This window comes from Acinetobacter calcoaceticus (assembly GCF_051947995.1).
In the GTDB taxonomy this organism is placed as follows: domain Bacteria; phylum Pseudomonadota; class Gammaproteobacteria; order Pseudomonadales; family Moraxellaceae; genus Acinetobacter.
Window position 1 is genome coordinate 278,048 of sequence record NZ_JBLVVH010000002.1, and the last position, 115,343, is coordinate 393,390.

103 protein-coding genes, 1 tRNA gene, 1 pseudogene and 1 riboswitch (2 of these 106 running past the window's edge) are annotated in these 115,343 nt (G+C 42.8%); of the genes and pseudogenes, 49 read left to right on the plus strand and 56 right to left on the minus strand.

Annotated elements, in window-relative coordinates; translation table 11 throughout:
• The 3 genes in view from ACNQO6_RS04490 to ACNQO6_RS04500 are tightly spaced (at most 25 nt apart) and all read left to right on the plus strand, a layout consistent with a single transcriptional unit that may run on beyond the window.
• Positions 1-1,163: the 3' portion of a beta-ketoacyl-ACP synthase gene (locus ACNQO6_RS04490; protein ID WP_440208221.1), read on the plus strand. It extends 61 nt beyond the left edge of the window; 1,163 of the gene's 1,224 nt are visible here — the last part of the coding sequence; its start codon lies off the left edge, out of view; it ends in the stop codon at positions 1,161-1,163.
• 14 nt (positions 1,164-1,177) lie between these two features.
• Positions 1,178-1,612 carry an excinuclease gene (locus ACNQO6_RS04495; protein ID WP_440208222.1) on the plus strand — a complete coding sequence of 145 codons (435 nt, stop codon included), beginning with the start codon at positions 1,178-1,180 and terminating at the stop codon, positions 1,610-1,612.
• A gap of 25 nt (positions 1,613-1,637) precedes the next feature.
• Positions 1,638-2,291, plus strand: coding sequence for a 4'-phosphopantetheinyl transferase family protein (locus ACNQO6_RS04500; RefSeq protein ID WP_440208223.1), 654 nt, complete (start codon positions 1,638-1,640; stop codon positions 2,289-2,291).
• A gap of 86 nt (positions 2,292-2,377) precedes the next feature.
• On the opposite strand, the gene secF is transcribed toward ACNQO6_RS04500, so the two are convergent.
• The 8 genes from secF to queA form a co-directional block, all read right to left on the minus strand.
• A complete protein-coding gene (gene secF / locus ACNQO6_RS04505) occupies positions 2,378-3,346 on the minus strand; it encodes a protein translocase subunit SecF (RefSeq protein ID WP_343580678.1) in 969 nt (322 codons plus the stop codon).
• Between the two features lie 10 nt (positions 3,347-3,356).
• Positions 3,357-5,258 (minus strand): protein translocase subunit SecD, encoded by a 1,902-nt coding sequence (gene secD, locus ACNQO6_RS04510; protein ID WP_343580679.1) that lies wholly within the window; start codon positions 5,256-5,258, stop codon positions 3,357-3,359.
• A 51-nt stretch (positions 5,259-5,309) separates the two neighbouring features.
• Entirely contained in the window at positions 5,310-5,639 is a 330-nt protein-coding gene (gene yajC / locus ACNQO6_RS04515) for a preprotein translocase subunit YajC (protein WP_004775585.1), read from the minus strand.
• A gap of 109 nt (positions 5,640-5,748) precedes the next feature.
• The gene (gene tgt / locus ACNQO6_RS04520; protein ID WP_279696859.1) at positions 5,749-6,879 is read right to left on the minus strand and encodes a tRNA guanosine(34) transglycosylase Tgt; all 1,131 of its coding nucleotides are present in this window, start codon (positions 6,877-6,879) and stop codon (positions 5,749-5,751) included.
• Between the two features lie 176 nt (positions 6,880-7,055).
• Positions 7,056-7,625 (minus strand): LemA family protein, encoded by a 570-nt coding sequence (locus ACNQO6_RS04525; RefSeq protein WP_004775583.1) that lies wholly within the window; start codon positions 7,623-7,625, stop codon positions 7,056-7,058.
• A gap of 30 nt (positions 7,626-7,655) precedes the next feature.
• Positions 7,656-8,684: a hypothetical protein gene (locus ACNQO6_RS04530; protein ID WP_440208224.1), complete on the minus strand. Its 1,029-nt coding sequence runs from the start codon at positions 8,682-8,684 to the stop codon at positions 7,656-7,658.
• 104 nt (positions 8,685-8,788) lie between these two features.
• Positions 8,789-9,775 carry a hypothetical protein gene (locus ACNQO6_RS04535; RefSeq protein WP_440208225.1) on the minus strand — a complete coding sequence of 329 codons (987 nt, stop codon included), beginning with the start codon at positions 9,773-9,775 and terminating at the stop codon, positions 8,789-8,791.
• A 62-nt stretch (positions 9,776-9,837) separates the two neighbouring features.
• Positions 9,838-10,875, minus strand: coding sequence for a tRNA preQ1(34) S-adenosylmethionine ribosyltransferase-isomerase QueA (gene queA / locus ACNQO6_RS04540; protein ID WP_440208226.1), 1,038 nt, complete (start codon positions 10,873-10,875; stop codon positions 9,838-9,840).
• 180 nt (positions 10,876-11,055) lie between these two features.
• Between queA and ACNQO6_RS04545 the strand changes: the two genes are divergently transcribed.
• A tRNA-Leu gene (locus ACNQO6_RS04545) sits at positions 11,056-11,142 on the plus strand.
• Between the two features lie 153 nt (positions 11,143-11,295).
• Positions 11,296-12,048: pseudogene (locus ACNQO6_RS04550) on the plus strand (integrase core domain-containing protein); the annotation flags it as partial.
• Positions 12,049-12,088: 40 nt separating this feature from the next.
• On the opposite strand, the gene ACNQO6_RS04555 reads toward ACNQO6_RS04550, so the two are convergent.
• The 4 genes from ACNQO6_RS04555 to ACNQO6_RS04570 are packed head-to-tail and all read right to left on the minus strand — an operon-like array spanning position 12,089 to position 14,171.
• Positions 12,089-12,541 (minus strand): NF045616 family extracytoplasmic (lipo)protein, encoded by a 453-nt coding sequence (locus ACNQO6_RS04555; protein WP_343580692.1) that lies wholly within the window; start codon positions 12,539-12,541, stop codon positions 12,089-12,091.
• A 1-nt stretch (position 12,542) separates the two neighbouring features.
• Entirely contained in the window at positions 12,543-13,208 is a 666-nt protein-coding gene (locus ACNQO6_RS04560) for a zinc protease (RefSeq protein ID WP_440208227.1), read from the minus strand.
• Positions 13,186-13,725, minus strand: a complete 540-nt coding sequence (locus ACNQO6_RS04565; protein WP_343580694.1) for a PAAR domain-containing protein — start codon at positions 13,723-13,725, stop codon at positions 13,186-13,188. The genes ACNQO6_RS04560 and ACNQO6_RS04565 overlap by 23 nt, the downstream gene beginning before the upstream one ends.
• Before the next feature lie 17 nt (positions 13,726-13,742).
• The gene (locus tag ACNQO6_RS04570) at positions 13,743-14,171 is read right to left on the minus strand and encodes a PAAR domain-containing protein (protein ID WP_343580695.1); all 429 of its coding nucleotides are present in this window, start codon (positions 14,169-14,171) and stop codon (positions 13,743-13,745) included.
• Positions 14,172-14,569: 398 nt separating this feature from the next.
• Here ACNQO6_RS04570 and ACNQO6_RS04575 point away from each other — a divergent pair, with 398 nt between their 5' ends.
• The 4 genes from ACNQO6_RS04575 to ACNQO6_RS04590 all read left to right on the plus strand — a co-directional run bounded on the left by ACNQO6_RS04575 (position 14,570) and on the right by ACNQO6_RS04590 (position 20,548).
• Complete coding sequence (locus ACNQO6_RS04575; RefSeq protein WP_343580696.1) at positions 14,570-15,841, plus strand: sensor histidine kinase; 1,272 nt, start codon at positions 14,570-14,572, stop codon at positions 15,839-15,841.
• Positions 15,842-15,913: 72 nt separating this feature from the next.
• Positions 15,914-18,661 carry a bifunctional [glutamate--ammonia ligase]-adenylyl-L-tyrosine phosphorylase/[glutamate--ammonia-ligase] adenylyltransferase gene (glnE, locus tag ACNQO6_RS04580; RefSeq protein ID WP_440208228.1) on the plus strand — a complete coding sequence of 916 codons (2,748 nt, stop codon included), beginning with the start codon at positions 15,914-15,916 and terminating at the stop codon, positions 18,659-18,661.
• A 30-nt stretch (positions 18,662-18,691) separates the two neighbouring features.
• Positions 18,692-19,618, plus strand: a complete 927-nt coding sequence (locus ACNQO6_RS04585) for a branched-chain amino acid transaminase (protein WP_262475321.1) — start codon at positions 18,692-18,694, stop codon at positions 19,616-19,618.
• Positions 19,619-19,792: 174 nt separating this feature from the next.
• Positions 19,793-20,548 carry a glycosyltransferase gene (locus ACNQO6_RS04590; RefSeq protein WP_199949578.1) on the plus strand — a complete coding sequence of 252 codons (756 nt, stop codon included), beginning with the start codon at positions 19,793-19,795 and terminating at the stop codon, positions 20,546-20,548.
• Positions 20,549-20,632: 84 nt separating this feature from the next.
• Here the strand turns inward: ACNQO6_RS04590 and ACNQO6_RS04595 are convergent, their stop codons facing one another.
• The 3 genes from ACNQO6_RS04595 to ACNQO6_RS04605 are packed head-to-tail and all read right to left on the minus strand — an operon-like array spanning position 20,633 to position 23,741.
• Positions 20,633-21,658: an NAD-dependent epimerase gene (locus ACNQO6_RS04595; RefSeq protein ID WP_440208229.1), complete on the minus strand. Its 1,026-nt coding sequence runs from the start codon at positions 21,656-21,658 to the stop codon at positions 20,633-20,635.
• Positions 21,655-22,824, minus strand: a complete 1,170-nt coding sequence (locus tag ACNQO6_RS04600) for a nucleotide sugar dehydrogenase (RefSeq protein ID WP_343580699.1) — start codon at positions 22,822-22,824, stop codon at positions 21,655-21,657. The genes ACNQO6_RS04595 and ACNQO6_RS04600 overlap by 4 nt, the downstream gene beginning before the upstream one ends.
• Before the next feature lie 35 nt (positions 22,825-22,859).
• Positions 22,860-23,741 carry an ATP-grasp fold amidoligase family protein gene (locus ACNQO6_RS04605; RefSeq protein WP_440208230.1) on the minus strand — a complete coding sequence of 294 codons (882 nt, stop codon included), beginning with the start codon at positions 23,739-23,741 and terminating at the stop codon, positions 22,860-22,862.
• A 375-nt stretch (positions 23,742-24,116) separates the two neighbouring features.
• Between ACNQO6_RS04605 and ACNQO6_RS04610 the strand changes: the two genes are divergently transcribed.
• From ACNQO6_RS04610 to ACNQO6_RS04620, 3 genes are all read left to right on the plus strand, one after another.
• Positions 24,117-25,115, plus strand: a complete 999-nt coding sequence (locus ACNQO6_RS04610) for a Stealth CR1 domain-containing protein (RefSeq protein ID WP_440208231.1) — start codon at positions 24,117-24,119, stop codon at positions 25,113-25,115.
• A 3-nt stretch (positions 25,116-25,118) separates the two neighbouring features.
• Positions 25,119-25,877 (plus strand): glycosyltransferase family 25 protein, encoded by a 759-nt coding sequence (locus ACNQO6_RS04615; RefSeq protein ID WP_005289053.1) that lies wholly within the window; start codon positions 25,119-25,121, stop codon positions 25,875-25,877.
• A 70-nt stretch (positions 25,878-25,947) separates the two neighbouring features.
• Positions 25,948-26,859: a glycosyltransferase family 32 protein gene (locus tag ACNQO6_RS04620; protein WP_440208232.1), complete on the plus strand. Its 912-nt coding sequence runs from the start codon at positions 25,948-25,950 to the stop codon at positions 26,857-26,859.
• Positions 26,860-26,877: 18 nt separating this feature from the next.
• Here the strand turns inward: ACNQO6_RS04620 and ACNQO6_RS04625 are convergent, their stop codons facing one another.
• Complete coding sequence (locus tag ACNQO6_RS04625; protein WP_440208233.1) at positions 26,878-27,774, minus strand: lipopolysaccharide biosynthesis protein; 897 nt, start codon at positions 27,772-27,774, stop codon at positions 26,878-26,880.
• Between the two features lie 78 nt (positions 27,775-27,852).
• Complete coding sequence (locus ACNQO6_RS04630; protein WP_440208234.1) at positions 27,853-28,755, minus strand: glycosyl transferase; 903 nt, start codon at positions 28,753-28,755, stop codon at positions 27,853-27,855.
• A 115-nt stretch (positions 28,756-28,870) separates the two neighbouring features.
• On the opposite strand from ACNQO6_RS04630, the gene ACNQO6_RS04635 reads away from it, so the two are divergent.
• From ACNQO6_RS04635 to ACNQO6_RS04650, 4 genes are all read left to right on the plus strand, one after another.
• Positions 28,871-30,838 (plus strand): HAD-IA family hydrolase, encoded by a 1,968-nt coding sequence (locus ACNQO6_RS04635; RefSeq protein WP_440208235.1) that lies wholly within the window; start codon positions 28,871-28,873, stop codon positions 30,836-30,838.
• A 335-nt stretch (positions 30,839-31,173) separates the two neighbouring features.
• Complete coding sequence (locus ACNQO6_RS04640; protein ID WP_440208236.1) at positions 31,174-31,971, plus strand: glycosyltransferase family 25 protein; 798 nt, start codon at positions 31,174-31,176, stop codon at positions 31,969-31,971.
• Entirely contained in the window at positions 31,968-32,741 is a 774-nt protein-coding gene (locus ACNQO6_RS04645) for a glycosyltransferase family 25 protein (protein WP_343578906.1), read from the plus strand. The genes ACNQO6_RS04640 and ACNQO6_RS04645 overlap by 4 nt, the downstream gene beginning before the upstream one ends.
• A gap of 130 nt (positions 32,742-32,871) precedes the next feature.
• A complete protein-coding gene (locus ACNQO6_RS04650) occupies positions 32,872-33,678 on the plus strand; it encodes a glycosyltransferase family 25 protein (protein WP_440208237.1) in 807 nt (268 codons plus the stop codon).
• Between the two features lie 31 nt (positions 33,679-33,709).
• Here the strand turns inward: ACNQO6_RS04650 and ACNQO6_RS04655 are convergent, their stop codons facing one another.
• The 4 genes from ACNQO6_RS04655 to ACNQO6_RS04670 all read right to left on the minus strand — a co-directional run bounded on the left by ACNQO6_RS04655 (position 33,710) and on the right by ACNQO6_RS04670 (position 37,622).
• Positions 33,710-34,573, minus strand: a complete 864-nt coding sequence (locus tag ACNQO6_RS04655; protein ID WP_440208238.1) for a lysophospholipid acyltransferase family protein — start codon at positions 34,571-34,573, stop codon at positions 33,710-33,712.
• Positions 34,574-34,584: 11 nt separating this feature from the next.
• Positions 34,585-34,800, minus strand: coding sequence for a hypothetical protein (locus tag ACNQO6_RS04660; RefSeq protein WP_199949564.1), 216 nt, complete (start codon positions 34,798-34,800; stop codon positions 34,585-34,587).
• Between the two features lie 125 nt (positions 34,801-34,925).
• Complete coding sequence (gene aspS, locus ACNQO6_RS04665; RefSeq protein WP_005226864.1) at positions 34,926-36,707, minus strand: aspartate--tRNA ligase; 1,782 nt, start codon at positions 36,705-36,707, stop codon at positions 34,926-34,928.
• Positions 36,708-36,851: 144 nt separating this feature from the next.
• Positions 36,852-37,622 (minus strand): DUF4184 family protein, encoded by a 771-nt coding sequence (locus tag ACNQO6_RS04670; protein WP_440208239.1) that lies wholly within the window; start codon positions 37,620-37,622, stop codon positions 36,852-36,854.
• A 139-nt stretch (positions 37,623-37,761) separates the two neighbouring features.
• On the opposite strand from ACNQO6_RS04670, the gene znuD reads away from it, so the two are divergent.
• The 3 genes from znuD (at position 37,762) to ACNQO6_RS04685 (ending at position 42,825) form a co-directional block, all read left to right on the plus strand.
• Positions 37,762-39,816 carry a zinc piracy TonB-dependent receptor ZnuD gene (gene znuD, locus ACNQO6_RS04675; protein WP_440208240.1) on the plus strand — a complete coding sequence of 685 codons (2,055 nt, stop codon included), beginning with the start codon at positions 37,762-37,764 and terminating at the stop codon, positions 39,814-39,816.
• Between the two features lie 79 nt (positions 39,817-39,895).
• Entirely contained in the window at positions 39,896-41,359 is a 1,464-nt protein-coding gene (locus ACNQO6_RS04680; protein WP_440208241.1) for a phospholipase D family protein, read from the plus strand.
• Positions 41,360-41,460: 101 nt separating this feature from the next.
• Positions 41,461-42,825: a sel1 repeat family protein gene (locus ACNQO6_RS04685; RefSeq protein WP_440208242.1), complete on the plus strand. Its 1,365-nt coding sequence runs from the start codon at positions 41,461-41,463 to the stop codon at positions 42,823-42,825.
• A 63-nt stretch (positions 42,826-42,888) separates the two neighbouring features.
• Here the strand turns inward: ACNQO6_RS04685 and ACNQO6_RS04690 are convergent, their stop codons facing one another.
• The gene (locus tag ACNQO6_RS04690; protein ID WP_032870209.1) at positions 42,889-43,326 is read right to left on the minus strand and encodes a hypothetical protein; all 438 of its coding nucleotides are present in this window, start codon (positions 43,324-43,326) and stop codon (positions 42,889-42,891) included.
• A gap of 178 nt (positions 43,327-43,504) precedes the next feature.
• On the opposite strand from ACNQO6_RS04690, the gene ACNQO6_RS04695 reads away from it, so the two are divergent.
• Positions 43,505-43,996, plus strand: coding sequence for an RcnB family protein (locus ACNQO6_RS04695; RefSeq protein WP_440208365.1), 492 nt, complete (start codon positions 43,505-43,507; stop codon positions 43,994-43,996).
• Positions 43,997-44,148: 152 nt separating this feature from the next.
• Entirely contained in the window at positions 44,149-44,508 is a 360-nt protein-coding gene (locus ACNQO6_RS04700) for an RcnB family protein (RefSeq protein WP_005226872.1), read from the plus strand.
• A 42-nt stretch (positions 44,509-44,550) separates the two neighbouring features.
• On the opposite strand, the gene ACNQO6_RS04705 is transcribed toward ACNQO6_RS04700, so the two are convergent.
• The 4 genes from ACNQO6_RS04705 to ACNQO6_RS04720 all read right to left on the minus strand — a co-directional run bounded on the left by ACNQO6_RS04705 (position 44,551) and on the right by ACNQO6_RS04720 (position 49,599).
• On the minus strand, positions 44,551-45,048 hold the full coding sequence (locus tag ACNQO6_RS04705) for a phosphate-starvation-inducible protein PsiE (RefSeq protein ID WP_005226874.1): 498 nt from the start codon (positions 45,046-45,048) through the stop codon (positions 44,551-44,553).
• A gap of 120 nt (positions 45,049-45,168) precedes the next feature.
• A complete protein-coding gene (locus tag ACNQO6_RS04710) occupies positions 45,169-46,950 on the minus strand; it encodes an acyl-CoA dehydrogenase C-terminal domain-containing protein (protein ID WP_262755351.1) in 1,782 nt (593 codons plus the stop codon).
• A gap of 162 nt (positions 46,951-47,112) precedes the next feature.
• Positions 47,113-48,915 (minus strand): acyl-CoA dehydrogenase C-terminal domain-containing protein, encoded by a 1,803-nt coding sequence (locus ACNQO6_RS04715; protein ID WP_009512093.1) that lies wholly within the window; start codon positions 48,913-48,915, stop codon positions 47,113-47,115.
• Positions 48,916-49,224: 309 nt separating this feature from the next.
• Positions 49,225-49,599 carry a heavy-metal resistance gene (locus ACNQO6_RS04720; RefSeq protein ID WP_440208243.1) on the minus strand — a complete coding sequence of 125 codons (375 nt, stop codon included), beginning with the start codon at positions 49,597-49,599 and terminating at the stop codon, positions 49,225-49,227.
• 131 nt (positions 49,600-49,730) lie between these two features.
• Here ACNQO6_RS04720 and baeS point away from each other — a divergent pair, with 131 nt between their 5' ends.
• Both baeS and ACNQO6_RS04730 read left to right on the plus strand, forming a co-directional pair.
• A complete protein-coding gene (gene baeS / locus ACNQO6_RS04725) occupies positions 49,731-51,401 on the plus strand; it encodes a sensor histidine kinase efflux regulator BaeS (RefSeq protein WP_440208244.1) in 1,671 nt (556 codons plus the stop codon).
• A gap of 45 nt (positions 51,402-51,446) precedes the next feature.
• The gene (locus ACNQO6_RS04730) at positions 51,447-52,133 is read left to right on the plus strand and encodes a response regulator (protein ID WP_004652437.1); all 687 of its coding nucleotides are present in this window, start codon (positions 51,447-51,449) and stop codon (positions 52,131-52,133) included.
• A 580-nt stretch (positions 52,134-52,713) separates the two neighbouring features.
• Here the strand turns inward: ACNQO6_RS04730 and ACNQO6_RS04735 are convergent.
• The 3 genes from ACNQO6_RS04735 to ACNQO6_RS04745 all read right to left on the minus strand — a co-directional run bounded on the left by ACNQO6_RS04735 (position 52,714) and on the right by ACNQO6_RS04745 (position 56,119).
• Complete coding sequence (locus ACNQO6_RS04735; RefSeq protein WP_440208245.1) at positions 52,714-53,295, minus strand: L,D-transpeptidase family protein; 582 nt, start codon at positions 53,293-53,295, stop codon at positions 52,714-52,716.
• A gap of 74 nt (positions 53,296-53,369) precedes the next feature.
• Positions 53,370-54,812 carry a protein adenylyltransferase SelO gene (locus ACNQO6_RS04740; protein ID WP_440208246.1) on the minus strand — a complete coding sequence of 481 codons (1,443 nt, stop codon included), beginning with the start codon at positions 54,810-54,812 and terminating at the stop codon, positions 53,370-53,372.
• Between the two features lie 137 nt (positions 54,813-54,949).
• Positions 54,950-56,119, minus strand: a complete 1,170-nt coding sequence (locus tag ACNQO6_RS04745) for an acyl-CoA desaturase (protein ID WP_005226882.1) — start codon at positions 56,117-56,119, stop codon at positions 54,950-54,952.
• A gap of 211 nt (positions 56,120-56,330) precedes the next feature.
• Here ACNQO6_RS04745 and ACNQO6_RS04750 point away from each other — a divergent pair, with 211 nt between their 5' ends.
• Positions 56,331-56,858, plus strand: a complete 528-nt coding sequence (locus tag ACNQO6_RS04750; RefSeq protein WP_440208247.1) for an META domain-containing protein — start codon at positions 56,331-56,333, stop codon at positions 56,856-56,858.
• A gap of 30 nt (positions 56,859-56,888) precedes the next feature.
• Here ACNQO6_RS04750 and ACNQO6_RS04755 read toward each other — a convergent pair whose 3' ends face one another.
• From ACNQO6_RS04755 to ACNQO6_RS04765, 3 genes are all read right to left on the minus strand, one after another.
• Positions 56,889-57,605, minus strand: coding sequence for a glycerophosphodiester phosphodiesterase (locus ACNQO6_RS04755; protein ID WP_005226884.1), 717 nt, complete (start codon positions 57,603-57,605; stop codon positions 56,889-56,891).
• A gap of 23 nt (positions 57,606-57,628) precedes the next feature.
• Entirely contained in the window at positions 57,629-58,216 is a 588-nt protein-coding gene (locus tag ACNQO6_RS04760; protein ID WP_005226885.1) for a cob(I)yrinic acid a,c-diamide adenosyltransferase, read from the minus strand.
• A 103-nt stretch (positions 58,217-58,319) separates the two neighbouring features.
• The gene (locus tag ACNQO6_RS04765) at positions 58,320-60,143 is read right to left on the minus strand and encodes a TonB-dependent receptor plug domain-containing protein (protein WP_440208248.1); all 1,824 of its coding nucleotides are present in this window, start codon (positions 60,141-60,143) and stop codon (positions 58,320-58,322) included.
• A 35-nt stretch (positions 60,144-60,178) separates the two neighbouring features.
• Positions 60,179-60,392: riboswitch (cobalamin riboswitch) on the minus strand.
• A 119-nt stretch (positions 60,393-60,511) separates the two neighbouring features.
• Between ACNQO6_RS04765 and ACNQO6_RS04770 the strand changes: the two genes are divergently transcribed.
• From ACNQO6_RS04770 to ACNQO6_RS04780, 3 genes are read left to right on the plus strand one after another with little or no spacing between them, the layout of a single operon-like run.
• A complete protein-coding gene (locus ACNQO6_RS04770; RefSeq protein WP_440208249.1) occupies positions 60,512-61,171 on the plus strand; it encodes a phosphoribosylanthranilate isomerase in 660 nt (219 codons plus the stop codon).
• On the plus strand, positions 61,152-62,396 hold the full coding sequence (gene trpB, locus ACNQO6_RS04775; protein WP_279696830.1) for a tryptophan synthase subunit beta: 1,245 nt from the start codon (positions 61,152-61,154) through the stop codon (positions 62,394-62,396). The genes ACNQO6_RS04770 and trpB overlap by 20 nt, the downstream gene beginning before the upstream one ends.
• An 8-nt stretch (positions 62,397-62,404) precedes the next feature.
• Positions 62,405-62,917 carry a DUF1543 domain-containing protein gene (locus ACNQO6_RS04780; protein WP_199949549.1) on the plus strand — a complete coding sequence of 171 codons (513 nt, stop codon included), beginning with the start codon at positions 62,405-62,407 and terminating at the stop codon, positions 62,915-62,917.
• Positions 62,918-62,977: 60 nt separating this feature from the next.
• On the opposite strand, the gene ACNQO6_RS04785 is transcribed toward ACNQO6_RS04780, so the two are convergent.
• Entirely contained in the window at positions 62,978-64,756 is a 1,779-nt protein-coding gene (locus ACNQO6_RS04785; protein ID WP_440208250.1) for a bifunctional metallophosphatase/5'-nucleotidase, read from the minus strand.
• 216 nt (positions 64,757-64,972) lie between these two features.
• Between ACNQO6_RS04785 and ACNQO6_RS04790 the strand changes: the two genes are divergently transcribed.
• Positions 64,973-65,968, plus strand: a complete 996-nt coding sequence (locus ACNQO6_RS04790) for a DUF2804 domain-containing protein (RefSeq protein ID WP_440208251.1) — start codon at positions 64,973-64,975, stop codon at positions 65,966-65,968.
• 158 nt (positions 65,969-66,126) lie between these two features.
• On the plus strand, positions 66,127-66,414 hold the full coding sequence (locus ACNQO6_RS04795; RefSeq protein ID WP_032881470.1) for a hypothetical protein: 288 nt from the start codon (positions 66,127-66,129) through the stop codon (positions 66,412-66,414).
• Between the two features lie 101 nt (positions 66,415-66,515).
• Here ACNQO6_RS04795 and ACNQO6_RS04800 read toward each other — a convergent pair whose 3' ends face one another.
• Positions 66,516-67,391: a metal-dependent hydrolase gene (locus ACNQO6_RS04800; RefSeq protein WP_004775447.1), complete on the minus strand. Its 876-nt coding sequence runs from the start codon at positions 67,389-67,391 to the stop codon at positions 66,516-66,518.
• Between the two features lie 116 nt (positions 67,392-67,507).
• On the opposite strand from ACNQO6_RS04800, the gene ACNQO6_RS04805 reads away from it, so the two are divergent.
• Positions 67,508-68,530 carry a helix-turn-helix domain-containing protein gene (locus tag ACNQO6_RS04805; RefSeq protein ID WP_440208252.1) on the plus strand — a complete coding sequence of 341 codons (1,023 nt, stop codon included), beginning with the start codon at positions 67,508-67,510 and terminating at the stop codon, positions 68,528-68,530.
• A gap of 280 nt (positions 68,531-68,810) precedes the next feature.
• Here ACNQO6_RS04805 and ACNQO6_RS04810 read toward each other — a convergent pair whose 3' ends face one another.
• Positions 68,811-70,142: a Na+/H+ antiporter NhaC family protein gene (locus tag ACNQO6_RS04810; protein WP_440208253.1), complete on the minus strand. Its 1,332-nt coding sequence runs from the start codon at positions 70,140-70,142 to the stop codon at positions 68,811-68,813.
• A gap of 274 nt (positions 70,143-70,416) precedes the next feature.
• Here ACNQO6_RS04810 and trpA point away from each other — a divergent pair, with 274 nt between their 5' ends.
• Genes trpA through ACNQO6_RS04830 form a run of 4 tightly spaced genes read left to right on the plus strand, consistent with a single transcriptional unit; the run spans position 70,417 to position 74,523 of the window.
• Positions 70,417-71,220 carry a tryptophan synthase subunit alpha gene (gene trpA, locus ACNQO6_RS04815; protein ID WP_440208254.1) on the plus strand — a complete coding sequence of 268 codons (804 nt, stop codon included), beginning with the start codon at positions 70,417-70,419 and terminating at the stop codon, positions 71,218-71,220.
• Entirely contained in the window at positions 71,217-72,113 is an 897-nt protein-coding gene (gene accD, locus ACNQO6_RS04820; protein WP_004775442.1) for an acetyl-CoA carboxylase, carboxyltransferase subunit beta, read from the plus strand. The genes trpA and accD overlap by 4 nt, the downstream gene beginning before the upstream one ends.
• Positions 72,110-73,396, plus strand: coding sequence for a bifunctional tetrahydrofolate synthase/dihydrofolate synthase (gene folC / locus ACNQO6_RS04825; RefSeq protein WP_440208255.1), 1,287 nt, complete (start codon positions 72,110-72,112; stop codon positions 73,394-73,396). Before accD ends, folC begins: the two co-directional genes overlap by 4 nt.
• A complete protein-coding gene (locus ACNQO6_RS04830; RefSeq protein WP_440208256.1) occupies positions 73,387-74,523 on the plus strand; it encodes an SPOR domain-containing protein in 1,137 nt (378 codons plus the stop codon). Before folC ends, ACNQO6_RS04830 begins: the two co-directional genes overlap by 10 nt.
• A gap of 22 nt (positions 74,524-74,545) precedes the next feature.
• Here the strand turns inward: ACNQO6_RS04830 and ACNQO6_RS04835 are convergent, their stop codons facing one another.
• The 3 genes from ACNQO6_RS04835 to ACNQO6_RS04845 form a co-directional block, all read right to left on the minus strand.
• Positions 74,546-75,130, minus strand: a complete 585-nt coding sequence (locus ACNQO6_RS04835) for a dual specificity protein phosphatase family protein (RefSeq protein ID WP_440208257.1) — start codon at positions 75,128-75,130, stop codon at positions 74,546-74,548.
• A complete protein-coding gene (locus tag ACNQO6_RS04840) occupies positions 75,127-75,945 on the minus strand; it encodes an MBL fold metallo-hydrolase (protein WP_440208258.1) in 819 nt (272 codons plus the stop codon). Before ACNQO6_RS04840 ends, ACNQO6_RS04835 begins: the two co-directional genes overlap by 4 nt.
• A 274-nt stretch (positions 75,946-76,219) precedes the next feature.
• Entirely contained in the window at positions 76,220-76,861 is a 642-nt protein-coding gene (locus ACNQO6_RS04845) for a peroxiredoxin (protein WP_159414320.1), read from the minus strand.
• Positions 76,862-77,224: 363 nt separating this feature from the next.
• Here ACNQO6_RS04845 and secA point away from each other — a divergent pair, with 363 nt between their 5' ends.
• Both secA and ACNQO6_RS04855 read left to right on the plus strand, forming a co-directional pair.
• The gene (gene secA, locus ACNQO6_RS04850; RefSeq protein ID WP_262769296.1) at positions 77,225-79,960 is read left to right on the plus strand and encodes a preprotein translocase subunit SecA; all 2,736 of its coding nucleotides are present in this window, start codon (positions 77,225-77,227) and stop codon (positions 79,958-79,960) included.
• A gap of 149 nt (positions 79,961-80,109) precedes the next feature.
• On the plus strand, positions 80,110-80,517 hold the full coding sequence (locus ACNQO6_RS04855) for a hypothetical protein (protein WP_262769294.1): 408 nt from the start codon (positions 80,110-80,112) through the stop codon (positions 80,515-80,517).
• A gap of 66 nt (positions 80,518-80,583) precedes the next feature.
• On the opposite strand, the gene lpxO is transcribed toward ACNQO6_RS04855, so the two are convergent.
• The 3 genes from lpxO to trhA all read right to left on the minus strand — a co-directional run bounded on the left by lpxO (position 80,584) and on the right by trhA (position 83,793).
• Complete coding sequence (lpxO, locus tag ACNQO6_RS04860; RefSeq protein ID WP_005226913.1) at positions 80,584-81,489, minus strand: lipid A hydroxylase LpxO; 906 nt, start codon at positions 81,487-81,489, stop codon at positions 80,584-80,586.
• Positions 81,490-81,650: 161 nt separating this feature from the next.
• Positions 81,651-82,961, minus strand: a complete 1,311-nt coding sequence (locus ACNQO6_RS04865; RefSeq protein ID WP_199973814.1) for an MFS transporter — start codon at positions 82,959-82,961, stop codon at positions 81,651-81,653.
• 190 nt (positions 82,962-83,151) lie between these two features.
• The gene (gene trhA / locus ACNQO6_RS04870; RefSeq protein WP_005288921.1) at positions 83,152-83,793 is read right to left on the minus strand and encodes a PAQR family membrane homeostasis protein TrhA; all 642 of its coding nucleotides are present in this window, start codon (positions 83,791-83,793) and stop codon (positions 83,152-83,154) included.
• A 100-nt stretch (positions 83,794-83,893) separates the two neighbouring features.
• On the opposite strand from trhA, the gene ACNQO6_RS04875 reads away from it, so the two are divergent.
• Together ACNQO6_RS04875 and ACNQO6_RS04880 are read left to right on the plus strand one after the other, a co-directional pair.
• Positions 83,894-85,111 carry a class I SAM-dependent methyltransferase gene (locus ACNQO6_RS04875; RefSeq protein ID WP_440208259.1) on the plus strand — a complete coding sequence of 406 codons (1,218 nt, stop codon included), beginning with the start codon at positions 83,894-83,896 and terminating at the stop codon, positions 85,109-85,111.
• A gap of 17 nt (positions 85,112-85,128) precedes the next feature.
• Positions 85,129-85,557, plus strand: a complete 429-nt coding sequence (locus ACNQO6_RS04880) for a GNAT family N-acetyltransferase (RefSeq protein ID WP_440208260.1) — start codon at positions 85,129-85,131, stop codon at positions 85,555-85,557.
• 26 nt (positions 85,558-85,583) lie between these two features.
• On the opposite strand, the gene ACNQO6_RS04885 is transcribed toward ACNQO6_RS04880, so the two are convergent.
• The 5 genes from ACNQO6_RS04885 to ACNQO6_RS04905 all read right to left on the minus strand — a co-directional run bounded on the left by ACNQO6_RS04885 (position 85,584) and on the right by ACNQO6_RS04905 (position 90,930).
• Entirely contained in the window at positions 85,584-85,814 is a 231-nt protein-coding gene (locus ACNQO6_RS04885; RefSeq protein ID WP_440208261.1) for a hypothetical protein, read from the minus strand.
• A 181-nt stretch (positions 85,815-85,995) separates the two neighbouring features.
• Positions 85,996-86,850: a patatin-like phospholipase family protein gene (locus ACNQO6_RS04890; RefSeq protein ID WP_343581179.1), complete on the minus strand. Its 855-nt coding sequence runs from the start codon at positions 86,848-86,850 to the stop codon at positions 85,996-85,998.
• A 66-nt stretch (positions 86,851-86,916) separates the two neighbouring features.
• Positions 86,917-87,138 carry a hypothetical protein gene (locus ACNQO6_RS04895; RefSeq protein WP_005226923.1) on the minus strand — a complete coding sequence of 74 codons (222 nt, stop codon included), beginning with the start codon at positions 87,136-87,138 and terminating at the stop codon, positions 86,917-86,919.
• Between the two features lie 167 nt (positions 87,139-87,305).
• Entirely contained in the window at positions 87,306-89,441 is a 2,136-nt protein-coding gene (locus ACNQO6_RS04900; RefSeq protein ID WP_440208262.1) for a 3-hydroxyacyl-CoA dehydrogenase NAD-binding domain-containing protein, read from the minus strand.
• Positions 89,442-89,724: 283 nt separating this feature from the next.
• Complete coding sequence (locus ACNQO6_RS04905; RefSeq protein ID WP_343581182.1) at positions 89,725-90,930, minus strand: acetyl-CoA C-acetyltransferase; 1,206 nt, start codon at positions 90,928-90,930, stop codon at positions 89,725-89,727.
• Positions 90,931-91,145: 215 nt separating this feature from the next.
• Here ACNQO6_RS04905 and ACNQO6_RS04910 point away from each other — a divergent pair, with 215 nt between their 5' ends.
• A complete protein-coding gene (locus tag ACNQO6_RS04910; protein ID WP_440208263.1) occupies positions 91,146-92,243 on the plus strand; it encodes an agmatine deiminase family protein in 1,098 nt (365 codons plus the stop codon).
• A gap of 67 nt (positions 92,244-92,310) precedes the next feature.
• The gene (locus ACNQO6_RS04915; protein ID WP_440208264.1) at positions 92,311-92,865 is read left to right on the plus strand and encodes an adenylate kinase; all 555 of its coding nucleotides are present in this window, start codon (positions 92,311-92,313) and stop codon (positions 92,863-92,865) included.
• A 21-nt stretch (positions 92,866-92,886) separates the two neighbouring features.
• Here ACNQO6_RS04915 and ACNQO6_RS04920 read toward each other — a convergent pair whose 3' ends face one another.
• Positions 92,887-93,348 (minus strand): GNAT family N-acetyltransferase, encoded by a 462-nt coding sequence (locus ACNQO6_RS04920; protein WP_440208265.1) that lies wholly within the window; start codon positions 93,346-93,348, stop codon positions 92,887-92,889.
• 93 nt (positions 93,349-93,441) lie between these two features.
• A complete protein-coding gene (locus ACNQO6_RS04925) occupies positions 93,442-94,455 on the minus strand; it encodes an AraC family transcriptional regulator (RefSeq protein ID WP_202740964.1) in 1,014 nt (337 codons plus the stop codon).
• Between the two features lie 213 nt (positions 94,456-94,668).
• Between ACNQO6_RS04925 and ACNQO6_RS04930 the strand changes: the two genes are divergently transcribed.
• From ACNQO6_RS04930 to ACNQO6_RS04950, 5 genes are all read left to right on the plus strand, one after another.
• Positions 94,669-95,787: a CaiB/BaiF CoA transferase family protein gene (locus tag ACNQO6_RS04930; RefSeq protein ID WP_440208266.1), complete on the plus strand. Its 1,119-nt coding sequence runs from the start codon at positions 94,669-94,671 to the stop codon at positions 95,785-95,787.
• A gap of 144 nt (positions 95,788-95,931) precedes the next feature.
• A complete protein-coding gene (locus ACNQO6_RS04935) occupies positions 95,932-97,155 on the plus strand; it encodes a carbohydrate porin (RefSeq protein WP_440208366.1) in 1,224 nt (407 codons plus the stop codon).
• Between the two features lie 144 nt (positions 97,156-97,299).
• Positions 97,300-99,705 (plus strand): glucose/quinate/shikimate family membrane-bound PQQ-dependent dehydrogenase, encoded by a 2,406-nt coding sequence (locus ACNQO6_RS04940; protein ID WP_343581536.1) that lies wholly within the window; start codon positions 97,300-97,302, stop codon positions 99,703-99,705.
• Between the two features lie 173 nt (positions 99,706-99,878).
• Positions 99,879-101,522, plus strand: a complete 1,644-nt coding sequence (locus ACNQO6_RS04945) for a nitrite/sulfite reductase (RefSeq protein ID WP_005226932.1) — start codon at positions 99,879-99,881, stop codon at positions 101,520-101,522.
• Positions 101,515-102,000: a DUF934 domain-containing protein gene (locus ACNQO6_RS04950; protein WP_343581537.1), complete on the plus strand. Its 486-nt coding sequence runs from the start codon at positions 101,515-101,517 to the stop codon at positions 101,998-102,000. Before ACNQO6_RS04945 ends, ACNQO6_RS04950 begins: the two co-directional genes overlap by 8 nt.
• 54 nt (positions 102,001-102,054) lie before the next feature.
• Here ACNQO6_RS04950 and ACNQO6_RS04955 read toward each other — a convergent pair whose 3' ends face one another.
• From ACNQO6_RS04955 to ACNQO6_RS04965, 3 genes are all read right to left on the minus strand, one after another.
• Entirely contained in the window at positions 102,055-102,498 is a 444-nt protein-coding gene (locus tag ACNQO6_RS04955; RefSeq protein WP_343581539.1) for a VOC family protein, read from the minus strand.
• 132 nt (positions 102,499-102,630) lie between these two features.
• Positions 102,631-103,806 carry a thiolase family protein gene (locus tag ACNQO6_RS04960; protein ID WP_440208267.1) on the minus strand — a complete coding sequence of 392 codons (1,176 nt, stop codon included), beginning with the start codon at positions 103,804-103,806 and terminating at the stop codon, positions 102,631-102,633.
• Positions 103,807-103,917: 111 nt separating this feature from the next.
• On the minus strand, positions 103,918-104,433 hold the full coding sequence (locus ACNQO6_RS04965) for a GspH/FimT family pseudopilin (protein WP_343581541.1): 516 nt from the start codon (positions 104,431-104,433) through the stop codon (positions 103,918-103,920).
• Positions 104,434-104,799: 366 nt separating this feature from the next.
• On the opposite strand from ACNQO6_RS04965, the gene omp38 (ACNQO6_RS04970) reads away from it, so the two are divergent.
• The 3 genes from omp38 (ACNQO6_RS04970) (at position 104,800) to omp38 (ACNQO6_RS04980) (ending at position 108,798) form a co-directional block, all read left to right on the plus strand.
• Positions 104,800-105,858: an outer membrane protein Omp38 gene (omp38, locus tag ACNQO6_RS04970; protein WP_343581542.1), complete on the plus strand. Its 1,059-nt coding sequence runs from the start codon at positions 104,800-104,802 to the stop codon at positions 105,856-105,858.
• A gap of 449 nt (positions 105,859-106,307) precedes the next feature.
• Positions 106,308-107,336 (plus strand): outer membrane protein Omp38, encoded by a 1,029-nt coding sequence (gene omp38 / locus ACNQO6_RS04975; protein ID WP_126687657.1) that lies wholly within the window; start codon positions 106,308-106,310, stop codon positions 107,334-107,336.
• Positions 107,337-107,769: 433 nt separating this feature from the next.
• Positions 107,770-108,798, plus strand: coding sequence for an outer membrane protein Omp38 (gene omp38, locus ACNQO6_RS04980; RefSeq protein ID WP_440208268.1), 1,029 nt, complete (start codon positions 107,770-107,772; stop codon positions 108,796-108,798).
• 136 nt (positions 108,799-108,934) lie between these two features.
• Here the strand turns inward: omp38 (ACNQO6_RS04980) and ACNQO6_RS04985 are convergent, their stop codons facing one another.
• The 5 genes from ACNQO6_RS04985 to ACNQO6_RS05005 form a co-directional block, all read right to left on the minus strand.
• The gene (locus ACNQO6_RS04985) at positions 108,935-109,093 is read right to left on the minus strand and encodes a hypothetical protein (RefSeq protein WP_440208269.1); all 159 of its coding nucleotides are present in this window, start codon (positions 109,091-109,093) and stop codon (positions 108,935-108,937) included.
• Positions 109,094-109,097: 4 nt separating this feature from the next.
• The gene (locus ACNQO6_RS04990) at positions 109,098-110,303 is read right to left on the minus strand and encodes an RtcB family protein (protein ID WP_440208270.1); all 1,206 of its coding nucleotides are present in this window, start codon (positions 110,301-110,303) and stop codon (positions 109,098-109,100) included.
• A gap of 249 nt (positions 110,304-110,552) precedes the next feature.
• On the minus strand, positions 110,553-112,010 hold the full coding sequence (locus ACNQO6_RS04995; protein WP_440208271.1) for an amino acid permease: 1,458 nt from the start codon (positions 112,008-112,010) through the stop codon (positions 110,553-110,555).
• A gap of 18 nt (positions 112,011-112,028) precedes the next feature.
• A complete protein-coding gene (locus ACNQO6_RS05000) occupies positions 112,029-113,045 on the minus strand; it encodes a methyltransferase (protein ID WP_440208272.1) in 1,017 nt (338 codons plus the stop codon).
• Between the two features lie 62 nt (positions 113,046-113,107).
• Positions 113,108-114,466, minus strand: a complete 1,359-nt coding sequence (locus tag ACNQO6_RS05005) for a uracil-xanthine permease family protein (protein WP_440208273.1) — start codon at positions 114,464-114,466, stop codon at positions 113,108-113,110.
• Positions 114,467-114,642: 176 nt separating this feature from the next.
• Here ACNQO6_RS05005 and typA point away from each other — a divergent pair, with 176 nt between their 5' ends.
• Positions 114,643-115,343 carry the beginning of a translational GTPase TypA gene (typA, locus tag ACNQO6_RS05010; protein ID WP_343578765.1) on the plus strand. Its footprint extends 1,135 nt past the window's final position, so the window shows 701 of its 1,836 coding nt (coding positions 1-701); its start codon is at positions 114,643-114,645; its stop codon lies off the right edge, out of view.

Sequence of the window (115,343 nt, forward strand, 5' to 3'; positions counted from 1 at the left end):
AAATTTTTGCACAATTCCATGCGGGTAAAAGTGGCATTTGCTATATGCCTGAGTGGGAGCAATATCCCGATTTAAGAACCAAACTGGCTGGACCTGTCACCAGCTTTCAGGTTGCCAAGCATTTTAACCGCAAGGTTACGCGTGGTATGGGGCGGGTAGCGCTCATGTCCGTGATCAGTGCGGAAAATGCATTACACGATGCAGGACTGCTAGGTCATGAGATCTTGCAAAGTGGCGATGCTGGTGTGGCTTTCGGTTCTTCCGCGGGGAGCGTCGATGCCGTTCGCGAGTTCGGTAATATGTTGATTGATCAGGATATGAGTAAGATCAATGCGACGACCTATATCCGGATGATGTCCCATACCAGCGCTGTAAACATGACGGTTTACTTTGGTTTAAAAGGCTTGACCTTACCGACTTCAAGCGCATGTACCTCGGGCTCAATGGCCATTGGTCAGGCTTATGAAGCGATTAAATATGGCAAACAGACGGTCATGATTGCCGGAGGCGCAGAGGAACTGAGTGCCGCAGGTGCCGCCGTGTTTGATGTGCTGTTGGCGACCAGTGGCATGAATGATCATCCTGAAAAATCACCACGTCCATTTGATACGCAACGTGATGGCTTGGTGATTGGTGAAGGTGCGGGAAGCCTGATTCTTGAAGAATATGAACATGCCAAGCAGCGTGGAGCCAAGATCTATGCTGAGATTATGGGTTATGCCAGCAATACCGATGGACAGCATGTCACCCGACCTGATACTGAAAGAATGGGACAATGCATGCAAATGGCGCTGAAAGATGCCAAGCTGGATGCCAGCCAGATTGACTATGTCAATGCGCATGGGACTTCTACCGATCAGGGCGATATTGCAGAAAGTCAGGCCACTGCACGGATACTGGGACGTAAACCGATTAGTTCCTTAAAAAGCTATTTTGGACATACTTTAGGTGCTTGCGGTGCCATTGAGGCATGGTTAGGGATTGAAATGATGCAGCGCGGACAATTGATTCCAACCCTGAATCTGGATGAAGTCGATCCACTATGTGGTGATCTGGATTATATTACTCGACAGGTGAGAACGGGTGATATCAAGATCATGATGAGCAATAATTTTGCTTTTGGCGGTATTAATACGTCACTGATTTTTAAACGTGTAACATAACGAGGGGCATAATAATGTCAATGAAACAATTATTTCTAGCAACAATTCTAAGCACAGGCTTTGCTGCATCTGCTCAAGCTGCCGATACTGTACATAATTTTGATTTTAAAGCTGCTGTGGATCGTGCAGTTGCTGATGGTACTTTAGACGGGAGCGTAAAGTTCTATCTGAAAGGAAATAGAGCAGGTGGCAAGGTGTTAGAACAAGATATCGTGACCAATCAGAAGACCAATGGCTTTGGTAAGTCGGCTGAAAAGTCATGTGACTGGGTGCTTCGTTCTGCATTGATACAGTTAGACAAAGCTGCGAAAGCACGTGGCGCCAATGCTGTGACCAATATTGTGAGCTATTTTAAAAAGAATGAAGCACAAAGCTCAAGCACCTATCAATGCTATAAAGGTATGGCGGTAGCGAGTGTTGCGCTCAAAGGCGATCTTGTTAAATTTTAAGTATAGATAACAGCAGGTTAAGCCAATGACGACACGTGAAATTGAAATCCATGTTCAGGCATTGGCTCAACTGCTTGAAAAGAAGAAAACAGATTTTGCTGATTTAAGAAGCTTTAATCATTATCAAAAACAGCAGATTCAGGCCCGACGTAATCAGTTGCTTTCCCAGCAACTGGAATGCGCCATAGATAAACTGATTTTTGCCAAACATGAGCATGGCAAACCTTTTTTAAGTTCTCATTCCTTACATTTTAATCATTCGCATAGTCAGCAATATTATGCGTTGGCAATGAGTGAGCGTGTTCAAGATATCGGTATTGATGTTGAGGAGATGGACCGGAAAGTCCGTTACGATGCCTTGGCCCGGCATGCCTTTCATCCCGAGGAATACCAGATCTGGCAACAGCAAGATCAGGATATTGAATACTGGTTTAGAGTCTGGACCACCAAGGAAGCAATTTTAAAAGCTTCTGGTCTGGGGATTCGTCTGGATCTGAATAGTTTAAATACACAGGTGCATCCCTCCGATCAGGGCGGCATGTGTTCGCATCCATTGATCGGTACTTTTGCCTACCAGAACTTTATCCTGAACCAGAAAATCGTGGTCACCATTGCATGGCGGGCAGAGCAGTCTTGCCGAGGCTTTCAGTTTCCAAAAATTCAGATTGTTCAGCATTAAAGCGTCGTCAGATAGAGCAGATTTTAATGCGATAAAAAATGCCAGCATATTGCTGGCATTTTATTTGAATCCAAGAGGAGAGAGATTTAAGGAATCTCTTCTTCTTCAAATTCAGGTTTAACTTGAACAATAAAGTCCTGACGATTCAGACCACGCCATAAAGCGAATGCTGTACCGATATAAATCGATGAGTAAGTTCCCACGAATACACCGACAAACATGGCAACAGAGAACCAGTGTAAGCCATCACCGCCTAGGAACATCATGGCAAGTACCACGAGTAATAAGGTCATCGAGGTGTGGATGGTACGACGTAAGGTTTCTGTCAGTGCAATATCAACGATTTCACGAGGTGTGGCACCGCGAATCTTACGGAAGTTCTCACGGATACGGTCCGATACAACGATGTTATCGTTGAGCGAGAAACCGATCACCGCAAGTACCGCAGCCAATACGGTCAAGTCGAAAGGCCATTGGAACAATGCGAATGCACCAATAATAATGATGATGTCGTGGAATAACGACATGACTGCACCCATCGCGAGTTTAAACTCGAAGCGGATGGTCACGTAGATCAGCATCAAGATCAACGCAAGCGCCACTGCACCTGCAGAACGCACATACAGCTCATTCCCGACTGCACCACCGACAGAGTCCACTTTATGGACTTCTACGGTGTTATTTGGCAATTGAACTGCTTTGGTGATGCTATTGCTCAGGTCTTCAACATTAAGATCTTCTTGCACAGGCATACGCACGATCAGGTCAGTATTACTGCCCAGGGTTTGTACTACTGCATCTTTAAAGCCGGCACGGTCAAGTGCCTGAACCACTTGCGTTGGCTGAACGCCTTGCTTGTAGTTCAGTTCGGCAGAAATACCGCCCGTAAAGTCCAGACCGAGATTCAGACCTTTGGTCACGATAAAGAAAATACTCGCAATCGTCAGCAGGATCGAGAAGATTGCCGCAGGTTTGGCAATCTTCATGAATGGGATAATTTTCAGGTTATCCGGGCGACCGTATTGTTTTGAGTCTTGTTGAGTCAGATCAGTCATGTGAATCTCCTTAAATACTCAACTTTTTCAAATTACGGCGTTTGCCATAAATGAGCTGGACGATGGCACGAGTGACGGTAATGGCCGTAAACATTGAACAGACAATACCAATCATCAAAGTTACAGCGAAGCCTTTAATCGGGCCTGTACCAATCGCGAACAGGATAAACGCAACCAGGAAGGTGGTCAGGTTCGAGTCAAGAATGGTGTTATAGGCTCGATCATAACCCGCCACAATCGCCTGTTTGGGCGAGGCGCCCCAGAGCATTTCTTCCCGTATTCGTTCACAGATCAGGACGTTGGCATCGACCGCCATACCAATGGTAATGACGATACCGGCAATACCCGGCAGGGTGAGGGAAGCACCAATCCAAGACATCACCGTTAAGATCATGGCAAGGTTAAAGACCAAGGCAAAGTTCGCGATTAAACCGAATAAACGGAAGAATACGACCATCCAGATCGCAACCAGCAAGAAGCCGATTTGAGTCGATAACACACCTTTGTCAATATTTTCCTGACCCAGGCTTGGACCAACCACACGTTCTTCCACGAAGTACATTGGCGCAGCAAGTGCACCTGCTCGCAGCATCAAGGCAAGCTCAGCCGCTTCTTGTGGTGAATCCAGACCGGTAATACGGAATTGTGAACCCAGCACCGCCTGAATGGTGGCGGCATTGATCACCACAGATTCAGTATATGGGGTACGAACTTCAGTTTGAACGCCAGTATTCGGGTCTGCAACGTAAGAGATTTTCTGTTTATTTTCAATAAACAGGACTGCCATACGTTTGCCAACAGCACCACGCGTTGCATCTGACATGAGCTTACCGCCCGCAGTGTCCAGCGTAATGTTGACTTCAGCGCCGCCTGAGTCCTGACTAAAGCCAGAGCTTGCGTTCTGAACACGTTCACCCGTCAAGATACGGTTACGTTGCAACAGCAACTGACGACCGCTATCCAGTGATTGGTAAGCGAACACTTCAGTGCCAGGAGGAAGCGGCTGACCGTTATATTTACCGGTATATGGATCGATATATTGATCATTACTATCCGCAACCAGACGGAACTCCAAGTTGGCTGTACGACCCAAGACACGTTTTGCTTCCGCTGTATCCTGCACACCCGGTAATTCAACCACAATACGGTTGCTACCCTGTGTTTGTACCAAAGCTTCGGCCACACCGAGTTCGTTAATACGGTTACGTAAGGTGGTCAAGTTCTGGTTTACTGCATAAGCTTGAATTTCCTGACGACGTGTATCGGTATAATTCAGTCTTAAGGTTGCACCAGATGACGTCGCAACCGCCTGTTGGGTAAACTCATTACCATTGCGACGCAAGAAATCAGTCGCTGCATCACGGTCTGCATTGTTTGCAAACTGGACAGTAATGGTGTTGTTGTTTAACGCCAGGTTATTGAATTTGATTTTGTTATCACGGAATTGACGACGCAAATCAGTCGCAGATGTTTCCATACGCTGACTAATGGCTTTATCCATGTCGACTTCGAGCAAGAAGTGGACACCGCCACGTAAGTCCAAACCGAGTTTCATCGGTTTCGCACCAATCTTTTGCAACCACTCCGGTGTGGTTGGTGCAAGGTTGAGTGCAACGACATAGTCATCACCAAGATCACGACGAAGGACTTCTTTGGCTTTTAACTGCGCTTCAGAAGAGCTTAGACGTAATAATGCCGCATTGTTGGTGAAGCTATTGTCGTGACTGCTAATATTGGCAGTTTTTAAAATCTGCTCAGCTTTTTGCACGATAGTCTGATCAATCTTGGTGCCGGCTTTCGCGCCAGAAATCTGGACTGCAGGCTCATCTGGATACAGACTTGGAAGTGCATATAACGTACTGATCACAAGGACAACCAGGATCAGTAAATATTTCCATGCAGGGTAACGCATTCGCTTTCTTCTTAAATGAAAAAGTCGTGCTGAGGCACGACTATTTTATGATTAAAGGTTATTTAATGTGCCTTCAGGTAATACTGAAATGACACTCGCACGCTGGATTTTTACCTCAACACCACGAGTGAGTTCAACTACTGCAAAGTCACCTTCGAGTTTGATAATTTTCCCCATTAAACCACCAGCAAACACGATTTCGCTGCCTACACCCAAGCTTTCGATCAAAGAACGATGTTCTTTGGCACGTTTTGCTTGTGGTCTCCAGATCAAGAAATAGAAGATTGCGATAAATACCGCGATCATCAACAAGTTAGCCATCAAGCTTGGACCTTGTGTAGCAGCCGGGGCAGCGTGAGCAGTAGAGATGAAAAGACTCATTTCGTTTTCCTAAAATTAAAAAGCCAAAAAATTAACAATAAATTCCAATTCGTTTTGCAATGTACCTTGTCTTGCGATTAGGCGCAAATCTTGATGCATTTACTGGACATTAGTCTTCTGGGCAAGGCGGAACATCTAATCCACGACGTGCATAAAAGTCCTGAACGTATTCATCAAATGTGCCGTTATCCAGTGCATCACGCATACCTTGAGTCAGGCGTTGGTAGTAACGCAAGTTATGGATGGTGCCGAGCATTGAAGCCAACATCTCACCGCACTTCTCTAAATGATATAAATAGGCACGGGTAAAGTTTTTACAAGTGTAGCAATCGCAATGTGGGTCTAATGGCCCCTTATCATGACGATATTTGCTGTTACGGATTCTGACCAGACCATCAGTCACGAAATAATGACCATTACGGGCATTACGGGTTGGCATCACGCAGTCAAACATATCGACACCACGGCGGACCGCTTCCACGATATCTTCCGGTTTGCCCACACCCATCAGGTAACGTGGTTTGTCTTGAGGCATTTTATTCGGTAAATAATCAAGCACCTTGATCATTTCCTCTTTCGGTTCACCGACCGACAAGCCACCAATCGCATAACCGTCAAAACCGACCTCTAACAAGCCTTTCAGTGACTCATCACGCAGGTCTTCGTACATGCCCCCCTGAATGATGCCGAATAAGGCATTTTTATTCTTGAGCTCATCATGGTGGTGGGTTTTACAACGTTTTGCCCAGCGTAAAGAAAGCTGCAATGATTTTTGCGCTTCTTCATGGGTTGCAGGGTAAGGGGTACACTCATCAAAAATCATCACGATGTCTGAGTTGAGTACATGCTGGATCTCCATCGAAATTTCTGGAGACAGGAACACTTTTGAACCATCGATCGGCGAACGGAAGGTGACGCCTTCTTCCTTGATCTTACGCATTGCACCCAGACTAAAGACCTGGAAACCGCCCGAATCCGTCAAAATCGGTTTATCCCATTTGATAAACTCATGCAGACCGCCGTGCTCTTTAATTACTTCCAGACCAGGGCGTAAATAAAGATGGAAGGTATTACCCAGAATAATTTGTGCCTGAATGTCTTCAATATCGCGCGGCAACATGCCTTTGACCGTGCCGTAAGTACCGACCGGCATAAATACAGGTGTTTCAACCACACCATGTTCTAAGGTGAGTCGACCACGACGGGCGCGCCCCGACTGGCCTAATTTTTCAAATTTCATGACACTATCCATCAAGGCGAAAAAACAGTTCGCTGATCAAAAGCGGCTATTTTCCTTGATTATGGCGTCCAGTTCTACTACTAAATGTAGCCATAGCCAAAAAATAATAATCTCCCCTAACCCCTCTTTGAAAAGAGGGGGATAAAGGAATATTTTTTATGAGAAATTCAAATGCACTAAAAATTCGGTTTATAGTCAAAATTTTCAGTGGCCAGATTATCCTTAAACGGACGAATCGTCTTCTTGGATAAGGTCAGGGTATTGATCAGGTTGTTTGGAAATACTTCGATCTGGTTATTAAACAGTTCCACATTACGGTTAAAAATGGTAATCGCAGCACCGACATTCTCGTTTTGTTCCTGAATATCATCCATCATCTTGCTATACAGCGCGTCCGCTTTCAGTTCAGGATAATTTTCGACCACCACATTCAAGCTACGGATCAGCTCTTTGCTCATTTTCTCAATCTGTTGTAACTGTGAAATATCCGTGTCATTGACATTCAGATTGAGGATCTGCTGACGCAATTCAGTGACTTTTTCCAAAGTGGATTTCTCGAACTGGGTATATTGATCCAGTGTGGCTTCTAAGGCTTCTAGTGTCTTGACTTTTTGACGTTCAAAATTGGCCACTTCTGACCATGCCCGTTTGGTGGCATTAAAATAGCGTACGATGTTGTTGCGGATCGACACGCCCCAGACAATCAGCACCACAAAAATCCCCAAGAAAATGAGTAAACCTGTCATCGCTTGCCCCTTATTGTTATTGCGAGATGATTAGCTAATTAAATTCAGCATGAGTTGTTGAAACTTCTGATACTGCGGCATGGTCATGGTCCGCAAGTGTCCGCGTAATGCCGGAATATCATGTATTTCACTGCGTTTACTGGCGGTTTGGAAAAGATTTTGTTCGCCTACATAACACAGGATTTGCTCTTGATGATGATAAATTAAATCACCGTTAAAATGTTGAAAAAAATCATGTAATTTTAAAGTTAGACTCGGACTGACCTGCTTGGCCAACTGATGTTGGTCCAGACCAAAAATATTCAGTTCCCGATTAATCAGGATATCACTGCTTTGCCAGGCACTGCTATAGGGCTCAAAAAAACGGGAACGCTGATCACTGACCGCAATCCCCAAAGCAGGCATTTGAAAAATAAAGGCGCCCCATAAATCTTTATGAATCTCTTTGACGATTTTCTTATCGTTACCCTGATCTTGCAGGATTGGCATTTCATTGACGTAATGATATTGAAAAAGCAGCACCTGATGCGTGGTTGTGCCATCGTCCCATGTCGTGGATGCGTATTGGGTGATTTCGTTGGATTCACTGCCACGATTAAACAAGGGGAAATGTTGTTTTAACTTACTTATCACCAGTAGCGGTTGCGCCTGAATCGGTAAATAAGCAGGTAATTGCTGAAACTGTAGGCCATAACGTAATACCGTGATGCGTTGTTCAAGATAATTGATTACACGGGTGAGAGGTTCTCGTGGTTCATACAGGAGATAAGCCAGAAACCCGCTTAGAAATGCCCCGAGCAGGCTCCAGATATATTGAAGATGCGGATGCAGAAAATAGCCAAACACCAGCGTGCCGATGCTGATGATGCCCAGTAGGTAGGGCAGGGCATTAAAAAAACACAGATTATGATCTTCACGCCACGGATGTAGAGCATCTAACAAGTCCTGATCGCTATGTGATTTTTGTCCAGCCTCCCATAAACGGGCGATGTTACGAAATACCTGCGCATTTTTTTTACGCCGGATATGGAGGGCTTGTTGTACGGTATCGATCGGCATGGCGTTTTTATGTCATTATAATTGCTGGGTATAAACTGAATTATGCGTTAAATTTCAGAAACTAAGAAGTACCTTGCGGGTTATTTTAACCGTTATAAATGCAATTAGAGGGTCTTGAGCAGACTGGAGAAAGCATCTTGTAAACGTTGAAGTTTTGGCATTTGCAACTGTTCCAGCTTTTCGGCCAGTTCATTGATGCTTATGGCCTGAAACAAATAATTATTTTCGGCCAAAGGCGACTCATTAAATAACCAGCACATCAGGCCAGTGTGCGGATCGACATAAAAATCGCCATGAAAGGCCTGCATCATGTGCTCAAGTGCCAGTAAGCGTTCTGGGGTTAAGAATTTCACAAACTCAAATTCACTGATACCGCTTTGCTGATATTTCTGGTTAAAACGGATATCACTGGACTGCCATTCGATACCAAGATGACAATGGCTTTTATGTGCCGCTGAAATACTCACGCCTTTATAGGGAAAATTCTCCATCAGCACACCCCACAAATCACAATGAGTCGTTTCCCAAACCTCTCTTCCCTGATCGTCGGTTGTTCGGGTTAAATAGGTATAGTGATATTTAACCACTGAATAATCATAGTTTTTCTGTTTAATGGCCATTTGCCCATTAAGCAAGGTTGTAACGGTATTGTCTTTATCACCGAGTTGAAATAAGGGATGATCCTGTAATGCATGGGTTAATGGCGTATTTTCATGATCAAACTGAACCTGATAGGTCTGTTCCAGCAGGTAAAGCCTGAGTTCCTGTTTTAAGTTTTCCAGTTCAATGGTCGGAATACGATAACGCAGGCCAAGAGCAAACAGAACTACAGAAACAATCAGAAAGTAGCCTGAGAATAAAAGGCCAGCCAATAAAAAAATCAGGCTGAATGTGGTCAGCGCCCAGTTCAGGTAGTTCTTGATATACAGGTTTTGCTCGCCTTGCCAGTGTTTTAAGCGATAAATAAGTGTGTCGGGTGTGGGCTGTTCCTCAAGCAACTGGCGAATGGCCTTAATATTTTCTAAGGTCACTTGATTATGCATAAATTGATTTTGAAAGGTTTTCTGAATTTTTTTAGATATAAATGGCATGGTTTTGTTAAATCATTATTCTGAAAAAATAGGCTAAACCTGAATTTAGCCTATTGATTGTTTTAAGCGTCGAGTTTATCAATCAGCATCGCATCGCCATAACTAAAGAAACGATAACGTTGTTGCACCGCATGTTTATAAGCAGCCAGAATATTGTCGCGATTCGACAACGCTGAAACCAGCATCAATAAGGTCGATTCAGGTAAATGGAAGTTGGTAATCAAACGATCCACGATACAGAACTGATAACCTGGATAGATAAAGATCTGGGTATCACCGGTCCACGCTGCAATTTTGCCTTGGTTGGCCTGTGCTGCACTTTCCAGCGCACGGGTCGCCGTAGTGCCTACCGCAATCACCTTATTACCGCGTGCTTTGGTTGCCAGAATCAGGTCAATGGTGGCTTGCGGCACATCACACCATTCACTGTGCATGATGTGATTGGTAATGTCTGTAGTCCGTACCGGCATAAATGTTCCTGCGCCGACATGTAAAGTCACAAAAGTTTTTTGTACGCCTTTAGCGGCTAATTTTTCTAACAGGTCTTGGTCGAAATGCAGGCTGGCTGTGGGTGCAGCAACACTGGCAATTTTTTCAGGATTATGGAACACGGTTTGATAACGTTCAGTATCAATCTCTTCGGCTTCACGGTTGAAATAAGGCGGAATTGGAAGCTGGCCGTATTGATCCAGTACCGACAAAATCGGTTGGGAAAATTTCACCACAAACAGGTTTTCATGACGGCCTTGTACAGTGACAGGAACCGCATCTTCACCGATATACAGTTCTGCGCCTGCTTTGGGTGAATTGCTTGATTTGATATGGCAATGCGCAGTGTGGGTATCCAGCATTCGCTCGACTAGCACTTCGATTGCACCACCGGTGGCACGTTTGCCTTTTAAGCGTGCTTTCATGACTTTGGTGTCATTGAGTACCAGCAAATCGCCGTCTTCGAGCAGATCGAGAATATCGGTAAAGACATGGTCGTGATATTGACCTTGGGCATCGATATGCAGCAGGCGAGATGCGCTACGGCTGTCTAATGGATAGCGAGCAATAAGTTCATCGGGGAGATCAAACGAAAAGTCGGAGAGTTGCATACATCTAAAACATTGCAAAAATTGGGCGTAGTATAGTCTTTTTTGCGTTTTCTCGCTGAGTTCGCATGTTTATTGATAGAAAAATATCTGAATGATTTAAAAGTGAGCAATAAGCGTGAGTTAGGGTTTGACAATAAAATCAAACAGGTTATCATACGCAACACAAAGCATCGCACTCTTCCCGAGGTGGTGAAATTGGTAGACGCGGCGGACTCAAAATCCGCTGTCAGAGATGACGTGTCGGTTCGAGTCCGACCCTCGGGACCAAAATTCAAAGACCCCAAGCTGGTATTAAAGGCTTGGGGTTTTTTAATGCTTATAAAAAATAATTAGTTATGGGTTTTTATTAAATTATTTATAACTTAGCTATAAGTCTTTCCTCAAAATTAGCCCTCTTGATAGAAATAATAAATATCCAAAAACTCTTCTATCTCTAGGTGGTTTGCCAATTATGGTGGTATGGATGCATTACTTATGGCGCGATTTAGAGAGTTGGAATTCGACGTCAGATGGCTCAACAAGTAGTTGCCCTGCATGCATTCGGATCCATTTAGTTTGTAATGCATTTAGTATTAGTGAAACCTATTACCATCGTTAGACCAAGCTCGTTGTTAAGAATTCACTCATTGCTGAACAGCTCATTGGGCTTACCAAAGCTTTGTTTTTTTACGTCATGTCGAACATTACAGTTGGAATCACAAACGAGTTTGCCATATATTTATTGTGAGTTAGGGTTAAACTTGCGTATTAAGCCAAGACGAAGACTGAAAGGGTATGTACCAGAATTATTAAAAGAATCAATCCTAGAAAATCAGGATTGATTATTGGATTTTATGAATGACGAGCTAATTGATGATTGTAAATTCTGCTTATTCAAGGTGATTGATAATTACCATCTAGAAGGTTTGGTATCCGATATGACAATGGGCCTGAATTTATTAGTCATGAACTCGTACGCTGGGCAACTGAATATGGCATTTTGAACTAGGTGTACCACAGCAAAATGTCTATATTGAACGTTATAATCGAACCATACGTTATAGTTGTCTGAGCAAGCAACTATTTGACATACTGGAAGAAGTGGAAGCCTACGAAACTAGCTGGTTGTAGCATTATAATAATGAAAGGCTACACCAAGCAAATAAAAGAAAGCCATATCTAGTGGCTGCTTAATCTCTAGTTTTAATTTCAGTTATTTATGGGATGATTACCACTAACTTAATAAGTTAAGAATTTTTTCCCATAAAGATAATTTCCTAAATTTACAAGTATTTGTAAAATCTTTAATAGAGTTAGTTGCTGAATCAATGCAAAAATTTTTACCAAAGCTAAATCTATTAGTTTCTAAAACAACCAAATATGGAGTGTTACTTTTATATCTGAAATTATTTTTTATTTCATTTGTTGTAATACAGTTCTTTTTATCCGGGTATCTTTTTGAAGCTAATATCGATGTAAGACTACTAATTTTAGAAATACTAGAGTTAACGTTGCGTTCATAAAGTGTAATGTCGTAATCCTCACTTATATTTTTACTTTTTATATAAAAACAAGGAGAGTTATCTTTTGTTGTTATGTAAACTTCTCCACCAGAATATTCTTTGCTCATAGCAAAAGTCTGTTGTGAAAAGCATATGATGATTAGTATAAAAATAGATTTATTCATATTACTTGAACCAGTAGTTTTCCTGTCCTTTTGATAATGAAACTAGATTTTTATTATCTGGATTGACTAAAAAATCAGATAAAACTTGGCGAAGTCTAGGTAAATTCATAACATTCTGCTTGTGAAGACGCGGGCTATTATGAGTGGTTTGATACATATGAGTAGCATCAAAATAGTGTGAAACAATTTCAGCTTGTTGTTCCATATTGTACTCATTAAATTTCTTACTTACGTCAGCTAAACTATACTCATATGCTAAGCTTCTCTGTGTATATCCTCCATTGATTCCTGTATTAATTCCCGCACGTGCATTATTAAAGCCATGCTGGTATTGCCATACATGGGTCATTTCATGAATAAACCAAATTTTTAGTGTTGCATCAGTAGTATCTAACCCAAAATCTTTTGTAGTATCATAATCCTCACTCGGTAAATGGATACTTCCAAAAGGAGTCATTGCATTTTTACTAGCATTTGGCATCCCTAATAAACCACCATTAATAATTTTTACTTTTGAATAGTCAATCGAATCTTTAAAGACTTCGCGAGCAAGTGTAATTTCACGAGCAGTCAAAGTACGTTGAGAACTAACTTTAACTCGTTTGACTTGATAGTTATCTCCTATTTTTTGGGGTAATTTGCTTTTATCCTTTGCAACAATAGTCATTATGATCTCCATCTTCAGAATGTATAACTATTTCTATTTCTTCTTCACTTTCACTTGTAACTATTTCTGTATATCCAAGATCATCAGTTTTACCGTGAGCACAAAGAGTACCAGATTTATAAATCTCGTAGCAGACATTACCTAAAGAGTCTCCTGTTAACTCATCTTGCAGTAAGAATCTCTGACCATATTGAAGAGTGGGGGCAAAATTAGAAGTATTTGTATTATTTGATGATTGGCTATAAGAACTACCACTTTCTCCTACAACATGGGACTGTTGTGGTTGAATAGTCGCTCCACATGTCAATTTATCCCCGACATACGCCACGGGCTTGCCATCAAAAATCACATGATCATGGCTTTTAATCACTGTCGACCAGCATTTGCATTTAGGACAAAAATGCCCATCTCCAGCACGTACAAATAAATTTCCCATTTGAGAACTTTGCATTTGAGTGGCTGGAATGATCCCACCATGATTCGTAATGGCATTATGTATTGCAAAACCTTTAGCCATGATTTACTCCTAAGAAATTAACCATGACCCAAAAAGTTTTCAGGGGTGGGTTGATCTTTGAAAATTCTAATTACAAGAGAAGTATTGGGACTTTCAATAATCACATCTCCATTTTCGATGTGACTACCAACCAGAGCTACTGGTAAGCCATCCACAACGCATACATTACCTGCACCAGAAATTATTTTAGAAGTTGTACCATCTGCATAAATCACCTCATCACCTATACGAGCAAGGGATAAACCAGCAACTTTAACCACATGAGAGGTGGCATTGACTAAACCGCCATTTTTAGATTTAGCACCATGTGTAGCTACGTAATAGAGGGTGTGAGGTTTGTTATTCCAATAGATTTGTTCAATATTATAAATCTCTTGAATCTCACTTTCTGAAAGTGCTTCTAATTGCTCAATAGAGAGCTTATGTAAAAACATACGATCTTTCATTATTTTTCCTGTTTTAATTTTCAGCATAATAATAGCAAAAGCTAATTAAATTTTAAAACAGGCAATATGTAATTAATAATTTTAATATTTAATTATATTATGTGAATCAGCACTAATTAAATATATTTTTTATTTTTATTGAGAAGATAATATAATTTTAATATATAGAGGATAATAGATAGGAATGAATTAGGCCCATTTTAATCAAATAAGGCATAGTCCTCACTTTGCAGCAAGGCTGCTTAAATTAAAATTTAATGAAATTTCACGTTTTGTTGCGAATTGATTAAATCAACAATTGCCTTTTCTGTTAAAGTTTGTTAATACTAAGTGATAGTTTTCACATTTTTTCTATAAAACGTAAAGAACCGTATAACGAAAATATTCGAGAGGCGGGAATGGCGATTCAATTATTAGAACTACAGCAAGCCGAGAAGCTAAGCGCTTGTAAAATCTCTCTTTCTTTGGGGCTAAACTCAGAGCAGAACCTGCTTGAGCAATTTTTACAGTTTAACCGTAAACTCATGCAAGCCAGTACGGCCTTGCTGGCTTTTCATCAGGAACCTTACCTGTGGCATCGTTGCCCAGAGAAATTACAAGCCATTGATTCTGCAAAAATTAGTAAAAGCTTAAATACACTTTTCGTCAATGGCGATCTGGTTGATTGCGATCATCCGCAATATCAGACCCTATTGGCATTTTTACATCCGATTAAAAAGAAAGTCCAGTCAGCCATTGCCTTACACCTCAGGCATCCGGACCAAACCTCACTTGGTTATATCATTCTGTTTGATGAAGCGGCACAAGGCTTTAGTGAATTACAAAAACAACTGCTACAAGAGCATTGCATCAACTTCATGCAACAGCTGGAACTGAAATTTAATCACGATGAACTCAAAGAACTATACGAACAAGAAGCCGCACTGAATTTTAGTAAAACCAAATTCTTTTCCATTATTTCCCATGACCTACGTGCACCATTCCATGGCTTATTGGGCTTCTCGGAAATACTTGCAAAAGAGCGTGATACCCTGGACGAGTCAAGCATCCAGAATATTGCCGATTATCTTTATGATACTTCGCAGTCGACCTATAACCTGTTGGAGAGCTTACTGAATTGGGCAATGGCAGAGGGTGGGCGCTTTGTCTATCATCCGATTAACTTCAAGTTGCGCCAGATTACTAATATTGTGACCGATATTCTGAAAACACTGGCGATCAAGAAGAATATTGAACTGATTAATGAAGTCGATGAAAACCTGAAAGTCTATGCCGATATGAACATGATCACCTCGGTGATTCAGAATCTGGTGTCCAATGCGCTGAAATTTACTGATGTTGATGGCTCAGGCAAAGTCTATATTCAGGCACAACATAAAGGCACCTATGTTGAGGTTTATGTCAAGGATACAGGATTGGGTATGACCCCGGAACAAATCAAGAATTTATTCCAGCCACGAATTACCATGAGTTATAAAGGCACCGCAGGGGAAAAAGGTGCAGGGCTGGGTTTAAGCTTGTGCAAACGCTTTGTGGAAATGAATCTGGGTGAAATCAATGTGACCTCCAATGAAGGTGAAGGTACGGTATTTACGGTCCTGTTGCCAACAGAACGTGAGCAGGTTGATTTGTGTACAACTCAGGCAAAAACCAAAGCAAAATTAGTCTAAAGAGATTTTAAAGATAAGCTTGTAACTGATATAACTATCCAAGATGAGATGACATCAGTCGAGCCTTTTTATATGAATGCGCAACAGTTACAAAAAACCTTGGTCGCAAGCCAATACGCTGAACAGGTTTTAAATTTATACCAAGCAGAATTAGAACAAGACTATCACCAAGATCAATTCCTTGAGTCATTATCGACTGAAAGCATCTATCAAAAAGTTCAACAGGCTGTGGCTGAGATCAGCAATGAACAAGCCTGGATGAAAGCCTTGCGTGTACTGCGTGCCAAGTTGATGTTCCGCTGGATCTGGCAGGACGCCAATCAATTGACCAATGTGGTCACGCTAACGCGTGAACTGTCTGATTTTGCCGATGCCAGTATCTGTGCGGCCAAAGCTTTTGCCTTACTACCTTTATTGGCCAAACATGGTGAGCCAATAGGCTATTCAGGTCAGTTGCAGGATTTGATTGTCATTGGAATGGGCAAGCTGGGTGCACAAGAACTGAATCTGTCCAGTGATATTGATTTGATCTTTGCCTTCGATGAACAAGGTGAAACCAATGGGCGTAAATGTATTGATGTCCAGCAGTTCTGCATTTTGTGGGGGCAGAAACTGATTTACCTGCTCGATCACATAACTGCCGACGGTTTTGTATTTCGTGTCGATATGCGCTTGCGTCCGTGGGGCGATGGTTCGGCTTTGGCCATCAGTCATAGTGGACTGGAAAAATATCTGAGCCAGCATGGGCGCGAATGGGAACGCTATGCCTGGATTAAGGCACGTGTAATTACGGGTGGCAAAGCCGGTGCAGAGTTACTGGACATGTCGCGTCCGTTCGTATTCCGCCGTTATGTCGATTATTCCGCTTTCGCTGCCATGCGTGAAATGAAGGCGATGATTGAGCGTGAAGTCATGCGCCGTAATATCGAAGAAGATATTAAGCTCGGTGCTGGCGGGATTCGTGAAATTGAATTTATTGTGCAGGTGTTCCAACTGATCTACGGGGGATCGAAGCGTGAACTGCAAGATCGTCAGTGTCTGGTCAATTTACATCATTTAGGTGAGGCGGAGTTGCTGGATCAGCAGGCAGTGATTGATCTGGAAGATGCCTATCTGTTTTTAAGACGGGTAGAACATGCGATTCAGGCCCTGAATGATCAGCAGACCCAATCCTTGCCTACCGAACCCGAACTGAGACGGCGGATGCTGGATACCTTGGGCTTTAGCGATTGGTCGGCATTCCTTGAAGTGTTAAACCAGAAGCGCGACAAGGTCAAAGTCCAGTTTAAGCAATTAATTCAGGAAAAAGAGTTTGCTGAGCCTGTCGATGATTTTGTCCAGCTTGAACAAAAACTTAATGCCGTATTGGATGATGATGCCAAAAATTTAATTCAAAACTTTTGGCATGGTCAGGCCTTACGTAAAATTCCTGCCAGTGCTTTGGAACGGTTAAAGAAATTCTGGCCGCATTTGATTGAAGCGATTTTACAGTCGGATCAGCCACAAGTGGCTTTGTTGCGTTTGATGCCATTGGTCGAGTCGGTACTGCGCCGTACCGTGTACCTGGTGATGTTGATGGAAAGCCGCGGTGCCTTGCAGCGACTGGTGAAAATGTCGACCGTCAGCCCATGGATTTGTGAAGAACTGGCGCAGTATCCAGTCTTACTCGATGAATTCCTGTCGATGGATTTTGGTCTGCCACAACGCAAAGACCTCGAAGACTCTTTACGTCAGCAATTGTTGCGCATCGAGATTGACCAGGTTGAAGACCAGATGCGGGTATTGCGCTTATTTAAAAAGAGCAATGTCCTGACCGTCGCTGCCAGTGATGTGCTGGCAGAAAGTCCGTTGATGAAAGTATCGGATGCATTGACCGATATTGCTGAGGTGAGTGTACAGGCAACCTTACGTTTGGCCTATGAAGCGGTCGCAGCACGGCATGGTTATCCTTTGGGGAATGACGGGCAACGTTGTAGTCTGGACCGTAAAGGCTTTGCGGTGATTGCGTATGGAAAATTAGGCGGCATCGAGCTGGGTTATGGCTCAGATCTGGATCTGGTGTTTATTCATGCGCTTGAAGAGCAAAGTGAAACGGATGGTCGTAAGGGGATTAGTGGGGCTGAGTTTGCCATTCGGGTGGCGCAGAAGTTTATGTCGTTGATGACCACGCAAACCCTGGATGGACGTGTTTATGAAATTGATACGCGCCTTCGACCTTCGGGTGAAGCTGGCATGCTGGTGACCAGTTTAAAAGCCTATGAACAATATCAGCAGAAAAATGCATGGTTATGGGAACATCAGGCTTTAGTCCGTGCCCGTTCGATTGCAGGTGATCAAAGTTTATGCCAGCAATTTGAGCAGATCCGCTGCCAAATCCTGACGCAAGTTCGTGATGAAAATGAAGTGCGTGAAGAAGTGTTAAAAATGCGTCAGAAGATGAAAGATCATTTGGGATCATCTTCTGAGCAAAAAAAACATGGTATTTTTCATTTAAAACAGGACTCAGGTGGTATCGTTGATATCGAATTTATGGCACAGTATGTTGTGCTTGCATGGAGTGGGACGAATACAGATCTCGCCCATTTTTCCGATAATGTAAGAATTCTAGAAGATGCTGCTAAAGCAGGCTGCTTATCCAGTGAAGATGCCACAGCATTAATACACGCTTATCTCCGTGAACGAACTGAGAGCCACCGTCTAGCGCTTGCAAATCAATCTATGCAAGTCAATGCTGCGGATTGGCGCGATACCCGGGAGATCGTTTGCAAGTTATGGCAAAGATTAATTGATCCAACTGCGCAAGCATTGGAAAGTGAATAATTGTGTAAAAAAGAAAATGGAGTATGTGCGATGAGTTTGGCTGATCGTGATGGTTTTATTTGGCAAGATGGAAAATTGGTTGATTGGCGTGATGCAAAAATTCACGTCCTGACTCATACACTACACTACAGCATGGGTGTCTTCGAAGGCGTCAGAGCTTATGAAACACCAAATGGTACCGCAATCTTCCGTTTGCAAGATCACACTAAGCGCTTATTAAATTCAGCAAAAATTTATCAAATGAATGTTCCATTTGATCAAGCGACATTAGAACAGGCACAAATCGATGTTGTGCGTGAAAATAAACTGGCGTCTTGCTACTTGCGTCCATTGATCTGGATTGGTTCTGAGAAACTCGGTATTGCTGCAACAGACAATACCATTCATGCCGCAGTCGCAGCATGGGGCTGGGGTGCATACCTCGGTGAAGAAGCCATGGCACGTGGTATTCGTGTAAAAACCTCTTCATTTACGCATCATCACCCGAACGTGACCATGTGTAAGGCAAAAGCATGTGGTAATTATACGGTATCGATTCTGGCGCATCAGGAAGTGGCACGCTCAGGTTATGACGAAGCCATGTTGCTTGACCCGCAAGGCTTTGTTTGCCAAGGTGCAGGCGAGAACGTCTTCCTGATCAAAGATGGTGTGTTACATACCCCTGACCTGGCGGGTGGTGCACTTGAAGGGATTACCCGTCAAACCGTGATTACCATTGCTAAAGACCTGGGTTATGAAGTGGTTGAGCGCCGTATCACCCGTGATGAATTCTACATTGCAGATGAAGCATTCTTTACCGGTACTGCGGCTGAAGTGACCCCAATCCGTGAGTATGATGACCGTGAAATCGGTTGTGGTTCACGTGGTCCGATTACCACTGAAATTCAGAAGACATTCTTTGATGCGGTTCAAGGTCGTAATGACAAATATGCTCACTGGTTAACTTATATCAAATAAGTTCAAAGCAGTGCAAAGGCGGAGCTTCGGCTTCGCTTTTTTATTGACGAATTAATAGTAAAAAAAAGCATAGGCTCTATGCTAAGATGGCACTATATTCAGTGCATATGTCTGAACGTTTTTAAGTTTTATCATAAAGCGGGACAGCATATCTCAAGCAATTAAGGTTATCAGATGGTAGATATTCAACAAGATTCGGCAACTCCTGAAGACAATGTCATTTTGTGTATGAAATGGGGAACCAAATATGGTGCCGAGTACGTTAACCGTCTTTATAACATGGTCAAACGTCATCTGACGTTGCCATTTAAAATGGTCTGCCTGACGGACCGTACCGAAGGTATTGATCCGGCTATTCAGTGTTTCCCGATTCCATCGCTGGATTTGCCGGCAGGGAGTCCTGAACGCGGCTGGAACAAGCTGTCGACCTTTGAACCTGATTTGTATGGTTTAAAAGGTAATGCGTTGTTTATCGATCTGGACGTGGTCATTGTCGATAATATTGATTGCTTCTTTCAGGCCGAAGGTGAGTTTCTGGTGATTCATGACTGGAAACGTCCATGGCGGATTACCGGCAACAGCTCGGTTTATCGTTTTAAACTGGGGGCTTTCCCTGAGGTTCTGCCATATTTCCGTGAGCATTTTGATGAAATCCGCGAGAAGTTCCGTAACGAGCAGGAATATCTGTCTTGGTTTATGCACAAAGAAGGCAAGCTCAGCTATTGGGACAAAGACTGGTGTAAGAGTTATAAATATCATTGCTTGAGAAAAGTTCCTTTTGCTTACTTCCAGCCACCAGTAAAGCCGAAAGGCGCAAAAATTATTATTTTCCATGGTGAGATCAATCCACCTGACGCGATCAGCGGTGGTGGTGGTAAATGGTATCGCTATGTGTTGCCATCCGACTGGATCAAAGAATCTTGGCAGTAAGCTAAGTAGGTGTCATTGCTAAAATTAGTGATGATAGCAATAAAAAAATCAGGCACTTAGCCTGATTTTTTTGTATTTAGGGATTTAGATATTGTGATACTGGCGATACCAGTCCACAAAGTTTTTCACCCCATCCACAACCGAGGTGGCTGGCTTGTAGTTAACATAGTTCTCCAGTGCCGAACTATCGGCAAAGGTATCCGGCACATCACCAGGCTGTAGCGGAAGCAGTTCTAAAATCGCTTCTTTACCCGCAGCTTGTTCAATCGCCTGAATATATTCAATCAGCTTGACGGTACGATTGTTGCCAATATTAAAGATTCTAAACGGGGCATTACTGGTCGCCGGATTCGGATGATTGCTGTCCCAGTTTTCGTCGGGCGTCGCAATCTTGTCGCTGGTCCGGATAATGCCTTCCACAATATCATCGATATAGGTGAAATCACGGGTATGGTTGCCATGATTAAACACTGGAATCGGTTTGCCTTCAAAAATATGCTTGGTGAACTTGAACAAGGCCATATCCGGGCGTGTCCACGGCCCATAGACGGTAAAGAAGCGTAGGCCTGTGGTCGGGAGTTTAAATAAATGGCTGTAGCTATGCGCCATCAATTCATTGGCACGCTTGGTTGCTGCATAAAATTGTAGCGGGTGGTCAACGCCATGCTGTTCGCTAAAGGGCATGCTGGTGTTGGCACCATAGACACTGCTAGTACTGGCATAGGTCAGGTGAGGCGTTTCTGCGTAGCGGCATGCCTCGAGGATATTGGTAAAGGCAATCAGGTTGCTTTCCACATAACTATGCGGATTTTCCAGCGAATAACGCACACCGGCCTGTGCTGCCAAATGAATCACACGGTCAAAAGCATGTTCTGTAAAACACTGATCAACCGCTGTTTTATTGGCAAGGTTTTCCCTGATCAGGGTAAAACTGCCTGTATCACTCTTTTCAGCCACTTGCTGTAATTGCTGGGCACGTGCCTCTTTCAGGGATGGATTATAATAATCATTAAAATTATCAAAACCGACCACATCATCACCGCGTTCAAGCAGTTTTTGTGCAACACTAAAGCCGATGAATCCAGCAGCACCTGTGACTAGAACTTTCATTCATCGCCTCCAAAAATATCTCGGGTATAAACTTTATCTTGTACGTCTAGTAAGTCATTCGACAGGCGATTGGCAATAATCACATCACATGATTGCTTGAATTCGTTTAGATCCTGCGTAACTTTCGATTTAAAGAAGCTATCTTCATGAAAGGTGGGTTCATAAATGATGATTTCAATGCCTTTGGCTTTCAGGCGTTTCATCACCCCTTGAATGGCGGAGGCACGGTAATTGTCTGAACCACTTTTCATTACTAGACGATAGATACCGACAGTACTCGGGTTTCTTGCGATAATTGAATCGGCAATAAAGTCTTTACGGGTACGGTTGGCATCGACAATCGCTTTGATCAGGTTGCTTGGCACGTTGTTATAGTTGGCCAATAACTGTTTGGTGTCCTTTGGCAGGCAATAGCCGCCGTAGCCAAACGATGGATTGTTATAATGACTGCCAATACGCGGATCAAGACAGACGCCTTCAATCACTTGTTTGGTATCTAAACCGAAACTTTGTGCGTAAGTGTCCAGTTCATTGAAGAAGGCCACCCGCATCGCCAGATAGGTATTGGCAAACAGCTTAATTGCTTCTGCTTCAGTTGAATGTGTCAAAAGTACAGGAATATCCTGCTTGAGTGCACCCTCTACCAGTAAATCTGCAAATTGCTGGGCACGTTCAGACTGTTCTCCCACAATGATGCGGGACGGGTAGAGGTTGTCGTGCAAGGCTTTGCCTTCACGTAAAAATTCAGGCGAGAAAATAATGTTTTCGGTCTGGTATTTCTGTTTGACTTGCTCGGTGAAACCCACAGGAACGGTTGATTTGACGATCATGGTCGCTGAAGGATTAATCGCGAGTACATCCTGAATTACACTCTCAACACTTTGGGTATTAAAGTAATTGGTCTGTGGGTCGTAATCGGTTGGTGTGGCAATAATAATAAAATCAGCATCTTGAAAAGCCTGTTGCTGATCTGTGGTTGCTGTAAAATTTAAGTTTTTTTCTTTTAAAAAAAGTGAAATATCATGATCTTGAATCGGTGATACTTTATTGTTCAGTAAGTCTACCTTGCTTTCTAAGATATCAAGTGCAATGGTTTCATGGTGTTGTGCAAATAGCATTGCATTTGACAACCCTACATATCCAGTTCCAGCAATCGCTATTTTCATAAGTACCTAACAGATTCGAAATACATGATGGACGGTTAATAGGATAGCCAGAGTGAGCCGAGTTTTAAATCCCATTCTACTGGTGTAATCACCATTCGTCCTGCATTTGGGGTGAGCGTAATTTCACTGAAGTAAACGTGATCCTGAGATAATAAGAAATCTACTCGACTATAACCATACGCAAAACAGAGTTTTTCTGACAATTCAATGATTTTTTCCAATTGTTGAGGTTTGGCTAAAGCATCTGGTGAGTTATCTTTCAGATCGACACGAAATGGCTGTAAATTCCATTCAGTATCATACATGTTTGAGTAGTCATTGCCTTGGGTATCTTGTACATCAATTTCCAGATATTCTGGACGACCTTCAAAGCAGTGTACCCGACATGTGGTAATGGTGGACTTGCTGACAGGATCAACATAGAGTTCCACATATTGTTCAACCAGGACTTTAGGACAAATATCTTTGTAGTGCCATTCGCGCTTTCTAAAATACATATTCATTTTGAGATGATTTTTGATTTTAGCGGTAGCTTTTTCGATATTAAACTTGGTTTTATCGCGGCAAACCATGGCGCTGCCACTGTCATGGGTACATTTTAAGACAAACTGATCGGGTAACTGGTTAAAATCAATCTCATCAATACAGGTGTAAACGCCCACCAAGGGAACAAAGTAGGCATCGCCAACTTTTGCTGAAACCAGCTGTCTTACGGCACATTTGTCCGCTAATTTTGTGAATAAGGGGCTTCGCTCAAAAATCATTCGGGCAGTGACTTTTTCATTGAAGCTTTTTGGCGAGCAAAAATCAGGGGTATAACCTAATTTGCAGATAAACCGTTTAGTAAGGTACGCTTTATCTGAAACAAATTTAGTTCTAATTATTTTTGCTTGATACTCAAAGTAGTTATAAATCATCAGTCAAAAGATTAAATCCCGTCAAAGTAACCTGTAATTATAATAAAAATACTTAAATTCGTCTAATAAAAATGTCGTGGTTTTGGGTGTTGATTGATTCCAAAAGGTTTGATTTTGTTAGGTATTGTGAATTTTAAGCCGGCATTCATGAACAGGAAAAAGACAATAACATGATCGACCCGATCAATCGTTCTGGAGCATAAAATACTCAATAAATATAATATATTGATTTATATCAAATGATTGACTTATTACGATTGAGCGCTATTACGAAAAGAGGCTGACGGTAAACAGATCAGTGGTGCTATCATAGGTCATTAGATTAAACATCCTTAGCCGTATTTTCGTGCTTTCTAATTGTTTAAGAGTGAATTGATGAGTGAAATGATGCAACCGGTTGATGTGGTGATTGCCTGGGTGGATGGTAATGATCCAAAGTTAAAACAAAAACGCCTACAGTATCAGGGGAAAAAACAGGCTTCTGATGCGGTGAGTGATACCCGCTTTGCCAGTAACCATGAAATTTACTATAACGTTGCATCTATTTTAAAATACGTTCCATTTTGCCGTCATATTTACATTGTGACCGATGCTCAGCAACCGCAATGGATTGAGGACTTCGTTCGGGATGGTATTTGTGAAGCAGGCAAGATCCGGATTGTTGATCATCGTGAAATTTTTGCGGGTTATGAACAATATTTACCCACCTTCAATACCCGTTCGATTGAAACCATGCTCTGGAATATCCAGGGTTTATCGGATTACTTTTTCTATTTGAATGACGATTTTTTCTTTAACGCGCCGGCGCAGTTAGAGGATATTATTGTCGACCAGAAAATGGTGATCTATGGTCATTGGCAAAGTAGTTTTGCGCTCAAGGCCAAACTCTGGTACCGCCAATTGTTAAATCAGTATTTTGCCAAGCCGATTCAACCCAAACATATGATTGCGCAAATGTTGGGGGCGGATATGCTTGGATTTAAAAAGTTTTTTGAGATTCATCATTATCCGCATGCTGTGGACCGTAAGATACTGCAAGACTATTTGCTTGCGCATCCGGAGTTTCTGGAAAAACAGATTCAGTATAAATTTCGTAGTGTCGAGCAAATTAACCCGATTTCATTGATGAACCATTTAAAGATTAAGCAGAATGAAGCAGTGTTAAAACCTGATCTTGAGATTGCTTATTTAAAGAATGAAAGTAGTTTAAATAGCTTCTTGCATAGTCTGAATAATACGCAGATTAAATATGGCTGTATGCAAAGTCTGGATCAGTTGAGCGATGCTGCAGCACAGCAGATTTATACGGCTTTAAATCAGAAATTAGCGGGCTACTTACCCCACGTTTTATTGGCTCAAACAGCCGAAGGATAAAGAATGAAAGTTGTAACTTATCTGATTAACCTGGATGGTAGTGATCAACGTCTGGCGAGTGCAACCGCACAGTTGCAGCAACAAGATTGGCCGTTTATTCGTTTTTCTGCCTACGATGGTCGCGGCAAAGCGCTGTCTGAGTTTAAACAATATGATGATGCCGAGGCGCAGCGGATTTTAGGTCGTAGCTTGATCAATTCCGAGCTTGGGTGTTATCTGAGCCATTATGGTTGTGTGGAAAAATTTCTCCAAACAGATGCCGATTATCTAGTGGTGTTGGAGGATGATATTCAGGTGCTACCGAACTTTAAAAATAATCTACAATCACTGCTGAACTATCTGGATCAACATAAAGAGTTAGACTGGTATGTGGTGAATCTGGCGGCGAAAAAGAAGAAGCTTGCCAAAGATATCGTACAGATCGAGCAATATAACTTATGGCATGCCTACTATTTCCCGATCCGGGGGGTGGGGCTGGTCTGGTCGAGAAAAGGTGCTGAGGAGTTTGTCAAACTCGGCAAAGAGATTCATGTACCTGTCGATATTTTCTTTCAGGGCTGGCTTAGTAAAAATGGCAAAGGACTTGGGGTTTGGCAGCCGTTCGTGAAACCAGCGGGTCTGGATAGTGATATTCTGGGCACGGTTGCAACACAGGGAATTCAGCGTAAGGATCTGGAAAAGCGTGATGCCTCTCATGGCTTAAAAAAACAGAAACGTATGTGGCGTGATCGCTTTTATGCATTCAAGCATCTTTATTTTTAATTAATATTGTCCGGTCAAATCACCTGAGTAAAAAGTTGAGGTGAGTTGAAGATATGGCTGAGTAACCTGTATGAAAATATTTAAAAAAATATTCTATCTCTTGAAGTTCTATACCTTGTATTCGAATAAGAAGAGAGGGGTGAATCCAGCCATCGACAATGAAGCCGATCTGATTGTACTCAATCCGACCACTCCTGATGCGGTTATTCCCAAGAAAATCTGGATGTATTGGGAAGGTCCATTAGCTGGATTTGTAGAAAAATGCGTGGAACAGGTCAAAAAGACCAATCCGGATTATGAAGTTCATTTTCTCACACCGGATACAGTGAAAAGCTTTTGTGATATTGATTTTAGTCGCTTCCCTAAGGCAACACCGCAACAAAAGGCCGATTTACTCCGTTTTGAACTGATTTATCAATATGGCGGAATCTGGTTAGATGCTAGTACTATTGTGTACGAGAATCTGGACTGGATTGAGGCGTTGGTCAAAAAGACTCGGACTCAGAGCTTTGCTTATTATCGGGCCAAGAATACGACGATCAAAACCTTTCCTGTTTTAGAAAACTGGTTATTGGCAAGTGCAGCAAAAAATCCATTTTTCAAGTACTGGTTTGATGAGCTGGTGACTGCGATTGAATTAACTCCGAAAGTTTATCTGCAAAAATTGAAAGAAACACAATCTAATTATCAGGACTTGTTTCAGCATATTGGTCGCCTGGAGTATCTGGTGGCGTATGTGGCTTGTCAGAAGGTGATGCGTCAGCATTTGCCGAGTATGTGCCTCATTAACTGTGATAAAAATGCACTGTATTTTCAGGTGAAACACCAATGGGTGAAAGAAAAAGTACTGATTGATATGGCAATTCACTATCCACCTGCTGAAATGCCAAAACTGATCAAGCTTGCAGGTAAGGAAAGAAAAACCCTGAGTCATTATTATGAAAAAGGGATGTACCTAGAAGGTTCATTGCTCGATATCTAAAACAAGAGCGAGCAGAGCTTAAAGCAAGGTTTTGGGGTCAATCTTCTCAAATGCATGTACTGCACTGCTTTGAGATAGATTAAACACATGAATTCCTTTTTGATGAAAGAGTGCAGCAGCGACATCAAAGGCTTGGAATACCTCATTGACATGACGATTTAAAGTCGTCGGTTGTTGATACTCATGATTTTCATAGAAACGGGGTTGTGTGAAATTGTTCATATCCAGACCCGCAATATAAATTTCTTTATAACTTAGGGTGTAAATCACCTGAAGCGCTACATACGCGACCGTAAAGTAGTCAAAGGTTCCTTTGAAAATATCTTGTGAAAATCCAAAACCCTTCTGAATAAAAAAGTCTTTTTCATTTTGATCATAGTGTTTTGCGTGATCTAAAAAAACTTCAATGATATTGTCTGTAATGGTTTCTATGATCTTGATCTGACAGCGGATCTTTTCTATCCGAACTTGTCTGAGAATCATATCTAGACAACGGGTTGTGGTGAAAAAGGTGCAGTCCGTATTCAGGACTTTCAGAACCAAATCAAAGCGACAGTCAACAAAGTTATGGTCAATAATGATGTAGCTGGAAAATGTGATCGACTCAAATGCGATTGCACCGTTGACTCCAATATAGTCTATGTCTGGGCGATGCAGAATTTCGGGATCGAGTTGTTGAATAGAAGGACCGGCCGCCACCAGCATACATTTCTTGTGGTTAATCTGTTGTGGGGCAAGATTGTCAGAAACTAATTGTTTTTTATAATAAACCTGTTCAATTCGATAGTGCTGGTCTCTTGTTACAGTATAAAGCGGCCAGTAACGACGGTTATGTTTTGCTGCTTTAGGAAAGAAAATTTTATAAATTAATTTATAAAGACTTCTGGAAATTGAACCTGAGAAGAAGTGCACCATTTAAACGGACCATTTATAAAATATCGTCAAGAACAATGGAACCAGATGCTCGCAGGAGACAGTCTAGTTCCATAGATATTAGTCATCTAAAGAAAAACTTTTCTTTTTAAACTTGGCTTTTAAATTATGAAGAGAACGGGCAAACCAGTTTTTGTCTTCAGGACGTGTCACTTTGTTTCCACGATAATGAATTTGAGTAGCTTTAGAGAAGTCACCAAAAGGTTCAATCTGGTAATTTTCCGGACGATAGCCTGCTGCTAATGCTTCTTCATAATACTGGTCAAAGAGTTGCGTCAGGTCACTTCTTGGATGAGGCATGATTTTACCGTCAAACCAGTGTTTTTGACCTGCAGCTTCTAAGCGCGGTAAAGAATATTTATGGCTAAACTGAGTGCCCATATCTGAATAGTGAAGAATTTTAATCTGATCAATCGCTAATTCTTCACCATCAATATTATTGTATGAATCTTGATAAGGCTGAACCAGTTTCGGCTTATCTTTTAATAAGCGCATCAGTTTTTTGTGGCTTTCTGGATCTGCTTGTATGTCTTTTAATGGCGGTAAGTAGGCTTTCGCCTTTTCGCAATCCCATACACAGGTACACAGTCGGGCCGAGTTCTTGCCACCTTTGGCAATCACCATGGCATCATCTTTCTTGGGATGTGCCCATAATTCTGCAATATCACATAACACAACCACATCCGCATCCATATAAATAGCACGGCCCTGAAAATTACATGACTCTGGAATTGCCCATCTAAAACCTGAAAAAGGGGTTGCCCAATGCTCAGTGTGCCAGCCTTCGCCCGTCTGTTGATTGGTATACCATGGACTATTTGGGTCGTGGCTGAGCTGCATCCATATGATTTCAACGGGATGTTTGGTATGCTTGCGGACACTATAGTCCAGTACCATCATTTGTTCTAGATCACAGTTATTGGGATCGCAACCGACAAAAATTTTAATTGTGGAGTTAGACATTCCTAGCTTCCATCTTTAAGGCTGTATTCATAATTATAGTCTAAAAAGAGTGACGATTTTTGAAATATTTCTCTAGTCGTGATTAATTTACAAAGTGTTTATGTGAGGCAATGTAGTGATAACAAATACATTTATTGAGAAAACCAAAAAAAAGATTGCCAGAGCTGAAGTTGTTTCTTTTGATATATTCGATACTTTATTATTACGCCCATATCTCTCTCCTCGTGATTTATTCTTACATATTGAAATTGATCAATGTTTGGAGGGATTTGCTTTTGCGCGAAGGGAAGCAGAGTTGAGCGCCAGAAAGAAAAATCCTGATAAACAGGAGATTTGTTATGATGATATTTATAATGAAATTGAAGCTCGATTTGCAAGCGCCAAAAAAATTGAATTAGATTGGGAGTTTATGGTTCTCCAACCGAATCCTGAGATGAAAATACTTTGGGATTATGCGCTTGAGTTAAATAAGAAAGTGATTGTCATATCAGACATGTATCACTCATATGAAGACCTTAGCCAGTTACTTATTAAAAATAAATTTCATGCTTTTGAACATCTTTATGTGTCTAGCGACTATGGTAAAACCAAGAAAAAAGGGGCCTTGTTTGAACAGGTTTTCCATGATCTACAGGTGAAACCACAGGATATTGTCCATATAGGGGACAATAGAAAAGGCGATTTTAAAACACCCGCAAAATTAGGTATGCAGGCAATTTTATATAAACAGGTTGCTCATCAGTTTTTAGCCGTAAATGAGCGAGCAAGACGGTTTACTGAACAGAATGTCCCAAGTTTAGGCAAAAGTATTCTAGTAGCCATGTTGGCTATGAGATGGCGTAAGCACACTTTGCAACAAGTACGTGCTCAATATTGGGAAGATATTGGTTATGCCTATGCAGCGCCTCTGGCCTATGGTTATAGCAAATGGATTGAAACAACCGCTCAGCAGAAACAACTCGACCATCTTTTATTTGTTGCTCGAGATGGATTTTTATTACAAAAAGCTTTTGAGCAATTCCATTGCGGTAAGATTAAGACAAGTTATGTATATGCACCACGTTTGCTGAATCTGGTTTATCGTCTGGATTATGACAAGCGTAACATGGAGCATGTTCAAACGATTGTTGATTTCTATAGTCATAAATATGCAGATATTCGTGAGTTAAGAGAGACTCAATCCCTGATTAAAACAAATGATTATCACCAGTTTATTCAATCACATAAGCATATGTTTGAGCGTTATGCCAAAGAAATGTATGCAGATTACCATGTCTATATTGATGCAATCGTGAATAAACCGGAGAATGTTGGTCTGATTGATAGTAAGACCATCGCATTTACTTCACAAAAAATGTTGGAAGATGTATTGCAGCGACCAATTCAAGGGTTCTACTGGTCGACGCTATTGCCTTATCGAACGAAAAAATATGCTTTCGATACTTTTATTCCGAATAACTTGAATACACTTGATCCGAATGTGTTTACTAAAAACTGGAAATTTATTGAGCTACTTTTAAGTTCGCCCGAGTTTTCCATTCAGGGGGTTTCACAAGAGGGGCGAGCGATCTATAAAGATGATCCGAGTGCAGATGAACGAGTCATCAAAGAGAATTACAATCAAATTGAGAAAGGTGCTGAAACCTTCTATACCGATATTAAAGCTATTTTTGGTCAAACACCTATTTATATAGAAGGTCAGGAACTTGTTTCCTGGGTGAATATCTTTTGTGATCATCCTAACAGTCATGACATTAAAGAAATGGCTGAGATCAGATTAGCTATTGATGCCTCCCACCATCGTAGTGTCCCTTTATTCTCGATGAAGACTTCATGCCTGGACTTTTTTAAACAACCTAAGGTGACCTTGAATGCGTTAAAGGGTATTGCTTGGAGAACGCCGCTACAATCACTTATTTTACATATGCTTAAGCCAATAAAAGTAAAAAGGAAACAGACCAAACAAGTTAAAATCAGCTTTTTCCCTTATCTTAAAGTGCGATACTTTTTGTGGACCTTATCACTGTTTAAGCGATTTTCTTTTCAATTAAGTTTAGGCAACCACAAAGAACATAATTCTTAGTGTTGTGTGTCTTATTAATCAGCTGAGTCAGGACGCCTACTTAGTGTCTTTAGATCAGCTTGCTTAGCGTTGCTAAGTATTTTTGTTTAGAAAAGGACGTGTTGAGTAAATTTTTAATGAGCAGACTATATTGAATATTTTCTTAAAGTATTGAATTTAATGTGTTTGATGGTGAGCTTGTTTGCGGGGTGAAATGAGCTTTCTAACTGAAATATTATTTTTTATCCTATATTTAAAGGATTTCATCTCATCTCAATTTATGTGTATCTGAAATAATGTACATCATAATCAAAAACAAGTATTCTTAGCGCCTACAGGCATATGGCCTAATTTGTATGAATCATTACTATCCCGATATGAAAAAGTTTGTTGTAAGTCTCTCAAGCGCAGTCGAGCGTCGTCAGCATATATCAGCTCAATTTGAGAAACAGGGCATCGAATTTAGCTTTTTTGATGCTGTGACACCTGATATTGCAGCTTCAGATGCGCAAGTCATGAACCTCAGTGTCCATGAAAATCATATTGCTCGGGGAGAACTTGCCTGTTTCATGAGTCATGTTCACTTATGGAAAAAAATTGTTCAGGATAATATCCCTTACATGGCTATCTTTGAAGATGATATTCATCTCGGTGAGAAAGCGCATGTTTTTTTAAATCAATCGGACTGGATTGAGAAAGATTGGCATTTAGTTAAATTAGAAGCATTTACCCCTAAAGTTATACTTGGTCCTAAACATAAAGATTTTCCTCAGGAAGGTCGCGAGATCTATAAACTAACCGGCAAGAACTTGGGTACTGCAGGTTATATTCTTTCCCTAGACGGGGCAAAGTTTCTTTTAAATGAAATTAAGAAAATGGATTATATTATTCCATTAGACAACTTTATGTTTGAATATGCTGTTAAAAATCATAGCTTTATGATGTATCAAATGCAGCCTGCCTTATGCATTCAGGATACGATCTTGCACTATCGCTCGACCAGTATTCAACTTAAAAGCCAGTTAACTTCTGAAAGAAAGAAACGAATGCATGCAAACAAGGCCAATGGGTTACAAAAAATTATGGTCGAGTTGGCTCGAATTACATCACAATTGAAGATTACTCTATTTGCCCGTCGAGTGACTTTTAAGTGAAAAATTTTGTTATCAGCTTAAAATCTGCTACGGATCGTAGAAAGCATATTGAAGAACAGTTTGGAGAAAAAGGAATCGTATTTGATTTCTTTGATGCGATTGAACCTCCGCAAGTTGATCTTCAAGCTGAAAAAATTGGCTTGATTCTTCGTCAGGGTGATCTCAGCCGAAATGAATTGGCATGCCTGTTGAGCCATGTATCGTTGTGGCAAAAAGTTATTGATGAAAAAATACCAGCAATCGCAATTTTTGAAGATGATGTACATTTGAGCCATGATGCAGAGCTGTTCCTAACTGACTCAAGCTGGTTACAGTGTGATATTGTCAAGCTGGAAAAATCATATAAAAGTGTGATTTTAGCCCTGGAAAAAACACAAGTTTTCAAGGATAAAGAGTTCATTTTAAGGAAGTTAAAAAAACCTCACTTAGGTGCTGCTGGTTATATTTTGTCCTATCAGGGTGCGTTAGCACTTCTGGATTATATGAAAAGCCAGAATGAACTTGATCATGTTGATCAAATTGTTTTCCGGAAATATATTCATGAAGGAGAGCTTGGAATCTATCAATTGAATCCAGCTTTATGTATTCAGGACTATATTCTAAATCCTGAAGAACAAAAATTTAAAACCAGTCTGCAATGGCGTAATAAAGAAAAAATTAAGGTCAAAGGATTGAAGAAGTTATTGCGCGAACTGAACCGCTTTTTCACTCAGTTAAAAGAGTCTCCTTATAAAACCAAGCTCAAATTTATGAAAAGTAGTAAGCATTAAGCTCGCGTTATATTGGTTTAATCGTGACTCTTTTCTCGCTTTGCATCATGCGAATATTTCCTTGTGGTTCATTTTATATGGTTTAGTTGTATAATCCTGATTTTTATTCTCAAGCATGATGGTTGTCTAAGTGAGTATTTTTGTTATTAGTTTAGATTCTGCGGTTGAGAGAAGACAGCACATTGAAGCAGAATTTAAAAAATATTTAGTTGATTTCAACTTTTATGATGCAATCACCCCCGTCACATCTGATGAAGCCGCAAAAAGTGTCGGAATTGATTTAAGTCGACGTGGAGACTTAACAAAAGGGGAGGTTGCCTGTTTGTTAAGCCATGTCATGCTCTGGAAAAAGATCGTTGATCTTGATCTGAAGTATATGGCTATTTTTGAAGATGATATTTATCTTGGTGAAAATATACAGAACTTTTTTAATGATTTTTCATGGATCCCAGAAGATGTCCATATCATTAAATTAGAAGCCTTTGATAAAAAAGTTGATATGGCTTTTTTCCCAAAATTATCAAAAGATGGGAGAAGCTTATATCACCTTAAAGCCATGCATTTAGGTGGAGCTGGTTATATTTTATCAAAAGCAGCAGCTGAACATTATCTTGCATTCATTGCGAATATGCCAAAATTGGTACCTGTAGACCATATCCTGTTTGGTTGTGATGTTAAATATGGGAAGTATGAAACCTATCAAATCACCCCGGCGATTTGTGCTCAAGATTTCTATATTTATAATAAATATGATAATTTGCCAAGTCATTTGGAAGAAGACCGTTCAGTCCGTCACAGAGCTGAGAAGTTGGCCCGACTGCAACAAAAGAAGAAACTAAGTCTATCACTTAAAGTCAAAAGAGAAATTTTCAGATTAATTTCGCAACTTCTAAAGCTTACGAAATTCTCTGCATATCGAACGGTAAAATTTAAATAATTAGGTTTTATTTATATGAGCTGTCTGTAAATTATTTATAGACAGTCTTATCACCGCCTCTAAACCGTTTATAACCCCACATATATTCAGCAGGAAAGCGGTTGATCATCTGCTCAACAGCTTGATTGAGTGCAGTGGTGGCAACTTCGATATTCCGATCATATAGTGCTGGATCATTCAGATCATCACAATACACATCAAATCCCTCACCATCGTCACGACGGAAACAGCTCAGCCCGACTAAACGACATTGGGTTTTTTGAGCCATTTTGCTGGCCAGTGTACTGGTTAGGCAGGGAATTCCGAAAAAAGGAACCACGACACCGCCGGAAGGATCGGGAACATGATCAGGCAGAATCACACTGAAACCACCTTGTTTTAGATTCTTAAATAGAGCTTTGACACCCGAAGCATCTGTCGGCACTAAAGTTGCGTTGAGGCGTTGACGTGCATGTAAGGCAAAAGCATTGAACCCCGAATCTTTCATCGGCTTATACATGATGGTCGGGATGCCATATTGATGTACCCATGCATTCATCATTTCCCATGTACCTAGATGCGGAGTAATGATCAGTGCACCGCGAGGATCGCTCAACGCATCGGTCAGGACTTCCAGATGATGCACGGTATGAATCTGTTGAATGCTCCACTCGGGTGGCATGGCCCAGCATTTTCCAGATTCGATATAGCTGAGACATTGCCTGGTCACACTTTCACGCGCAAGCTGCTCTTTCTGCGTTTGGCTCAGTTCAGGATAAGCCAGTCCAAGATTGACCCTGGTTTTCCACAGCATACTTTTATGCGGATTCTGATTGATAAAGTAGGCTGCCACTTTTGCGATACTACGTAAAAATGGGAGGGGTAAAATACGGAGCAGAGTAGGGTAGAACGACATTCTAATGGGTCTTATTTATCGGCGTTGCCTTTAAGCACCATATAAATCAGTGCAACAAAAATCAGTAAGGCGCCCACCAGACTACTTACACAGAAGTATAAAATACGTTGGTTGGTATCCATATTGAAAAGCTCATTTGCCAGGATGTAACGCATAAAGAACCATTGAGCAAGTGAAAACACAATAATTACAATTGCATGTCGACGTACATCAGGACGCATTGCCATAAGACTGACCTCTCAATAAAAAGCAGCCTATTATGCCATTAGCGGACATGATCTCAAAGCAAAACTCGGTATTATAAAAAAACCCTGCAGTGTGCAGGGTTTTTGTTGAAGCATAAACTCAAGGTTTATTTTTCTTCAGCTTTTGGTTTTTCACGTAAACGGATACCCAAGTCACGCAACTGGTTTGCTTCAACTGGTGCTGGCGCTTGAGTCAACGGACATTCAGCAGTCTTGGTTTTCGGGAATGCAATCACATCACGAATCGAAGATGCACCTGTCATGAGCATGATCAAACGGTCAAGACCGAATGCCAAACCACCGTGCGGAGGCGCACCATAACGTAATGCATTCAGTAAGAAGCTGAATTTCTCTTCTGCTTCTTCTTCGCCAATGCCTAAAGCTTCAAAGATTGCCTTTTGCATCTCTAAGGTATAAATACGAAGTGAACCGCCACCGATTTCTGTACCGTTCAATACCATGTCGTAGGCAACAGAAAGTGCTTCACCTGGATTGTTCTTCACTTCTTCAACGCTTGATTTTGGCAGTGTAAATGGGTGGTGAACAGAGGTCCATTTACCATCATCCGTTTCTTCAAACATTGGGAAATCAACCACCCAAAGTGGCGCCCACTCACATGTTGCAAGGTTAAGATCATGACCAATTTTCACACGAAGTGCGCCCATCGCATCGTTTACAACTTTGGCTTTATCTGCTCCAAAGAACACGATATCACCATTCTCAGCACCCACACGTTTTAATAGATCAAGTACGATTGGCTCGATGAATTTAACGATTGGAGATTGAAGACCTTCGATGCCTTTTTCAAGTTCGTTGACTTTGATATAAGCCAAGCCTTTCGCACCGTAGATGCCTACGAATTTGGTGTATTCATCGATTGCACTACGCGGTAATGAACCAGCGCCAGGAACGCGTAAGGCAACGATACGGCCTTTAGGATCTTTGGCAGGACCAGCGAAAACCTTGAATTCAACGTCTTGCATTAAGTCTGCAACGTCAACAAGTTTCAATGGAATACGCATATCCGGTTTGTCAGATGCATAATCACGCATTGCGTCAGCGTAAGTCATACGTTCAAACTTATCGAATTTTACATTCAATAATTCGTTGAACATTTTAACGGTTAAGCCTTCCATTAAATCCATGATGTCATCGTCACTCATGAACGATGTTTCAACGTCGATCTGGGTAAATTCAGGCTGACGATCCGCACGTAAGTCTTCGTCACGGAAACATTTCGCAATTTGGTAATAACGATCGATACCGCCCACCATCAACAACTGTTTGAACAATTGTGGTGATTGTGGAAGTGCGTAGAAGCTACCATTTGAAACGCGGCTTGGTACTAAATAGTCACGTGCACCTTCTGGTGTTGCGCGAGTCAAGATTGGTGTTTCAACGTCAAGGAAACCATGATCTTCAAAATAGTTACGGATCAGGTTGGTGACTTTAGAACGGAAACGTAAGCGCTCTAACATTTCTGGACGACGGATGTCCAAGAAACGGTATTTCAAACGAATTTCTTCTGAAATATTGGTATTTTCGTCATTCAACGGGAATGGCGGAGTATCAGAAGCTGCAAGAACTTCGATCTCTTTACCTAAAACTTCAATCTGGCCACTCACCATGTTGGCATTTTCAGTACCTTCATAGCGACGACGAACACGACCTGTAATTTTTAAAACAAATTCTGAACGTGCTTTATCTGCTGTTGCGAATGCTTCAGGGGTATCTGGATCGATCACTACCTGTACGAGACCATCACGGTCACGCATATCAAGGAAAATCACACCGCCATGGTCACGGCGACGATGAACCCATCCGCATAAAGTCACTGTTTGATCGATTTGGGCTTCAGTTAAAGAGCCACAGTAATGAGTGCGCATCATATTGAATTATTTATCCAAACTATATTGGCTGTAGAAGGTGAATGCGTAAACAGCGCAGCACCAATGAAGGGGAGATTATGCCTTGTTGAACGTATAGTCTCAAGTCTTAATGTTTTCAAGCGAATTTTAAACACACGCTTTTTGTTAAAATGATTTGCTACGGGCAGTTCGATCCAAAAACAAGAATAATAGACAGGCCATGGTAAAGACAGTTAAGCCTGCTTGAGTAAATTCATTCATCGATTTGCCAATAAAAAAATAAGGTTCATTCTTCCAAAGATCAGCACGAATATGACGGCTATAGTCCAATACTGACAACAGCCCATATAAGATGGAAAGGATCATGCTAATCAGTGCAAATCCCTTGAGTTTAGAGGGAACGGGATGATGATGTTTATGCGTTTTATAATAATCCCAGCACATTTTTATCAAAAACGGCAAGGCAATAATTGAAGAGCCAATCTGCAAGACAAAGTGTAGTGGATAACTAAAACCCAACAATGAAATGTTCTGAGCCAGCGTTTCTTTAAAAGCAAACGTTCGAAAATCAAGATGGGTGAGCCCATCCCAAATCAAATGTGTACTGATCCCGACGATAAGTGCAATGCAATTTAGAAAGCTGAAAGAAATAAAATCATCCAGTGACTTGATCTTTAGAGGATCTTGAATCTCAAGACAACGATAAGTCACAGGCCGATAGATGACATACCACAATAGACAAAAACATAGGCCAAGCGGCAGGTTCGGAAATAAGAGACCGGCCCATTGATGGGTCAAAGGGGAATCTTCTTGTGTAAATAATCGATAAAGATCAGGTGTCATACAACCAATCGCCAAGGCGGCGACAGGTAAATGTCCTTGACTCAGTTTGGATAAAGGTGGAGCAAGTACAGCATGTGACAGAGTAAAAGGCATATCGTTGGGGAATAACCATTGATTGCAAACATGGACAAGCAGTTTAACAAATGTGCTTGGTCAGACTGTTTTTTATTGCAAAATAAATGAAATGTTATAATATAACAAAAAATAACGATCAACTGATTCGAGACACGGTATGTCATTTCCGCACAATATTTTGACCTTATCCATTTTAGCTGCTGTTTCTGTATCTGCCTTTGCAGCAGAAAATGAACAGGTGGCCACCTTAGATACCATACGTATTAAAGCGCATCCGCTTGAGCAAACCTCAAAAGATTTTGCGGTTGCAGACACCGTTGTAGATGAAAAACGTTTACAACAGGGGGCTGTGACCATTGGTGAAGCGCTGAGCAGTGAGCCTGGCATTTATTCAAATCAGTTTGGCGCAGGTTCTAGCCGTCCTGTCATTCGTGGACAAGATGGCCCACGCGTTAAGGTGCTGCAAAATTCATCAGAAAACATTGATGTTTCTACCTTGTCCCCTGACCATGCGGTAACAGTCGATCCTGCATTGGCCAAGCAAGTTGAAGTGATTCGTGGCCCATCTACTTTATTATTTGGTGCGGGAACCGTTGGCGGGCTGGTCAATGTCAATGACAGCAAGATTCCAACAGAAATGCCTGAAAAAGGTTACGAGGGGAATGTTGGTTTACGTTACAACACGGGCAGTGATGAAAAGCTGGCAACTGCAGGTGTCACGGTTGGTTTAGGTGATCAGGTGGCGTTACGGGTCGAGGGGCTGAAACGCGAAGCCAATGACTATATCGCACCTGACTATCACCATGAAGGTGAGAAAGAGCGCCGTGTCGGCAATACCTTTGCCAAAGGCGAAACCGTCAATGTTGGTTTGTCCTGGATTTATGATCGCGGCTTTACCGGAATTTCTTATAGCAACCGTCAGGATCAGTATGGCTTGCCGGGACATAGCCATGAGTACGAGAGTTGCCATTTACATGGTTTAAGTTTGCATTGTGGGGAACATGATCATGATGGGGAGGACGATCACGATCATGACCATGATCATGCACACGAGGCAGGACCGTGGATTGACCTGAAATCTGAACGTTATGATGTGCGCACAGAATTGAATGATCCATTTGCTGGCTTTAAAAAGTTACGTGCGCAAGCCAGCTATACCGATTATCAACATGATGAAATTGAAGAAGATACCATCGCCACTCGCTTTAAAAACAAGGGCTATGATGGTCGTTTAGAGTTGGTACACAATCCGATTGGCCCATGGGAAGGGGTGATTGGTACGCAATATGGTCAGCAAAAACTGAAACTTACTGGTGAAGAAGCTTTCTTGGCGCCGAATACCACCAAGAAGTGGAGTATCTTTGGCTTAGAGCATGCACAATTTAATGATGTTCATGTTGAACTGGCAGCTCGTGCAGAAAAACAGAAAATTGATATTGATGATTCAAGCAAAAAAGATTTTGACGGGTCAGCCTTTTCTGTTTCGGGTGCAGCCAACTGGGAGTTTGCACCAGACTATAAACTTTCTTTGGTTGCCTCACATCAGGAGCGCTTACCGCTGGCGCAAGAGTTATATGCCAATGGCGGACATTTTGCCACCAATACCTATGAACTGGGCAATGATGGTTTAAGTAAAGAGAAGTCAAATAATGTCGAACTCGGTTTGCATTATGACAATGACAAGTTTGACTACCATGTGCATGTCTATCACAACTGGTTTGATGACTATATCTATGCGCAAACGCTAGACCGTTATAAAGATTTCCGTTTAGTGAAATATACCCAGGATCAGGCACGTTTCTATGGTGCAGAGGCGGAAGCGGGTTATCAGATCTCGGACATGTATAAAGTGGGCGTGTTTGGTGATTATGTTCGTGGCAAGATCGACAATGAAAATGCACCGCGTGTGCCGGCAGGTCGTCTAGGAACCAAAGTAAATGCGGACTTTGGTGATGGCTTTAGCGGTTCAGCTGAATATTATCATGTGTTCCAGCAAGACAAGATTGCAGCGTATGAAACCGATACCCAAGGCTATAATATGTTGAATCTGGGGGTTGCGTATTCAGGTAAATACAGCAATGTCGGGGATTATCGTGTGTATTTTAATGCCAATAACTTGCTGGATGATCAGGTTTATCAACATGCATCATTCTTATCCACGATTCCACAAGTGGGCCGTAACTTCACTGTGGGGGTGAATTTTAACTTCTAATTTTTCACTTAAATCTTATTGAAAAATCAAAGCATAAGCTCTAGCCTTAAATCATTAGGCTAGGGCTTTTTTTGTTTATATGCGCATCTTCCAACGAATCCATCGAAAATTAAACTGGTCAGGTCGACGTTACATGGCAGTCATATTGAGTATTTTTGCGATTGGGTACATTGCTTCGGCAGTCTATCACACAGTAAAACCACTCCCGAAAGGGCTGGATTTTACTGGGCAATTGCGTCATGCCAATGTGAAATTTTTAGCCGATCAGACCTATATCGATTCCCAAGGCCAGCAACAGGTTGATCAGCATATTTTCAAGGAAGTCTTCCATTTAATTGATCAGGCACAGACCACCATTGTGCTGGATATGTTCCTGTTTAACCAAGAAGTCGGCGCTTCTAAGGTGAAACAGTTGCCTTTGATGCAAGAATTGACTGATGCGCTGATCGTGAAGCGTCGCTTGCATCCAAATGTAGAAGTTGTGGTGATTACTGATCCGATTAATTCGGTTTATGGGGGCATGACACCAAAACATTATCTACAATTGCGACAAGCAGGTGTGGATGTGATCGAAACCGATTTAAAACCATTGCGTGCGTCTAATCCGCTCTGGTCGGGATTCTGGTATATCTGCTGTCAAAACCTGGGCAATAATCCTGAGAGCGGCTGGTTAAGCAGCCCGTTTGGCAATGATAAGATTACTTTGCGCAGTTATCTGGAGTTATTCAACTTCAAGGCCAATCATCGTAAAACCTTGGTGGTTGATACGGTGGATGGCTGGAAAAGTCTGGTGACCTCAGCCAACCCACACGATGGCAGTTCGCATCATAGCAATGTTGCACTGGTGGTAGATGGGCCAACCGCGATTGATGTCTTACAAACTGAACAAGCGGTTGCCAACATGTCAAAGGGTTCCAGTCCCTTTGTGATTATGGGCGGTGTGAGCGAAGACAAAACCTTACCGCAGGTGCAAGTGCTGACTGAAAAAGCCATTTATGATGGCATCTTGAAAATGATTCAGACTGCCAAGAGCAAAGAGCATCTGGACATGGCCATGTTCTATTTGTCGGAACGCAATATTATTGAGGCACTTAAGCAAGCGCAACAACGTGGTGTCAACATCCGGATCATGATCGATCCGAATAAGGATGCATTTGGCCGTCAAAAGAATGGCATGCCGAATCGCCAAGTCGCATCAGAACTTCATGCTGCAGGTATTCCAATCCGTTGGTGCGATACGCGTGGTGAACAGTGCCATAGTAAGATGTTGCTGAAATACAATGCCCAGCAAGCGGAAATCATTCTCGGTTCTGCTAATCTGACCGCACGCAACCTGAAAAACTATAATCTTGAAACTGATATGCGTGTGATCGGTTCGGCACAAGCGCCTGTATTTAAAGATGCAGGACAATACTTTGATGCCGCATGGAGCAACGCCAATGCACGTCAAATTACAGTGGATTATGCAAAATATGCCGATGAATCCAAAGTGAAATACTGGATCTATCGTTTTATGGAATGGTCGGGTCTCTCGACCTTCTAATTGGCTCTACATTTAAGTTGATAGGAAACCTCTGAATACATTCATATGCTGAATATGAATGTATTCAATAGCTAGATAAGATAAAAACCGGATAACAATAAATGACTGCAACATTAGAACAGGCCTTGGCATTTAGCTACGGTAATCAAGAGGTTCTGATTGATACCGTTCAGGCCATTGAATTATTCAAGGTGTTAGCTGAGCAGCAACAACCACACGCATTCTTTGAACTTGCCCTGTTTTATGACCATGATCGAGGTGACTGCATGTTGCCTCTTAATCTGTATTATCGGGACCAATATCTGCTACGTGCTGCCCGTTTAGGTCATACCCAAGCGATCATCATGCTTTTTTCCTTGATGCGAGGGCAAAGGTTAATTTTTAATACCACGTATTATGATGGAGATAATATTGATCAACTGCATGACGAACTACAGCAGATCACCGATCAATTAATTGCCCAAGGAAATACTCAGGCACTACTCATCAAAGGTAAACACGGGGTTTCTTATCCAGATCTCGAGACCATACCTTATCTGTATCAGGCGTGGCAGCAAGGGGAAAAACTGAGTGCCAGTTTGTATCTGTCACAATGTGATGATGAGGAATTGCAGCAACTGGGGCTGTATGATGCCGAAACATGGAGCACTCATTTCGAGCGTGCACAGCACGATCTGATGCGGGAACTGGAGCATGCTTTACAACAAGGCCAGATCCAGAAAATTGTTGAATTTCTTCGCAGCGATGTATCTGATTATATTTCGGAACAAAATAGGGCGCAATTGTGGCAGTGGCGACAGCTTTTTTATCAACAACAGGCTGATTGGGGAGCTGCAGATGCATGGCTGCAATTGTCAAGAATGACCGAAACTTATGTGGACTACCTCAAAACGGCAGCAGCATTGAAGCATCCGGTTGCAATGTATGCCTATGCTTATGAGCTAGACCGAAAAACAGATCTCAGTGATGCTGAGTTTGAAGAAATTGAGCACTATTTTACTTTGGCCGCTGAACATAAACATGCACAGGCCTTGTATGAAAAAGGACGCTATTACACAGAAGATGAACCTGAACAGGCAAAGCATTATTTTAAACAAGCAGCTGAATTCGGTTGTCTTGAAGCGATTGAATGGCTGGTGGCTTTAACGGAACAGCATGAACAGGCGCAATGGGCTGAATTGGCACTTCAATATGGCAGTATTGATCATAAAGTAAAACAGGTCTTGATCGTGGCTTTACGGGGAGGTTTGGGGATACTGGAGAATCATCAACTGGCTGATGAGTTACAATTAAGCTTAGAGTTAAGCAGTCAATGGGACCGGATTTTTTCGCTGGCTGTCCCGGCTGCAGCAGAGCACTATGAGACACAGGTACAGCCGCAAATAGCAGCTCTTTTTGATGAAAACGCAGAACAGCCAAAATTAAGACAGCGACTGATCTCTGGCATAAAAAAATGGCTTAAATAAACTTCTCTTTAACTTTTACAAGGCATTGCATTCAATTAAAGAGAAGCGTGTTGTTGAAAATGTTTAAGGACTCGGTGGAATCAACTGGTCTAGATCTTTATCGGCCATTTGCTCCAGTTCACTTAAATCGGTTTTGATTTTCCACTGGCTTTCATCATCGACTGGGTTCGGTAAGCGCGCTTCTAACCAGTCACAAACCACATCCGGGCTAAATTCAGGATGATTGCACTGGATGACCCAGCCTAGAAAATCTTTGGCTTCACCATTCATATAGGGTGGTGGTGATACGGGAAAAAACTGGGTCGGTAAACGTTCATTGGTGGATAAATAATTGAGGACATGCCCAAGTTCTTGCACGGTTTGCCATGCCAAGGCATGTTCAACATCAATATTGAATTTAAACCACCAGGCATGCTGACCATCTGCACCATGCGCCACGATACGGGATTCTTGTACGCTAGGCACTTTACAGAAAAATTGATAGAGACGATCAAAATTCATTTCAGCCACAGATGTTGCCTCAAAACCAAAAAACTGATTCTAACATATCTACGCGAAGCTACAGCTTGCTGCGTTTTATCCATGAAATTGAACAGTTAATCTGAAAAAATATGATTACAACAATGGCGCTTGTTTTTTATTCTAAAATAAAAGTATACGCTGATTTTGGGAGATCATGATGCAGCAAACAAAACTTTATCTCTATGGCTTAGTCAGTCTACTTAGCGGTCTCCCCGTGATGAGCCATGCTGATAATGCTTGGGGTGGTTATAGCGGGGTAGAGCGCCGTTCCTATCACCAGCAGAGGCCGGCCTATCAACCGCCTGCGCAAGATCCGTTTGCATTCTCGAATCAGCGTGCTACACCGACGGCGCCACCGAAAGGCTATTATTATCAGCCTTATCAAAATAATGATTATCCTCACCGGAATCATCGACCAGGTGTTCGTGTCGAATATTATCCCGACACCCAATATGAGCGTAGCTATCGCCTGGAGTCTTTTGTAGTGGGAAATGAACTACCGGGTGAGTTTCGTAGCGAGCGTTACGTGCTGCGGGACTGGGATTATTATTCATTGCGTGAACCGCCTCGTGGTCGACATTGGGTGGTGGTCGATGGGCGTTATCTTTTAGTGACGGATGATAACTTTACCATTGAGGTGATTCGTTAATCTGACATCTGCTTTTAAATTTTGGATGGAGCGGATTCTCCATAATTTCTCGCTATTCATTACAAAGCTTTGCAATGTCGTGGGTTTTATTCATGCTTTCTCCTAGAGTTTTTCTTAATCTGGTTTTAGATCAAAAAACTCAGGATCACACAATGAAAAAGACCGTCGTATTGCTTGTATCAACACTGATGCTTGGTGTCTCTGCTTCAGCCATGGCAGATTCAAACCGTTGGAATCATGATCATAAAGACCGCTATGATCGTTATGACCATCGCTATGATCACCGTGAACAACCACGCTGGTCGAATGGCGATCGCGGCAATCATTATGGTCAACGCATCAATTTCAAACGTGGCGAGCGTTTACCGTCAGAATTCCGTAGTCATCGTTATGTGGTATCTAACTATCGTAATCACCGCCTTTATCAGCCGCCACGTGGCTATAACTGGATGCAGGTACAAGGAAAATATGTCCTGGTGGATTCCAAATATCGTATTTTCCGGGTGGCATAACCCTCAGATTAAAAAAGCAGGCAATCAGCCTGCTTTTTTTATTTATGCCAGTTCATCATCTTGTGGCCGAGGTGTTTTATTGGAAGGCAAGGGTTGTTCCTGATCTTTACCACGAATCACGGAAGGGTAGTTCCACGATGCAAAACGCACCACCAGAATCGCCACCGCCAAAATCAGGATCGAACCTGTGGTAATCACCAAATCCATCGATGCTTTATGATTGTGTTGAATATCGGCAATCAGCAAACGGGTCAGTGCGGTAATCGCGACATAAATCAAAAAGCGTACCGGCATGTGATTGGTCTTGAAATAAATTCCCACCATGGCGCCCAGTTCCAGATAGATAAACAGCAGCAAGATGTCATCAATGGTGGCGTACTGTTTTACGGTCAGAATTTCAATCACGGTATGCACGGCTGACCATGCAATCATACAGCCGATAATAAACAGGGCTAAATAATGAAAGGCCTCAACCGCGTAGTGACCGAAGCGATCAAGTAGACGAGGTAAGCCTTCAAGTTTATCTTTTGAATTCGACATGGCGGTTTATATGCTCAACATGAGGGTTGGAATGATATGCAAGTTTTATGCTGTTTTTATTATAGGCATAAAAAAACTGCCTCAACCTAGATTGAGGCAGTTTTTATGATTGAATGCGACTTAAGCTTGATTGGTGAAGTAATCTTCGCTGAAGTTCATGATCAAGTCAGAACCTGCTTTGATTTTCGCTAAACGCGCATCGAGTTCAGGCAAGATACGATCGACAAAGTATTGTGCCAATGCAATTTTGTTCTGGTAGAAATCACCAGACTTGTCTTTTGCAGCAGCCGCAATTTTTGCGAACATATAGGCAAAGCTGAGTAAGCCAACAGCATGTAAGTAATCAACCGCAGCTGAGTTCGGGAACTCTGCATTTTCAGCTGCTTGTTCAATGATGAACTGGGTGATCGCTTCAATTTCAGTTGCAGCGTCTAGAGTTGCATCTTTAATGAAGTTCAAGTCGGTATCTAGATCATTGGCAAAGTCACGGATCTCGGTGATGTATTCTGCGATGAATGCACCACCACATTTAATGGTTTTACGACCAATTAAATCTTGAGATTGAACGCCGTTGGTGCCTTCGTAGATTTGAGCAATACGAAGATCACGGATACATTGTTCCATACCCCATTCACGGATATAACCGTGTCCACCGAAGACCATTTGCGCATCGAGCGTCGCTTGGAAAGCAGTGTCCGTGAGGTAAGCTTTTGCGATTGGTGTTAAAAGTGCAACGCGGTCGTTGGCTTTCTTCACGGCTTCAGCATCAGTTGAGAATTTAGTGATGTCGAGCTGTTGACCGACATACACCGCAAATGCACGAGATGCTTCGTTGTTGGCACGTACATTGAGCAACATACGACGTACATCACCATGCACTAAAATGCTGTCTGCCGGTTTGTTTGGTGATTGAACGCCAGAAGCGCTACGACCCTGTAAACGGTCAGTCGCGTATTGTGCTGCATTTTGATATGCAAATTCAGAAGCACCGAGACCTTGGATACCCATTGATAAACGTTCATAGTTCATCATCACGAACATCGCAGCAAGGCCTTCGTTTTCTTTACCGACAAGATAACCTTTGGCACCGTCAAAGTTCATCACGCAAGTCGCAGATGCCTTGATCCCCATCTTGTGCTCGATTGAACCTGGACCAACAGGGTTGCGTTCGCCTAAAGAACCATCTTCATTCACCAAGAATTTCGGTACGATAAATAATGAAATGCCACGTGAACCTGCAGGTGCATCAGGAGTTTTCGCAAGGACCAGGTGAATGATGTTTTCAGCGAGATCGTTGTCACCGCCGGTGATGAAGATTTTCGTACCGGTAATGTTATAGGTCCCATCTTCATTGCGTTCAGCTTTGGTTTTGATAATGCCTAAATCTGTACCTGCATGTGGCTCAGTGAGACACATGGTACCTGACCATTCACCCGAATAGATTTTAGGTAAATACGTTTCTTTTTGCTCTTGTGATGCATAGCTGTTTAAAGCCATCCCTGCACCAACTGAAAGAAGCGGGTAGAGCATGAATGATGGGTTGGTGGCGAATAGCATTTCATCAGACAGTACCGTCAGCATTTTCGGCATGGCCTGACCGCCCCATTCTTCGTCTGCACCTAAGCCGATCCAGCCGCCTTCAGCGTATTGACGGAATGCTTCTTTAAAACCTGCTGGGGTGAAAACTTCACCATTTTCCCAACGTGCGCCTTCTTCATCACCCGTACGGTTTAACGGATGTGTCACGTTTTGGGCAAACTTCGCCATTTCTTCTAAAATTGCTTCAGCTGTTGCAGCATCTACATGAGCCAGGTTTTCATTGGCCTGCCAAAATTGTTCTGCTTTAAATACATCATTCAAGATGAATTTCATGTCTGCTAGAGGAGCATTGTAAATTGGCATAATCGTTCCTTTCTACGCACAGCGTCATGTGCAAAATGATCAAATAAAACGAACAAATGAATTGAATCGTATAAATTTAGCATTGATTAAACAAAAAAAGGACGGTCAAAACTGACCAGTCCTTTTTCCGTGATGAACGTTGCATCTCATTCTAAACTATGTTTAGAAAGCGAAGTGTTCCGCATCAAGTTCAAACAATGGCGCAACGCCAGTTGAAAGTACATCTACATGCGAACGAACACGTGGCAAGATCTTCTTGAAGTAGAAGCGAGCAGTGGTCACTTTTGCATTGTAGAAGTCAACATCAGTGGTACCTTCTGCCAATTTCTCTTGAGCAACAAGTGCCATACGTGCCCATAAGTAAGCAAGCGTTACATAGCCAGAGAAGTAGAGGTAATCCACCGCAGCTGCACCCACTTCATCCGGGTTTTGCATTGCACGCATACCGATTTGCATGGTGATATCGCCCCATTCCTTGTTTGCAGCAGCCAATGGTGCAATGAACTCTTGCATCGCAGCATTGTCTTTGTTTGCTTCAACAAATTTATGGATGATCTTGGTGAAGTCTTTCAACATTGCACCTTGAGTTTGCAATACTTTACGACCTAACAAGTCAAGCGCTTGAATCTCGGTTGTTCCTTCGTACAAGCAAGCGATACGTGTATCACGTACGATTTGCTCCATACCGTGTTCAGAAATGAAGCCGTGACCACCAAAGACTTGTACACCGTGCTTCGCAGATTCAGAACCAGTTTCAGTTAAGAATGCTTTTGCAATTGGCGTTAACAAAGACAAGATGTTGTCAGCAAACTTACGCTCTTCTTCAGTTTCACCTTTTTCAACGATGTCTGCATATTGAGCCAATAAGTAAACCAGCGCACGACCACCTTCAGCAAATGACTTTTGCGTTAAAAGCATGTTGCGAACAGCAGGGTGAACGATAATTGGGTCAGCTTCTTTTTCAGGAGCTTTAGGGCCAGAAAGCGAACGCATGGCTAAACGGTCTTTCGCATACGCCAAAGCGCCTTGGAAAGAAGATTCAGATGCAGATAAACCTTGAACCGCAGTACCGATACGCGCAGTGTTCATGAAGGTGAACATGCAGTTTAAGCCACGGTTTTCAGGGCCAATCAAGTAACCTTTTGCTTGGTCGAAGTTAATCACACAAGTCGCGTTACCATGGATACCCATCTTGTGTTCGATTGAACCACAACGTACTGCATTACGCTCGCCGATAGAACCGTCAGCATTGACATTGAACTTCGGTACGATGAATAGAGAAATCCCTTTGGTACCTTTTGGCGCGCCCGGTAAACGTGCAAGTACGATATGGATGATGTTTTCAGCCATGTCGTGTTCACCAGCAGAGATAAAGATTTTCTCGCCAGAGATTGCATAGCTGCCATCCGCATTTGGTTCAGCTTTAGAACGGATGATACCCAAGTCAGAACCTGCATGAGATTCAGTCAGGCACATGGTACCTGTCCAGACACCTGAAACAAGGTTTGGCAAGTATGTATTTTTTTGCTCATCAGAACCGTGGTGTTCTAAAGTACGCACAGCACCATGAGAAAGGCCAGGGTACATACCCCATGACCAGTTTGCAGTACCCACCATTTCAGAGATTGCGATCCCTAAAGAGTTTGGTAATGCCTGACCACCGAACTCTTCATCAGCAGAAAGAGACGGGAAGCCAAGTTCGATATATTTTTGATACGCTTCTTTAAAGCCTGTCGGGGTTGTAACCACGCCGTCGTTCCAAGTACAACCTTCACGGTCGCCCACCTGGTTTAAAGGAGAAAGTTCGTTCTCGCAGAAATCAGCCGCTGCTTCTAAGTATTGATCAACCAATTCACGGCTTACTGTGTCTTGAAATGCAGGAAGTTTTGCATAATGTGCTTCAGCATTTAATAATTCGTGCAAGACGAACTGCATATCACGTAAGGGTGCTTTGTATTGTGGCATAGCAGGTTCCTCAATACTGGTTAAACCAGAGTTATAATCTTAGTCAATGTTTAATGTGCGCAAGAGCACCATTTGGTAGCGCTAATCGTGCAACAAGTTATAGTTCGGTACAAGCTTTTGCAGGTCATTTCTTAGTGACTGCTAAGTCAAAGTTTATGGTTTAATCTGCTTAAGCGCATAGATTGTAGGTGGTTTTCCGGCGTTTGAGTCAAATTGCCTTGGCAAAATCGTAAGCAGCTGTGTAGCACCAAATCAATCTTTTCAGGCATAAAAAAAGGCGCTTCGAAAGCGCCGGAGAGGAAGGGCGGGTTACGTTGTTGGATTCGCTTGTCGCTTGAATTGTGATTGGTCTGGGGTAAAACGAACTTCACAGGTCCCTTGAATGACACGTTTATTCCATTGAACGTTGACGCGTTCTCCGATACGTTTACCCTGACAGGCCTGTTCGATCTGGGCGCGTTGGGCCTGATGTTGCTGACGCATTTGTTCGCGTTGTTCTGAACGCTGTTCACGTTTGGCTTGCCATTCAGCACGTTGCTCTGGGGTTAGTGGGGCACGTTGCATATGATGACGGTGATGGTCTCGATCCATTGACTGTTCCGCTGGCGTGGTCGACTGACAGGCAGCCAAACCTAAAACAGAACCGAGTAGAGTGGTCATCAATACAATTTTTGTCTTATTCATTATTTTGTCCAGCGTCAGCAGTTGTGATTTGATGCTTAAAGATTAGATAATAAAGATGAAGAAACAATGGAGAGTTTTTTTCGACCATGTTGGTTACAATCCATAAATAGAACACTATTGAGATTAAGCGTTTGAATGTTCGTCGTGTCCCTTTAGCCTTACGTCTGTTTTTAACGGTACTACTGACTACCTTGCTGATTGCGACCATCAGTCTGGGCGTTTTGCATTGGACCATGCAAAAGAACTTTGCCAAGTATGTCGCGGACGTAGAGATGCAGAAACTGGATCGGCTGATTGCCAATCTGGGTAATGTCTACACGGTTTATCATGACTGGGGCAATGCCATTCAGGCGCAAATTCTGCAAATTGAGGGGACCGCAGCACCAGACGATTATGACCGGCTGTCTCAGTGGTGGTTACGCCGCCAGTATGACATTGCCTTGCAGCAGCGTTATTTTAATGACCATACTTTATTGAGTCTGTCTCCGACTTTGGCGCAAAATAATGTTGAGATGAGAAATCGTCAGATCTTTAATGATGAAGAGCTCAAAATCCTCAAACAAAATTTACCTTCAGAATATCAGCCTTTTGAGGGGCTGCGTTTTCCACTCAGCCCAAGCCAGTTCCGTCTAAAGAAAGATGATAAAGATGACAAACAGGAGCATAAATTAAGTGCGCCTGCCGAGCATGGTAAAAAGCGTTTTGTCTCGATTCCTGACCGTTTAGGCCTGAGTTCACGCCTGTCTTTATATGATGAAAATCAGCAGTTTATTGTCGGCGAACCGGCTACCGATCAAATCTCGTTTCGTCCGATTATTGTAGATGAACGGGTGGTGGGTTATCTGGGACTAAAACCGGTGCTGGATCAGGATGATGCGTCCAGTATTAACTTCTTTAGTAATCAAAAACGCTATCTGCTTTTGGTCTATGCATTAACGGTACTGTCTAGTTTGATTGCAGCACTGTTGATGGCGACCTATTTTAAAAAGCCGATTCAGCGCCTGTTAAAAGCCACTTTAGAATTAACACGGGGTAACTATCAGCATCAGGTAAAGATCAGACGTAATGATGAATTAGGTGATTTGTCCAATCAGATCAATCATCTGGCAGACATCTTGCACCATCATGAAGAGTCACGCCGTCAATGGGTATCCGATACCTCGCATGAGCTGAAAACACCATTGGCAGTGTTGCAGGCACAAATCGAAGCGATGCAGGACGGAATTCGTAAAGCCACACCTGAACACCTTGCTGCCATGATGCGTCAGGTCAGCAGTTTGAAAAAATTAACCCAGGACCTGGCGGATCTGGCTCAGGCCGATGCACAACAGTTGAAATGTTATTTTGCCGAAGTTAATCCGTGGGATGTGGTGCTGCAAGAAGTCGAAAACTTCAGATCAACCTTTGAGCAAAATCAGCTGGACGTCACCTTGTCTGGAGAGGGCGCTTTACTCTCGTTAGATCGTGATCGTTTTAAACAGATTATTGTCAATTTGCTGGGGAACTGTGTTCGCTATACTGAACACGGTGGAAAAATACAGATTCATACTCAACAAGAGGAGCAACAATGGATATTGTATGTAGATGACAGTCCATTGGGGGTCAATGATGAGCAACTGGCCCGTCTGGGTGAACGTTTCTACCGTGTCGACGATTCACGTACACGCAGTACCGGCGGTACAGGGCTAGGTTTGGCTTTATCATGTAAACTGGCACAAGCTTTAGGTGGTTCACTGACTTTCGATCATTCACCATTAGGTGGATTACGTTGTGTACTGACTTTCCCGAAACAAAATACGTAACTTTTAGATCCTCTTTGGTTGAGGATGATGGATAGGATGAAGACCATGAAACATATCATGTTGGTTGAAGATGAGGTTGAACTGGCACAGTTGGTTCGTGATTATTTAGAAGCTGCTGGTTTTGAAGTCAGTATGTTTCATGATGGTCAAGATGCATATACCCAGTTCCAGCAACGTAAACCAAGCTTGATGATTCTGGATTTGATGGTGCCACGTATGGACGGTTTAACCATCTGCCGTAAAGTACGTGAGCAATCTGATTTGCCGATCATTATGGTGACGGCACGGACTGAAGAAATTGACCGTGTTTTGGGTCTCAATATGGGTGCAGACGACTATATCTGCAAACCTTTTAGTCCCAAAGAACTGGTTGCCCGTGTTCAGGCTGTTTTGCGTCGTTTAGAGCGTAAAGCGGAACCTGAACAAAATGATCTATTCCGTATTGATAAAGCGCAGCAACGCATCTGGTATCAGCAAAAAGCATTGACCTTAACCCCAACAGAATTCCGTTTACTGGAGCTGTTTTTAGAACATCTTGGACAGGTGTATTCACGTGCACAGTTGCTTGATCATATCAATCCGGACAGCTTTGATGTGGCAGACCGTGTGATTGATAGCCATATTAAAAACCTGCGCCGTAAGATTTCAGAGGCAGCGGATACAGGCAATCGTCATGAATGGATTCAAGCGGTGTATGGTGTCGGTTATCGTTTTGAATATCCAGATGAGTAATTAGCATTACGTGGTTTGTGGTGACTCATAATCAAAAATCTGGAACAGTTTCTATAGATAAACTCATCTCTTTTTCTTCGGATAGAGAGGATGATATGAGATGAGTTTTGATGAGGGTAAAGGGTAGAGCGCGGCAAAAAGTTTTTCCTGTGGCTACCCCTTGCGCTGCTACAACGCCTTGCACTGCTATAGTCGCAGTTCATAACCAAGAAAATGTAGAATAGTTTTCTTAAATTAGCTCATGGTTTTCTTTGGATAGAGGAACTGAAAGAGGACGAAATTTTGTGACGATAATGGGTAAAGCACGGCAAAAACTTTTATCCTGTGGATAACCACAGCGTTATCCACAGAAAATGTGGATAGTTTCTTAAAGGTTTTGTAGAAATTATCTGCTTTTCTGGGTTTAAGTAAATCATCACTGGATTCTGCGCAAAATAAGATTACATTACTTTACAATCACTTGTGATGAGTTAGGTTGCTGAAACGAGATTAATTCTAACTTGAAAACTTATCCCCTGAATAAGCCTTGCTCGGTTTGATCAATATCTTTATCCGCAAATTCGCCTGCACACTTATCCCATTATGGGTGAATGATAATCGGCGTATGATCAGCAACCAGTTGCCATATTTCATCTATATCCGAGTTGGTCACTGCAATACAGCCTAAGGTCCAGTCTTTGCGTGGCATATAGCGTGCACTGGCAGGAAATGAGGTGGCACGTGTCGGCACTGTCCCGTGAATCATCACATTGCCACCCGCAGAACGATTGTGCTGTTGGGCATAGGTCATATCAGTTTTATTGGGGTAGGAGATGTGCAAAGACTTATAGTACGCACTCTGTGGATTGCGCCAATCAATTGAATAGGTTCCCTCAGGCGTTTTGCCATCACCTTCAAACTGTTTATGTCCAATCGGATCAAAGCCCAAACGCATCGGATAGCTGCGAATGACTTCCTGTTGATGTTTTAATTGCAAAATACGTTGACGCTTAAAGACTTCAATTGAGGTCACGGGTTTATTTTGTTTGAGCTGCTGTATGTCTTCGACTGAAAGTGGCGTATGGGTTGCTGCAAATGTGGGGATGAACTTGCCATACCGATAAAAAGCCAGTGCCAATAAAATGATTAAAACCACAGATCCAGTAATCAATCCAGTTTTCATGATGTTCTTCTTTTTTAAATAAATAGCTCACCTGAGCCGCAATCGCGACCCAAGCGAACCACAACGACTCAAAATTAAGATGAACAGCTCACCATCACCTCTGGTACATCACTTGGTAAAGGGGCTATATCTGCTTCAGTTTCCAGATCAGGCTGTTTTTGATAGGGCTGATTCAACAGCTTAAATAAACGATCAACTTCACTAAAATCACCACGTTCAGCCTGCTCAATGGCTTTCTGTGCCATATGATTGCGCAGGATATACTGCGGATTGGCCTGTTGCATTTGCTGATTTAATTCATCGGTATCCTGATGTTGACGGATATTCTGGTAATGCGTCAGAAAATCATCAAACTGCTGGACATGAATACAGTCATCTCTTAAAGCTTTATAATCTTGCTGTTGCAAACGAATAAAGCTTTGGGTGTAATCCAGTTGCTCGGTTTGCAAAATTCTTAAGAAGGCAAAGCTACAATCCAGACTGTCTTTATGGAAATGCGGCAGTCCCATTTTTTGACAGAGTCCCTGACCATAATGCTGCAAAAAGGTGGGTTCAAATTTTTCCAGGCAGCTTGCCAGATCCAGTTTGAACTGTTCTTTGTCTTCGGCTGATGCCAGAGGAATCAGGTTGTTTAGCCATGTCCAAAGATTCCAGTGGCCAATACTGGGCTGGTTTTGATAGGTGTATCGCCCCTGATAATCGGAGTGGTTGTTAATCCAGTTTGGACGGAAACGCTCCATAAAACCGTAAGGGCCAAAGTCTAGTGTTGAACCGGTAATATTGAGATTGTCGGTATTCATCACCCCATGTGCAAAACCGACCAGTTGCCATTTGGCAATCATGATCGCAGTTCGTTCAATCACGGCTTCAGCAAAGGCCAGAATTGGATGTTCAGCGTTGAGACATTCTGGATAATGCCATTCGATACATTTTTGCGTGAATTCAGCCAACAGTTCAGGCGCATATTGATTGATCCATTCAAAATGACCCAAGCGAATATGGCATTCGGAGGTGCGCAATAACATTGCCCCTAGCTCTAGGGTTTCGCGTTGTACGCCTTGGGTTGAACTGGTAAAACCGACTGCATGACTTGATGCCACACCCAAAGCATTTAAGGCATGTCCAGCGAGATATTCACGAATTACCGAACGCAGCACAGCACGGCCATCGCCCATACGCGAGTAGGGGGTGGAACCTGCACCTTTCAGATGTAGATCAATGGTTTCGCCATGTTTATTCAGGATTTGTCCGATCAGCAAACCTCGACCATCACCCAGTTGTCCTGCCCATTGTCCAAATTGATGCCCCGCATAGACCATGGCAAGTGGTGGAAATTCGGCAAAGGTTTTTTGACCGCTACAGATTTCCACCCAGTTAGCTTTATCTTCTTCGCTCCATTGCAATTCATCTGCCAAGGCTTCATTGAAATGGCCTGCTTTGGCACCACGCAACGGACTGGGTTGTTGATGATGATAAAGCTTCGGATTTAAAGCATCATAGCGAGAATTGAATTGCATAACTGAAACATCATGGTGAGCTGAATCATGACTATAGCAAATTAACCGATGCAATGGGAAAACAGACAACGCTGGCATGTGAAACAGCAGATATAAAAAATGGCCTCAATTTGAGACCATTTTTAATTGCTATGACGTTATTCAGAAACAGGCGCTTTTTTGATGTTACGCATCAAGGTTTCCAAACATTCACGGTGATGACTTAAACGATGTTCAAGTAACTGGAAATCAACTTTCAGCTTGTGATCCATTTGATGGATTTTTTCAGCCATGGCTGCTTTTTTCGCTTGAAGCTCTTGTTCTTTCAGCTTCGCCCAATCATTTAAGGTATGGGTAAATGCTTCATATTCCTGAGCAATACGTTGCTTCATTTGCACAATGTCGGTATTCACATCATGCCCATAGATCGCAAGATCGCGTTCCGCGTATTTAAACTTCATCGCAAGTTCGGCTTTTTTGATATTAAAGCTTGGAATACGACGTAAATTTTTAGCTAAACCAAGCTTTGAGCTGGTCCAGATTAACCATTTGGTTGGGTCATATTGCCACCATTTCACGCCATTACGGTAGTCGTACTGGAAGATGTGATGATAGTTATGATAACCCTCACCCCAAGTGAAAATAGCTAAGACAAAGTTGTCACGTGCCGTATTTTCATCAGTATAAGGACGTTTGCCCCACATGTGGCAAAGCGAATTGATGAAGAAGGTCACGTGATGGCTAATGATTAAACGCAATAAACCACCGAGTAAAATTACACCCCAGATATCGCCAGTCGCCCATCCGATTAAGCCCAGTACACCCACGTGAACGGCGATGACCATTGGCACATAATATTTATGCTGGAACATCACCAGTTTGTCATTGAGCAAATCAGGGGCATTTTTAAAGTCAGGTTCAGATGGCGAGTGGTCGCGAATCATCCAGCCTAAGTGTGCGTACCAGAAACCACGTTTAATTGAATACGGGTCTTGATCCACATCATCGACATGGCGGTGATGGGTACGGTGACCTGAAGCCCAGAACAAAATACTGTTTTGGACAGCAAAGGTACCACCAATCATCAATAAAATTTTCAGCGGTAAAGCCGCTTCATAAGCACGATGTGCCCAAAGACGATGATAACCGGCTGTAATGCCTAGGCTACTTAGCGCCAAAAGGAAGATCATGCTCACCCAAGCACTTACACTAAAATCATAATAATAAGCATATAAAGGGATTAAAATAGCGGCAAGAATTGGTGTGCCAATTAAGGTAATGCTAGCAGTCCAGTTAATGGGTGCCTTTTTGAGTGGGGCGGAAGTCATATCCGTCAGCGCTCCTAAAAACCTTGTTTGTACAAGATAATAAAACTAAACGAGATAGCAAAACCAATCATGACGATATATTGCTATTTTATCACTGATATTAGCATGCCCAAATCGATTAGCACTAGTATTATTGTACAGTTGTATCGAAAGAACAGTAACAGAATTCATTTGTAAATTTGATCAATGAATTAAAAGGTGAAATAAATCAATGTCTGAGCAAAATCCCATGAAAAATCCCATTTTTTCTTTGAAGGCATTTTTTAACAAAACTTTAATATTCTCTGCTGCTGTCATGCTTGCAGCCTGCCAAAGCCAACCGCAGCCCGCGCAAAAGAATACCTTGCAGCCAAAACGGGTGACACAGCCACCTGCCATGCAAGTCCGTAAAAGTACTGATGGTGTTCAGGATGTGGATTGGCAAATTACCACCATTCATGGCAAGCGCGCTTTGTTCTTTAACCAGTATCCCGGTTTTCAGCTTAACTCGGTTTCAAAGATGGTGTCAGGGCATACGGGCTGCAACAATATTTATGGTCGTTATAAATATGATTTCACCCAGCGTAAACTGGATTTTGATGTGATGGCACAGCACCAGAGTTGTAACCGTGCTTTGGCGCAAGAGGCAGATTTGATGGATGCGATTCAACGGGTTGAACGTTTCCAGCTGGATGGTGCAAACCTGTATTTGTTAGATGCAAAAGGGCAACGTTTGATTCAGGCCCAGCGTAAGAAATAAAACAAAAGGCGGAATTTATTCCGCCTTTTCTTATTTTAAATGTTGCAACATGGTACTTGGAACATCGGTAATTAAACCTTGGATACCCAACTGCTGCAGGTGCTTGGCACGTTCAACCTCATTCACTGTCCAGACGCTAATTGCAAGATCGGCTTGTTGGGTCCGTTGAATGATTTCATCTGTTGCCAGTGCATCTCCCCAGCCAATCTGACAGCAGCCATATTGCTGTGCCAGTTCAATTGCATATTCTCCAATTGGAATTTCAACCAGTAGTCCACGCTTAAAATGACTTTGATAGCGCTGTAAAGCAGCCAAAATTTTGACATCAAAACTGGTAATGGTTGCGCTTTGCTCAAAACTTTTTAAATCTTGATGCAGTTGATAGACCAAGCGTTCAGCTGCTGCATCATCTGCAACGGCTTTAATTTCAACTTCGATATGTTCAAAGTCAGTGAGACAGTCAAGCACATGGGGAAGGCTAGGGGTATATTCTTCAAAGGCCCATGCCTGCCATTGATGGCGATGATCGAATTGCTGAGCTTCTAATAAATTGCAGCTTTCAACCTGCTGGGAACGACCCGCAGTGCGGACAAAGTCATCATCATGGATGACGACCAGTTGATCATCTTTCAGTTGGCGTACATCAAACTCGACTGCACGTACGCCTAAATCATGCAGATAACGAAAACCACCTAACGTATTTTCAGGAGCTTCACCACGCGCACCACGATGACCAATAATTCGCATTTGTCTCTGCCTTTATTGAAAAGTTATGCTTGATTGATACTGTCGTTAATATTCTTTTGCCACAGCACTTCGCTACCACCTTCTGCGCGCTGTAAAGCACGTGAGGCAACGAATAACCAGTCGGATAAGCGATTCAATAATTGTAGCGCAGTCGCCTGAATATTCTGGTCGCGATGATGTACAGACAATAAGGCACGTTCTGCACGACGGCACACTGCACGGGCTTGGTGTGCATGGCTACAAGCCAAAGTACCTGATGGCAAAATGAAGTCTTTTAACATCGGTAAAGACTCATTCATGTGGTCGATTTCTTTTTCCAAAAAGTCGATGCATACCGGTTGAAGCAGGTGATAGTTTGGAATACAGACTTCGCCACCTAGATCGAACAACCAGTGTTGGATCAGGCTTAAGCTTTTATCCCAATGCGCTTTATTTTCAATCTGGCTGGCACTGATTTGTGCGCGAAGCACACCAATGGTTGCATTCAGTTCATCGACATCACCGAGTGCAGCAATGCGTAAATCATCTTTGGCAACACGTGAACCATCTCCCAGACCTGTGGTGCCTGAGTCGCCTGTACGTGTATAGATTTTACTTAAACGATGTCCCATAGTTCTGTTTCTCTGATCCTGAAAATAAAAAGGGGATAATGTCGGTCAGAACATTACCCCGAAACTGGAGTTAAGAAAATGTTTTTATTATTTTAGCGCAGGATTAATAACGGAATGTGACACCTGCAGAGGCTAGGCGACCACCGTTGATGTAGTAACTACCACTACCATAAGCGGTACGATATTTTGAATCACCTACATTTTGGATGTTCGCAAAAACATCTACATTTTTATTCACTTTGTATTGTCCATGCATGTCTACACGGAAGTGTCCAGGGATTTGAACATTGTCAAAAGCACTGTTGTCGTAATCACCATTCGCTAACATTGTAGTCGAGAAGGTATATTGTTCATCGGTCCAACCTGCAGTCAAAGCAATATTTTGACGAGGACGACGACTTAAATCTTCGTCGTTTTTCTTGTCTTTAGCGCGAACATAGTTATAACTTAAATTAGTAAACAGGTTTTCACCTTGCCATTTCACATACAGCTCACTACCTTCTATTTTAGCTTTTTCAACGTTACTCATTTGATTCAGAACGCCATCAAAAGCAATGAGATTATCTACTTCTGTAGTATAGAGAGATAAACCAGTTGAAATATTGTAAGCCAGTTTTTGGTCTAGGCCGATTTCATAAGACAAGCTTTCTTCTGGTTTAAGGTCTGGGTTGCCACCATAAGCATACATATCATTGAGTGTTGGAGCTTTAAAAGCTGAACCAATATTTGCATAAATACTAGTTAAAGGTAGCAATTGATAACGAACAGATCCTTGAGCAACGGTATGTGTACCGAATTTTTCATTGTCTTCTACACGGATACCAACTTGGGTGTTTAATCCTGCTTGATCATATTTGTGCTGGATATAATAACCTGTTGAATCAATATCCTCTTGATATGGTGTGCCATAGGAAATCACATCACCATCAATATTTCGGTGTGTTACACCAACGAGAAGCTTTTGACTTGGTGTAAAGCCCCATTGACCATAGATTTCAGATTCTTGCGTTTTACTATGCACAAAATCTATTGAATTATTTTGATCTAATTCATCTTTAAATTGAGAGAAACGGGCATGTACGGCTAAATTATCAAGAATATTTAAACGTCCTTTGACGTTAATGATTTCATTTTTAAAATCTTGAGAAACGAATTTGCCAGAGCTATCGTAATCGCTAGAACCTTGGTTCTCACTATAATCAACCGAAGCCGCATATTGCTCTTTATCAACGCCAACTTTTGCACTATAGCCCTTTTGATCAAATGAGGCATCGGCTGCATTTTTTATCTCTTTTACAGGTGTCCCATCCGTTTCAAGGCGTTGCCCACGAATTTGTGCATAGAAACCATTTTCAGCCAGATCTGCACCGACTACAGATTTATAGGTTTTATTTTCACCTATTTCACCTGTTACAAATACAGAGGTTTTTTCTGGTGTTTTAGAAATAAGTTGAACTACGCCTGAGATTGCATCAGTCCCATATAAAACTGATGCAGGACCTTTTAATACTTCGATCTGCTTAATATCAGTTGTATCAATAAATGGTAAAGAGGCTGTACCAGAAGTTGCTGAATTGAGGCGGACACCGTCTCTTAAAACAAGCGTTTGGTTTGAATTACCGCCACGCAGGAAGATAGAAGCTGTCTGGCCATAGCCACCGCTTTGTACCATATTGATAGAAGCATCGGTTTGTAATAATTGGGGTAACGAAGCGATTGGTGACTGCTCAAGAATTTTCGGTTCAATAATATTGATTCGCGCAGGAACTTCATTGATTTTTTGTTCAGTACGAGATGCCGTCACAACAATCGTATCTAGCGTCGCAGTTTTATCGCTTGATTGATCTTGAGCAAAAGCAGGTGAAGAAAACCCCATCGCAATAGCGATAGCACCAACTAAACGAGTCGGTTGAAAAACAGTAGACATGCGTGCTCCAGTCATTCACCCGTCGTGAATGATAATGTGGAAATACACAACAAGCAGGTCTCCGGACTTCACTATAATCATCAAATCAATGATTGTACTCATCATCTTCCCACATCGTTCCGGTGCAGTGATTTGGCGTTGAGCTGGGATAAGTAATTCAGTGTTACCGTTGCGAGGGCAGTGTTGGAATTTCACCAACTTCCCTATAAGCAAAAGAAATTGCTTTAGACTTGTTGCAAGATTACGCAAAGTATAAAGTGTTAACGATTCTTAAACAATTGCATTTCAGAATGAACTTTGCACAAAGTGAGTCAAATTGCATTACAATGCGAGAGCTTCAAAAATATTCAGACTAGATTGGACAGCTCATGCGCCAAAGCCAGATGCGAACTCGCGCCAAGATTTGTGGAATTACCCGAATACAAGATATTCACGCTGTTGTACAATCTGGTGCAGATGCGATCGGCTTTGTTTTTTTCCCGCCAAGTCCGCGACATGTCAGTATTGAGCAGGCGCAAGCATTGGCAAAGCAGGTCCCGCCTTATGTACAGCTAGTCGGCTTATTTGTAAATGCAACTGCTAAAGAAATCCAGACGGTGCTTGATTCGGTTCCTCTGGATGTATTACAACTACATGGCGATGAAACGCCAGAACAATGCCAATTCATCGCAACGCAATGCAAACGTCGCTGGTATAAAGCCATTCAGGTCAAACCTGGTCTGGATGTGGTCGCTGAAATCCAGCGCTATCAATTAGCGGGCGCCAGTGCAGTATTATTAGATGCATGGCATCCTGAGCTAAAAGGTGGGACAGGGCACAGTTTTGACTGGACGCAATTTCCCCAACTCGATATTCCACTCATCCTGGCCGGGGGCTTAACCCCTGAAAATGTCAGTGAAGCTATTGATACCACAGCTGCTTTTGCTGTGGATGTCAGCGGAGGCGTCGAGTCCGCAAAAGGTATAAAAGACCAACAACTCATTGAAAAATTTATGCAAGGAGTCCAACGTGGATCAGCAAAACTCTAATCAAGAAAATCAGGTGATTGATTACACCCAGTTTCCCGATGCGCAAGGGCATTTCGGTATTCATGGTGGACGTTTTGTATCAGAAACGCTGATGGCTGCACTTGAAGACCTCGAAAGTCTTTATGGTCGTATGAAGAATGATGCACAGTTTTTAGCAGAGTTTGACCGTGATCTTGCGTTCTATGTTGGTCGTCCGAGTCCGCTGTATTATGCCGAGCGATGGTCTCAGCACCTCGGCGGTGCGCAAATTTACCTGAAACGTGAAGACTTGAATCATACCGGTTCGCACAAGGTCAATAACACCATTGGTCAGGCTTTATTGGCAAAGTTGTCAGGTAAGAAACGTATCATTGCGGAAACAGGTGCAGGTCAGCATGGCGTGGCGACAGCAACCATTGCCGCACGTCTGGGTATGGAATGTGTCGTGTATATGGGCGCCGAAGACGTGAAACGTCAAGCCATGAATGTCTATCGTATGCGTTTGTTGGGGGCAACGGTGGTGCCAGTACAAAGCGGTTCAAAAACCTTGAAAGATGCCATGAACGAGGCGATGCGTGACTGGGTAACCAATGTTGACAGTACCTATTATGTGATTGGTACTGTGGCTGGTCCTCATCCATATCCGCAACTGGTTCGCGATTTCCAGTCGATTATTGGTCGTGAAGCGCGCCGTCAAATCCAGGAACAGGCAGGGCGTTTGCCAGATGCTTTGGTCGCTTGTGTCGGCGGTGGTTCAAATGCGATGGGCTTGTTCTATCCCTTCCTGAATGATCAAGACGTGAAAATGTACGGTGTTGAAGCCGCAGGTTATGGTATCGAAACTGGTAAACATTCTGCGCCGTTGAATGCAGGACACGTGGGTGTATTACACGGTAACCGTACTTATTTGATGTCGGATGAGCAAGGGCAGATCATTGAAACACATAGTATTTCAGCGGGTCTGGACTATCCGGGCGTAGGTCCTGAGCATAGTTTCCTCAAAGACATGAACCGTGTGGAATATGTGCCAATCAATGATGATGAAGCCTTACAAGGTTTCCGTGATCTCACCAAGATTGAAGGCATTATCCCTGCATTGGAAAGTTCACATGCGATGGCTTATGTCACTAAACTTGCACCGACCATGTCGAAAGATCAAATCATTATTGCGACAGTTTCAGGCCGTGGCGATAAAGACCTGATGACGGTTGCGCGTATTGATGGCGTTGAAATGGTGGATATGTAGGTTTTAAGATGCCAAGTCTGTTTATGGTGATGTTGGGTGGCCGTCATGCGCGTGCCAACACCGAAGTGCATGACGTGGTGATGGCGATTGGTGAAAGCTTATCCGAACTGACATCCCAATTGAAACACGCCTGGTTTGGTGAATTAAAAGGTTTACATATTGATGCCTGGGCGCAGATTTCAGGTGTGCAGTCGCAAGATGTGAATTATCAGATTCACTTCTCCGATGCGGCACCATCAGCATCAGATAAAAAGCTGTACTTGATTAATCTGGGCGGCTATACGCCAAATATTTTTGGTGAATTGCATAGCTATCATCTTGTCGTTGCAGCTGATGCAGTGGCGGCAAAACAGCTGGGCAAACAGTTCATTGAACAACACTGGCATAAGCCGCATACCGATCGTGTCGTAGATGTTGATGATTGCATTCCGATAGATCATATCGCAGGGCGTTATATCCATTTGGTTCAAGGTGAGTTTAGTCCGATGATTTGGGAAAATACTTATCTCACCTTAGCTTAATCATGGTTTTAGAAAAGAAACAGGGAAGCATTTGCTTCCCTGTTTTTATTTAGGATCTGATTAAGGAGTGACTTTGATTCGATCGGTTTTGGGTGCTGTCAGAGGAGAATGCTGAGCCACATATTGTTCTAGGGCGTCAATATCTTGTCCGCCACCGACAGGATTTTTACCTTGTTTTAAGACGGTAAAGTTGTCACCACCATCGGCAAGGAAGCTGTTTACGGTCACACGGTAAACCTTGCTATCATCCAGCGCTTGTCCTGCAACCAAGATATTGCTCGCGCGTGGTGAAGCCGAGTTGTCTTTCTTATAGGTGTAACTGAACTCTTTGGATGGCTGCAAGATACGTACTGTGGCTGCATTTGCACCTGACCATTGCTGTTCTAGTACATCACGAATCTGTTTGCCTGTCAGACTTAATGTCACAATCGAGTTGCCAAATGGCTGCACGGTAAAGACATCACCAAAGGTGATCTGATTGCTGCTATTGACCTGTAAATCGGAACGTACACCCCCTGGATTCATCAGGGTAAAGTCAGAGCCTTGATTGCTTGCAGTGAGTGCCATGGCCTGTTGGGCATCGGCAATTAAATTACCTAAAGCACTTTCACCACTTTCAGTGGCATTACGATTAATCACGCCATCTGCCGTACCAACGACACGGGCTGAAATGGTGGTGACGGCTTGACGATATTTATCCAGAATGGCTTCAATACTTGGGGTTTTATTAAACTTTTGGTATAGATCCGTCAAGTTTACTGTGGTTGTACCAGAGGTATAGGCTTCACTTTGAATCGGAACCTGTTTGGCATCCTTCTTAATCACATCACCTGTTTTGCCATCCAGTTCTAATTGAATATTGGTAATGGCCGTACCGTATTGTCCGGCAGAGGTAAGCAGGAACGGTTTTTGCGGATTCTTGGTCGAGTAATCACAAATATAGGATTGATGGGTATGTCCAGACACTACCACATCAACTGCAGGATCTAGGCGATCGAGGATACCGAGTAATGGACCGCTAAGGCCATCACAAGTTTTCTTATTAAACTTGGTACTTGGTGCGACGCCTTCATGTACCACCACTACAATTGCTTCAATGCCTTGTTTCTTTAACTCTGGAATCAAGGCATTGACCGTATCGGCTTCATCATGAAAGTTAACGTCTTTAATGCCTGCAGCCGAGACAATACTTGGTGTTGCTTTCAGGGTCATGCCGATAAAGGCCACCGGAATGCCACCATAGCTTTTGACTTTATAGGCTGGGAATAAGGTTTTGTTGGGATCAGTCTTCATCGAGACATTGGCGGCCAGAAAGTTAAACTTGGCACCCTCAAACTTTGGATTGATCTGGCAGGGTTTGGTACTGGTATATTGCTGACAGCCACCATTCTGCAAGCGACGTAATTCATCGGTTCCGCGGTCAAATTCATGATTACCGACGGCATTGAAATCGATCTGAATCTCATTCATGGCTTCAATGGTTGGCTCATCCAGAAACAGGGATGAGGTCAGTGGGGAGGCACTAATCAGGTCGCCTGCCGAAACGACCGCATTGTTTGGATATTGCGCGCGTAATTTTTTAATCGCATCGGCAAAATAACTGACGCCCCCGACAGGAATACGTACCGTTTTGCTACTGTCATTTGGATCATCTGCTTCTATAAAGCGTTTAGGCGGTTCAAGATTACCGTGAAAATCGTTGAACGCAAGAATGTTGATATTTTGATTTTTGCGTTCAACCGTTGGCATTCCATCATTATCGTCATGATCATTACAGGCCGTTAACGCCAGCATCATCAGACAGATAACTTTGGCTTTTAATAATTGTTGAGTCATCATTGTTTTTGATCGGGTGGTATAAGATTGTTTTCAAAAATAAAACTTCTGTATGAATGTTTGATGAAATTATGAGCTAGAATCATTTGGCAAGCACTGGGATTGAGCGCTAAGAAATACAGTGCAGTCATCAGTTTTATAGATAAAACGATTAGTAAATTTGTCCACTTAAGCTTTATGATTGAAGCAGATGCAAACCCGTACTCATGGAATGAAAGAATGGATTTGATACAAACCAATGGTCAGCCACGTTATGGACGTTTTGATCAGGTACCCTCAAGGATTAATCTGGATGACTATATTTATAAAACGCCTTATGGACAGGTGTTAACTGGCTGGCGCAAGCAGTTGAAATATAAAAAATTTAAATTCTGTGGCTTGCAGCATGAACATTACAGCATTGGCGTGGCGATTGTTGATCTATCCTGGGCAGGGCATGCTTTCTTTTATGTCTATGATCACCAGACTGAAAAGGTGATTGAGTGGAATGCGATTCAACCCTTGGCATTCAAAACACAGCTCGATGAGCAACCGTTATTTAGTCAAAGTTCGTTCAAAAAATCAGCCTATCAATTCGATATGCAGCATGCCAATGGCGTGCGTTATATTCAGGTCAGCAAACATGGTGAAATCCAGCTAAAAGCACGGATTTTTTGTGCAGGGACCGACGCCTTGAGTTTATGTAGCCCGACCGGGATTAATGGCTGGACCTATACCCAGAAGCAGACCACACTGGCGGTTGAGGGCTTTTTCATTAGTCCAGCTCAGCAAAAGATTGAATTTAATGCCCATAGTCTTGCAGCTTTGGATGATACCTGTGGTTTTCTGCGCCCTGAAACAGCCTGGTTCTGGCTATCTTGCCAGTTTCGCGATGCGCAGGACCGTCGTATTGGTCTTAATCTCGCTTCAGGCGTCAATGAAAGTTTTGGCAACGAAAATGCCTTGTGGGTCAATGGCCGTTTGTATCCGCTGACAGATGTTTTATTTGAACAGCAAAATGAAAAAACCTGGTCAATCCGTTCTTTGGGTGGATGTTTAAATCTGGTGGTCGAAACAGGCTGGTGCCGTTTTGAAAATATTAATCTGCGTTTGATTGGTAGCCAGTTTAATCAATGGCAAGCCAAAGTCAGTGGAACGATTGCGCATGAACAGGTCGAATTAGTGTCATTAGATAGCCAATATGGTTTGTTAGAACAACATTACGCGAAGTGGTGATGTTTAAACAGTATCAAGTTAGCTTGATAAAATAATTTTATGCTTCAGCAGCTCTATTTATAAAGGAAATATTTATTATAGATGGTTTTAAAACATTAACTTGATAAGTTTATTATAAATTAAGTGGTTTAGCATAAATATGAAATGAGGTAAATCTGATGGATTACCAAATATTGAGAAATCTATTAGCATCTGTTATGTCGGTAGATGTCGGGTTAACCGAGGAACGTGAAGAAGTTGTTTTGATTACCTCTTTGCAGAAACCAGCGTATAGGAATAAGCTTAGAAATGAGTTAGAAGAGGCGTTATGTGACTCTAATTTATCATTAGTAAATCTTTTAGATAACGAACGATACTGTGTTTTCTCTGCTGATTCCGAAGATGAAGCTCGCAATTTTCTTTTAGAGCGAATCTGGAGTAAAATTGTTTTATTTGATTCTAAATAATTTCAATTCATAACTTAGACATTATTACCTCGTCCAATTAATGTGTAATAGAACGAGGGATATTGAATAGAAAATATATTAGTAGGATGGACGAGATATATTTATAATCCTGCTTGCCAAAACGCTTCACCCGCAGCAATTGGATCATTGGTCTTGGCTAAAGTATCAATCCAGACATCGTATTGGCGAATAACAGGATGTTGATTTGGATGGAAATCCTTTTTAAACCAATCGCTATATTGTGCTCTTTTTGCAGTCAAAATACCGTTACGTCCAAAGAACCACGGTAAACCTTTACGTGCCATATCAAAACGTTGTCTCAAGTTAAAACCATCGGTTTTGAGCATCACATCAGTACGGTATAGAGTAAAACCAAACATCATGACAGTTGTGAACACTAAGGCAAAGCGACGGGTTGCTTCAGGCACTTCACCAACTTCTCGCATCACATCAAATGCCACATCACGATGTTCCATTTCTTCAATCGCATGCCAAGCAAAAAGTGCACGTACAAAAGGATCAGCTTCGGCCAACGTCTCTTTTTTGCTATAGAAGGTATCCGCCATCAGCGCAGTTAAATGCTCGGCTGCTGCGGTCATGGCAATGTTGTATTGAGGAGAGCGATTCTTTAGTTCAAAGCGAAAGATTTTCTTTAAGCGAGTGGTGAACTGCTCTACAGGCATCCCCTGATCTTTCATGATCTGGTTCATTTTGTCATGCGCGATACCATGCTGTGCTTCCTGCCGAATAAAATCAGCGACACGTTCCTGCAAGTCTGGATCATCAATTTTGTCTCGGAATAAACGGACGCATTCAATAAAATAACGCTCGCCATCGGGGAAGGTCAGGCTGAGGGCATCAAACATACGGGTACGGAATGGGTCGCCACCGAACCAGAAGCGGGGTGCCTGCTCGAGATGGAAGTCCAGTTTGGTTCTGACCACGGGATCAACTTGATAGGAAACATGTGCATTCATCTTTGCTATTCCTTGTTTTTCTTCATGTAGCCAGTATGAAAAAAGTCCGATGAAATGTTTTGACAGTTACAGCCAATTTTTATACAAATAACGACAGCTCAGGATGAGATTGGCCCATGTCCGTTAAAATAATCATTGGATATTTACGTTTGTTGAATCGCGTTTTGCAACAGGAACAAATTGATTTGTCTAAAGTTGTTGCGCCTGAACTTTGGCAAGCCTTTCAGGCCTGTCTGGAAAATCCGGATGAGCGTGACTTTGATGTCGAACGTTATGCATTGTTGTTACAGGCTGCTCAGGCACACTTCACCCGTCCGATTACTTTAGTTTTGGCTGAACATGCCAATTTGCAGGATTTGGGCTTGATGGGTTATCTGGCCTCAACCAGTATGGATCTCCAGCAGGCACTCCAACTCTTGCAACGATACTACTCGCTGGTATTTAAACAAACCAATCTGGAACAGCTCGATGTCCAGCAGTTTCCTGATTATATTCAGATTGTCTGGGGCGCATCTTATTGCGACTATCGGGAAATGTATGAGCTGAATCTGGCCTTGATCTTTAAAATCGCGCAATCGATAGTGCAAGATGCCTTGGTGCCACCGCAGATGATCCAGTTTGGTTATGCCCCGCATACGGCACTGTATCATTTTGAAAAATTCTATGGTTGTCCGATTCAGATTCAGCAGGGTCAATATGCAATCCGCTTTTCCAATCAGGTTTTAAAGGCAAAAAGTATTGCGGCAGACCAGCAGTTGAATCAGGTCTTGTCTACTCAGGCACAGCATTCATTGAACAGTGTCAGCTCGTTTGAGGTTCAGCAACAGCAGTTTAAACAGAAAATCCATAGCCTGATTGAACAGGGCTTAGTGCAGCAGGAAGAAGTATTGCAAAGCTATGTGGCGAAGCGTCTGCATTGTTCGGAACGAACGCTTCAACGTCAGTTGAAGGCCTATGACTTGAATTTTCAGGATGTGCTGGACCAGTATCGTTTAGAGCAGAGCAAGTTGTATCTGCAACAAGGTAAGTCTTTGTCTGAGATTGCGGAACGGCTAAATTATGCGGATCAGAGTGCGTTTGGACGGGCGTTTAAGCGTTGGACAGGCGTTACACCCAAGCAGTTTTTAAAATCTCTGTAGATTTTAGATCAAACTTTTAATTAATAAGTGTTTAGCTAAGATAGTTTAATTTATAAACAAACAAATGGGTTTGATATTTTCCTTACTTTTCAGGGATGAAAAGTAACAAAAATCCTCTGTTGGACTGACGGTACGTCCTGAGCAAATTTTAAAGCACTGCTTTGAAATGCAGCGCAAGGCTAGTCCAACGGTCGACATCCATGTCGCCTACCACGATAGTAGATTCTTGTCTCAACTGAAGCGTTATTGAGAGTGGGATTTGAGTAGTAATTCAAATCTTCTATGATTTTTTTAAACGTGGATAATTAAAAACAATGGCAAGCACAGCACAAACCGCAAGAATCCAGCAATAGTAGATATTGCCAATCAATTCAACCGGAGAAAGTTTGGCAATCGAACAGGCAAGTAGTAACTGCGCGCCGTAGGGGATAATCCCTTGAATCACACACGAGAAAATATCCAGTAAAGCCGCACTCCGTTTAGGGTCTACGCCATATTCTCTTGCCACTTCACGGGCCATATCGCCCGATAAAATAATCGCAACCGTGTTATTGGCAACAAATAGATTCGAGAAGACCACCAGAAAGCTAATCCCTAATTCACCTGCACGTTGTTTACCGAATTTAAATAGGCGGGTAATGGCATAGATGCGTTGAATCAGCCACTGCAATCCGCCTTCTTTTTGCATCAATGTCGATAATCCACCCAGCAACATGGAAAGTAATGCCACTTCAAACATGCTGACAAAGCCGTCATAAATCGCACTGTTCAACTTGAGTACATCAAAATCCGGTTTTTCAAGCAGCCCCATCAGACCCGATAAAATCACGCCAATCATCAGCACTGCCAAGACATGGAGGCGGGTAAAAGCAAGAAAGAACACCGTCAGATAAGGCAGAATCAGCCAGAGATCATAAGGCTTGGATTGAATGGCTTCTGCCTGATGGCTCATGGAAATATAAACCATTAAGGTGATGATGGCAGCGGGAAGTGCAATCCAGACATTGACCCGAAATTTATCTCTGAGTTCAACATTCTGGCTACGGGTTGCTGCAATGGTGGTATCCGAGATCATCGATAAATTATCGCCAAACATGGCGCCACCAACTACCGCACCAATGGCATAGACAGGCGCAATATCAGTGGCTTGAGCAAAACCAAACGCAATAGGCGCACAGGCTGCAATGGTGCCCATCGAGGTGCCCATGGCCGTAGCAATAAAGGCGGCAATGATAAACAGCATGGGTAAGACAAATTCTGGCGAAATAAGCGAAAGCCCTAACTGTACGGTCGCATCGACGCTGCCAATGGCACTGGAAACACTGGCAAAAGCACCTGCTAGCATAAACACCATAAACATCAGAATCAGATTCGGGTGACTGGCACCTTGCAGGAATTCTTCAATCGCTGTATTGAGTTTCTGTTTATACAGTAAAAGGGCGAGAATCACCGCAGGTATTGCAGCCACAGGCGCTTTAATCTGATAAAAGGCGAATTCAGTTCCGATCATTGAATGATAAAGACCACTCCCAAGAAAGATGATCAAAAATACCAATAGCGGCAGCAAAGCAAGGGCATTGCTTTGTACTTTTTCGGGAGAGTGGGCAGACATAAAATAAAAAGGAAACTTAAAAATTGCGGCTAGTATAAAGGAGCTTGGCGAAATTCTAAAATGCTAAGCGATCAGCCTGAAATTAGGAATCTTTGATCATTGAGAAAAAACTCAAAATATAGATAAATGTAGCAGGGGAGTTGTAAGTCTCAGGATTCGCAGTTGCATTCACGTCAAACTCTGTTCAATGAGCAAAAAATAGCGTTACAATGCAGTGTTTTTAAATGACCACAAACAACTCCTTAATTTATATAAATCAGGAAAGCATAATCCTATGTCACGTCTTGCCACTCGTTTTGAACAGCTTAAATCTCAGCAACGTAAAGCGCTTGTTTCTTATGTAATGGCAGGTGACCCGCATCCACAAGTCACTGTTCCATTGCTTCATCAAATGGTTGAGGCAGGGGTTGATGTTATTGAACTGGGTCTTCCGTTCTCTGACCCGATGGCAGATGGTCCTGTAATTGCTTTGGCAGCTGAGCGTGCTCTGGCAGGTGGAACCAATACTTTAGATGCATTGGATATGGTGAAAGCTTTTCGCGAAAAAGATCAAACGACACCAGTTGTTTTAATGGGCTATTTAAATCCTGTTGAAGTGATTGGTTATGAAAAGTTTGTGACTTATGCGAAAGACTGTGGTGTTGATGGCGTACTTCTGGTGGACTTACCACCTGAAGCATCTCAGCAATTAGGTGAAGTTCTTAAACAAAATGGAATGGATCAGATCTTTTTGCTCGCGCCAACTTCAACCGACCAGCGTATTCAACATGTGGTCAATCAGGCAAGTGGTTTTGTCTACTACGTGTCACTCAAAGGTGTGACTGGTGCAGCAACCCTAGATACTGCTGAAGCAGCAGCGCGTATTGCAAAAATTAAATCTAAAACCAGTATACCTGTCGGTGTTGGTTTTGGAATTAGTGATGCGGCGTCTGCAAAAGCGATGGGTCAGGTTGCCGATGCCGTGATTGTGGGAAGTGCTTTCGTTAAATCTTTTGCGACATTGCCAGCAGATCAAGCTGCGCAACAGACGGTGAATAAAGTGAAGGAGCTTCGAGCTGCGCTCGATGAGTTAGTATGAGTCAAGAGTTAACATCAGGGAAGGTTCTTAACCCTTCAACCCCTTGGACTGAGCGTCATGTTCCTGGTATTCAGGTGGCAGATCAACAGCAAACGTTTAAAGCGACCTTTACTGAGCCTACGATTGAATGTCCTGAGTGCCATGCACTGGTGACACGTACTGCCATGTCATTTAATGCCTATGTGTGTCCTCAGTGTGATGAGCATCTGCGTATGCGTGCGCGTGATCGACTGAACTGGTTCTTTGATCAGGTCAATGGCGAATTGGGTCAGGAATTTAATGCCAAAGACCCATTAAAGTTTGTGGACAGCAAACCTTATCCAGATCGTATGCGTGAAGCCCAAGATAAAACCGGTGAGACTGAAGCACTTGTGGTGATGCAAGGTTCGCTTAAAGGTTTAGACCTTGTTGCCTGTGCTTTTGATTTTGATTTCATGGGCGGTTCAATGGGTACGGTTGTGGGCGACCGTTTTGTACAAGCGGCTGAACGTGCCATTGCTTTACACCAGCCGATGATCTGTTTTGCTGCTTCTGGCGGTGCACGTATGCAGGAAGGTATGTTGTCCTTGATGCAAATGGCGCGTACTGCAGCAGCCATCCAGAAAATGAAAGAAGCACGTGTGCCTTATGTAGTGGTGTTAACTCATCCGGTTTATGGTGGTGTAACGGCTTCATTGGCGATGCTGGGTGATGTGCATATCGCTGAACCGAAGGCGATGATTGGCTTTGCCGGTAAGCGTGTGATTGAACAAACCGTACGAGAGAAACTGGAAGAACCGTTCCAGCGTGCAGAATATTTGCTTGATCATGGTGTGGTCGATCAAATTGTTCATCGTCATGCATTACGTGATACTGTATACAGACTTGTTGCAAAACTGATGAACTTACCTTGAAACCGCACGCTCCACATTCAACGGATACATTAACAACATGGCTCGATTATTGGAGCCATGTTCATGTTACAGGCATTGATTTAGGTTTAGAACGCGTTATTCCTGTGGCTGAAAAGCTGGGAGTGATGCAACCTGAGGCAAAAGTATTTACCGTCGCAGGCACCAATGGTAAAGGCTCGACCACGACAACTTTAGCTGCAATTTTAAATGCACAGGGTTATAAGGTAGGCCTATATCAGTCACCGCATATTTACCGTTTTAATGAACGCGTAAAACTGGCGGGTGCCGAGGTAGATGATCAGCGTCTGGTGGAGGCTTTTGTACAGGTTGATCAGGCTCGCCGTGAATGTGGATTAAGTCTTTCCTTTTTTGAAGCAACCACTTTGGCTGCTTTTGTCATTTTTAAACAGCAGCAATGTGATGTTTGGGTACTTGAAGTCGGTCTGGGTGGTCGTCTTGATGTAGTCAATGTGATTGATCCAGACATTGCTGTGATTACCAATATTGGTTTAGACCATGTCGACTGGCTCGGCGATACGGTCGAAAAAATTGCTTTCGAGAAAGCAGGGATTATTCGCCCGAATATTCCAGTCATTTTTGCTGGGCAACAACAATTGCCACAAGCCATTCAAGATAAAGTGGCTGAAACACAAGCCCGGTTATATACACTCAACCAAGATTATTTCTATCAGCTGGATGAAAATGGACAAACATGGTCATTTGCATCTTCTGGCACCACTTTAAAGCTTCCTGTTGGTCAGCTGGCTTTGGATAATATTTCGACTGCGGTTGCTGCTGTATTGGTGAGTGGAATAGACATTTCACAACAAGCCATCGCAACGGGTATTCAGCAGGCGCGTCTACAAGGCCGTTTTGAAATCAGGAAAATTCAGGATAGAACGGTTATTTTTGATGCTGGCCACAATGCCCATGGTGTCGAATTTTTATTGAAGCAGTTGCGAAAATTCCTAAAATACAATAAACAGTACACAGAAGTTGTTGCAGTATTTTCAATGTTGGCAGATAAAGACATTCCATCTGTCACTGATTTACTAAAAACAACAGTAAAAGATTGGTTTATTGCTAATTTAGATGTGCCTAGAGCCGCACCAGTGCAACAGATTCAAGACGCATTGCAAGGTCAACAGGTCCATGAGTTCGGCAGTATCCAGCAAGCGTTTGAAACTGTGCTGAAACAAGGTAATAACAATCAGCTGATTTTAGTCTGTGGTTCGTTTCATACTTTAGAGGCGATCTGGGAGTATTTAGAAGAATGTCGATGAATAACAAACAACGTTGGATGGGTGGCGTTGTTCTATTAGGAGGTGGTGTTTTATTGGCCGCACTGCTTCTTAAAGGTAATGAAGAAATAGAGCAAGATCATACGCAAGCTACCGTTACTCATCCTATTCCCAAAACAGCGTCTAAGCCAAAAACCGCTCAACCTGCACAAGAGAGTGAAATGGTTTCATTGCAACCTTTAGCGGTTGATGTTGAAACAGAAAAACGTTTGCTTGAAGAACAACGTCGCTCTCGTGAAAAAGCGGTTGCTGAACAAGAAGCGCGTGCAGCAGAATTCTTAAAGATGCAGCAGCAAGCAGAAGCAGCAGCAGCCCGTAAAGCGGCGGAAGAATATGCAGCAATCAATGCACGCCGTGCTGCGGCACAGGAAAGTTCGGATAATATTCCGCCTGAACTGGTTGAAGATGAAAAAGCCAAGGCAAAACGACTGGCTGAAGACAAACGCAAAGCGGATGAAAAGAAGCGAGCAGAACAGCTTAAGGCTGAGCAGTCAAAAAGTGTTCAACAAAAGTCAGATGCTGAAAAGAAGCTAGCGGAAGATAAACGTAAAGCGGAAGCCGCAAAGAAAGCTGAGGCTGATCGAAAAGCGGCAGAAGACAAGCGTAAAGCTGAAGCAGACAAGAAAGCTGCGGAAGACAAGCGTAAAGCTGAAGCGGATAAAAAAGCTGCCGAAGATAAACGTAAAGCTGAAGCAGATAAGAAAGCTGCTGATGATAAACGTAAGGCCGAGGCAGATAAGAAAGCCGCTGAAGATAAGCGTAAAGCCGAAGCAGACAAGAAAGCTGCGGAAGACAAGCGCAAGGCCGAAGCAGACAAGAAAGCCGAAGCTGAAAAAGCCCGTGACCTGATGGAAAATGGCGACAAGAAATGGATGGTACAAGTGGCACTGGCTGCCAATCAGGCCAATGCCGATGCCGTGGTATCGAAATTGCGTGCCAAAGGTTATAAGGTGATGACCAGCCCGACATCTAAAGGGATCCGGATCATGGTTGGCCCAGCCAAAGACCGTGATACTGCGGATACCACCCGTAAAAAGATCACCTCAGATGAAAGCCTGAATATGAAATCCGCTTGGGTAATCGATTGGGTTCCACTCGATCAGCGTTAAATGAAATTCTTTTGATTGAATGTTAGGAAGATGGATTCAACAGTTGCTGTTGAATCCATTTTACATTTTCAGGGCGAAGCAAATGATCGATATTTTTCCAGATCACATGAAAACCATAGCCGCCTTGTTTCATTTCTTGCACCGCATCTTCAATTGACCAGTGTTCAAAAATAATGCGATACATGGCGATGGTTGCGCCTGTACGGTCTGAACCATGATAGCAATGAATCAAGACTTTTTGATTGTTCTGTTTGGCCGTTTGAATGGCACGCATTGCTTGCAATAAATCATTGCGATTGATCGCCCAGGTATAAATCGGGATATGCACCAGATTAAAGGGCTGGTCCTTGAGTACCTTGGCATCGTCATTGCGTGCACGAAGGTTGATCACCGTATCAATATTGTACTGTTTTAAGCTTGGAATTAATTGATTGCTCGGCTGTTCGCTACGAAACACATCACTGCTGATCTGATAAAAATTATGGGTATGCGAGATCAGCGTTCCCCAGTGTTTAGGGCGTTGTGCATCATCCAGACTCGGATGTTGCATACAGCCGCCCATGCCAAGGGTCGAAATAAGTGTCAGGGCAATGAGAGTTTTTTTCATAAGATAGCTTGGTAGCGATTGAATTCAACGGGATCGTGCGCACAAATTAACTCAACCTTGGGCTCATGTTGAGCCAGATATTGTAAGCGTTTCAGGTTATGCACACGCTGCTGGTTATCCTCTGCCAATAAGCGCTCGGTAAGATCGAGTGCTCTCAGTTTATGTTTCGGATTGAGTTCTAAATGGGAAAAATAAGCATCACCACAGAATAGAATCCAGCCATCCTGCTTTTTAATTGCAATACCTGTATGTCCAAGTGTATGTCCGAGCAACGGCACCATTAGAATTTCATCCTGAAACAACGGGAGGCCTTTTACACGCTGGAGATTAAACCATTCTTCACCATCGCTATGTTCTGCAAAGCTCCAATGTCGATGCTGTTTAAACTGCGCGGTTTTATAACGTAGTTTGCCTTTGCCAGATAAAGTCTGGGTTGCATTAAATTCAGAGGCCAGCACATACACGGTTGCATGGGGAAAATCAGAGATGCCGCCAGCATGGTCAAAATCCAGATGACTCACAAAAATATGTTTTACATCGTTGGGACTAAAGCCGAGTTGCTGAATCTGTTGAATGGCACTGAGCTTCAAGTTCGGCACGATAGAACCAAATTGTGTCAGCAAACTGCCAAGGCGCTGTTCGGTATGTAAATAGTCTTGCAGGCCTAAGCCTGTATCAACCAGTACCAATCCCCGATCAGTTTCAATTAATAAACAATGACACACCAGATGGGCTTTCCAGCCTTTTTGTCCAAATAAAGGCGCGCAGACAGGGCAGAAGCTGCCACAATGCAGGTGATGGATGTTATAGATCATGATGATTTTTATTGTGTTCCGGATCGAATTATTTTTATAACGTATCGATTCAGAAATACCAAAACAAATTTGAAACAGGCGGAAAAAAAGCCTATCGATGCGATAGGCTTGATATTTTGTCTTGTACTGCGGTTAAAGCTTTCGCTTTAATCTTTTACTCACAGCGTAGCTGTTCACCTTCTTGTGAAGCTTTAATCGCTTCTCAGGAACGAGCGTTGCTCGTCTTTATGGCTACGCACTTCGTTTGTCTTGCACTGCGATTAAAGCTTTCGCTTTAATCTTGTTCAGGCTGGGGCGTGAGTCTTAAATACGGTTTGACGGCTTTATAGCCTTTCGGGAAGCGCTGTTTGATTTCTTCCTCATCCTTTAATGACGGCACAATCACCACATCTTCGCCTTGTTGCCAGTTTGCTGGTGTCGCGACTTTATGGTTGTCGGTAAGTTGCAGTGAGTCGACCACGCGCAATACTTCATTAAAATTACGGCCTGTTGATGCCGGATAGGTAATGATCAAACGCACTTTTTTATTCGGATCAATAATGACCAATGAGCGAACGGTTAGGGTTTCACTGGCATTAGGATGAATAAATCCATAAAGTTCAGATACTTTTCGGTCTTTATCTGCAATGATGGGAAAATTCACCGTGGTATTCTGGGTTTCGTTAATATCCTGAATCCAGCCTTTATGTGATTCCACATCATCCACCGAAAGGGCAATGGCTTTAACACCACGCTTGTCAAATTCATCTTTCAGTTTGGCGGTATAACCCAGTTCAGTGGTACAGACCGGCGTATAATCCGCTGGATGGGAAAACAGAATACCCCAGCTATTGCCTAAAAAGTCATAAAAATCAATATTTCCTTCGCTTGACTCTTGCTGGAAATTTGGTGCGATATCGCCTAAACGTAATGTCATGATCAGTCCTCTATACTTTTTTCTATGTTGTTTCTTTATTCAATATGCAACATTCACTTTATAAATAAAATTATTGTTTTTGTATTTTGTTATGAACTTTTGAGATATCTCTTAGGGATCTTGTTAAAAAATGATCGGAAATTCACATTCAGGTCGATGTAAGTTGAAGGCAAATTTGCTACATTAACGCATCTTTACTGGTGTGATGTCAGAATCGCCTCGCAGATTTTTTTACCTGTTTGGATGCAAAGCACTTGTAGTTCTTATTTCTGACTCCATAATAACAGCGAAGAAAAAATTAACCGACCTAGGGTTTGTTGTTATTGACGAACCTTATAACAAACAGGATTAGAGAGTTTATTCATGTTGGCAAGTCTGATCGGAGGTATCTTCGGTACAAAAAATGAGCGTGAGCTCAAACGCATGCGTAAAATTGTTGAACAAATTAATGCGCTTGAACCGACGATATCTGCTCTTAACGATGCAGACCTCTCTGCAAAAACTCCAGAATTCAAACAACGTTTTAGTAATGGCGAAAGTTTAGATAAATTATTGCCAGAAGCGTTTGCTGTCTGCCGTGAAGCGGCAAAACGTGTCATGGGCATGCGTCACTACGATGTGCAGTTAATTGGTGGTATTACCTTGCACGAAGGTAAAATTGCCGAGATGCGTACCGGTGAAGGTAAAACCCTGATGGGTACTTTGGCGTGTTATCTCAATGCATTGAGTGGTCAAGGCGTTCACGTCATTACTGTAAATGATTACTTGGCGCAGCGTGATGCCGAGTTAAACCGTCCTTTATTCGAATTTTTAGGCTTGAGCATTGGTGTGATTTACTCCATGCAGATGCCTGATGAAAAGGCACAAGCCTATACTGCCGATATTACTTACGGAACCAACAATGAATTTGGTTTCGATTATCTGCGCGACAACATGGTGTTCTCTTTACAAGAGAAAAAACAACGCGGCTTAAGCTATGCCATCATCGATGAGGTCGATTCGATCCTGATTGATGAGGCGCGTACACCATTGATCATTTCTGGTCAAAGCGAAGACTCATCTCAGTTATACCAGCTGATCAACAGTATTCCGCCAACATTACGTCCACAGAAAGAAGAAAAAGTGGCAGATGGTGGACATTTCTGGGTGGATGAAAAGCAGCGTTCAGTAGAAATGACTGAAATCGGTTATGAAACGGTTGAACAGAAACTGATTGAAATGGGGCTGTTGGCAGAAGGTGAAAGCCTGTATTCAGCAACCAACCTGAATCTGGTTCACCATGTGACTGCTGCAATCCGTGCGCACTATTTGTACCAGAAGAATGTACATTACATTATCGGTATCAATCCGCAGACGCAAAAAGAAGAAGTGATTATTGTCGATGAGAGCACGGGTCGTACCATGCCGGGTCGTCGTTGGTCAGAAGGTTTGCATCAAGCGGTTGAAGCCAAAGAAAACATGGAAATTCAACCCGAAAACCAGACATTGGCAACCACAACTTTCCAGAACTATTTCCGTCTATATAAAAAGCTGTCAGGTATGACCGGTACTGCCGATACTGAAGCTGCGGAAATGAAAGAAATCTATGGTCTGGATGTGGTGATTATTCCAACGCACCGTCCAATGGTCCGTGTCGATCATAACGATTTAATCTATTTAAACCGTAATGGTAAATATACCGCGATTATTGAAGAAATTACCAAGATTCGTCAGCAGGGCGTTGCACCGATCCTGATCGGTACCGCGACGATTGAAGCCAGTGAAATTTTATCTGCCAAGTTATTACAGGCGGGTATTCATCACGAAGTACTGAATGCGAAACAGCATGAGCGTGAAGCCGATATTATTGCGCAAGCAGGTAGTCCGAATGCGGTGACGATCGCAACCAACATGGCGGGCCGTGGTACCGATATTTTGCTGGGTGGTAACTGGAAAGCCAAGCTTGCCAAAATTGAAAATGCGACCCCTGAAGATGAGGCGCGTTTACAGGCACAATGGGAAAAAGATCACGAAGACGTGTTAAGTTCTGGTGGTCTGCATATCATTGGTTCTGAGCGTCATGAATCACGTCGTATTGATAACCAGTTGCGTGGTCGTGCAGGTCGTCAAGGTGACCCGGGTGTATCACGTTTCTATCTGTCGCTTGAAGATGATTTGATGCGTATCTTCGCGGGTGACCGTGTAGTTGCCATGATGCGTGCCATGGGCTTGCAAGAAAGCGAAGCGATTGAGCATAAAATGGTCAGTCGTTCGATTGAAAATGCTCAGCGTAAAGTTGAGGCACGTAACTTCGATATTCGTAAGAACCTGTTGAAGTACGATGATGTGAACAACGAACAACGTAAGATCATTTATTCGCAACGTGATGAAGTTCTGGCAGAAAGTACGCTACAAGACTATATCGAAGAAATGCATCACGAAGTGGTGAAAGGTTTAATTGCCAATTTTATTCCACCAGAGTCAATTCATGACCAGTGGGATATTGAAGGTCTGGAAGGTGCGTTACAGTCTGATCTGGGGATTGAGTTACCGGTACAACAATGGTTAGACCAAGACCGCCGTTTAGATGAAGAAGGCCTGATTGAGCGTATTGCGGATGAAGTCGTCGCTCGTTATCGCCAACGCCGTGAGCAAATGGGAGATGAATCCGCAGCTATGCTGGAACGTCACTTCATGTTGAATTCACTGGATCGTCATTGGAAAGATCATTTGGCAGCGATGGATTACTTGCGTCAAGGGATTCATTTACGTGGTTATGCACAAAAGAACCCTGAGCAAGAGTACAAGAAAGAAGCCTTCAATTTATTCGTGAATATGCTGGGGATTATCAAGTCTGATGTGGTGACTGATTTATCTCGGGTTCATGTACCGACAGCTGAAGAACTGGCGGAGCTTGAAGCACAGCAACAACGTCAGGCTGAATCAATGCGTCTTTCATTTGAACATGATGATGTCGACGGCTTAACCGGTGAAGTCACGGTTTCTGAAGAAACTGAAGGCTTTACCGACAATGCACCATTCCCGGTACCGGAAAGCCGTAATGCACCATGTCCATGTGGCTCAGGCTTAAAATACAAGCAATGTCACGGTAAAATCTAAAGCTGGATTTTAGATTGCACTAAAATAAAAAAAGCAGAGCATTGACTCTGCTTTTTTTTACGATAAATAACTTGAGTCAATGACAGCTTTGTAGTTTCATTATTGGACTTACAGATCTTGATTGAATTCGCATTAAAAGCGGGAAGACAATGAAAAAACCATTACAACTTTTAATTTTGGCAAGTGCTGCAGTGTCAGGTTTTGCATTTGCAGCTGAAGCTCCACAAACAACCACTGTCGATAAAGTATTGGCAGCAAAAGGTACTAACACGGCTGAAGCACAAATCAAGCGTGAAGTGACGACTGTCGTCAGCCCGCGTACCGGTATTCGCTATACCTTAGGCGAAACAGGTAATCGTCCAATCGTATTGCAAACTGCGGCAATTGCACCAGCGAACTCTGCCAACATCAATCGTATTGTGGCATCAAACCCGGCATTATCTGCAAAAAGCCAAGAGAAAGCGAAGATTGCTTTAATTGGTGAAACTGCCGTTCAGGCGGCGAATGCGGCTGCTGCACAAACTGCGGGCACCCAAACAGCTCAGGCGATTCAATAAGCAGTCGCTTCGGAATAAAAAAAGAGATGCAATCGCATCTCTTTTTTTGTAATTAAAACAATAGGTTTACAGAAAACTTGGCAGCAGGATCAGGCCAATAATAATCGCAAATAATAACCACTTTGAAGCATAGTACAGTGGACGATTACGTTCTTTTAAACCACGACCGTAATGATGTACCGCATAGCCATATTTGAAAATACGGTTGATGAAACCGGTCTTGTCTTGGTCATCATTGGGTGAGCTTGCAGCTGACATGACATTACGGCCAAACCAGTGATTGAACTTTTGTGCCCAGCCCCATTTCATTGGTCGTTCAATATCACAGAACAGAATAATGCGCGTTTCATCGGTCTTATTCTCAGCCCAGTGCACGAAGGTTTCGTCAAATACAGTAGCTTCACCATCTCTCCAGCTATAGCGCTCCTGATCGACTTCAATAAAGCAGTCATCGCTATTCGGAGTCACCAAGCCAAGGTGGTAGCGTACCGAACCGGCATAAGGATCACGGTGTTTACCCAGATAACTTCCGGAAGGAAGCTCTGTGAACATTGCTGCTTTCACTGAGGGAATGCTTTCCAGTAGTGCTACGGTTTTGGGACAGAGTTGTTGTGCTGACGGGTGACTATCTTGATACCATTTCAGATAAAAGCGTTTCCAGCCACGTTTAAAGAAGGTGTTAAAGCCCGCATCATTATTCTTTTCAGAGGCTTTAATCTGGTTCTGTAGCTGAATGGCTTCCTCGCGAATCACCTGCCAGTTATCTTGCAGTGGTTTGAGTTCAGGGAACTGCGCCACATCAAAGAAAGGTTGGTTCGGCAATTTGGAAAAGCCCGTCATAAACATGTTAATCGGCGCTAAAAATGTCGAATGGTCAAATAATTGTCGAGATGCTTTTAAGCGCTCTTTACCGCGTAAATAGGTATATAAGAAGCTGATTAAAAATACGGCAACGATAATCACTGCGTACATAACACAATCGTCTAAGAAAAAATAAAGGCGGTTATTTTAGCACAAAAAATATTTGGAAGAATGCAGTCGGAAAAGCAACTTTATAAGATAAAAAGACTCAAATTGAATGGTATTTCAGATGATCTGGATCGGTTCTGCACAGATCATCTGAAATTTAGTGCTTAAATCTGATTATTTACATCATCATGTTTGGTTTCACGAATCATTAAAAAGGCGATTAAAGACAGGATCGACGCGCAGCTGAGATACAGGCCCACTGCACCCAGTCCATAACTTTCAGCCAGTTTGGTCGCAATATAAGGTGCAAAAGAGGCACCGAAAATACCTGCCAGATTAAAGGTTAAGGCAGAGCCGGTATAACGGACCGAGATAGGAAAAATCTCTGACAGTACGGTACCAATTGGTCCGTAGGTTAAACCCATAATCGCAAGACCGATACACAGGAACAAGAACACTAGCAGTGGATTACCTGAGCCTAATAACGGTGCAAAGCAAAGTCCGAACAAGGCAGAAAGTACACAGACTGCAATCGAGGTGTTTTTACGGCCAAACTTCTCTGCAAAAATGGCAGAGAGGGGAATAAAGGCAGCAAAACAGAGGGTCGCGAACAGTTGTAACACCAGAAACTCACCGCGCGCATAACCGAGTTTGGTGGTGCCCCAGTTCAAGGCAAAAACCGTGGTGAGATAAAACACCACAAAGGTACAGATGGCGGCGATGGTACCCAGGATTAACATTGGCAAATGTTTGGTCATGACTTCCTTGAAAGGTACATTGACTTCTTTTTGCTTATTCAAGACTTTCTGGAAGGCCGGTGTTTCATGTAGCTTCAAGCGGATATACAAGCCAACCAAGACCAAGATTGCACTGGCAATAAATGGAATACGCCAGCCCCAGGTCATGAATGCCTGTTCTGTCATAAAGGCATTCAGCAGTAAAAATGAACCTGTAGCAAGGATAAAGCCGATCGGTGCACCGAGTTGCGGGAACATGCCATACCAGGCACGTTTGCCTTCTGGTGCATTCTCCGTAGCGAGCAACACTGCACCGCTCCATTCACCACCCAGACCTAAACCTTGTCCTAAACGACATAATGCGAGCAGGAGCGGGGCGGCAAGGCCAATCTGCGCATAAGTCGGTAACAGACCGATACACACTGTTGAAATACCCATGGTCAGCAAGGCAGCTACCAAGGTGGCTTTACGGCCGATCCGGTCACCGAGATGCCCAAACAGTGCCGCGCCGATCGGGCGTGCAATAAAGGCGATGGCAAAGGTTGCCAGTGATTTTAGAACGGCAGCACCATCGCTACTTTCTGGGAAAAATAAATGTGGAAAAATGAGTACAGCGGCTGTGGCGTAGATATAAAAGTCAAAAAACTCAATCGTGGTACCGACAAGGCTGGCAAATAATACCCGTACTTTTGAATTGCTGGCCACTTCCGGGGTGGCAGTCGTAGTGCTTGACGACATACAAGACCTTCATGTTATTCGTTCAAGAACATATGGGGGCTACTGACATTTCACCAATACTTGCGACAGTGGGTATCTTTAGCCAGTCACGCAATGTATGGATGAAACGCCAACAGCCCTAATGACTGTCTTGAAAAATTCCTTTTGAATGTGCAGTTTTACTTAGAAAAACTGAATGCTATATAAGGCTTTATAATACATAACAGTAGATTGCTAAAAAGTGTAATCCTGCCCCTAATAGCACAAAAACATGCCAAATTGCGTGGGTATATCTTACCTTTTTTAACGCATAAAACAATGTGCCGATGGTATAAGCCAATCCGCCTGCAATTAAGAGTTGTATCGCATCTTTGCTCAGATAACGTTGCATATCATCCATCACCAGAATGGCGAGCCAGCCCATCAACAGATAAGCTGCCAGAGAAATCTTCTGGAAGCGGTGAATAAAGACCAGCTTAAACAGGGTACCGATCAGCGCAATGATCCATAAGGCAATCAGCAGGTAGTGGGCTTTGGCGGTGGGTATCGCAATACTCAAAAACGGGGTATAGGTGCCAGCAATCAGATAATAAATAGCAGTATGATCCAGCTTTTTATACCAGTAGCGTTTACGTTCATCCACTGCAAAGTGATAGAGCATGGAACTGCTGAGTAGCAGTACCAGACTAAATCCGTAGACCCATAAACTCATCCACTGGCCTAAGGGCAGTGCATGACCCTTAACGATCAGAAAAATGGAAGCAATCAAAGCAAGGGCCGCGCCAAGTCCATGACTATAGGCATTGATCAGTTCTTCTTTGGGGTCATAGTCCAGCAATGTTTTTGAGTTCATCAAGCGATCAGGTGCATAAAAATACAACTGTATCGTAATGCAATTTCCCTTTTAAAGTAAGACGCTTTAAAATTTAGTTTCTATTTGTCAGGTTTTCATTATGTTTGCGCCGAATTTTTCTTTTGAACAAGAACAGCAGTTTTTCTTGGATATCCAGCAATCTATTGAAAATAAAAGCTTTGATCGCCTGATTCTGAGTCAGTACAGAGGGGAGCTGGCACATTTAGAGAAGATCACTTTCCGTAGGATTGAACTGCAAGGACAGGCAACATTGTCGTGTTTGTATCACCATACGACACAAGACATCACCAAAAACTATTCAATGAGTGAAGGTCTGGAAAAAATTGCAGAATTGTTGGCTCAATCTAAACAGGCCAATTTATTTACCTTGAATCAAGATATTCAGCTCAAGAAAAATAAAAAGAAAGCCATGTTGACCCGCCAGAAAAAACAGGCAGCAACGGACAAGCTTGAACAACAGCAGCACAACCGTGAAAAGCAACGTTATGTGCAGCAGCAAAGCCCGTTCTTAAAACATCTCGGGATTACCGATGAAAAAGGGCAAATCGTGCCTAGCATGGCACGGAAGTGGAAACAGATTAATAAATTTATTGAGATCTTTTCAAATGCCTATGAACAGATCGATGCTGCACAGCAGGAATTAAATATTGTCGATTTTGGTTCAGGTAAAGGCTATTTAACGTTTGCCCTATATGATTATTTGCAAGCACAGCAAAAGACGCCTTTAATCACTGGGGTGGAACTGCGTTCCAATCTGGTGGAGTTCTGCCAGCATGTGGCTGATCAGGTCGGTTTTAATCACCTGGACTTTTTTGAAGGTGATGTTCGGAGCTATCAACCAGAAAAACTGGATGTGATGATTGCATTACATGCCTGTGATATTGCAACGGATTTTGCCATTCATACCGGGATTCGTCTCAATGCATCCATGATCATGTGCGCGCCATGCTGTCATAAAGAGCTACGTCCACAATTACAAAGTCCAGAAGTGTTACAGCCGATGCTTCAGTTTGGCATTCATGCCGGACAGCAGGCAGAAATGTTGACAGATAGCTTACGTGCCTTGTTGCTGAAAGCCTATGGTTATGAAACCAAGGTATTTGAATTTGTATCTTTGGAACATACCAGCAAAAATAAAATGATTCTGGCGACCAAGCGCAAGGATATTCAACAACCTGACGCTAAAATTATGCAGCAGATTCAAGCTTTAAAAGCGATGTATGGAATTGAGAAGCAAAGTCTGGAATTGTTATTGCAAGATCAGATGCCAGTCGAGAATATTGGCTGTAAGTGTTAATTCAAACAGAGAAAACGATGTATCAAGTCAAACAGGGCATTTGGGATCAATTACAGCAAGACGCGAAATTGATCCGGACATTGGTTTTTATTCAGGAGCAAGGCATTGCGGAAGCAGATGAGTGGGATGAGCAAGATGTGATCTCACAACACTTTGTTGTTTATGATCAAGATCAGCCGATTGCGACAGCACGATTATTACAAAATAATAGCGTGGGGCGAGTTGCAGTACTGAAGGCTTATCGGGGGCTAGGTCTTGGTCAAATGATCATGCAAGAGATTCTGGCCTATGCACGACAGCAGCAGCGTGAATTTCTGCATTTATCCTCACAAGTGCATGCGATTTCATTTTACGAGCAGCTTGGATTTGCAGTGCAAGGCGAGGCATATGATGAATGTGGTATTCCTCATATTGAAATGATCATGCCAATCACAGCAAAGGTCTAAGCTGTAACTGGCATTCATTCATCTGACTACTGCTTAGATTGCTCCGCCACTTCGGAGCTGGCCGGTGCAGCTTCCTGAGCCTGTGCTTTCTGTTGCTGTGCCTTGCGTTGCGCACCAGGCATATAATCAGGTTCTTGGCTCATCGCTAAATAGAAAAAACTTAAAAAAATGGTACTGAGCACCCCAACAATGATGACAAATTTCCATCCCAATACGGTTTCATTTGAATCTTTTTGTGGGGATGGCTGCTTATTCATAATCAATTCCCAAATAAATAAAAAAATAAAAGCAGATTTTGCGCCTTTTTAGCTGCTGTTGCCAAGTCTAAAATAGCAATGTGAATCCTATTGAGTTAACGGGACAGTCTAAAAGGAAAATATTCGGGAGATCTGGAGGGTGGATCAGCATGAACACGCTGATCCTGTCTTAATATGGGATTTAAAGTTTGTTCCAGTCTTCGATGGCTTGTAAGCCAACATCTAAACCTACATCATAGCTATAGCGGATTTTGGCCTTATTCTTGGTCAGCCGACCTGCCATGTTTTTCAGATCAGGTGGGCAGACTTCCAGAATTTTTTGTCCTGATGGGGCGCGTACAAACTGGACCGAATCATTATAGCGTTGTGTTCTGGACAATAGGCTTTGTGCAAAGCCTTGATTTTGCTTGAATAGGTATTTTGCAAGGAACTGATCGCCTTTGCTGCCTGCTTTATAATAATTCTGGGGGCGGGTTCGTACGACCATCAATTTGGAAACATCATGCTGTTGTGCTGCCCAAAGTACGGGCAAGGCATCTGCTACACCGCCATCGAAATAAGGTTCTCCAAACACCTCAACGGCTTGGCGTGTCAGTACCGGAATGGAGCTAGAGGCCCTTAGGCCATCCAGAATATTGTCTTTTGAGGCTTTAATATAGGTGGCTTCGCCAGTAATGGCGTGGGTGAGGACCATATAAAATTCAGGATGATTGGCAAATAAATGTGCCTGATTCAGTGGATGTTCGCTTTCCACGACTTCCCACATCCATTTTAAATCGAGCAGGTCACCGCCTTTGAAAAAACGGCCATAATGAATAAATTCTTTTCGAAGCGAATGATCTAAGTAGATTTGTAGTGTACGGCCTTGTTGTGCAGCCAGATAGTTGGCGACATTGGTTGAACCGGAAGAAACACCAACACAGAGATCGAAGGGATTAAACTGTTGCTGTAAAAATGCATCTAAGACACCGCTGGTGAATGCACCGCGCATTCCACCACCTTCAACAACCAGTGCCTGACGATTTTGTTGAAGCATTGAATATCTCGAATAATATGATAAATCCATGTTTTACACGGATTTATCATATTCCACAATAACACTTTAGTGATTGTGCTGGTGGTTTTCCATGCTAGTTTCAGACATCATGGATGATTGTGACATTTCAGACTGAGGCGCCACTTTATTTTTGTTCATCGGCATATAATCTGGCTCATTATTCATGGCTAAATAGAAAACCACCATAAAAATAAAGCTTAGAATACAGGTGATAATTAATGCTTTCCAACCCCACGGTGAGGTTTCTGGACAGAGTTTCTCAGACATAAGATAGTTCCAAAGGACAAAAAAATTAAAGCAAAACTGTTGGTGGTTATAGCACAAATCGTGACGTAATGCTCGAAAGTTTTGCTGGGGTGCCATTGAAAAAAGAAAAAAGCCCGTACAGACAACGAGTTCCGTACGGGCTGATCTGCAACGCAGAGAGCATAAAATTATTGAATGATTTCTTTTCTCTGTGCGAGGTCTTTTAAGCGTTGCGGTGGCGCAAAACGTTCACCATATTGGTCTGCCAGTTGTTGAGCACGTTGCAAGGATTGCTCAATCCCGTTTTGATTGAGGAATTGAATCGCCCCACCGGTCCACGGTGCAAAACCGATTCCAAAAATTGAACCGACATTGGCATCAATCACAGACTCTAAAACACCTTCTTCATAGCAGCGTAAAGTATCCAGCGCCTGTACAAACAGGAAGCGGTCAATCATGTCCTGTTCAGAAATACTGTTGTCTTTCTGCCAACGGCTGAGTCCATCCCATAAATGCTTTTTGCCATTTTCAGGATAGTCGTAGAAACCAGCACCTGCTGCCTTACCTTTACGATTCAACTCGTGAATCATGGTATGCACCACGTCATCGACAGGGGTTTTCGGTAAATCTTTACCTTCAGCCTGCAAGGCTTTACGGGTTTCGCTAGCCACATGTTCAGTCAAGCTTAAAGAGACTTCATCCTGAATCGCCAGTGGACCAACCGGCATACCAGCTTTCAATGCCGCCATTTCAATTTTGGCTGGATGTACACCTTCAGCAAGTAAACGCATCCCTTCCTGAATAAAGGTTCCGAACACACGGCTAGTAAAGAAACCACGGCTGTCATTGACGACGATCGGCGTCTTGGCAATTTGCTGCACAAAGTCATAGGCTTTCGCTAAGGTATCCGCAGAAGTCTCTTTGCCTTTAATAATTTCAACCAGTTGCATCTTATCTACTGGACTAAAGAAGTGTAGGCCAATGAACTTCTGAGCATCTTTGCTTGCTGTCGCCAAACCTGTGATTGGCAGGGTCGAGGTATTCGATGCAAAGATGCCACCTTCAGCCAAATATTGTTCAGCTTCCTGAGTCACTTTGGCTTTTAATTCCTGATTCTCAAACACCGCTTCGATGATCAGATCACAGCCTTGCAGATCAGCTGCATCAGCGGTTGCCGTAATCAGCGCTAAAACCTGGTCACGTTTTTCTGCGCTCATACGACCTTGAGAAACACGTTTGTCGAGAAGCTTTTGAGAGTAGGCTTTACCTTTCTCTGCATTTTCAACCGAGACATCTTTCAGGATCACAGGGATACCTTTGATTGCAGTTGAATAGGCAATGCCTGCACCCATCATACCCGCACCTAACACACCCACTTTAGTCGCTTGCCATTTTGCAACCTCTGCAGGGCGGCTTGCACCCGACTTGATGGCATTGAGGCCATGCCAGAAGGTACCGATCATATTTTTGGAAATTTGGCCGACAGTAAGTTGCGTAAAGTAACGCGACTCAATACGCAAAGCGGTGTCGACATCCACTTGTGCACCTTCAACTGCTGCCGCCATGATCGCTTCAGGCGCAGGGTAGCAACCTTTGGTTTTATCACGTAGCATCGCAGGGGCAATGGCAAGCACTTGTGCTACAGCAGGGGTTTTCGGATCACCACCCGGAATCTTGTAGCCTTTGACATCAAAAGGTTGCTGTGACTTTGGATTGGCTTTGACCCAGGCAATCGCCTTATCTAACAGTTCTTGCTCATTCTCGGCGGTGTCATGTACCAAACCGAGTGATTTGGCTTTATCGACACCAAATTGCTTGCCTTCCATTAGGAAAGGAAATGCATTTTGCAGGCCCAGTAAACGTACCATACGCACGATACCACCACCACCTGGCAGCAAGCCTAAAGTGACTTCAGGCAAACCAAATTTGGTTTTTGGATCATTGATGGTAATACGGTAATGACAGCCTAGAGCAATTTCCCAACCGCCACCGAGCGCCGTACCATTTAAGGCAGCAACAACAGGTACGCCTAATGTTTCAATCGCACGTAAGTCGCCTTTGAGCTCTTCAATCATTTTGAAAAATTCAGTGGCATGTTCAGGCTGAACCTGAATCAGTTCATCCAGGTCTCCACCAGCAAAAAAGGTTTTCTTGGCAGAACGGAAAATAATACCTTTCAGATCCGTTTCTATTTTGAGCTTTTGACTGACGTCTTGAAGTGACTCTCGGAATTCTGCATTCATGGTATTGGCAGATTGACCCGATGAATCAAGGGTAAGAATTACAATATTGTCAGCGTTTTTTTCGTATTTAATAGCGCTCATATATCATCGTCCAATATTTTATAAGCTTTGTTTCAAGTTACCCACTTATCTGTATTTATGAAAATACGCATAGCAGGGTCTTGTTTAGCTCTCATCTAATTTCAGGATAAACCTTCGGTTCGACCTACTTTTGTTTCGGCAAAAGTAGGCAAAACCATTGTCATTCGCAAAACCTGTTCAATTTCTTCATTTATAAAATTGATCGTAGAAACAATAAATTGCATATACTATGCAGGTTGCGAATGACCTTTCCGAGTATCATATTTTTGGGAGCGTTGGGTGTTTATACAACTTCAATAATGGTGGCGATCCCCATTCCACCACCGACACACAATGTGGCCAAACCACGTTTTTTACCTTGACGTTCTAATTCATCCAGCAGGGTGCCTAAAATCATGGCACCCGTTGCACCGAGTGGATGACCCATCGCAATTGCACCGCCGTTGACATTGACTTTCTCGGCCGGAACCTTGAGCTCATTGATAAAACGCATCACTACGGCAGCAAAGGCTTCATTTACTTCAAACAGGTCAATATCATCAATTGTTAAGCCAGCTTTGGCCAAGGCTTTACGCGCAGCAGGCGCAGGACCTGTCAGCATAATGGTTGGATCGGTACCGACCAATGCCGTTGCCAATACTTTGGCACGTGGTTTTAAGCCTTGTTCTTTCACTGCTTTTTCAGAAGCCAGTAACACTACTGCAGCCCCATCGACGATGCCTGAGGAGTTACCTGCATGATGCACATGGTTAATTTTCTGTGCTTCTGGGTATTTCTGTAAGGCAACGGCATCAAAGCCCATTTGTCCCATCATTTCAAAGCTGGCATTCAGTTTTGCCAAACCTTCAACGGTGGTATTGCCTTTAATAAATTCATCTTTTTCCAAGATCAGTACACCTGAATGATCTTTGACAGGCACCACGGATTTATCAAAATAGCCATTGGCTTGAGCTGCAGCTGCTTTTTGTTGTGAACCGACTGCAAAAGCATCGACATCTTCACGACTATAACCATCTAAAGTGGCAATTAAATCTGCCCCAACACCTTGTGGTACAAAAGATGACTTTAAGTTGGTTTCAGGATCAAGTGCCCAAGGACCGCCATCAGAACCCATCGGGATACGAGACATGGATTCCACACCACCTGCGACGACCACATCTTCCCAACCAGAACGGACTTTTTGTGCGGCCAAGTTGACAGCTTCTAAACCAGATGCACAGAAACGGTTAATTTGCACGCCAGCAACATCATCATTCCAGCCCGCTGCAATCGCTGCAGTTTTAGCAATATCACCGCCTTGGTCTGCAATAGGCGTGACACAGCCTAAAACGATATCATCGACTTTTGAGGTATCGAGCTGATGGCGTTGTTGTAATTCATTCAGTAAGGATGTGAGTAACGTAATCGGTTTGACTTCATGCAGTGAGCCATCTTTTTTTCCTTTTCCGCGTGGCGTGCGAATGGCATCAATAATGTAGGCCTCGCTCATAGGTTTTCCTTATATCACCTTAAAATTGTTGTTTATCGAGTGTACTCAATTTAAGTGTCAGTGCAATGATGATAAACATTGGCAAGTTTGATGTTTTTCGCCAATTTGATCGACGTCCTGAGTAAAGGTGTGAGGTGTTAAATTTAGGATTTTTCTGTATGGCGTGTAATGTCTTCGATTAAACTGGCAAGAGATAGCAAACAGGGGTAAGGCAGATGATAAAACGAAATCGTCACTATACTGTCGTGGCATTGATCTTGTCACTTTTGGGATGTGACTCATCTGGACGAAATTTTGAAAATAACAAAGCAATCGAGGATAAAAATAAGGTGAGTCAAACCTATTCAAACCAAGTCACTGACGACAGAATGCTATTGGTGTTGTCTGCGCCTTCGGTACATGATCCTTATTACAAACCTGCATTCCAACGGATTGTGGATTTCCAGATTGATTATGCAAAATCGATTTTGGGTAATGATAATGTCGTGATTTTAGTGGATGAGGATACCAAGCCTTATTTCACAGGCAAAGTGCCTGAAGATATCTTACTGGTAGAGGATGTCCGTGATATCTGGATGCGCGATTTCACCACAGTCAATCCCATGCAACCGGTGCAATTTACTTATACTTGGGCCTCGATGAGCAAGAAACACAGTAAAGATGTGCAAAAAAGTTTTAGTCAATTTGCTGATCGTTATCAGATTCAAAGAGCCAAAACCGATCTGATGCTAGATGGTGGCAATCTGGTGGATGATTATGCTGGTCGTGTTATTACCACTACACGTTTTATGGAAGATAATGAACTTAGCTATAGTGAGGCCAAGCAGGAATTAAAAACCACATTAGGTGCAAGTGAGGTTGCTATCTTGGAACCTGATGAAGAGGTGCTGGCACATTCGGATGGTATGGTCAGTTGGGTGGATAAAAATACCTTGCTTGTGAATGACTATTCAAAAACACCATCCTTTAGAACAACCGTAATGAAGGAGTTAAAAGCGTCGTTTCCAACTGCAAAAATTGTGGAAGTGCCTGTTGAATATAAGACCAATCCAAAAGGGCAGTGGGAAGGTTTTGAGTCCGCATGCGGTGTGAATTTAAATGCGACGGTCACACATCACAATATATATGTGCCAACTTTTAATATGCCGCATGACCAAAAAGCACTCACGATCATCCAGCAAAATACCCGCAAGAAAGTCATCCCTGTAAATGCTGAAAGTGTGTGTCCAATGGGTGGCAGCGTGCGTTGCCTCACTTGGCAGGTGACTGGGGACAATGCCGTGAAACTTATTCAAGCGGCAAGAGATAAGTGACAGATGTGTCATTATTTAAATAGGAAGATAAGAAATATTGAGTGCTTATGAATAACGTCGAGAAGCCATGAAATTTATTAATGTTGTAGGAAGCTCTGCTGCTGGAAAAACGACTTTTGCCCGTCAGCTCGCGCAAAAGCTAGGTTTGTCTCATATTGAGATGGATGATCTGTTTTGGCTGGATAACTGGCAGGAAACACCAGATCATGAATTTTTTGCTAAATTGCAACATCAAATGGATGAAGCTGCTAGCGGGTGGGTACTTGATGGTAATTATTCTCGAACACTGGATTTAAAGCTTAAATATATTGATACGATTATTTGGCTGGATTATTCATTTTCGTTAAATCTGTACCGCTCAGTTAAACGAGCCATTAGTCGAGCGGTGACACAAAAAAGATTATGGGAAAATTCCAATAATCGAGAAAGTTTCAAGACCAGTTTTCTGTCTAAGGACTCTATTATTTTATGGATGATTACCCATCATGCTCAAAATCGTAAAAAGTATTTGGCAATGATGAATGATGCTCGATATCAGCATATCCGGTTTATTCGTTTGACTTCGCCAAAACAGGCCGCAATATTTTTAAACGAGATGGATACTGATTTATTTAACTTATAGAAAGGAGCTTATGCAGACTACTTAATCTGATAAATCTAAATGAAAGAATTGGTTGTAGGGTGATTCGTTATATTCTGCGAAAGCCGCACCTTCAACAAAGCCAAACTTTTTATATAGTTTGATTGCGGCATCAAAATGAACGTCTTTTCCTGTTTCTAAGCTGACTCTTTGATAGTGACGTTGCTGAGCGAGTTTTAATAAAAATTCAAGCAGTTGTGCTGCGACGCCTTGACGTAAATGATCAGGATGAGTCCGCATAGACTTGATTTCTGCATGGTCGGGTGTCAGCTCTTGGATTGCGCCACAGCCCAGTAATTGATCGTCATTCCATAAGGTATAAAAACTAATAGAATCTTTTTGCAAACTACTCAGGTCTAATGCAAAACTATGTTCAATAGGTGTGTTCTGATGCAGGCCATACAAATGGAGATGAATAAGATTTTGGACTTGTGGGTGAGTGAAATCACCTTTTTTTATGATCATTGTTGTTCAAGCTTATCGTACAATTAAGCTTATTTTTTACCATAGTTTTAAACGAGCGTTCAACAATCTCTGGTTGAACACTCGAATGCAAAATTAGTTGTGATGCCCGTGCAATTGACGGTATAGACCTGGGGTGACACCTGTCCATTTCTTAAAGGCACGGTGGAAGGTACTGGTTTCACTAAAGCCCACTTGCTGCGCTACATCTTCAAGAGTGAGATTTGGAGTCAACAATAAATGAATCGCCGCATCACGACGCAAGGCATCTTTAACCCCTTGGTAGCTCTTACCTTCGGCAGCCAAACGGCGACGCAACGTTTGCGGTGACAAGTACAACATGGCAGCAACATCATTGAGCGTTGGCATTTCTTCGCCAATCTGGCTCTTTAATACATCACGAATACGTGAAGTAAGTGAGTTGGTGTTTTTGAATTTTACTAACAGTTGTGCAGGTGCAGCTTTCAAGAATTCTTCTAAAGTCTTTTCATCCTGACGGATCGGGAGATCAAGATAATCCGCAGCAAAAGTAATTTCGGTACGTGGCGCATCAAACTGCATGACCGGAGCGAAGAACAATGCATCATATTCATCGGCATGGCTTGGACGTTCATAACCAAAATGAACACGTTCTAAAGGAAGACGGCGTTCGATTAACCATGAAGCCAGACCGTGCCAGATCATCAGCATGCTTTCAGTAATAAAATGATCCGGATCTAAAGCTTTAGGGATATGCGGAACCAAACGGGCTTCATGCTTGTCACGTTCCAGGCTCACCGCCCACTCGTCGCCAAACAACTTATAAAATTGTGATGAAAGTTCCAGTGCTTGTCCAAGCGTCTTGGAATGGATAATCAATTGACACATGATGGCAAAAGTACCTAGACGGCGTGGTTGTACATCAAAACCGACATGTTCGTCTTGGGTAACCATCCATAACATCTTGATAAAACGGGTGTACTGCTCTGGAGAGATTCGAGCTTTCGGTTGGCGCAGTAACTCTGCTTCTATACCGACATGTGAAAGTAACGTTTCAACGTCCATGCCTAGGCGTTTAACACCTGTTAAAGCCGCATTCACGAAGTGGATGCTGATCGTATCACGGCTCATATTGAATCCTTCAGTTTCTTTACTATTCACGATAATTGACCTAAATAACCGTCTAAAATATCAAATTGGGCAATTGACAAGAAAAATAATTGCGCCTTGTATACATGTTAAATTGCCGAAACTATCAAGGTAAATGGCTGAACATGACATTGTTTTTGTGTTTATCCATACCTAGTATAAAAGAAAATTTGAACAAATTGAGTAAAAATTATCATGCCATCTGCTCTAAAGGGATTGAAAGTCCTAGATTTTTCTACTTTATTACCAGGGCCATTTGCCAGTATGTATCTTGCGGACATGGGTGCAGAAGTTATCCATGTTGAATCTCCAACACGTCCTGATCTGGTAAGGATTATGCCACCTTATGCGAACGGACAGGCCACTGCGCATAGTTATCTCAATCGAAACAAGCAGTCAATTGCACTCGATCTAAAAGATATGGCCAATATTGAACTGATCAAAGCTAAAATTTCAGAGTTTGATATTGTGCTGGAGCAGTTTCGTCCCGATGTGATGCGCCGTTTAGGCTTGGACTATGAGACCCTGGCTGAGATTAATCCAAGATTGATCTATTGCTCAATTACCGGATATGGTCAGACAGGTGCCTATAAAGATCGGGCCGGTCATGACATTAACTATTTAGCCTTGGCGGGTGTTTCTGGGCATAGTGGACGTCAGGATAGTGGACCGCCGCCTTTAGGAATTCAAATTGCCGATGTCGCAGGCGGTTCTTTGCATGCGGTGATTGGTATTCTTGCCGCCGTGGTAGAGCGTCAACGCAGTGGTTTGGGACAGTATATCGATATTTCCATGACCGATTGTGTCGCGAGTCTGAATAGTATGGCCGCATCCGCCAGTCTGGCCGGGCAGACTGCACAGGCGCCTGAAGCTGGCATGCTCAATGGGGCAAGCTTCTATGATTATTATCAAACCAAAGATGGGCGTTATTTCTCGGTTGGAAGTTTAGAGCCTCAATTTATGGCGGGTTTGGCTGCTGCTTTAGACTTACCTCTATTGCTGGCAAAAGGTGCCTCTTTTGATCCTGAAGATCGTCAAGCAGTCAAGCATGCGCTGCAAGAGAAGTTTAAAACCCGGAATTTTTCAGAATGGCAACATCTGTTCCAGAGTCTGGATATTTGTGTAGAGCCTGTCCTTCATCTGGATGAGGCCTTGGACTCGCCAATTGCTCAACAGCGAGGCTGGGTGGTTGATGTGCCTATAGCGGAAAATGCATCACAAACTGAGCCTCAGTTGGCCTGTCCAATCAAGTTTTCCCGCTCTCAAATGACGTATGCATTCATTGGCCAGGGGCTAGGTGCAGGTAAATGGTAGAAAATATGTGCGACTAATCACTGATTGTTAAAATATTGTACAGATTGTTAACATTTTGAATAAGTTGTAATTTAAAAATAAGAGTAACCTTTTATACACAATAACATAAAAGGTTACGTAAACATGACAATCTCTAAGTCATTGATTGTTTCTTGTTTATCCGTTCTATCATTGAGTCTTTTTGCACATCAAACTCAAGCCGCTTCTTCTGCCTTTGACCCAAATGGTCAATGGTTGTTTGGTGATTGGAACGGTCAACGCACGGCGTTGCAAGAACAGGGTTACAAATTTTCTGCTGATTACACGGGTGAATTTGCAGGGGTTTTAGATTCTAAACAACACTCGAGCCATGGCAGTGAATTCACTGGTCAACTGGCTTTGGGTACCAACTTCGACCTGAATAAAATTTTAGGTTGGCAAGATACAGAAGCGCAGATCACGGTCACTTATCGTGATGGTCAGTCTTTATCACAAACGGCTGATGCATTGCAGGGTCATCTCAGCTCCACGCAAGAAGTGTGGGGCCGTGGTCAAACCTGGCGTCTAACCGACTTGTGGATCAAAAAGAAATTTTTAGATCAGGCCTTGGATATTAAAGTCGGTCGTTTTGGTGAAGGTGAAGATTTCAACAGCTTTGCCTGTGATTTCCAGAACCTGGCTTTATGTGGTTCGCAGGTCGGTAACTGGGTCGGCGATCAATGGTACAACTGGCCAGTTAGCCAATGGGCATTACGTGTCAAATACAACTTGCAGCCTGACCTATACGCACAAATCGGGGCGTACGAATACAACCCTGAAAACTTGCAACGCGGTAAAGGCTTTAATTTAAGTACGGATGGCTCGCGTGGAGCGATTATTCCTGCTGAAGTGGTGTGGACACCAAAACTCGGTGCATTGTCTTTACCTGGCGAATACCGTTTTGGCTATTACTACAGTACGGCTGACGCAGCAGAAATCGAGAATCCTGCCAAGACTGGACATAAACAAGGTGGCTGGTTCACCGTGAAGCAGCAGTTAACCCGTCATGATGGTCAGTCTGATCGTGGTTTAACCGGTTTTGTGAATGTGACAGTACATGATTCAAAAACCAATTCTGTCAAAGACATGCAAAATGTTGGCTTGATCTACAAAGGTTTACTGGACCAGCGTCCGCAAGATGAACTTGCGCTGGGTGTTGCGCGTATTCATGCCAATGATGATGCGAATGGTTTACTGGATGAGGAGTATAACACCGAGTTGTATTACGGCATTCATGCAACCAACTGGCTGACAATTCGTCCAAATGTTCAATATGTTCATCATGTTGGTGCATTGAAAAATGGCGATAAGACCTGGGTTGGCGGAATTAAGTTCCAAACCGTTTTCTAATTTCGGTACTCGAGCATTAGTGCAGATCAAACCCGTACAGTGGGCTGTATCTGCACCATACTTGTTGTGATTTGAACTTCGACCATTAAGTGGATCATTCATCTTCTTGATGGATCTAAAAAACAAAAGATGCAAGGTGATCTTATGAATCAATCTGCTTCAAAATCTGGGCTAAGAACATTGACGGTGATCATAATCGCCCTCATTGCTTTGTTCTTGCTTATTGGCGGTATCTGGCTCGCTGCAATTGGCGGGTCTTTTTATTATGTAATTGCCGGTGTACTGTTGCTGATCGTAGCGGTACAACTCTATAAACGTGCATCAGGCCCTTTATGGGTCTATGCAGCATTGATGCTAGGCAGTGTGATCTGGGGTGTCTGGGAAGTAGGTACAGACTTCTGGGCTCTTGCACCACGTCTTGATATTCTTGGAATTCTGGGGCTATGGTTACTTGTTCCTGCGGTTACCCGTGGTATTGATAACCTGGCTTCAAGTAAGGTGGCGTTATCTTCAACTTTAGCGATTGCGATTGTTGTGATGGTGTACTCGATCTTCAATGATCCACAAGAAATCAATGGCGTGATTCAGACACCACAGCCTGCACAAGCCAAAGCTGTTGACGGTATTGCACCAGAAGACTGGCCTGCATATGGTCGTAGTCAGGGTGGTGAGCGTTATTCTCCATTGACCCAGATCAATGATAAAAACGTCAAAGATCTTAAAGTGGCCTGGACATTACGTACCGGTGATTTCAGAACTGAAAATGATTCAGGTGAAACCACCAATCAGGTTACACCCATCAAGGTCGGCAATAACATGTTTATGTGTACGCCACATCAACATTTAATTTCGATTGATCCTGCCACAGGTAAGGAAAAATGGCGTTTTGATCCTAAGCTTAAAACAGACAAAACCTTCCAGCACTTAACTTGTCGTGGTGTGATGTACTACGATGCAGCTAATACCACTGAATTTGCAACCAGTTTACAAGCGAAAAAGTCGAGCTCAACCGAGTGTCCACGTAAAGTATTTGTTCCTGTGAATGATGGTCGTTTAGTTGCAGTGAATGCAGATACAGGTAAGGCATGTTCTGACTTTGGTCAAAACGGTGAAGTGAACTTACAAGAGTTCATGCCATATGCGTATCCGGGTGGTTATAACCCGACATCGCCGGGTGTTGTATCTGGTACGACCGTTGTTATCGCTGGATCTGTAACAGATAACCATTCGAATAAAGAGCCATCAGGTGTTATTCGTGGTTATGACGTGAACACTGGTAAATTGTTGTGGGTATTTGATACAGGCGCTGCTGATCCAAATGCAATGCCGGGTCAAGACACAACATTTGTGCATAACTCACCAAACGCATGGGCACCACTTGCCTATGATGCAAAACTGGACATCGTGTATGTACCAACAGGTGTAGGTACGCCAGATATCTGGGGCGGTGACCGTACAGAGTTGAAAGAGCGTTATGCAAACTCAATGCTGGCGATCAATGCAACCACAGGTAAACTGGTATGGCATTTCCAAACCACACATCATGATTTGTGGGATATGGACGTACCATCACAACCTTCATTGGCGGATATTCAGGATAAATCTGGTCAAACAGTGCCTGCAATTTATGTGTTGACTAAAACAGGTAATGCTTTTGTTCTAGATCGTCGTAATGGTCAGCCAATTGTACCGATTACTGAAAAACCAGTGCCGCAAACAGTGAAGTGGGGACCACAAACCAAAGGTGAGTTCTACGCTAAAACTCAACCATTCTCTGACTTTAACTTAGCACCTAAAGATAAATTAACTGATAAAGACATGTGGGGTGCCACCATGTTTGACCAGTTAATGTGTCGTGTGAAATTTAAACGTCTAAACTACGATGGTATTTATACGCCACCTTCAGAAAATGGCACTTTAGTATTCCCGGGTAACCTCGGTGTATTCGAGTGGGGCGGTATGTCAGTGAATGCAGACCGTCAGGTTGCAGTCATGAACCCGATTGGCTTGCCATTCGTGAGCCGTTTAATTCCTGCAGATCCAAACCGTCAACCGGTTGCACGTGGTGCGGGCACAGAGCAAGGCATGCAACCGATGTATGGCACACCATACGGCGTTGATATCAGTCCTTTCCTATCACCATTCGGTTTGCCATGTAAACAACCTGGCTGGGGCTATGTTGCGGGTGTGGATTTGAAAACCCATGATGTGGTTTGGAAAAAACGTATCGGTACTATCCGTGACAGCTTGCCAAATCTATTCCAGTTACCACCAGTGAAAATTGGTGTGCCGGGTCTGGGTGGTTCAATCTCAACTGCGGGTAACGTGATGTTTGTGGGCGCAACCCAAGATAACTACATCCGTGCCTTCAATGTTTCAAATGGCGACAAGTTATGGGAAGCACGTTTACCAGCAGGTGGACAAGCAACACCAATGACTTATGAAGCCAATGGTAAACAGTATGTTGTGATCATGGCCGGTGGACATGGTTCATTTGGGACCAAAATGGGTGATTATCTGGTTGCCTATGCTTTACCAGATAAGAACTAAGCTCATTTAAAAATGGCAGAAAAAAGCTCAGATCCGTCTGGGCTTTTTCTTTTTATGGCAATTAGATAGGCTTATCAATAAAACCGTTATTAAATATGCAAAAAAAGCATTTTGTTGATGAATGAAAGCTCGCTATGCTAGTCGCCTTTATAATGAATGACTAGCCATACGCCATGTATTTATATACGGATTTCGATCAACAACTGATTAACCAACGTGTTGCTCAGTTTCGTGATCAGACAGAACGCTATTTAGCAGGAAAATTAACAGAAGACGAATATCGTCCACTACGTTTGCAAAATGGTTTGTACGTGCAACGTTATGCGCCAATGCTCCGTATCGCTGTGCCGTATGGCTTGATGAATACCAAACAACTCAGAAAAATTGCTGAAATTGCGACGGAATATGACCGTGGTTATGCACACGTTTCCACCCGTCAGAATATTCAGTTGAACTGGCCTGCATTAGAAAATGTGCCTGATATTCTTGCTGAACTGGCAACAGTGCAAATGCATGCGGTACAAACTTCAGGTAACTGTATCCGTAATACCACTACAGATCAGTTTGCGGGTGTCGTAGCAGGCGAGATTGCTGATCCACGTCCAACTTGTGAATTGATTCGTCAATGGAGTACCTTCCATCCTGAATTTGCGTTCTTACCGCGTAAGTTCAAGATTGCAGTGTCTGCCTTGCAAGAGAAAGACCGTGCTGCAACAGCATTCCATGATATCGGCGTTTATCTGGTGCGTAATGATGCGGGTGAAATGGGCTATAAGATCATGGCGGGTGGTGGTTTGGGCCGTACTCCGATCATTGGTAGTGTCATCCGTGAATTCTTGCCACGCGAAGATCTGATTGCTTATCTTGAAGCGACCTTACGTGTTTATAACTTGCATGGTCGTCGTGATAACAAATACAAAGCACGTATCAAGATTCTGGTAAAAGCATTAACACCAGAAGTATTTGCGCAAAAAGTTGAAGCTGAATTTGAACATACCCGTGAAGCATTAAAGATTCAACCTGAAATCTTGAAAAAAATGGATGAAGAATTTACTCCATTTGATTATCAGGATCTGGAAGATCAAGACTTCACAGCGCTGTTTGCCGAGCATCCGAAATTCAAACAATGGTTCAACGTCAATACCAACGCACATAAAGTGAAAGGCTATCGTATTGTTACGATTTCTTTAAAACGTGCAGGGGTTGCGCCTGGTGATGTCACTTCTGAAGAAATGAACTTAATCGCAGACTTGGCGGATAAGTACACCTTTGGTGAGTTCCGTACCACGCACGAACAAAACATTTCATTGGTGGACGTACCACAGAAAGATTTATTTGAATTGTGGCAAACGCTTGAACATCACAACATGGCGCGTGCGCATATCGGCTTTATTACCGATATCATCTGCTGCCCAGGTGGGGATTTCTGTTCATTGGCCAATGCGAAATCAATTCCAATTTCAGAAGCGATTAGCCGTCGTTTTGAAGATTTAGATACGATTTACAATCTTGGCGAGCTTGACCTGAATATCTCAGGCTGTATGAACGCGTGTGGTCATCACCATGTCGGCAATATTGGTATTCTCGGGGTTGATAAAAAAGGTGCTGAGTTCTATCAAATCACTTTAGGTGGTCATGCAGATCATGATGCATCTTTAGGCGATATCTTAGGCCCATCTTTTGCTGCTGATGCTGTACCTGATGTGATTGAAGAAATCCTGAATACTTACCTTGATTTGCGTAATGAAGGTGAGCGTTTTATTGATACGTATCGCCGTGTGGGCATTCAACCATTCAAGGAGCGTGCTTATGCTTAATACATCGCTACAAGTGCTTTCTAAAGATGGCACGATTGCAGACAATACTTATCAGGTCATTGCAGAAGACGGTGTGCTGCCACAAGGTGACGTCGTATTAACAACGGCACAACTTGATCAACTGGCACAGGTGCAGGGCAAAAAAGCGTTGTACATTACCGTAAATGATTCACCTGAAACCCATCAATTTCCATTAAATGAACTCGATGCAATCTTTATTGAGTTTGCCGGTTTCAATGATGGCCGTGGTTATTCATTTGCGGCCTTATTGCGTCGTCAGGGTTACCAAGGTGAGTTGCGTGCGGTCGGTGATATTTTCAAGGATGTTTTGAATTATTTAAAACGTTCTGGCTTTGATACTTTTGTGGTGAAAGAAGGTAAGGACATTCATGAAGCCGCTGCGGGCCTTCAGGACTTCACCAATCCCTATCAGGCTTCAACTGCCGTGCCGCAAGCAAGTTATCAGACCGGGGCCTAAACCGGTTGTAATAAAAAAGCTGAACTCTTGTTCAGCTTTTTTATTTTCTCAAGCTTATTCATCCAGCTGACAATTGATCATCCATTTGATCCCGAACTGATCGGTAAAAGCACCGTAGAGTGCACCCCAGAAGGTTTTTTCCAACGGCATTTCAATCTGGCCATTGACGGACAAGGCGTCAAAAAGCCTCTGCGCATCGTCGAGTTCATCTGGATCGAGGTTAATTGAAATATAATGATTGTTGCCCTGGGTAAAGACACTGTGTGGGGCACAGAATTGGTCGTTAACATCTGAAGCCATCAATACCGTAAATTCATTGATCGGTAAGGAAACATGCAGAATCAGGTTTTTATCAGCTTCGGAAAGTGAGATGCCTTCTGTGGGTGGCATATCACCATAGCGACTAAGCATGGCAAACTCACCGCCAAATACCGATTTATAAAAATTAAAAGCCTGTTCGGTTTGTCCTTTGAAATTTAAATAATGATTCAGTTGCATGGGGACGTCCTGTTGTTTTTTTATACAAAGCATAACTTAGCGGGAATTTAACAATTGGTGCATTATTTTTTGTAATTCCCAAAACAAAAAATCCTGCGCTGGGCAGGATTTTTCGGTTCATCAGATCGATCCTTAGATCAATTCAATCGCAACTGCGGTTGCTTCACCGCCACCGATACAGAGTGCTGCAACACCTTTTTTACCGCCCGTGCGTTTAAGTGCATGAATCAAGGTGAGGATAATACGAGAACCTGTAGAACCAACAGGATGTCCTAATGCACAAGCACCACCATTGATATTTACTTTCTCTGCATCCAGCTTGAAATCATCAATCGGGCACATGGTCACCATCGCAAATGCTTCATTGATTTCCCAAAGGTCAACTTCTTGTGCATCCCAGCCGGCTTTTTTCAATACTTTTTCGATTGCACCGACAGGAGCAATGGTAAATTCAGAAGGGTGCTGTGAGTTTGACGCTGTTGCAATAATTTTTGCCAAAGGTTGTAAACCACGTTGCGCCGCAACATCACTTGAGGTTAGAACCAGTGCAGAAGCACCATCAGAAATCGAGCTTGCATTCGCTGCAGTAATGGTTCCATCTTTTGCAAAAGCAGGTTTAAGTGACGGGATTTTGTCGATTTTTGCGCTTAAAGGTTGTTCATCCTGATCGACAACCACATCACCTTTACGGGTTGAAACCGTTACAGGCGTGATCTCGTCTTTGAAGTATCCTTCAGTAATCGCTTTCTGTGCACGTTGTAGTGAACGAATCGCAAAGTCATCCATTTGCTCACGTGTATAACTACGTTTGTTTGCCATATCCTGAGCAAATGAACCCATTAAACGACCTGTTTCTGCATCTTCAAGACCATCAAGGAACATATGATCCTTGATTTCACCATGGCCCATGCGATAGCCGCCGCGTGCTTTAGGTAACACATAAGGCGCATTGGTCATTGATTCCATACCACCCGCAACCACAATCTCTGCACTACCAGCCTTGATCATGTCTGCTGCCTGCATTACTGCTTTCATGCCAGAACCACAAAGCTTGTTGATGGTGACCGCACCGGTAGAATCTGGTAAACCTGCTTTACGCATTGCCTGACGAGCTGGGCCTTGTTTAAGGCCGGCTGGTAATACGCAGCCCATGATGACTTCTTCTACATCAGTTGGTTGCAGGCCAGAGCGAGCAATAGCTTCTTTAATGGTTACTGCACCTAACTCTGGTGCTGTAACACCTGATAATGCACCTTGGAAGCCACCCATTGCAGTACGAGCGCCATTAACAATTACGATGTCAGTCATTATGTGTCTCCACACTTATAATTTATAAAAAATATTCCAAACCTAAGCAGTATATTAAAAAAACAACCGGAATAAAGCCTTTTACTTTTTTTAAGCTAGACTGAGGAGTTTTTAACAGCTGGATATTTTCTCAAAGCGAATGTTGCCCATACGGCTTAATCGAATTTTGCTATGATAGTCTGGCGAAGTTGAACAGTAAGTAAAACTGCCATTTGCAGCAAAAGGGAGTCCATTTTCTCCCTGAAAAATGATTGCATTGGGAGTAGCGCCAAAAGCGCTGTAATGCAGATGACCATATTTAAGATTCAGGGATACGGTAAATAGCAGGGTCTCAGTCGGATCCCGTTTTCTATTGCGGTTGCTATCGATAAAACCGATAAAGCCTTTATTCCAGTCTGTACCACAATCATTTAAGTCATTACTTGGGCACAGCATCACATTTTTATGGTAAAGCTGTGCATCCACCTTTGCTTTTTGTATATGAATTGTGAGGTTTCTTTTTAAGTGAGTGGCCTCAATTGAAACCATTACGTCGCGAAAATATGGTAGGGCTATACAGGTAAGAATCGCGAGTACACTAAGAATGATAAGCAGTTCACTCAATGTAAATCCATGTGGTCTAAACATGTTTTTCCTGTCTATTTTTATTAACTTTTTTATTAACAATATGTTAAGCGTAAACTTGATTTGTGCTCATCAAAAAAACTAACAAATGAGTTAAATAATACTTAAGCATAGATTCATAGACAATAATCTATTAAAAGCTGTATGAAAATTGAAAATTTACGGAACTACAACGGAAATTGTAAGCAATTTTGTCAATAATTTACGAGGTTAAAGTTATCAAGCACTTGGAAAATTCATCAAGTGTTTGTATGATTCAAAGTGAAGTGAATGGCTTAAAAATAATGTTGTAGAACATTAATGTTCTCAGTACGAAAAATCATAGGCTGAGCTTACACAACAAACAATTGTTATCTCTGGAGGATATCCATGAAATTGAGTCGTATTGCACTTGCTATGCTTGTTGCTGCTCCTTTAGCTGCTGCTAATGCTGGCGTAACAGTAACTCCATTAATGCTTGGTTACACATTCCAAGACACTAAACACAATAATGGTGATAAGCATTTAACAAATGGTCCTGAAATTCAGGATGATTTATTTGTTGGTGCGGCATTAGGTATTGAGTTAACACCTTGGTTAGGTTTTGAAGCTGAATATAACCAAGTTAAAGGTGATGTTGACGGTACTGTTGCTAATGCTGAATACAAGCAACAACAAATCAACGGTAACTTCTATGTTACTTCTGATTTGATCACTAAAAACTACGACAGCAAAATCAAGCCATATGTATTGTTAGGTGCTGGTCACTACAAATACAAATTTGATGATGCTACTGCTGCTGAATTCGGTCGTGCTGGTCGTGGTCTGAAAGAAGAAGGTACTTTAGGTAATGCTGGTTTCGGTGCTTTCTGGCGCTTAAACGATGCTTTATCTCTTCGTACTGAAGCTCGTGGTACTTATAACATCGATGAAGATTTCTGGAACTATACAGCGCTTGCTGGCTTAAACGTAGTTCTTGGTGGTCACTTGAAACCTGCTGCTGCAGTGGTAGAAGTTGCTCCGGTTGAGCCAACTCCAGTTGCTCCACAACCACAAGAGTTGACTGAAGACCTTAACATGGAACTTCGCGTATTCTTCGATACGAACAAGTCTGACATCAAGCCACAATACAAGTCTGAAATTGCTAAAGTTGCAGAGAAGTTAGCTGAATACCCGAATGCGACTGCTCGTATTGAAGGTCACACAGATAACACTGGTCCACGTAAGTTAAACGAACGTTTATCTTTAGCGCGTGCTAACTCTGTTAAATCTTCACTTGTAAATGAATACAACGTTGATGCTTCTCGCTTGTCAACTCAAGGTTTCGCTTGGGATCAACCGATTGCTGACAACAAAACTAAAGAAGGTCGTGCTATGAACCGTCGCGTATTCGCTGCGATTTCTGGTAGCCGTACTGTTCTTGTACAACCAGGTCAACAAGCTCAATAATTTGAGTGTATGAACTAAAAAAAAGCGACTCGTCAGAGTCGCTTTTTTTATGAGTTATTCTGTTATATAGCATCCATAAGGAAAGTGGGGCATAATATTTAAAAAGTAGGCGTCGATTAAACGGGGCTTAATTGCGAATAGCGTGTTGGAATTATTTAGCTTTATTGAAAAGATTTTGATAGCTTGTTAAAATTTTGATTAAAAAGTGATAAGCTCTCACAGCTTTGTTAGATATTGTTAAATTTAGAATTTTCTAAATTTTTGAAGAGAGATAAGTCTTTTCAGTAATACCTGAGCAAATGTTACTAAATACTTGGAAAATTGATCGGGTATTTGTATGATTTAACGTAAGGTGAATGACTGAAAAAGATACAACAAGACTATTTCTCAGCATTCAAAAGTTATTAGAGTTTAGAGAACAAACAATTTTTTGTTTTTGGAGGATATCCATGAAATTGAGTCGTATCGCACTTGCTCTGCTTGTTGCTGCTCCTATGGCTGCTGCAAATGCAGGCGTAACTGTCACTCCTTTAATGCTTGGTTATACCATGTTCGATACCGAACATAACAACCGTGGCGATAAAGGTCAATTAACCCCGGGCGCAGAGCTAGATGACGATTTGTTCGTTGGTGCTGCTCTTGGTGTGGAAATTACACCTTGGTTAGGTGCTGAAGTTGAATATAGCCAGATTAAAGGCGATACCAGCACCAATAATGACTATAAAGGTCGTAACATTGCTGGTAATGCTTATGTGACTTCTGACCTGATCACGAAAAACTATGACAGCAAAATCAAGCCATATGTATTAGCAGGTGCTGGTCACTACAAATACGAAGGTGACGACATCTATGGTGGCAAGCAAGAAGGTACATTGGCAAATGCAGGTGGTGGTGTATTCTGGCGCTTGAACGATGCATTATCTCTTCGTACAGAAGCACGTGGTACTTACCACTTTGATGAAAAATTCTGGAACTACACAGCGCTTGCTGGCTTAAACGTTGTTCTTGGCGGTCACTTGAAACCTGCTGCACCAGTGGTAGAAGTTGCTCCGGTTGAGCCAACGCCAGTTGCGCCACAACCACAAGAGTTGACTGAAGACCTGAACATGGAACTTCGCGTATTCTTCGATACCAACAAGTCTGACATCAAGCCGCAATACAAAACTGAGATTGCTAAAGTTGCAGAGAAGTTAGCTGAATACCCGAATGCGACTGCTCGTATTGAAGGTCACACAGATAACACTGGTCCACGTAAGTTAAACGAACGTTTATCTTTAGCGCGTGCTAACTCTGTTAAATCTTCATTGGTAAATGAATACAACGTTGATGCATCTCGTTTGTCAACTCAAGGTTTCGCTTGGGACCAACCGGTTGCTGACAACAAGACTAAAGAAGGTCGTGCTATGAACCGTCGCGTATTCGCTGCGATCACTGGTAGCCGTACTGTTCTTGTACAACCAGGTCAGCAAGCTCAATAATTTGAGTGTATGAACTAAAAAAAAGCGACTCGTCAGAGTCGCTTTTTTTTATGCTTAGACGTTTTTCTGTAGGGTTGATGTAAAAGAAAAGACATCATCGTTAAAAACAGAATAATCTTGAGGAAATAATGTCGGTCTCGTGAGGATTGTTTAGTTTTATTGAAAAGATTTTGTTAACTGGTTAATATTTTGATTAAAAAGTGATAAGCTCTCACTGCTTTGTTAAAGGCTGCTAAATTAGAATTTTTGGGAGAGAAATAAGTCGTTTTCAGTGGCGCTAAATAAAATGATAGGAGATGCTGGAGAGCTATCCAGTATTTACTTAATTGCATATAAAGAGCATGGCTGAAAAGGTACAACATGACTATTTCTTTGTATTCAAAAGCTATTAGAGTTTAAAGAACAAACAATTTTTTGTTTTTGGAGAATATTGATGAAATTGAGTCGTATCGCACTTGCTGTGCTTGTTGCTGCTCCTATGGCTGCTGCAAATGCAGGCGTAACTGTCACTCCTTTACTGCTTGGTTATACCATGTTCGATACCGAACATAACAACCGTGGCGATAAAGGTCAATTAACCCCGGGCGCAGAGCTAGATGATGATTTATTCGTTGGTGCTGCTCTTGGTGTGGAAATTACACCTTGGTTGGGTGCTGAAGTTGAATATAGCCAGATTAAAGGCGATACCAGCACCAATAATGACTATAAAGGTCGTAACATTGCTGGTAATGCTTATGTGACTTCTGACCTGATCACGAAGAACTATGACAGCAAAATCAAGCCATATGTATTAGCAGGTGCTGGTCACTACAAATACGAAGGTGACGACATCTATGGTGGCAAGCAAGAAGGTACATTGGCAAATGCAGGTGGTGGTGTATTCTGGCGCTTGAACGATGCATTATCTCTTCGTACAGAAGCACGTGGTACTTACCACTTTGATGAAAAATTCTGGAACTACACAGCGCTTGCTGGCTTAAACGTTGTTCTTGGCGGTCACTTGAAACCTGCTGCACCAGTGGTAGAAGTTGCTCCGGTTGAGCCAACGCCAGTCACTCCGCCACCACAAGAGTTGACTGAAGACCTGAACATGGAACTCCGTGTATTCTTCGATACCAACAAGTCGACGATTAAGCCACAATACAAAACTGAGATTGCTCAGGTTGCTGCAAAAATGGCTGAATATCCGAATGCAACAGCGCGTATTGAAGGTCATACAGATAACACTGGTCCTCGTAAGTTAAACGAACGTTTATCTTTAGCGCGTGCTAACTCTGTTAAGGCTTCCTTGGTAAATGAATACAATGTTGACGCATCCCGTTTGTCGACTCAAGGCTTCGCTTGGGATCAACCGATTGCAGATAACAAGACTAAAGAAGGTCGTACGATGAACCGTCGTGTATTTGCGACCATTTCTGGCAGCCGTACTGTTCAAGTACAACCAGGTCAGCAAGCTCAATAATTTGAGTGTATGAACTAAAAAAAAGCGACTCGTCAGAGTCGCTTTTTTGTTGGGTGAATTTTGAGATTGAAAAAATTTAAACATGTTGAATGCTCCTGTGTTGCTATTGGAAATACTGACTTTATTTAAAGGTTTATTACCACATTTGCTTTTTGAGTTGCTGTTTAGCCGCTTGTCTGTCACGACGATGCTGTGCTCGCGGTTTTTCAGTTTCATGTACGCCACCTTTATGTAATAAAGGGGAGAGTGCGACAGGATTCCGCACTTTAATTTGAGGCATAGGTTTCAGTTTCATAGTATTAACCTTTAATACATAGGATTTGCTTAAGTGTGTGCACAATCTCGATCAAATCTGACTGGTTTGCCATCACCTGATCAATGTCTTTATATGCACTGGGTATTTCATCAATAACACCGCTATCTTTTCGGCATTCGATGCCTTGTGTTTGCTGAATCAGATCATCCTGGCTAAATAGGAGTTTGGCTTTATTCCGGCTCATTTTTCGTCCTGCGCCATGGGAACATGAGCAGAAAGATTCAGGGTTGGCCTTGCCTTTAACAATGTAAGAGCGAGCCCCCATCGAACCCGGAATAATGCCTAATTCATCTAGGCCAGCCCGAATGGCGCCTTTACGGGTAATCAGCAAATCTTCACCAAAATGGTTTTCTCGGCTGACATAGTTATGATGGCAGTTAATGGCCTCTTTGGTCATTTGAAATGGAGGTAGCATGGGGCGGATCGCTTCTAAAATCAGACGCATCATTTCACGTCGATTTTCAAAAGCATATTCCTGGGCCCACTCAACTGCCTCAACATAATCATTAAAGCTATTTGAACCTTCCGCAAAATAGCTCAAATCTTTGTCGGGTACATGTCCAAAGCGGTGTTGAGCCTCTTTCTTGGCGAGTTCGATGAAATAGGTGCCAATCACATTGCCTAAGCCACGACTGCCTGAATGTAGCATCACCCAGACTTCCTGATTTTCATCCAGACAGAGTTCAATAAAGTGATTGCCTCCACCTAAAGTACCGAGCTGCTTTTGCCAGGTTGCATCAAACTTCCTGAGCATACGCACTAGGCCTGGATGCTTTTTAATGATGGGTTGCAAGCGTTTTTCGAGTGGAATAATGCTCGAAGCTTTTGCCTTGACCTGTTTATGCAACTCAAAACCAACAGGAACTTTACGTTCAATGGCATGGCGTAACGGTGCAAGATTGTCCGGAAGCTGTGAAGCTTTAAGATTAAGTCTGATGGCATTCATGCCACAACCAATATCAACGCCGACAGCGGCAGGAATGATGGCATTTTTCGTGGGAATCACGCTGCCAACAGTCGCGCCTTTACCGACATGTACGTCAGGCATCACGGCAATATGTGAATAAACAAATTGCAATTGTGCCATTTTTTTCAATTGTTCAATGCTTTCGCTATCAATATCGTTGGTGAAAATTTTCACTGGAACGCCATAGGTAGCATCAGCATTAAGTATTTTTTGTATGCCCATAAGATTCTCTCTTCTTATATTTTTCGTCCGAACAGGCATAAAAAAACCCAGCGAATGCCAGGTTAAATAGAGCATTCGGACAAGTGATCAATCGATTTGTACACTTGTCCGTGAGTCGACAGTGCCAAATCTTATCGTGTGGTTCCTGATTGTAATGGCATGCTGTCGTCCTCCTATTGTGTGGTGCCGTTGAAAATATGAGCGGAATTGTACTCATATTTTCATTCGGGTCAAGTAAAAAGCGGTTTTTTATTCGCCTTCTTTCACATTCATATCTTTATAAGCAATCAGTTTGGTTTTGTGTTTCCACTTATAGCCCAGCCAAATTGCCAAGAATAATGGAATACTGATATAGGTTGACACTAGGCCTAACCAGTCAATTTTACCACCAAGCAATGCTTGATAGTTTTGACCTAAGATAATGATTGAACAAAGAATAAATGCAAACCAAGGCGCGAATGGGAAGAATTTGGCACGATAAGCCAGATCTTCAACCTTATAACCTTGAGCAATATAACCTTTACGGAAACGGTAGTGTGAAATTGCAATCCCTAACCAGACAATGAAGCCACACATCCCGGACATGTTGAGTAGCCAGTTAAATACCTGTTTCTCGCCAATAAAGGTGGTTAAGAAGCACAATGCTGCAACCGCAGTCGTCGCATAAAGTGCATTCATAGGCACGCCACGACCATCCAGTCTTGAGAACCACTTCGGGGCACGGCCTTCTTTGGCCATATCAAATAGCATACGGGTAGAAGAGTACATGCCTGAGTTACCCGCAGACAGGATTGCGCTGAGAATCACTGCATTCATCAAGCTGGCAGCAAAGGCAAAACCTGCTTTTTCATACAATAACGTGAATGGTGAAAGGGCAATATCTTCACTTTGTGCTGCTTTTAACAGGAGTGGATCATCATAGCTAACTAATGTGCCGATGATGAAAATACACAGGATATAGAACAGTAGAATGCGCCAGAAGATTTGTTTGATTGCCAATGGAATGGTTTTTTTCGGATCTTTGGATTCGCCTGCGGCAACCCCGACCATTTCAGTGCCTTGGAAGGAGAATCCGGCAATCATGGCTACACCAATCAAGGCCTGAAATCCACCAACAAAAGGAGCTTCCTTATATGTCCAGTGTTGAAATACCGATACATTTGGCGTCAGCATGATTTTGGCAATCATCCAGATACCGATGACAATAAACACGATAATGGCAACGACTTTGATCAAAGAGAATAAAAACTCACTTTCACCAAACCCTTTGACCGTTAGGGCGTTAATTCCAAAAATAATCGCAAGGAAGATCGCACTCCAGTAGAACCCAGGAATATCGGGGAACCAGAACTTCATAATGAACTGAACTGCAACCAGCTCGAAAGCGACGGTAATCGCCCAGTTGTACCAATAGTTCCAACCCAAGGCAAAACCAAAGCCATCTTCGACATAACGGCTGCCATAGGTAAAGAATGCACCAGAGGTTGGATTGTGCGTGGCTAATTCGCCTAAACTGGTCATCAAGAAATAAATCATGATACCGATCAGGGCATAAGCCAATAACGCACCACCAGGACCTGCATTGGCAATGGTTGAACCTGAAGCGAGGAATAAGCCTGTGCCGATCGATCCACCAATGGCAATCATGTTCAGGTGACGTGCCCCGAGCTTACGCTGTAGGTGTTGAGGAGCAGATGTATCGCTCATAAAAATTCCTTAAAATGTTTATTTTGCACAGGCATATAACACCTTGAATCCTTGTTGATCAGCTTTCACCATACATTGACCAAAACTTTGTTCAATGAGAGGGGGATAGTTCAGAAAACGGTTTGCCACGATCCATAATTCACCTGATTTTTTCAGATGTACGCTCGCATGCTGGCAAAGTTCTTCACTTGCATCGTAATTGGTATGAATCCCCTGATGAAAAGGTGGATTGCTTACGATGGCGTCCAGATCTTTGGGCGCATCTCTAAACCCGGTTACCGGTTGTAGAGTTAACTGATTGAGATCCAGATTGTTTTTCTGGAAAGTCAGCTCAGTTGAACGTAACGCAAATGCATCAACATCAAGTGCAAAAATTTGCTGGTTCGGATTTAGCTTGGCTAAATAAGCGCTAATAATTCCAGCACCACAACCAAAGTCGGCAATCTTACCTGATTTTACTTGACTAAGGTAAGGGACTAAGACGGCTGTTCCGACATCTAAATGATCCTGACTAAAGACACCCGGTAGGGCACAGACCTTTAATTGATCCTGATCTATTTGAACTGTATAGCTTTTTAACCAATGTTCCAGTGGTTTCAACTGCTCAGTTTTTTCGATCTTCATTTGCCAGAACTGGCAGTGACGTGCACTATCCAGCTTTAGTGTTTTACCATAGGGCTGTAATTGTTTTGCTGCCCGCTCTACGCCGCCTTTTTTTTCACCGACCAGAAAGACATTCTGCTCAAGTTTTAGGTGGCTGACTACAACATGCAGAATATAATTCAGTAACTCTTTTGATTTAGGCACAAAAATAACCACCTGATCAAAGCTGGCTTGCGGAAACTCAACCGAAAAATGTGAGTGAATGCCGGCATTTTGAAAAGCCTGATGATCAGCATAATTCCAGCTCCACACCGATGCCTGAACTTGGTCTGGGAAGTTTTTTGCGAGTTGATCATTCGGTGCATTAATCAGTAAGACGTGCCCGTTTAAATAATCTTGCTGTCTGATGACAACTTCACTACGTGGATCCATTTTGATCTCTCATCAAAAACAAAGCTCAGTCGTGAAACTGGGCACTTGACGTTGTTTGTGAATTACTTATGTGTTTCGGGTAAAACAATATTTAAAATCAAGGCTGCGATACCGCCTGTTGCCACACCTGAGCTAAAAATATTTTTAAATAGCTCGGGCAGGTGTTCAAGGATTTGAGGTACTTGAGCAACACCGAGGCCGAGTGCAAGTGAAATGGCAATAATCAGCAGGGCACGACGATCAAGGTGAATACTTGAAAGAATGTTGATGCCGGAAGCAGCAACAGCGCCAAACATGACCATCACAGCGCCACCCAGTACCGCTTGTGGTACTGCTTGAATCACTGCAGCAACAGCAGGGAACAGGCCTAAGATAATCAGTAATACTGCAATCCAGATCCCGACATAACGACTTGCCACACCTGTCAATTGAATTACACCATTGTTTTGTGCAAACACGGAACTTGGGAAAGTGTTGAAGATCCCTGCCAAGAAGGAGTTTGCACCATTGACCAGTACGCCACCTTTAATGCGTTGCATCCAGACCGGACCATCAACAGGCTGGTTAGAAATTTTACTGGTTGCAGTGACATCACCAATCGCTTCAAGTGAGGTGACAAGGTAAATGAAAGCCATTGGAATAAATAAGCTCCAAGAGAAACTTAATCCAAAATGCATTGGTGTTGGAATCTGGATCAGCGGTGCATCCTGCAGTACGGAAAAGTTTAAATGTCCCATGAAGCCGGCTAGAATGTAACCAATCACTAAAGCAATCAGAATGGCTGAACTTTTGACCCAGATAATCCGAATACGATTCAGCAGGATGATAATGGCCAGCACGGTACATGACATGATCAGGTTATCGGCATTGGCAAAAGTATTGTCCTGCATGGCCGTATAACCACCACCCATGCTGATCAGTCCTTCTTTAATCAAGGTTAAACCAATCAGAAGCACGACGATGCCTGTCACTAATGGCGTGATCAGCTTTTTCACCCACGGCAGAATTCGGGAGACGCCCATTTCAATAAACGAACCTGCAATGACCACACCAAAAATTGCTGCCATCACTTGTTCAACTGGGGTGCCTGCTGCAACCATCGCGCTACCAATACCGATGATCGGACCGATAAAGTTAAAGCTGGTACCCTGAACAATCAAAAGTCCTGCACCAAATGGGCCCACCTTTTTACATTGTAAAAAGGTGGCAATGCCTGAAATGATTAAAGACATGGACAGGATCATATTGGTGTCTTCACGAGAGACGCCAAGTGCCAGACAAATCAGTAATCCGGGGGTGACAATCGGGACCAAAATCGCCAAAAGATGCTGTAGGGCGGCTAAAAATGCAACAAAAGGTTTCGGTCGATCGTTAAGTCCGTAGACCAGATCTAGCTGCTGCTGAGGTTGTGAATTCGACATGGGAGTATAAAAAGCGAGAGGCATTAGTGGAATATTCTAATAGAGTTAACTCGCTTTACCAACGATTCTATGACACTTCGTCAGAAAAAAAGTGCACTGTCAATAAACTGTCACTACTAAACTGTAGTATTTTTCTGTATAATTTGCCCTCAAATTTAAAGCGTATCGAATTTTACATGTCAGATATTAAAACTCTCCGTAACATTGCCATTATTGCGCACGTCGATCATGGTAAGACGACTCTAGTCGACAAACTTTTACAACAATCAGGTGCTCTTGGTGATCGCGCAGGCGAGATTGAACGTGTTATGGATTCTAACGCGCTTGAGTCTGAACGTGGTATTACCATTCTTGCAAAAAACACTGCAATCAAATGGTTAGATGCACGTACAAACACCGAATACCGCATCAACATTGTGGACACCCCGGGACACGCCGACTTCGGTGGTGAAGTGGAACGTGTAATGTCGATGGTTGACTGTGTATTGCTTCTTGTAGACTCACAAGAAGGTCCAATGCCGCAAACTCGTTTCGTAACGCAAAAAGCGTTCGCGCGTGGTTTGAAACCAATCGTAATTATCAACAAAGTTGACAAGCCAAGTGCGCGTCCAGACTGGGTAATCGATCAAGTTTTTGATTTGTTTGATAACTTAGGCGGTACTGACGAACAGTTAGACTTCCCTGTTGTGTATGCTTCTGGTCTTCGTGGTGTTGCAGGTCCTTCACCAGAAGAATTAGCGGATGACATGACACCGTTGTTCCAAACGATTGTAGACATTGTTGAACCGCCAGCAGTTGATGTTGATGGTCCTTTCCAGATGCAGATTTCATCACTTGACTATAACAGTTTCGTTGGTGTTATCGGTGTTGGCCGTAT

Excerpts from the sequence above, each read along its gene's own strand:
- ACNQO6_RS04495 (WP_440208222.1), top strand. The coding sequence starts at position 1,178 with ATGTCAATGAAACAATTATTTCTAGCAACAATTCTAAGCACAGGCTTT.
- ACNQO6_RS04500 (WP_440208223.1), top strand. The coding sequence starts at position 1,638 with ATGACGACACGTGAAATTGAAATCCATGTTCAGGCATTGGCTCAACTG.
- secF (WP_343580678.1), bottom strand. The coding sequence starts at position 3,346 with ATGACTGATCTGACTCAACAAGACTCAAAACAATACGGTCGCCCGGAT.
- secD (WP_343580679.1), bottom strand. The coding sequence starts at position 5,258 with ATGCGTTACCCTGCATGGAAATATTTACTGATCCTGGTTGTCCTTGTG.
- yajC (WP_004775585.1), bottom strand. The coding sequence starts at position 5,639 with ATGAGTCTTTTCATCTCTACTGCTCACGCTGCCCCGGCTGCTACACAA.
- tgt (WP_279696859.1), bottom strand. The coding sequence starts at position 6,879 with ATGAAATTTGAAAAATTAGGCCAGTCGGGGCGCGCCCGTCGTGGTCGA.
- ACNQO6_RS04525 (WP_004775583.1), bottom strand. The coding sequence starts at position 7,625 with ATGACAGGTTTACTCATTTTCTTGGGGATTTTTGTGGTGCTGATTGTC.
- ACNQO6_RS04530 (WP_440208224.1), bottom strand. The coding sequence starts at position 8,684 with ATGCCGATCGATACCGTACAACAAGCCCTCCATATCCGGCGTAAAAAA.
- ACNQO6_RS04535 (WP_440208225.1), bottom strand. The coding sequence starts at position 9,775 with ATGCCATTTATATCTAAAAAAATTCAGAAAACCTTTCAAAATCAATTT.
- queA (WP_440208226.1), bottom strand. The coding sequence starts at position 10,875 with ATGCAACTCTCCGACTTTTCGTTTGATCTCCCCGATGAACTTATTGCT.
- ACNQO6_RS04555 (WP_343580692.1), bottom strand. The coding sequence starts at position 12,541 with ATGAATAAATCTATTTTTATACTAATCATCATATGCTTTTCACAACAG.
- ACNQO6_RS04560 (WP_440208227.1), bottom strand. The coding sequence starts at position 13,208 with ATGACTATTGTTGCAAAGGATAAAAGCAAATTACCCCAAAAAATAGGA.
- ACNQO6_RS04565 (WP_343580694.1), bottom strand. The coding sequence starts at position 13,725 with ATGGCTAAAGGTTTTGCAATACATAATGCCATTACGAATCATGGTGGG.
- ACNQO6_RS04570 (WP_343580695.1), bottom strand. The coding sequence starts at position 14,171 with ATGAAAGATCGTATGTTTTTACATAAGCTCTCTATTGAGCAATTAGAA.
- ACNQO6_RS04575 (WP_343580696.1), top strand. The coding sequence starts at position 14,570 with ATGGCGATTCAATTATTAGAACTACAGCAAGCCGAGAAGCTAAGCGCT.
- glnE (WP_440208228.1), top strand. The coding sequence starts at position 15,914 with ATGAATGCGCAACAGTTACAAAAAACCTTGGTCGCAAGCCAATACGCT.
- ACNQO6_RS04585 (WP_262475321.1), top strand. The coding sequence starts at position 18,692 with ATGAGTTTGGCTGATCGTGATGGTTTTATTTGGCAAGATGGAAAATTG.
- ACNQO6_RS04590 (WP_199949578.1), top strand. The coding sequence starts at position 19,793 with ATGGTAGATATTCAACAAGATTCGGCAACTCCTGAAGACAATGTCATT.
- ACNQO6_RS04595 (WP_440208229.1), bottom strand. The coding sequence starts at position 21,658 with ATGAAAGTTCTAGTCACAGGTGCTGCTGGATTCATCGGCTTTAGTGTT.
- ACNQO6_RS04600 (WP_343580699.1), bottom strand. The coding sequence starts at position 22,824 with ATGAAAATAGCGATTGCTGGAACTGGATATGTAGGGTTGTCAAATGCA.
- ACNQO6_RS04605 (WP_440208230.1), bottom strand. The coding sequence starts at position 23,741 with ATGATTTATAACTACTTTGAGTATCAAGCAAAAATAATTAGAACTAAA.
- ACNQO6_RS04610 (WP_440208231.1), top strand. The coding sequence starts at position 24,117 with ATGAGTGAAATGATGCAACCGGTTGATGTGGTGATTGCCTGGGTGGAT.
- ACNQO6_RS04615 (WP_005289053.1), top strand. The coding sequence starts at position 25,119 with ATGAAAGTTGTAACTTATCTGATTAACCTGGATGGTAGTGATCAACGT.
- ACNQO6_RS04620 (WP_440208232.1), top strand. The coding sequence starts at position 25,948 with ATGAAAATATTTAAAAAAATATTCTATCTCTTGAAGTTCTATACCTTG.
- ACNQO6_RS04625 (WP_440208233.1), bottom strand. The coding sequence starts at position 27,774 with ATGGTGCACTTCTTCTCAGGTTCAATTTCCAGAAGTCTTTATAAATTA.
- ACNQO6_RS04630 (WP_440208234.1), bottom strand. The coding sequence starts at position 28,755 with ATGTCTAACTCCACAATTAAAATTTTTGTCGGTTGCGATCCCAATAAC.
- ACNQO6_RS04640 (WP_440208236.1), top strand. The coding sequence starts at position 31,174 with ATGAATCATTACTATCCCGATATGAAAAAGTTTGTTGTAAGTCTCTCA.
- ACNQO6_RS04655 (WP_440208238.1), bottom strand. The coding sequence starts at position 34,573 with ATGTCGTTCTACCCTACTCTGCTCCGTATTTTACCCCTCCCATTTTTA.
- ACNQO6_RS04660 (WP_199949564.1), bottom strand. The coding sequence starts at position 34,800 with ATGGCAATGCGTCCTGATGTACGTCGACATGCAATTGTAATTATTGTG.
- aspS (WP_005226864.1), bottom strand. The coding sequence starts at position 36,707 with ATGATGCGCACTCATTACTGTGGCTCTTTAACTGAAGCCCAAATCGAT.
- ACNQO6_RS04670 (WP_440208239.1), bottom strand. The coding sequence starts at position 37,622 with ATGCCTTTTACTCTGTCACATGCTGTACTTGCTCCACCTTTATCCAAA.
- znuD (WP_440208240.1), top strand. The coding sequence starts at position 37,762 with ATGTCATTTCCGCACAATATTTTGACCTTATCCATTTTAGCTGCTGTT.
- ACNQO6_RS04680 (WP_440208241.1), top strand. The coding sequence starts at position 39,896 with ATGCGCATCTTCCAACGAATCCATCGAAAATTAAACTGGTCAGGTCGA.
- ACNQO6_RS04685 (WP_440208242.1), top strand. The coding sequence starts at position 41,461 with ATGACTGCAACATTAGAACAGGCCTTGGCATTTAGCTACGGTAATCAA.
- ACNQO6_RS04690 (WP_032870209.1), bottom strand. The coding sequence starts at position 43,326 with ATGAATTTTGATCGTCTCTATCAATTTTTCTGTAAAGTGCCTAGCGTA.
- ACNQO6_RS04695 (WP_440208365.1), top strand. The coding sequence starts at position 43,505 with ATGCAGCAAACAAAACTTTATCTCTATGGCTTAGTCAGTCTACTTAGC.
- ACNQO6_RS04700 (WP_005226872.1), top strand. The coding sequence starts at position 44,149 with ATGAAAAAGACCGTCGTATTGCTTGTATCAACACTGATGCTTGGTGTC.
- ACNQO6_RS04705 (WP_005226874.1), bottom strand. The coding sequence starts at position 45,048 with ATGTCGAATTCAAAAGATAAACTTGAAGGCTTACCTCGTCTACTTGAT.
- ACNQO6_RS04710 (WP_262755351.1), bottom strand. The coding sequence starts at position 46,950 with ATGCCAATTTACAATGCTCCTCTAGCAGACATGAAATTCATCTTGAAT.
- ACNQO6_RS04715 (WP_009512093.1), bottom strand. The coding sequence starts at position 48,915 with ATGCCACAATACAAAGCACCCTTACGTGATATGCAGTTCGTCTTGCAC.
- ACNQO6_RS04720 (WP_440208243.1), bottom strand. The coding sequence starts at position 49,599 with ATGAATAAGACAAAAATTGTATTGATGACCACTCTACTCGGTTCTGTT.
- ACNQO6_RS04730 (WP_004652437.1), top strand. The coding sequence starts at position 51,447 with ATGAAACATATCATGTTGGTTGAAGATGAGGTTGAACTGGCACAGTTG.
- ACNQO6_RS04735 (WP_440208245.1), bottom strand. The coding sequence starts at position 53,295 with ATGAAAACTGGATTGATTACTGGATCTGTGGTTTTAATCATTTTATTG.
- ACNQO6_RS04740 (WP_440208246.1), bottom strand. The coding sequence starts at position 54,812 with ATGCAATTCAATTCTCGCTATGATGCTTTAAATCCGAAGCTTTATCAT.
- ACNQO6_RS04745 (WP_005226882.1), bottom strand. The coding sequence starts at position 56,119 with ATGACTTCCGCCCCACTCAAAAAGGCACCCATTAACTGGACTGCTAGC.
- ACNQO6_RS04750 (WP_440208247.1), top strand. The coding sequence starts at position 56,331 with ATGTCTGAGCAAAATCCCATGAAAAATCCCATTTTTTCTTTGAAGGCA.
- ACNQO6_RS04755 (WP_005226884.1), bottom strand. The coding sequence starts at position 57,605 with ATGCGAATTATTGGTCATCGTGGTGCGCGTGGTGAAGCTCCTGAAAAT.
- ACNQO6_RS04760 (WP_005226885.1), bottom strand. The coding sequence starts at position 58,216 with ATGGGACATCGTTTAAGTAAAATCTATACACGTACAGGCGACTCAGGC.
- ACNQO6_RS04765 (WP_440208248.1), bottom strand. The coding sequence starts at position 60,143 with ATGTCTACTGTTTTTCAACCGACTCGTTTAGTTGGTGCTATCGCTATT.
- ACNQO6_RS04770 (WP_440208249.1), top strand. The coding sequence starts at position 60,512 with ATGCGCCAAAGCCAGATGCGAACTCGCGCCAAGATTTGTGGAATTACC.
- ACNQO6_RS04780 (WP_199949549.1), top strand. The coding sequence starts at position 62,405 with ATGCCAAGTCTGTTTATGGTGATGTTGGGTGGCCGTCATGCGCGTGCC.
- ACNQO6_RS04785 (WP_440208250.1), bottom strand. The coding sequence starts at position 64,756 with ATGATGACTCAACAATTATTAAAAGCCAAAGTTATCTGTCTGATGATG.
- ACNQO6_RS04790 (WP_440208251.1), top strand. The coding sequence starts at position 64,973 with ATGGATTTGATACAAACCAATGGTCAGCCACGTTATGGACGTTTTGAT.
- ACNQO6_RS04795 (WP_032881470.1), top strand. The coding sequence starts at position 66,127 with ATGGATTACCAAATATTGAGAAATCTATTAGCATCTGTTATGTCGGTA.
- ACNQO6_RS04800 (WP_004775447.1), bottom strand. The coding sequence starts at position 67,391 with ATGAATGCACATGTTTCCTATCAAGTTGATCCCGTGGTCAGAACCAAA.
- ACNQO6_RS04805 (WP_440208252.1), top strand. The coding sequence starts at position 67,508 with ATGTCCGTTAAAATAATCATTGGATATTTACGTTTGTTGAATCGCGTT.
- ACNQO6_RS04810 (WP_440208253.1), bottom strand. The coding sequence starts at position 70,142 with ATGTCTGCCCACTCTCCCGAAAAAGTACAAAGCAATGCCCTTGCTTTG.
- trpA (WP_440208254.1), top strand. The coding sequence starts at position 70,417 with ATGTCACGTCTTGCCACTCGTTTTGAACAGCTTAAATCTCAGCAACGT.
- accD (WP_004775442.1), top strand. The coding sequence starts at position 71,217 with ATGAGTCAAGAGTTAACATCAGGGAAGGTTCTTAACCCTTCAACCCCT.
- ACNQO6_RS04830 (WP_440208256.1), top strand. The coding sequence starts at position 73,387 with ATGTCGATGAATAACAAACAACGTTGGATGGGTGGCGTTGTTCTATTA.
- ACNQO6_RS04835 (WP_440208257.1), bottom strand. The coding sequence starts at position 75,130 with ATGAAAAAAACTCTCATTGCCCTGACACTTATTTCGACCCTTGGCATG.
- ACNQO6_RS04840 (WP_440208258.1), bottom strand. The coding sequence starts at position 75,945 with ATGATCTATAACATCCATCACCTGCATTGTGGCAGCTTCTGCCCTGTC.
- ACNQO6_RS04845 (WP_159414320.1), bottom strand. The coding sequence starts at position 76,861 with ATGACATTACGTTTAGGCGATATCGCACCAAATTTCCAGCAAGAGTCA.
- secA (WP_262769296.1), top strand. The coding sequence starts at position 77,225 with ATGTTGGCAAGTCTGATCGGAGGTATCTTCGGTACAAAAAATGAGCGT.
- ACNQO6_RS04855 (WP_262769294.1), top strand. The coding sequence starts at position 80,110 with ATGAAAAAACCATTACAACTTTTAATTTTGGCAAGTGCTGCAGTGTCA.
- lpxO (WP_005226913.1), bottom strand. The coding sequence starts at position 81,489 with ATGTACGCAGTGATTATCGTTGCCGTATTTTTAATCAGCTTCTTATAT.
- ACNQO6_RS04865 (WP_199973814.1), bottom strand. The coding sequence starts at position 82,961 with ATGTCGTCAAGCACTACGACTGCCACCCCGGAAGTGGCCAGCAATTCA.
- trhA (WP_005288921.1), bottom strand. The coding sequence starts at position 83,793 with ATGAACTCAAAAACATTGCTGGACTATGACCCCAAAGAAGAACTGATC.
- ACNQO6_RS04875 (WP_440208259.1), top strand. The coding sequence starts at position 83,894 with ATGTTTGCGCCGAATTTTTCTTTTGAACAAGAACAGCAGTTTTTCTTG.
- ACNQO6_RS04880 (WP_440208260.1), top strand. The coding sequence starts at position 85,129 with ATGTATCAAGTCAAACAGGGCATTTGGGATCAATTACAGCAAGACGCG.
- ACNQO6_RS04885 (WP_440208261.1), bottom strand. The coding sequence starts at position 85,814 with ATGAATAAGCAGCCATCCCCACAAAAAGATTCAAATGAAACCGTATTG.
- ACNQO6_RS04890 (WP_343581179.1), bottom strand. The coding sequence starts at position 86,850 with ATGCTTCAACAAAATCGTCAGGCACTGGTTGTTGAAGGTGGTGGAATG.
- ACNQO6_RS04895 (WP_005226923.1), bottom strand. The coding sequence starts at position 87,138 with ATGTCTGAGAAACTCTGTCCAGAAACCTCACCGTGGGGTTGGAAAGCA.
- ACNQO6_RS04900 (WP_440208262.1), bottom strand. The coding sequence starts at position 89,441 with ATGAGCGCTATTAAATACGAAAAAAACGCTGACAATATTGTAATTCTT.
- ACNQO6_RS04905 (WP_343581182.1), bottom strand. The coding sequence starts at position 90,930 with ATGAGCGAGGCCTACATTATTGATGCCATTCGCACGCCACGCGGAAAA.
- ACNQO6_RS04910 (WP_440208263.1), top strand. The coding sequence starts at position 91,146 with ATGATAAAACGAAATCGTCACTATACTGTCGTGGCATTGATCTTGTCA.
- ACNQO6_RS04915 (WP_440208264.1), top strand. The coding sequence starts at position 92,311 with ATGAAATTTATTAATGTTGTAGGAAGCTCTGCTGCTGGAAAAACGACT.
- ACNQO6_RS04920 (WP_440208265.1), bottom strand. The coding sequence starts at position 93,348 with ATGATCATAAAAAAAGGTGATTTCACTCACCCACAAGTCCAAAATCTT.
- ACNQO6_RS04925 (WP_202740964.1), bottom strand. The coding sequence starts at position 94,455 with ATGAGCCGTGATACGATCAGCATCCACTTCGTGAATGCGGCTTTAACA.
- ACNQO6_RS04930 (WP_440208266.1), top strand. The coding sequence starts at position 94,669 with ATGCCATCTGCTCTAAAGGGATTGAAAGTCCTAGATTTTTCTACTTTA.
- ACNQO6_RS04940 (WP_343581536.1), top strand. The coding sequence starts at position 97,300 with ATGAATCAATCTGCTTCAAAATCTGGGCTAAGAACATTGACGGTGATC.
- ACNQO6_RS04945 (WP_005226932.1), top strand. The coding sequence starts at position 99,879 with ATGTATTTATATACGGATTTCGATCAACAACTGATTAACCAACGTGTT.
- ACNQO6_RS04950 (WP_343581537.1), top strand. The coding sequence starts at position 101,515 with ATGCTTAATACATCGCTACAAGTGCTTTCTAAAGATGGCACGATTGCA.
- ACNQO6_RS04955 (WP_343581539.1), bottom strand. The coding sequence starts at position 102,498 with ATGCAACTGAATCATTATTTAAATTTCAAAGGACAAACCGAACAGGCT.
- ACNQO6_RS04960 (WP_440208267.1), bottom strand. The coding sequence starts at position 103,806 with ATGACTGACATCGTAATTGTTAATGGCGCTCGTACTGCAATGGGTGGC.
- ACNQO6_RS04965 (WP_343581541.1), bottom strand. The coding sequence starts at position 104,433 with ATGTTTAGACCACATGGATTTACATTGAGTGAACTGCTTATCATTCTT.
- omp38 (WP_343581542.1), top strand. The coding sequence starts at position 104,800 with ATGAAATTGAGTCGTATTGCACTTGCTATGCTTGTTGCTGCTCCTTTA.
- omp38 (WP_126687657.1), top strand. The coding sequence starts at position 106,308 with ATGAAATTGAGTCGTATCGCACTTGCTCTGCTTGTTGCTGCTCCTATG.
- omp38 (WP_440208268.1), top strand. The coding sequence starts at position 107,770 with ATGAAATTGAGTCGTATCGCACTTGCTGTGCTTGTTGCTGCTCCTATG.
- ACNQO6_RS04985 (WP_440208269.1), bottom strand. The coding sequence starts at position 109,093 with ATGAAACTGAAACCTATGCCTCAAATTAAAGTGCGGAATCCTGTCGCA.
- ACNQO6_RS04990 (WP_440208270.1), bottom strand. The coding sequence starts at position 110,303 with ATGGGCATACAAAAAATACTTAATGCTGATGCTACCTATGGCGTTCCA.
- ACNQO6_RS04995 (WP_440208271.1), bottom strand. The coding sequence starts at position 112,010 with ATGAGCGATACATCTGCTCCTCAACACCTACAGCGTAAGCTCGGGGCA.
- ACNQO6_RS05000 (WP_440208272.1), bottom strand. The coding sequence starts at position 113,045 with ATGGATCCACGTAGTGAAGTTGTCATCAGACAGCAAGATTATTTAAAC.
- ACNQO6_RS05005 (WP_440208273.1), bottom strand. The coding sequence starts at position 114,466 with ATGTCGAATTCACAACCTCAGCAGCAGCTAGATCTGGTCTACGGACTT.